Annotated in this window: 113 protein-coding genes, 1 tRNA gene and 1 pseudogene (2 of these 115 running past the window's edge); 49 read left to right on the forward strand and 66 right to left on the reverse strand. The window is 64.1% G+C overall.

Going from position 1 to position 110,790, the window contains the following annotated elements:
* The 7 genes from G559_RS0112905 to G559_RS0112935 form a co-directional block, all read left to right on the forward strand.
* Positions 1-589, forward strand: the 3' portion of a protein-coding gene (locus G559_RS0112905) for a mannuronate-specific alginate lyase (RefSeq protein ID WP_028628612.1). 506 nt of this gene lie to the left of the window's left edge; only the last 589 of its 1,095 coding nucleotides appear in the window; the start codon falls outside the window, past its left edge; it ends in the stop codon at positions 587-589.
* A 95-nt stretch (positions 590-684) separates the two neighbouring features.
* Entirely contained in the window at positions 685-2,178 is a 1,494-nt protein-coding gene (locus tag G559_RS0112910) for an MBOAT family O-acyltransferase (protein WP_028628613.1), read from the forward strand.
* A 12-nt stretch (positions 2,179-2,190) separates the two neighbouring features.
* Positions 2,191-3,339, forward strand: a complete 1,149-nt coding sequence (locus tag G559_RS0112915; protein ID WP_028628614.1) for an alginate O-acetyltransferase — start codon at positions 2,191-2,193, stop codon at positions 3,337-3,339.
* Between the two features lie 69 nt (positions 3,340-3,408).
* Positions 3,409-4,053: an alginate O-acetyltransferase AlgF gene (locus G559_RS0112920; RefSeq protein WP_028628615.1), complete on the forward strand. Its 645-nt coding sequence runs from the start codon at positions 3,409-3,411 to the stop codon at positions 4,051-4,053.
* Positions 4,054-4,272: 219 nt separating this feature from the next.
* The gene (locus tag G559_RS0112925) at positions 4,273-5,715 is read left to right on the forward strand and encodes a mannose-1-phosphate guanylyltransferase/mannose-6-phosphate isomerase (protein WP_028628616.1); all 1,443 of its coding nucleotides are present in this window, start codon (positions 4,273-4,275) and stop codon (positions 5,713-5,715) included.
* Between the two features lie 119 nt (positions 5,716-5,834).
* Positions 5,835-6,296 carry a hypothetical protein gene (locus G559_RS0112930; RefSeq protein WP_028628617.1) on the forward strand — a complete coding sequence of 154 codons (462 nt, stop codon included), beginning with the start codon at positions 5,835-5,837 and terminating at the stop codon, positions 6,294-6,296.
* A 94-nt stretch (positions 6,297-6,390) separates the two neighbouring features.
* Positions 6,391-7,221, forward strand: a complete 831-nt coding sequence (locus G559_RS0112935; protein WP_028628618.1) for an SDR family oxidoreductase — start codon at positions 6,391-6,393, stop codon at positions 7,219-7,221.
* Between the two features lie 26 nt (positions 7,222-7,247).
* Here the strand turns inward: G559_RS0112935 and G559_RS0112940 are convergent, their stop codons facing one another.
* Genes G559_RS0112940 through bufA2 form a run of 3 tightly spaced genes read right to left on the reverse strand, consistent with a single transcriptional unit; the run spans position 7,248 to position 9,159 of the window.
* On the reverse strand, positions 7,248-8,015 hold the full coding sequence (locus tag G559_RS0112940; protein WP_028628619.1) for an HvfC/BufC N-terminal domain-containing protein: 768 nt from the start codon (positions 8,013-8,015) through the stop codon (positions 7,248-7,250).
* Positions 8,006-8,851: an MNIO family bufferin maturase gene (bufB, locus tag G559_RS0112945; protein WP_028628620.1), complete on the reverse strand. Its 846-nt coding sequence runs from the start codon at positions 8,849-8,851 to the stop codon at positions 8,006-8,008. Before bufB ends, G559_RS0112940 begins: the two co-directional genes overlap by 10 nt.
* Before the next feature lie 47 nt (positions 8,852-8,898).
* Positions 8,899-9,159: a BufA2 family periplasmic bufferin-type metallophore gene (bufA2, locus tag G559_RS0112950; protein WP_028628621.1), complete on the reverse strand. Its 261-nt coding sequence runs from the start codon at positions 9,157-9,159 to the stop codon at positions 8,899-8,901.
* A gap of 198 nt (positions 9,160-9,357) precedes the next feature.
* Here bufA2 and G559_RS0112955 point away from each other — a divergent pair, with 198 nt between their 5' ends.
* Positions 9,358-9,726: a hypothetical protein gene (locus G559_RS0112955; protein ID WP_028628622.1), complete on the forward strand. Its 369-nt coding sequence runs from the start codon at positions 9,358-9,360 to the stop codon at positions 9,724-9,726.
* Here the strand turns inward: G559_RS0112955 and G559_RS31270 are convergent.
* Positions 9,723-9,818 (reverse strand): annotated as a pseudogene (locus tag G559_RS31270) (EamA family transporter); the annotation flags it as partial. The gene G559_RS0112955 and the pseudogene G559_RS31270 sit on opposite strands and share 4 nt — an antisense overlap.
* Positions 9,819-9,982: 164 nt before the next feature.
* Here G559_RS31270 and G559_RS28955 point away from each other — a divergent pair.
* Together G559_RS28955 and G559_RS0112970 are read left to right on the forward strand one after the other, a co-directional pair.
* The gene (locus G559_RS28955; RefSeq protein ID WP_051246653.1) at positions 9,983-10,555 is read left to right on the forward strand and encodes a GNAT family N-acetyltransferase; all 573 of its coding nucleotides are present in this window, start codon (positions 9,983-9,985) and stop codon (positions 10,553-10,555) included.
* A 46-nt stretch (positions 10,556-10,601) separates the two neighbouring features.
* Positions 10,602-10,817 (forward strand): hypothetical protein, encoded by a 216-nt coding sequence (locus G559_RS0112970; RefSeq protein WP_028628623.1) that lies wholly within the window; start codon positions 10,602-10,604, stop codon positions 10,815-10,817.
* Here the strand turns inward: G559_RS0112970 and G559_RS0112975 are convergent.
* Complete coding sequence (locus G559_RS0112975; RefSeq protein ID WP_028628624.1) at positions 10,814-11,689, reverse strand: DMT family transporter; 876 nt, start codon at positions 11,687-11,689, stop codon at positions 10,814-10,816. The genes G559_RS0112970 and G559_RS0112975 overlap by 4 nt on opposite strands.
* Positions 11,690-11,833: 144 nt before the next feature.
* Here G559_RS0112975 and G559_RS0112980 point away from each other — a divergent pair, with 144 nt between their 5' ends.
* Entirely contained in the window at positions 11,834-12,652 is an 819-nt protein-coding gene (locus G559_RS0112980; protein WP_036997373.1) for a helix-turn-helix transcriptional regulator, read from the forward strand.
* 7 nt (positions 12,653-12,659) lie between these two features.
* On the opposite strand, the gene G559_RS0112985 is transcribed toward G559_RS0112980, so the two are convergent.
* Together G559_RS0112985 and G559_RS0112990 are read right to left on the reverse strand one after the other, a co-directional pair.
* On the reverse strand, positions 12,660-12,977 hold the full coding sequence (locus G559_RS0112985) for a cupin domain-containing protein (RefSeq protein ID WP_028628626.1): 318 nt from the start codon (positions 12,975-12,977) through the stop codon (positions 12,660-12,662).
* Positions 12,974-13,879, reverse strand: coding sequence for a DMT family transporter (locus G559_RS0112990; protein WP_028628627.1), 906 nt, complete (start codon positions 13,877-13,879; stop codon positions 12,974-12,976). Before G559_RS0112990 ends, G559_RS0112985 begins: the two co-directional genes overlap by 4 nt.
* 147 nt (positions 13,880-14,026) lie before the next feature.
* Between G559_RS0112990 and G559_RS0112995 the strand changes: the two genes are divergently transcribed.
* Positions 14,027-14,899, forward strand: a complete 873-nt coding sequence (locus tag G559_RS0112995; RefSeq protein ID WP_028628628.1) for a helix-turn-helix domain-containing protein — start codon at positions 14,027-14,029, stop codon at positions 14,897-14,899.
* On the opposite strand, the gene G559_RS0113000 is transcribed toward G559_RS0112995, so the two are convergent.
* From G559_RS0113000 to purL, 3 genes are all read right to left on the reverse strand, one after another.
* Positions 14,900-15,217, reverse strand: coding sequence for a Nif3-like dinuclear metal center hexameric protein (locus G559_RS0113000; protein ID WP_028628629.1), 318 nt, complete (start codon positions 15,215-15,217; stop codon positions 14,900-14,902). It abuts the gene before it with no gap.
* 168 nt (positions 15,218-15,385) lie between these two features.
* Positions 15,386-15,646 carry a CDGSH iron-sulfur domain-containing protein gene (locus tag G559_RS31275; protein ID WP_081668060.1) on the reverse strand — a complete coding sequence of 87 codons (261 nt, stop codon included), beginning with the start codon at positions 15,644-15,646 and terminating at the stop codon, positions 15,386-15,388.
* Positions 15,647-15,752: 106 nt separating this feature from the next.
* Positions 15,753-19,649: a phosphoribosylformylglycinamidine synthase gene (gene purL, locus G559_RS0113005; protein ID WP_028628630.1), complete on the reverse strand. Its 3,897-nt coding sequence runs from the start codon at positions 19,647-19,649 to the stop codon at positions 15,753-15,755.
* 166 nt (positions 19,650-19,815) lie between these two features.
* On the opposite strand from purL, the gene mltF reads away from it, so the two are divergent.
* A complete protein-coding gene (gene mltF, locus G559_RS0113010; RefSeq protein WP_028628631.1) occupies positions 19,816-21,279 on the forward strand; it encodes a membrane-bound lytic murein transglycosylase MltF in 1,464 nt (487 codons plus the stop codon).
* Positions 21,280-21,370: 91 nt separating this feature from the next.
* On the opposite strand, the gene tadA is transcribed toward mltF, so the two are convergent.
* Both tadA and G559_RS0113020 read right to left on the reverse strand, forming a co-directional pair.
* The gene (gene tadA, locus G559_RS0113015; protein ID WP_028628632.1) at positions 21,371-21,874 is read right to left on the reverse strand and encodes a tRNA adenosine(34) deaminase TadA; all 504 of its coding nucleotides are present in this window, start codon (positions 21,872-21,874) and stop codon (positions 21,371-21,373) included.
* A gap of 7 nt (positions 21,875-21,881) precedes the next feature.
* Complete coding sequence (locus G559_RS0113020) at positions 21,882-23,246, reverse strand: multicopper oxidase family protein (RefSeq protein ID WP_028628633.1); 1,365 nt, start codon at positions 23,244-23,246, stop codon at positions 21,882-21,884.
* 215 nt (positions 23,247-23,461) lie between these two features.
* On the opposite strand from G559_RS0113020, the gene G559_RS0113025 reads away from it, so the two are divergent.
* On the forward strand, positions 23,462-24,115 hold the full coding sequence (locus G559_RS0113025; protein ID WP_028628634.1) for an intradiol ring-cleavage dioxygenase: 654 nt from the start codon (positions 23,462-23,464) through the stop codon (positions 24,113-24,115).
* Positions 24,116-24,233: 118 nt separating this feature from the next.
* Here G559_RS0113025 and guaA read toward each other — a convergent pair whose 3' ends face one another.
* The 3 genes from guaA to G559_RS0113040 form a co-directional block, all read right to left on the reverse strand.
* The gene (gene guaA / locus G559_RS0113030; protein WP_028628635.1) at positions 24,234-25,811 is read right to left on the reverse strand and encodes a glutamine-hydrolyzing GMP synthase; all 1,578 of its coding nucleotides are present in this window, start codon (positions 25,809-25,811) and stop codon (positions 24,234-24,236) included.
* An 80-nt stretch (positions 25,812-25,891) separates the two neighbouring features.
* Positions 25,892-27,361: an IMP dehydrogenase gene (gene guaB / locus G559_RS0113035; protein ID WP_028628636.1), complete on the reverse strand. Its 1,470-nt coding sequence runs from the start codon at positions 27,359-27,361 to the stop codon at positions 25,892-25,894.
* A gap of 127 nt (positions 27,362-27,488) precedes the next feature.
* Positions 27,489-28,040: a hypothetical protein gene (locus G559_RS0113040; RefSeq protein WP_028628637.1), complete on the reverse strand. Its 552-nt coding sequence runs from the start codon at positions 28,038-28,040 to the stop codon at positions 27,489-27,491.
* Between the two features lie 99 nt (positions 28,041-28,139).
* Between G559_RS0113040 and xseA the strand changes: the two genes are divergently transcribed.
* From xseA to leuA, 4 genes are all read left to right on the forward strand, one after another.
* Entirely contained in the window at positions 28,140-29,519 is a 1,380-nt protein-coding gene (gene xseA, locus G559_RS0113045; RefSeq protein ID WP_028628638.1) for an exodeoxyribonuclease VII large subunit, read from the forward strand.
* A gap of 2 nt (positions 29,520-29,521) precedes the next feature.
* Complete coding sequence (locus G559_RS0113050; protein WP_036997374.1) at positions 29,522-30,343, forward strand: peptidoglycan DD-metalloendopeptidase family protein; 822 nt, start codon at positions 29,522-29,524, stop codon at positions 30,341-30,343.
* Positions 30,344-30,450: 107 nt separating this feature from the next.
* Positions 30,451-31,674 (forward strand): mechanosensitive ion channel family protein, encoded by a 1,224-nt coding sequence (locus tag G559_RS0113055; RefSeq protein ID WP_028628640.1) that lies wholly within the window; start codon positions 30,451-30,453, stop codon positions 31,672-31,674.
* A 355-nt stretch (positions 31,675-32,029) separates the two neighbouring features.
* Positions 32,030-33,700 (forward strand): 2-isopropylmalate synthase, encoded by a 1,671-nt coding sequence (gene leuA / locus G559_RS0113060; RefSeq protein WP_028628641.1) that lies wholly within the window; start codon positions 32,030-32,032, stop codon positions 33,698-33,700.
* A 70-nt stretch (positions 33,701-33,770) separates the two neighbouring features.
* On the opposite strand, the gene G559_RS0113065 is transcribed toward leuA, so the two are convergent.
* The 22 genes from G559_RS0113065 to trmJ all read right to left on the reverse strand — a co-directional run bounded on the left by G559_RS0113065 (position 33,771) and on the right by trmJ (position 52,901).
* Positions 33,771-34,136, reverse strand: coding sequence for a winged helix-turn-helix transcriptional regulator (locus tag G559_RS0113065; RefSeq protein WP_051246641.1), 366 nt, complete (start codon positions 34,134-34,136; stop codon positions 33,771-33,773).
* Positions 34,137-34,150: 14 nt separating this feature from the next.
* Positions 34,151-34,945: an amidohydrolase gene (locus G559_RS0113070; protein ID WP_028628643.1), complete on the reverse strand. Its 795-nt coding sequence runs from the start codon at positions 34,943-34,945 to the stop codon at positions 34,151-34,153.
* Complete coding sequence (locus tag G559_RS0113075; RefSeq protein WP_028628644.1) at positions 34,933-36,081, reverse strand: pyridoxal phosphate-dependent aminotransferase; 1,149 nt, start codon at positions 36,079-36,081, stop codon at positions 34,933-34,935. The genes G559_RS0113070 and G559_RS0113075 overlap by 13 nt, the downstream gene beginning before the upstream one ends.
* A gap of 221 nt (positions 36,082-36,302) precedes the next feature.
* Positions 36,303-37,781 (reverse strand): ribosome biogenesis GTPase Der, encoded by a 1,479-nt coding sequence (gene der, locus G559_RS0113080; protein WP_028628645.1) that lies wholly within the window; start codon positions 37,779-37,781, stop codon positions 36,303-36,305.
* A gap of 78 nt (positions 37,782-37,859) precedes the next feature.
* Entirely contained in the window at positions 37,860-39,002 is a 1,143-nt protein-coding gene (gene bamB, locus G559_RS0113085) for an outer membrane protein assembly factor BamB (RefSeq protein WP_028628646.1), read from the reverse strand.
* Between the two features lies 1 nt (position 39,003).
* Positions 39,004-39,642: a YfgM family protein gene (locus G559_RS0113090; RefSeq protein ID WP_028628647.1), complete on the reverse strand. Its 639-nt coding sequence runs from the start codon at positions 39,640-39,642 to the stop codon at positions 39,004-39,006.
* 31 nt (positions 39,643-39,673) lie between these two features.
* The gene (gene hisS / locus G559_RS0113095; protein WP_028628648.1) at positions 39,674-40,963 is read right to left on the reverse strand and encodes a histidine--tRNA ligase; all 1,290 of its coding nucleotides are present in this window, start codon (positions 40,961-40,963) and stop codon (positions 39,674-39,676) included.
* Positions 40,964-40,977: 14 nt separating this feature from the next.
* Positions 40,978-42,090 carry a flavodoxin-dependent (E)-4-hydroxy-3-methylbut-2-enyl-diphosphate synthase gene (ispG, locus tag G559_RS0113100; protein WP_028628649.1) on the reverse strand — a complete coding sequence of 371 codons (1,113 nt, stop codon included), beginning with the start codon at positions 42,088-42,090 and terminating at the stop codon, positions 40,978-40,980.
* A gap of 3 nt (positions 42,091-42,093) precedes the next feature.
* Complete coding sequence (locus G559_RS0113105) at positions 42,094-43,179, reverse strand: RodZ domain-containing protein (RefSeq protein ID WP_028628650.1); 1,086 nt, start codon at positions 43,177-43,179, stop codon at positions 42,094-42,096.
* Positions 43,176-43,931, reverse strand: coding sequence for a type IV pilus biogenesis/stability protein PilW (gene pilW, locus G559_RS0113110; RefSeq protein ID WP_028628651.1), 756 nt, complete (start codon positions 43,929-43,931; stop codon positions 43,176-43,178). Before pilW ends, G559_RS0113105 begins: the two co-directional genes overlap by 4 nt.
* Positions 43,932-43,944: 13 nt before the next feature.
* Positions 43,945-45,093 (reverse strand): 23S rRNA (adenine(2503)-C(2))-methyltransferase RlmN, encoded by a 1,149-nt coding sequence (gene rlmN, locus G559_RS0113115; RefSeq protein ID WP_028628652.1) that lies wholly within the window; start codon positions 45,091-45,093, stop codon positions 43,945-43,947.
* Positions 45,094-45,117: 24 nt separating this feature from the next.
* Entirely contained in the window at positions 45,118-45,549 is a 432-nt protein-coding gene (ndk, locus tag G559_RS0113120; protein WP_028628653.1) for a nucleoside-diphosphate kinase, read from the reverse strand.
* Positions 45,550-45,652: 103 nt separating this feature from the next.
* Positions 45,653-45,853 carry a Fe-S cluster assembly protein IscX gene (iscX, locus tag G559_RS0113125; RefSeq protein ID WP_028628654.1) on the reverse strand — a complete coding sequence of 67 codons (201 nt, stop codon included), beginning with the start codon at positions 45,851-45,853 and terminating at the stop codon, positions 45,653-45,655.
* A 2-nt stretch (positions 45,854-45,855) separates the two neighbouring features.
* Positions 45,856-46,194, reverse strand: coding sequence for an ISC system 2Fe-2S type ferredoxin (gene fdx, locus G559_RS0113130; protein ID WP_028628655.1), 339 nt, complete (start codon positions 46,192-46,194; stop codon positions 45,856-45,858).
* 7 nt (positions 46,195-46,201) lie between these two features.
* Positions 46,202-48,061 (reverse strand): Fe-S protein assembly chaperone HscA, encoded by a 1,860-nt coding sequence (gene hscA, locus G559_RS0113135; RefSeq protein WP_028628656.1) that lies wholly within the window; start codon positions 48,059-48,061, stop codon positions 46,202-46,204.
* A gap of 47 nt (positions 48,062-48,108) precedes the next feature.
* Positions 48,109-48,630 (reverse strand): co-chaperone HscB, encoded by a 522-nt coding sequence (hscB, locus tag G559_RS0113140; protein WP_028628657.1) that lies wholly within the window; start codon positions 48,628-48,630, stop codon positions 48,109-48,111.
* 7 nt (positions 48,631-48,637) lie between these two features.
* On the reverse strand, positions 48,638-48,961 hold the full coding sequence (iscA, locus tag G559_RS0113145; RefSeq protein WP_028628658.1) for an iron-sulfur cluster assembly protein IscA: 324 nt from the start codon (positions 48,959-48,961) through the stop codon (positions 48,638-48,640).
* Between the two features lie 25 nt (positions 48,962-48,986).
* A complete protein-coding gene (gene iscU, locus G559_RS0113150; RefSeq protein ID WP_028628659.1) occupies positions 48,987-49,373 on the reverse strand; it encodes a Fe-S cluster assembly scaffold IscU in 387 nt (128 codons plus the stop codon).
* A gap of 30 nt (positions 49,374-49,403) precedes the next feature.
* Positions 49,404-50,618 carry an IscS subfamily cysteine desulfurase gene (locus tag G559_RS0113155; protein ID WP_028628660.1) on the reverse strand — a complete coding sequence of 405 codons (1,215 nt, stop codon included), beginning with the start codon at positions 50,616-50,618 and terminating at the stop codon, positions 49,404-49,406.
* Positions 50,619-50,667: 49 nt separating this feature from the next.
* The gene (gene iscR, locus G559_RS0113160; RefSeq protein WP_016491067.1) at positions 50,668-51,165 is read right to left on the reverse strand and encodes a Fe-S cluster assembly transcriptional regulator IscR; all 498 of its coding nucleotides are present in this window, start codon (positions 51,163-51,165) and stop codon (positions 50,668-50,670) included.
* 186 nt (positions 51,166-51,351) lie between these two features.
* Complete coding sequence (cysE, locus tag G559_RS0113165; RefSeq protein ID WP_028628661.1) at positions 51,352-52,128, reverse strand: serine O-acetyltransferase; 777 nt, start codon at positions 52,126-52,128, stop codon at positions 51,352-51,354.
* Positions 52,128-52,901, reverse strand: coding sequence for a tRNA (cytosine(32)/uridine(32)-2'-O)-methyltransferase TrmJ (trmJ, locus tag G559_RS0113170; RefSeq protein WP_028628662.1), 774 nt, complete (start codon positions 52,899-52,901; stop codon positions 52,128-52,130). The genes cysE and trmJ overlap by 1 nt, the downstream gene beginning before the upstream one ends.
* Before the next feature lie 153 nt (positions 52,902-53,054).
* Here trmJ and suhB point away from each other — a divergent pair, with 153 nt between their 5' ends.
* Complete coding sequence (gene suhB, locus G559_RS0113175; RefSeq protein WP_028628663.1) at positions 53,055-53,870, forward strand: type III secretion system regulator SuhB; 816 nt, start codon at positions 53,055-53,057, stop codon at positions 53,868-53,870.
* Between the two features lie 62 nt (positions 53,871-53,932).
* Here suhB and G559_RS0113180 read toward each other — a convergent pair whose 3' ends face one another.
* The 6 genes from G559_RS0113180 to queA form a co-directional block, all read right to left on the reverse strand.
* Complete coding sequence (locus G559_RS0113180; protein ID WP_028628664.1) at positions 53,933-54,517, reverse strand: glycine zipper 2TM domain-containing protein; 585 nt, start codon at positions 54,515-54,517, stop codon at positions 53,933-53,935.
* Positions 54,518-54,696: 179 nt separating this feature from the next.
* Positions 54,697-55,611 carry a protein translocase subunit SecF gene (secF, locus tag G559_RS0113185; protein WP_028628665.1) on the reverse strand — a complete coding sequence of 305 codons (915 nt, stop codon included), beginning with the start codon at positions 55,609-55,611 and terminating at the stop codon, positions 54,697-54,699.
* 8 nt (positions 55,612-55,619) lie between these two features.
* Positions 55,620-57,482 (reverse strand): protein translocase subunit SecD, encoded by a 1,863-nt coding sequence (secD, locus tag G559_RS0113190; protein WP_028628666.1) that lies wholly within the window; start codon positions 57,480-57,482, stop codon positions 55,620-55,622.
* A 63-nt stretch (positions 57,483-57,545) separates the two neighbouring features.
* Positions 57,546-57,887: a preprotein translocase subunit YajC gene (gene yajC / locus G559_RS0113195; RefSeq protein WP_028628667.1), complete on the reverse strand. Its 342-nt coding sequence runs from the start codon at positions 57,885-57,887 to the stop codon at positions 57,546-57,548.
* Positions 57,888-57,944: 57 nt separating this feature from the next.
* The gene (tgt, locus tag G559_RS0113200) at positions 57,945-59,060 is read right to left on the reverse strand and encodes a tRNA guanosine(34) transglycosylase Tgt (RefSeq protein WP_162144819.1); all 1,116 of its coding nucleotides are present in this window, start codon (positions 59,058-59,060) and stop codon (positions 57,945-57,947) included.
* A 14-nt stretch (positions 59,061-59,074) separates the two neighbouring features.
* Positions 59,075-60,124 carry a tRNA preQ1(34) S-adenosylmethionine ribosyltransferase-isomerase QueA gene (queA, locus tag G559_RS0113205; protein WP_028628669.1) on the reverse strand — a complete coding sequence of 350 codons (1,050 nt, stop codon included), beginning with the start codon at positions 60,122-60,124 and terminating at the stop codon, positions 59,075-59,077.
* Positions 60,125-60,233: 109 nt separating this feature from the next.
* On the opposite strand from queA, the gene G559_RS0113210 reads away from it, so the two are divergent.
* The 3 genes from G559_RS0113210 to G559_RS0113220 all read left to right on the forward strand — a co-directional run bounded on the left by G559_RS0113210 (position 60,234) and on the right by G559_RS0113220 (position 61,433).
* A tRNA-Leu gene (locus G559_RS0113210) sits at positions 60,234-60,319 on the forward strand.
* 301 nt (positions 60,320-60,620) lie between these two features.
* A complete protein-coding gene (locus G559_RS0113215) occupies positions 60,621-60,833 on the forward strand; it encodes a cold-shock protein (protein WP_016491057.1) in 213 nt (70 codons plus the stop codon).
* Positions 60,834-60,938: 105 nt separating this feature from the next.
* Complete coding sequence (locus G559_RS0113220) at positions 60,939-61,433, forward strand: RDD family protein (RefSeq protein ID WP_028628670.1); 495 nt, start codon at positions 60,939-60,941, stop codon at positions 61,431-61,433.
* Positions 61,434-61,533: 100 nt separating this feature from the next.
* Here the strand turns inward: G559_RS0113220 and G559_RS0113225 are convergent, their stop codons facing one another.
* The 3 genes from G559_RS0113225 to G559_RS0113235 form a co-directional block, all read right to left on the reverse strand.
* Complete coding sequence (locus tag G559_RS0113225; protein WP_028628671.1) at positions 61,534-61,893, reverse strand: PilZ domain-containing protein; 360 nt, start codon at positions 61,891-61,893, stop codon at positions 61,534-61,536.
* 60 nt (positions 61,894-61,953) lie between these two features.
* The gene (locus G559_RS0113230; protein ID WP_028628672.1) at positions 61,954-62,376 is read right to left on the reverse strand and encodes a DUF4124 domain-containing protein; all 423 of its coding nucleotides are present in this window, start codon (positions 62,374-62,376) and stop codon (positions 61,954-61,956) included.
* Between the two features lie 84 nt (positions 62,377-62,460).
* A complete protein-coding gene (locus G559_RS0113235) occupies positions 62,461-62,826 on the reverse strand; it encodes a tetratricopeptide repeat protein (protein WP_028628673.1) in 366 nt (121 codons plus the stop codon).
* Positions 62,827-62,993: 167 nt separating this feature from the next.
* On the opposite strand from G559_RS0113235, the gene G559_RS0113240 reads away from it, so the two are divergent.
* Complete coding sequence (locus G559_RS0113240) at positions 62,994-63,797, forward strand: tetratricopeptide repeat protein (RefSeq protein WP_028628674.1); 804 nt, start codon at positions 62,994-62,996, stop codon at positions 63,795-63,797.
* A 110-nt stretch (positions 63,798-63,907) separates the two neighbouring features.
* Positions 63,908-65,359: a pyruvate kinase gene (pyk, locus tag G559_RS0113245; protein ID WP_028628675.1), complete on the forward strand. Its 1,452-nt coding sequence runs from the start codon at positions 63,908-63,910 to the stop codon at positions 65,357-65,359.
* A gap of 152 nt (positions 65,360-65,511) precedes the next feature.
* Here pyk and G559_RS0113250 read toward each other — a convergent pair whose 3' ends face one another.
* Genes G559_RS0113250 through G559_RS0113260 form a run of 3 tightly spaced genes read right to left on the reverse strand, consistent with a single transcriptional unit; the run spans position 65,512 to position 68,376 of the window.
* Positions 65,512-66,285 (reverse strand): enoyl-CoA hydratase, encoded by a 774-nt coding sequence (locus G559_RS0113250; RefSeq protein ID WP_028628676.1) that lies wholly within the window; start codon positions 66,283-66,285, stop codon positions 65,512-65,514.
* A 29-nt stretch (positions 66,286-66,314) separates the two neighbouring features.
* Positions 66,315-67,256 carry an iron-sulfur-binding ferredoxin reductase gene (locus tag G559_RS0113255; protein ID WP_028628677.1) on the reverse strand — a complete coding sequence of 314 codons (942 nt, stop codon included), beginning with the start codon at positions 67,254-67,256 and terminating at the stop codon, positions 66,315-66,317.
* A complete protein-coding gene (locus tag G559_RS0113260; protein WP_028628678.1) occupies positions 67,249-68,376 on the reverse strand; it encodes a GGDEF domain-containing protein in 1,128 nt (375 codons plus the stop codon). The genes G559_RS0113255 and G559_RS0113260 overlap by 8 nt, the downstream gene beginning before the upstream one ends.
* Before the next feature lie 216 nt (positions 68,377-68,592).
* Between G559_RS0113260 and G559_RS0113265 the strand changes: the two genes are divergently transcribed.
* On the forward strand, positions 68,593-70,116 hold the full coding sequence (locus G559_RS0113265; RefSeq protein ID WP_028628679.1) for a fumarate hydratase: 1,524 nt from the start codon (positions 68,593-68,595) through the stop codon (positions 70,114-70,116).
* A gap of 152 nt (positions 70,117-70,268) precedes the next feature.
* On the opposite strand, the gene G559_RS0113270 is transcribed toward G559_RS0113265, so the two are convergent.
* Together G559_RS0113270 and G559_RS0113275 are read right to left on the reverse strand one after the other, a co-directional pair.
* Entirely contained in the window at positions 70,269-71,147 is an 879-nt protein-coding gene (locus G559_RS0113270) for a carbon-nitrogen hydrolase family protein (RefSeq protein WP_028628680.1), read from the reverse strand.
* Positions 71,144-71,734, reverse strand: coding sequence for a GNAT family N-acetyltransferase (locus G559_RS0113275; RefSeq protein ID WP_028628681.1), 591 nt, complete (start codon positions 71,732-71,734; stop codon positions 71,144-71,146). The genes G559_RS0113270 and G559_RS0113275 overlap by 4 nt, the downstream gene beginning before the upstream one ends.
* Positions 71,735-71,847: 113 nt before the next feature.
* Between G559_RS0113275 and G559_RS0113280 the strand changes: the two genes are divergently transcribed.
* On the forward strand, positions 71,848-72,246 hold the full coding sequence (locus tag G559_RS0113280) for a nuclear transport factor 2 family protein (protein WP_028628682.1): 399 nt from the start codon (positions 71,848-71,850) through the stop codon (positions 72,244-72,246).
* Positions 72,247-72,250: 4 nt separating this feature from the next.
* Here the strand turns inward: G559_RS0113280 and G559_RS0113285 are convergent, their stop codons facing one another.
* From G559_RS0113285 to G559_RS0113320, 8 genes are all read right to left on the reverse strand, one after another.
* Complete coding sequence (locus tag G559_RS0113285) at positions 72,251-72,553, reverse strand: ribbon-helix-helix domain-containing protein (protein WP_028628683.1); 303 nt, start codon at positions 72,551-72,553, stop codon at positions 72,251-72,253.
* 124 nt (positions 72,554-72,677) lie between these two features.
* Positions 72,678-73,259, reverse strand: a complete 582-nt coding sequence (locus G559_RS0113290; protein WP_028628684.1) for a DJ-1/PfpI family protein — start codon at positions 73,257-73,259, stop codon at positions 72,678-72,680.
* 110 nt (positions 73,260-73,369) lie between these two features.
* Positions 73,370-73,981, reverse strand: coding sequence for a DUF2846 domain-containing protein (locus G559_RS0113295; protein ID WP_028628685.1), 612 nt, complete (start codon positions 73,979-73,981; stop codon positions 73,370-73,372).
* A 90-nt stretch (positions 73,982-74,071) separates the two neighbouring features.
* Positions 74,072-75,229 carry a phospholipase D-like domain-containing protein gene (locus G559_RS0113300; RefSeq protein WP_028628686.1) on the reverse strand — a complete coding sequence of 386 codons (1,158 nt, stop codon included), beginning with the start codon at positions 75,227-75,229 and terminating at the stop codon, positions 74,072-74,074.
* On the reverse strand, positions 75,226-75,807 hold the full coding sequence (locus G559_RS0113305; RefSeq protein WP_028628687.1) for a YceI family protein: 582 nt from the start codon (positions 75,805-75,807) through the stop codon (positions 75,226-75,228). Before G559_RS0113305 ends, G559_RS0113300 begins: the two co-directional genes overlap by 4 nt.
* Before the next feature lie 331 nt (positions 75,808-76,138).
* Positions 76,139-77,188, reverse strand: a complete 1,050-nt coding sequence (locus tag G559_RS0113310) for an alkene reductase (RefSeq protein ID WP_028628688.1) — start codon at positions 77,186-77,188, stop codon at positions 76,139-76,141.
* Positions 77,189-77,203: 15 nt separating this feature from the next.
* Entirely contained in the window at positions 77,204-78,367 is a 1,164-nt protein-coding gene (locus G559_RS0113315) for an MFS transporter (RefSeq protein WP_028628689.1), read from the reverse strand.
* A 44-nt stretch (positions 78,368-78,411) separates the two neighbouring features.
* The gene (locus G559_RS0113320; RefSeq protein ID WP_028628690.1) at positions 78,412-78,723 is read right to left on the reverse strand and encodes an ArsR/SmtB family transcription factor; all 312 of its coding nucleotides are present in this window, start codon (positions 78,721-78,723) and stop codon (positions 78,412-78,414) included.
* A 123-nt stretch (positions 78,724-78,846) separates the two neighbouring features.
* On the opposite strand from G559_RS0113320, the gene G559_RS0113325 reads away from it, so the two are divergent.
* Both G559_RS0113325 and G559_RS0113330 read left to right on the forward strand, forming a co-directional pair.
* Positions 78,847-79,428: an acyl carrier protein phosphodiesterase gene (locus G559_RS0113325; RefSeq protein WP_028628691.1), complete on the forward strand. Its 582-nt coding sequence runs from the start codon at positions 78,847-78,849 to the stop codon at positions 79,426-79,428.
* A gap of 68 nt (positions 79,429-79,496) precedes the next feature.
* The gene (locus G559_RS0113330; RefSeq protein ID WP_028628692.1) at positions 79,497-80,378 is read left to right on the forward strand and encodes a universal stress protein; all 882 of its coding nucleotides are present in this window, start codon (positions 79,497-79,499) and stop codon (positions 80,376-80,378) included.
* A 7-nt stretch (positions 80,379-80,385) separates the two neighbouring features.
* Here G559_RS0113330 and G559_RS0113335 read toward each other — a convergent pair whose 3' ends face one another.
* The gene (locus tag G559_RS0113335; protein WP_028628693.1) at positions 80,386-81,159 is read right to left on the reverse strand and encodes a lysophospholipid acyltransferase family protein; all 774 of its coding nucleotides are present in this window, start codon (positions 81,157-81,159) and stop codon (positions 80,386-80,388) included.
* Between the two features lie 8 nt (positions 81,160-81,167).
* Complete coding sequence (gene olsB, locus G559_RS0113340) at positions 81,168-81,938, reverse strand: L-ornithine N(alpha)-acyltransferase (protein ID WP_028628694.1); 771 nt, start codon at positions 81,936-81,938, stop codon at positions 81,168-81,170.
* A gap of 137 nt (positions 81,939-82,075) precedes the next feature.
* Here olsB and G559_RS0113345 point away from each other — a divergent pair, with 137 nt between their 5' ends.
* From G559_RS0113345 to G559_RS0113385, 9 genes are all read left to right on the forward strand, one after another.
* Positions 82,076-82,960: an acyl-CoA dehydrogenase family protein gene (locus tag G559_RS0113345; RefSeq protein ID WP_028628695.1), complete on the forward strand. Its 885-nt coding sequence runs from the start codon at positions 82,076-82,078 to the stop codon at positions 82,958-82,960.
* Positions 82,961-83,091: 131 nt separating this feature from the next.
* Positions 83,092-83,877, forward strand: a complete 786-nt coding sequence (locus G559_RS0113350; RefSeq protein ID WP_028628696.1) for an oxygen-binding di-iron domain-containing protein — start codon at positions 83,092-83,094, stop codon at positions 83,875-83,877.
* 108 nt (positions 83,878-83,985) lie between these two features.
* Positions 83,986-85,098: a serine hydrolase domain-containing protein gene (locus G559_RS0113355; RefSeq protein ID WP_028628697.1), complete on the forward strand. Its 1,113-nt coding sequence runs from the start codon at positions 83,986-83,988 to the stop codon at positions 85,096-85,098.
* Positions 85,095-85,427, forward strand: a complete 333-nt coding sequence (locus G559_RS0113360; RefSeq protein WP_028628698.1) for a hypothetical protein — start codon at positions 85,095-85,097, stop codon at positions 85,425-85,427. Before G559_RS0113355 ends, G559_RS0113360 begins: the two co-directional genes overlap by 4 nt.
* A 254-nt stretch (positions 85,428-85,681) precedes the next feature.
* Positions 85,682-86,893: a M20 aminoacylase family protein gene (locus G559_RS0113365; protein ID WP_028628699.1), complete on the forward strand. Its 1,212-nt coding sequence runs from the start codon at positions 85,682-85,684 to the stop codon at positions 86,891-86,893.
* Positions 86,894-86,920: 27 nt separating this feature from the next.
* Entirely contained in the window at positions 86,921-88,246 is a 1,326-nt protein-coding gene (locus G559_RS0113370) for a citrate-proton symporter (protein ID WP_028628700.1), read from the forward strand.
* Positions 88,247-89,728: an amidase gene (locus G559_RS0113375; protein WP_051246643.1), complete on the forward strand. Its 1,482-nt coding sequence runs from the start codon at positions 88,247-88,249 to the stop codon at positions 89,726-89,728.
* 79 nt (positions 89,729-89,807) lie between these two features.
* A complete protein-coding gene (locus tag G559_RS0113380; protein WP_028628702.1) occupies positions 89,808-90,587 on the forward strand; it encodes an IclR family transcriptional regulator in 780 nt (259 codons plus the stop codon).
* Between the two features lie 188 nt (positions 90,588-90,775).
* Complete coding sequence (locus tag G559_RS0113385; RefSeq protein WP_028628703.1) at positions 90,776-92,083, forward strand: OprD family outer membrane porin; 1,308 nt, start codon at positions 90,776-90,778, stop codon at positions 92,081-92,083.
* 159 nt (positions 92,084-92,242) lie between these two features.
* Here the strand turns inward: G559_RS0113385 and G559_RS0113390 are convergent, their stop codons facing one another.
* Positions 92,243-93,094 (reverse strand): ATPase, encoded by an 852-nt coding sequence (locus tag G559_RS0113390; RefSeq protein ID WP_028628704.1) that lies wholly within the window; start codon positions 93,092-93,094, stop codon positions 92,243-92,245.
* A 305-nt stretch (positions 93,095-93,399) separates the two neighbouring features.
* Between G559_RS0113390 and G559_RS0113395 the strand changes: the two genes are divergently transcribed.
* Positions 93,400-93,663 carry a hypothetical protein gene (locus G559_RS0113395; protein WP_028628705.1) on the forward strand — a complete coding sequence of 88 codons (264 nt, stop codon included), beginning with the start codon at positions 93,400-93,402 and terminating at the stop codon, positions 93,661-93,663.
* Here the strand turns inward: G559_RS0113395 and G559_RS0113400 are convergent.
* Positions 93,660-94,649 (reverse strand): NAD-dependent epimerase/dehydratase family protein, encoded by a 990-nt coding sequence (locus G559_RS0113400; RefSeq protein ID WP_028628706.1) that lies wholly within the window; start codon positions 94,647-94,649, stop codon positions 93,660-93,662. The two genes, G559_RS0113395 and G559_RS0113400, sit on opposite strands and share 4 nt — an antisense overlap.
* Positions 94,650-94,843: 194 nt before the next feature.
* Here G559_RS0113400 and G559_RS0113405 point away from each other — a divergent pair, with 194 nt between their 5' ends.
* A complete protein-coding gene (locus G559_RS0113405) occupies positions 94,844-95,884 on the forward strand; it encodes a saccharopine dehydrogenase family protein (protein ID WP_036997390.1) in 1,041 nt (346 codons plus the stop codon).
* Positions 95,885-95,921: 37 nt separating this feature from the next.
* On the opposite strand, the gene G559_RS0113410 is transcribed toward G559_RS0113405, so the two are convergent.
* The gene (locus G559_RS0113410; protein WP_028628708.1) at positions 95,922-96,818 is read right to left on the reverse strand and encodes a LysR family transcriptional regulator ArgP; all 897 of its coding nucleotides are present in this window, start codon (positions 96,816-96,818) and stop codon (positions 95,922-95,924) included.
* A gap of 100 nt (positions 96,819-96,918) precedes the next feature.
* Between G559_RS0113410 and G559_RS0113415 the strand changes: the two genes are divergently transcribed.
* From G559_RS0113415 to G559_RS0113430, 4 genes are all read left to right on the forward strand, one after another.
* Positions 96,919-97,326: an ACT domain-containing protein gene (locus tag G559_RS0113415; RefSeq protein ID WP_028628709.1), complete on the forward strand. Its 408-nt coding sequence runs from the start codon at positions 96,919-96,921 to the stop codon at positions 97,324-97,326.
* Between the two features lie 5 nt (positions 97,327-97,331).
* Positions 97,332-97,934 (forward strand): LysE/ArgO family amino acid transporter, encoded by a 603-nt coding sequence (locus G559_RS0113420; RefSeq protein ID WP_028628710.1) that lies wholly within the window; start codon positions 97,332-97,334, stop codon positions 97,932-97,934.
* Positions 97,935-98,139: 205 nt separating this feature from the next.
* On the forward strand, positions 98,140-98,721 hold the full coding sequence (gene sodB / locus G559_RS0113425; protein WP_028628711.1) for a superoxide dismutase [Fe]: 582 nt from the start codon (positions 98,140-98,142) through the stop codon (positions 98,719-98,721).
* A 287-nt stretch (positions 98,722-99,008) separates the two neighbouring features.
* Complete coding sequence (locus G559_RS0113430; RefSeq protein WP_028628712.1) at positions 99,009-101,075, forward strand: putative bifunctional diguanylate cyclase/phosphodiesterase; 2,067 nt, start codon at positions 99,009-99,011, stop codon at positions 101,073-101,075.
* Positions 101,076-101,180: 105 nt separating this feature from the next.
* Here G559_RS0113430 and G559_RS0113435 read toward each other — a convergent pair whose 3' ends face one another.
* Both G559_RS0113435 and G559_RS0113440 read right to left on the reverse strand, forming a co-directional pair.
* Entirely contained in the window at positions 101,181-102,086 is a 906-nt protein-coding gene (locus tag G559_RS0113435) for a GIDE domain-containing protein (protein ID WP_051246646.1), read from the reverse strand.
* Between the two features lies 1 nt (position 102,087).
* On the reverse strand, positions 102,088-102,660 hold the full coding sequence (locus G559_RS0113440; RefSeq protein WP_028628714.1) for a LemA family protein: 573 nt from the start codon (positions 102,658-102,660) through the stop codon (positions 102,088-102,090).
* Between the two features lie 201 nt (positions 102,661-102,861).
* Here G559_RS0113440 and G559_RS0113445 point away from each other — a divergent pair, with 201 nt between their 5' ends.
* From G559_RS0113445 to G559_RS0113470, 6 genes are all read left to right on the forward strand, one after another.
* Positions 102,862-104,196 (forward strand): imelysin family protein, encoded by a 1,335-nt coding sequence (locus G559_RS0113445; RefSeq protein WP_028628715.1) that lies wholly within the window; start codon positions 102,862-102,864, stop codon positions 104,194-104,196.
* 294 nt (positions 104,197-104,490) lie between these two features.
* Positions 104,491-105,918, forward strand: a complete 1,428-nt coding sequence (locus G559_RS0113450; protein ID WP_028628716.1) for a di-heme oxidoreductase family protein — start codon at positions 104,491-104,493, stop codon at positions 105,916-105,918.
* A 10-nt stretch (positions 105,919-105,928) separates the two neighbouring features.
* Positions 105,929-106,993 carry an imelysin family protein gene (locus tag G559_RS0113455; RefSeq protein ID WP_028628717.1) on the forward strand — a complete coding sequence of 355 codons (1,065 nt, stop codon included), beginning with the start codon at positions 105,929-105,931 and terminating at the stop codon, positions 106,991-106,993.
* A gap of 1 nt (position 106,994) precedes the next feature.
* On the forward strand, positions 106,995-108,089 hold the full coding sequence (locus G559_RS0113460; RefSeq protein ID WP_028628718.1) for a DUF1513 domain-containing protein: 1,095 nt from the start codon (positions 106,995-106,997) through the stop codon (positions 108,087-108,089).
* Positions 108,090-108,371: 282 nt separating this feature from the next.
* Positions 108,372-110,003 carry a methyl-accepting chemotaxis protein gene (locus G559_RS0113465; RefSeq protein WP_028628719.1) on the forward strand — a complete coding sequence of 544 codons (1,632 nt, stop codon included), beginning with the start codon at positions 108,372-108,374 and terminating at the stop codon, positions 110,001-110,003.
* 244 nt (positions 110,004-110,247) lie between these two features.
* Positions 110,248-110,790, forward strand: the 5' portion of a protein-coding gene (locus G559_RS0113470; RefSeq protein ID WP_028628720.1) for an efflux RND transporter periplasmic adaptor subunit. It continues 609 nt past the right edge of the window; the window shows 543 of its 1,152 coding nt (coding positions 1-543); the start codon lies at positions 110,248-110,250; the stop codon falls past the right edge of the window.

A 110,790-nucleotide genomic window follows, 5' to 3' on the forward strand; every position in this document is an offset into this window, starting at 1 on the left:
GGTGATCGAGTCCTGGTTCTCGCGCCTGGCCGATCAGGTGGTGCATGACTGGAACGGCCTGCCACTGAAGAAGATCAACAACCACTCCTACTGGGCCGCCTGGTCGGTGATGGCCTCCGCCGTGGCGACCAACCGCCAGGATCTCTTCGACTGGTCGGTGGCGCAGTTCCGCGTGGCAGCCGGCCAAGTGGACCAGGACGGTTTCCTGCCCAACGAACTCAAGCGCAAGCAACGCGCGCTGGCCTATCACAACTACAGCCTGCCGCCGCTCGCCATGGTCGCCAGCTTCGCCCAGGCCAACGGCGTGGACCTGCGCGAAGAGAACGACGGTGCCCTGCGCCGCCTTGGCGAGAACGTCATCGCCGGCGTGAATGACCAGGAAGCCTTCATTGATAAAACCGGCGACGACCAGGACATGAGCGAGCTGAAAAAGCACGCCAAGTTCTCCTGGCTCGAACCCTGGTGCTCGCTCTACGCCTGCTCAGCCAAAACCCTCGCGTGGAAGGTCGAGATGGGCCCCTACAAGACCTTCCGCCTCGGCGGGGATGTGACCCAGGTGTTCCATCCAAAGAAGGAGGGTGGGAGTTAGCGACAACCCCTCTCCCCCTGGCCGGGAGAGGGGCGCAAAAACGCCCCCGCCCAACGTGGCGGGACTGAAATCAAACGTTCACTGGAGAGACTCGGATGGTCTTTTCTTCCAACGTGTTCCTGTTCCTGTTCCTGCCGATTTTCCTCGGCTTGTACTACCTGGTCGGGACACGCTATCGAAACCTGCTGTTGCTGGTCGCCAGCTACATCTTCTACGCCTGGTGGCGCATCGACTTCCTGGCACTGTTCGCTGCGGTGACGGTGTTCAACTACTGGATCGGCCTGCGCATCGGCGCGGCCGGCGTGCGCACGAAAACAGCGCAGAAATGGCTGCTCCTCGGCGTGGCGGTGGACCTCTGCGTCCTCGGCTACTTCAAGTACGCCAACTTCGGCGTCGACAGCCTCAACGCCATCATCGCCTCCTTCGGCATGGAGCCCTTCGTGCTCACGCACATCCTGCTGCCGATCGGGATCTCCTTCTACGTCTTCGAGTCGATCAGCTACATCATCGACGTGTACCGCGGCGATACGCCGGCCACCCGCAACCTGGTGGACTTCGCGGCCTTCGTGGCGATCTTCCCGCACCTGATCGCCGGCCCGGTGCTGCGCTTCAAGGACCTGGTGGACCAGTTCAACCACCGTACCCACACGGTGGACAAGTTCGCCGAGGGCTGCACGCGCTTCATGCAGGGCTTCATCAAGAAGGTCTTCATCGCCGACAGCATCGCGCCCATCGCCGACCACTGCTTCGCCCTGTCCGACCCGACCACGGGGGACGCCTGGCTCGGCGCGCTGGCCTACACCGCGCAGTTGTACTTCGACTTCTCCGGCTACAGCGACATGGCCATTGGCCTTGGCCTGATGATGGGCTTCCGCTTCATGGAGAACTTCAACCAGCCCTACATCAGCCAGTCCATCACCGAGTTCTGGCGGCGCTGGCACATCAGCCTCTCCACCTGGCTGCGCGACTACCTGTACATCAGCCTGGGCGGCAACCGTGGAAGCACCTTCCAGACCTACCGCAACCTGTTCCTCACCATGCTGCTGGGTGGCCTGTGGCACGGCGCCAACTTCACCTACATCATCTGGGGCGCCTGGCACGGTGCCTGGCTGGCCATCGAGCGCGCCCTGGGCGTGAACGCCGCGCCACGGGCGATCAACCCGCTGAAGTGGGCCTTCACCTTCCTGCTGGTGGTGATCGGCTGGGTGATCTTCCGCGCCGAAAACCTGGACGTCGCCTGGCGCATGTACGCCGCTATGTTCAGCTTCGGTGACTGGCAGCTTTCCGAGCTCAACCGCGCCCAGCTCACCAGCCTGCAAATCGCCACCCTGGTGCTGGCCTATGGGGTGCTGGCCATCTGCGGTATCCGCCAGTTCTACGCCCAGCCGCTGGCCGGCGCGCCCAAGGCCCGTGCCCGCGAAGACGACGACGGCATCGCCATCAATGCCGACGGTAGCGCCGCCCTGCCCCGTGCTCGCCTGCAGGTTGGCGCCCTGGCCTTCCATGCTGCCGTGCTCCTGCTGTTCGCCGCCTCGGTGCTGAAGCTCTCGGCGCAGAGTTTCTCGCCCTTCCTGTACTTCCAGTTCTGAGTGGAGCCGACCATGAACAGAACCCTGAACCTGCTCTACATCCTGTTGTTCTGCGGCCTGCTGTTGGCCCTCTGCCTGTGGTCCATGCGCGTGGTTTTCGGCTTTTCCGTAGCCAAGGAAACCAGCGTGCTGGACGGCAAGCTGGCCCTGGCCTTCGAGAAGCGCTACGACGAGGAATTCCCGGTCAAGCAGCTGGGCACCAACCTCTGGGCCCTGGCGGACTACAAGCTGTTCGGCGAAGGCCGCCAGGGCGTGGTCATTGGCCAGGACGGCTGGCTCTTCTCGGATGAAGAGTTCGACCCGGTCGCCGATGGCAGCCGCCACATGCGCGATAACCTGGCGCTGATCCAGGGCGTTCGCGACGAGCTGGCGCGACACAACGTGGAGCTGATGCTGGCCATCGTCCCGGCTAAGTCGCGCCTCTATCCCGAGTATGTCGGCGAAGCCACCCCCTCCGCCCTGCGTCAGGACCTCTACGAGCGCTTCCGCGGCGCAGCGCGCAAGGCCGGAATCATCGCCCCCGACCTGCTTGCCACCCTCGAAGACGCCAAGAATCAGGGCCAGGTCTTCCTGCGCACCGACACCCACTGGACGCCGCTGGGCGCCGAAGTGGTCGCCGGCCGCCTGGGACAAGCCGTTGGCCAGGCCATGACCCTGCGCGGCACGCCGCAGCAGTACGTGACCGAAGCCGAGGGCGTGGATACCTACAAGGGCGACCTGACGCGCTTCCTGCCGCTGGACCCGCTGTTCGAAAACCTGATGCCGGCGCCGGACCAGTTGCAGAAGCGCGCCACTCGCAACGACGACGCGGGCGACGCCGGCGCCGATGCCCTGTTCGCCGAAAGCGAAGTGCCCGTGGTGCTGGTCGGCACCAGCTACAGCGCCAACGACAAGTGGAACTTCGCCGGAGCCCTGCGCCAGGCCCTGCAGCGTGACCTGGTCAACCACGCCGAGGACGGCCATGGGCCGATCCTGCCAATGCTCAAGTACCTCAAGAGTGACGAGCTGAAGGATGCCCCGCCGCAGTTGGTGATCTGGGAGTTCCCGGAACGCTACCTGCCGATGCTGAGCGACCTGTCCGAATTCGACCCCGAATGGGTCGCCGGCCTGCGCAAGGGCACAGGCACCAGTGAACGCCTGGCCTCGCGCTCGAGCAACTGAGAAATCCCCCGCAAGGGGAACGCAGGGCCGTCAGCGGCCCGATCAAGAGAGAAGATGGAGGTACACCTCATGAACCGACAGAACAACCGCAGCTGGACGTCTTATGCCTGCGCCCTGGTGCTGGGTCTCGGCGCGCTGCAGGCCCAGGCCGATGAAGGCGGCCTGTACGGCCCGCAGGCACCCAAGGGGTCCGCCTTCGTCCGCGCTTACAACGCTGGCAGCAGCGAGCTCAGCGTCAACGTCGGCAATACCGCGCTGACCGACGTCCCGCCACTGGGCTCCAGCGACTTCAAGTTCCTCCCGGCCGGCAACTACAGCGCCCAGGTGGGCGGCAGCAGCCTCTCGGTGAAGCTGGAGGCCGACCGCTACTACACCCTGGTCAACCAGACTGGCCAGAACCCGCAACTGGTCGAAGAGCCCCCCTTCAGGAACAAGCAGAAAGCCCTGCTGCGCGTGCAGAACCTGTCCGACGCCAAGCTCACCCTGAAGACCGCCGACGGCAAGACCCCGGTGGTCGAGGACGTCGCCCCGCAAGGCCGCGGCGAGCGCGAGATCAACCCGGTGAAAGTCGGCCTCGCCCTGTTCGACGGCGACAAGAAAGTCAGCGACCTCAAGCCCGTCTCCCTGCAGCGCGGCGAGGTGGTCTGCCTCTACATCACCGGCAACGGCGGCAAGCTCTCTCCGGTCTGGGTCAAGCGCCCGGTGGAGTCCTGAGCCGCAACGAAGTGACAACCGGCGCGGGTTGAACCACGCCGGTACCTACCTGCCCCGCAGAGGGCGGGAAAGAAATGGCCAAGTCGATCCGAAGGGATCGCTCCGCGCAGGGTGGGCTTCAGCCCACCACCAGCCGACACGGTGGACACGCGGCCAGGCCAACGAAATGTGATCGATGGAAGCAGCGCCTCAACCCATGACAGTTCTAGGAGAAACACCATGATTCCCGTGATCCTCTCTGGCGGTAGCGGCTCTCGCCTCTGGCCTCTTTCGCGCAAGCAGTATCCCAAGCAGTTCCTCGCCCTCACCGGCGAACAGACCCTGTTCCAGCAAACCCTGCAGCGCCTGGACTTCGAAGGCATGCAACCGGCCGTGCTGGTGGCCAACCAGGATCACCGCTTCATCGTGCAGGAGCAGCTCGATGCCATCGGCCTGCAGCCGCAAGCCATGCTGCTGGAGCCCTTCGGCCGTAACACCGCGCCAGCCGTGGCCATCGCCGCCATGCAACTGGTCGCCGAGGGCCGCGACGAGCTGATGCTGGTGCTCCCGGCTGACCATGTGCTGCGCGACCCGCTTGCCTTCCAGAAGGCCCTGGCACTGGCCGCCAGCGCCGCCGACAAGGGCGAGATGGTGCTCTTCGGCGTACCCGCCGAGCGCCCGGAAACCGGCTACGGCTACATCCGCAGCAAGTCCGACAACGTGCTGCCGGAAGGCATCAGCCGCGTCGCCGAATTCGTCGAGAAACCGAACGAAGAACTGGCGCGCCAATACGTCGCGTCCGGCGACTACTTCTGGAACAGCGGCATGTTCCTGTTCCGCGCCAGCCGCTTCCTGGAGGAGCTCAAGCACCACGAGGTGGATATCTACGACACCTGCCTGCTGGCCCTGGAACGCAGCAAGCGTGACGGCATAGCGGTGAGCATCGACTCGGCCACCTTCGCCTGCTGCCCGGACAACTCCATCGACTACGCGGTGATGGAGAAGACCGCCCGCGCCTGCGTGGTGCCTCTCGATGCCGGCTGGAACGACGTGGGCAGCTGGAGCTCGATCTGGGACGTGCATGAGAAGGATGCCGACGGCAACGTCACCAAGGGCGATGTGGTGGTGCAGGACAGCCACAACTGCCTGGTGCATGGCAACGGCAAGCTGGTGTCGGTGATCGGCCTGGACGACGTGGTCGTGGTCGAGACCAAGGACGCGATGATGATCGCCCACAAGGACCGCGTGCAGGACGTGAAGAAACTGGTGAACAAGCTGGACGCCGACGGCCGCAGCGAAACCCAGAATCACTGCGCCGTATACCGCCCCTGGGGCTCGTACGATTCGGTGGACATGGGTGGCCGCTTCCAGGTCAAGCACATCACCGTCAAACCCGGCGCGCAGCTTTCGCTGCAGATGCACCACCACCGCGCCGAGCACTGGATCGTGGTATCCGGCACCGCCCAGGTGACCTGCGACGACAAGGTGTTCCTGCTCACCGAAAACCAGTCGACCTACATCCCGATCGCCTCGGTGCACCGCCTGGCCAATCCGGGCAAGATCCCGCTGGAGATCATCGAAGTGCAGTCGGGCAGCTACCTCGGCGAGGACGATATCGAGCGTCTGGATGACGTCTACGGCCGCGCCCCGCAGTCGGCCACTGTGCACAGCATCGCCCGCTGACCCCTGGGAGCCAGCTTGCTGGCGAAGGGGCAACCTTTCGCGAGCAAGCTCGCCCCTACATCGCCCTCGGCGGACATGGACACTCTTGTTAGCATGGTAGGCCTCAAGGAGGTTTTCCCATGCTGATTGGCATCGTTCTGATACTGACCTGGCTCATCCTGCTGCTGCGCTACCCGGCCAAGGCACTGCCGATCTCAATGGCCGCTGTGGCCGGCCTGGGCCTGGTGGCCGCCTGGGTGCTGTGGCAGGAGCGCGCGGAAGAGCGGCGCTTCGCCCGCCTGGAAATCCAGCTCCGCCTCGACGACCGCTGCCCAGCCGATCGGCCCCTGGCCATCTCCGTGCGCAATGGAGCCGATGCCGTACTGCGTGACTTTGCCTGGCAGCTGCAGGCCTTCCGCCCCGGTGACGCCATCAACCTGGCCCAGCCCAGCTACGACCATCCACGCTACCTCGGCCCTACCGAGCTGCAACCCGGCGCCCAATGGCAGGACTGCCTCGCCCTGCCGCCCATTCGCCAGGGTTATCGCGCCCAATCGCTGGAGTTTCGCGCCACCAATCTGCGTGGCACATTTGTCGACTGAGTAATGCTCCCCTCTCCCTCCGGGAGAGGGGCCGGGGGTGAGGGAGATCACGCCCGCCCCCGTTTCCCCAACATTCCGCGCACAAGGACTCGCCATGCCCACTCCCACCGCCCTGATCACCGGCTGCTCCAGCGGCATCGGCCGCGCCCTGGCCGACGCTTTCAAGGCGGCTGGCTACAGCGTCTGGGCCACCGCCCGCAAACCACGGGATCTTGCCGAACTGGAAGCCGCCGGCTTCATCGCCATTGAACTGGACGTGAATGACCAAGCTGCCGTGGCGGCCCTGGCCGAACGACTGCAACGGGAGGACGGCGGCCTCGATGTGCTGGTGAACAATGCCGGCTATGGCGCCATGGGGCCGCTGCTGGACGGTGGCGTCGAAGCCCTGCGCAAGCAGTTCGATACCAACGTCTTCGCCCTGGTGGATGTGACCCGCGCCTGTTTCCCGCTGCTGCGTAAGCGCCGCGGCCTGGTGGTGAACATCGGCAGCGTCTCCGGCGTTCTGATTACCCCCTTTGCCGGCGCTTACTGCGCTTCGAAGGCAGCGGTGCACGCCCTTTCCGATGCCCTGCGCCTGGAGCTGTCACCCTTCGGCATCGAACTGATGGAAGTGCAGCCCGGCGCCATCGCCTCCAGCTTCGGCGCCAACGCCACCCGCGAAGCCGAAGCCCTGATCGCCGAGGACTCCCCCTGGTGGCCGGTGCGCGAAGGCATTCGCGCCCGCGCCCGCGCGTCCCAGGACAACCCCACTTCAGCCACGGACTTCGCCCGTACCTTGCTCGCTGCCGTTCAACGCAAGCCGCGTCCGACGCTGGTGCGCATCGGCAACGGCAGCCGCGCCCTGCCGCTGCTGGCGCGCTGGGTGCCAAGAGGCGTGCTGGAGCGGGTGCTGAAGAAGCGCTTCGGACTGGGCGTCGAACTCTAGGAAAAGCCGGTCGGACGGCGCCAGACTCAGCCTGCGCGCCTGACCACCCCCTCACTTATCCACAATTTCAGCCAGCCAGCCGCCAGCATCGGATCGCCGAGTTCCGCGCACAGGCCGGCAAAGCTCCAGCCCTGCGCCACTATGCCCAGCAATGCATGGCCCTCTTCCTCGGCAAGGCTGCGGTATTGCCCCACCAGCCCCTGGCGCCAGACCAGGCACAGTTCGGGTCGCTCCAGCAGCTCGCTGACAGGGAATTCGCGGCCATCCTTCACCGCCCGCCACAGGGCCAGGCTGTTATGCCGACAAGGCACCCGCTGCACACTGGGCACCAAAGCCAGTTGCAGCTCGGGCCAGTCTTCAGCAGGCAAATGCGCCATCTGCTCCAGGGTCAGCGGCTCATCCGCCGGGGCATCGAAGGCCAGGGTGAAGGCCCATTCCAGCCGCGCCAGCTCGGCCAGGGGCGCGGACTGATCCGGCACCAGCCAGGACTCGATGAAATCGGCGAGACTCGCCCCCAGCCAGCGCAGGCTGAAATGCCGCGACGGATGGGCACGCAGGTAAGCGTGGGCCAGGGCTTCGAACTCACCGTCGCCGAGCCAGTGATGCAGCGTCGGGTAGTCGCCACGCAGGGCGTCTACCAGTCGTGCACGGTAGGCGTGGTGGTAGATCTTCAGCCCTTCCAGCGCCCCCAGTTCCGGGCCGCCTCGAATGGCGCCAAGCAGTTCGGGGTCGGCTGTGTCGCATTCATCCAGCAGGTAGGCCTCGAAGCGCTGCTGAAATTCGCTCAGGCGCATACCACCTCCTTTCCCAGGGTGACGTCAGCCAGTTCCCGCGCTTTTCCCAACTCGGCCAGCAGCTCGTCCAGGGGCGGCAGGTGGTCGTCACGCTCCAGCAGGGTGGCCACCGGCCCCAGGTGTTCAAGGGTGCGCTGGTAGAGCTGCCAGACCGGATCACAGATCGGTGCATCGTGGGTATCGATCAGGTAGTGGCCGTAGTCGCTATGACCGGCCAGGTGCAACTGGCGGATGGCGGTTTTCGGCAGTGCGCGGATGAAGTCCCAGGGTTCGAATCCCTGGTTACGCGCGCTGACGTACACGTTGTTCACATCCAACAGCAGTTCGCAGCCGCTGAGGTCCACCAGGGCGGCGAGGAATTCCCATTCGCTCATCTCGCTGTCGGTACAGCGCAGGTAACTGGAAACGTTCTCCAGCACCAGCGGCCGGCCCAGCATGTCCTGCACCTGCCGGACCCGTTCGGCCACATGGGCCAGGCTCTCCTCGGTGAAGGGCAGCGGCAGCAAGTCATGGAGCTGGTGGGCGTTGCCACGGCTCCAGCAAAGATGATCAGAGACCCAGCGGGGCCCGATGCGCTGGGCAAGTGCCTTCAACTGCAGCAGATGATCGCGGTCCAGCGGGTGCGGGCCACCAATGGACAGCGACACCCCGTGCATCACCAGCGGATAGCGCTCGGCAATGGCATCCAGGTAGTAGAGCGGCTTGCCACCGCCTACCAGGTAGTTCTCAGAGATCACCTCGAACCAGTCAACCGTCGGCTGTCGTTCGAGAACCTCCTGGTGGTACTGGCTGCGCAAGCCCAGGCCAAAACCCAGGCTGGATGGGTGTTCATGCATGGCAGTTCTCCCTGGATCGGGGTGGCCCGCAGGCCACCCCAGCCTCATCAGGGACCGACCTTGCCGCCGGCGGAATTGCACTCAGCCAGCGTGGTGCTCTTGAAGCCCTGGCCTTTACAGGCACCCTGTCCCTTGCACGAGTTGTTAGCGGTCTTGCAGTCGTTCTGACCTTTGCAGGCATTGATGCCGTAGCAGTGCACCATCGCTTCTTCGGCCATGACCTGGGTCGGCAGGCTGGCAAACAGACCGGCAGCGGCGAGGGCCAGGGCGACGCCAGCAGCGGTGGTGGTGGAAGTCTTGGTAGTCATTTTGTGCATCCTCGGGATGGTTGTCTTTGGCCGGCTTGCTGCGCCGGACATAGAGGTAGAGAACGCTCGTCCGCTGGCGTTACAGGTGGACGCGGAATTTTTTCTTGTAGCCCGGATGAAATCCGCGAAACTGCGCAGGTCGCCACTTCCGGATCGCATCCGGCTACAGTTTCCCCACCTCCGCAACGAGAAACGACCATGTCACTCCCCTTGCGCTACGCCGTCGGCGGCGTGGCCCTGGCCATCGTCCTGAACCTGTTGCTGCGCAGTTTCGTGAAGATCGGCGGGATCTTCGCCACCCTGCTGATCGCCACTGCAACGGCCACGCTGCTGGCCCTGGCCTTCCGCTTCATCCAGCAACGCGCACCGGCGCCGGGCGAACGCTGGCGCATCGTGCTCGGCTACGGCGGCATCCTCGGCGTGCTCTACCTCGGTCTGCTGGCCATGATGGCATTGCAGGATACGCCCAGCCCGATGGGCGTCCTGCTGTTCCTGGTCCATTACCTGTGCTATCCGGTGTTAGCCGCATTGCTGCTGTCGGAGCGGATATTCGCCCGGTTACGCTAGCGACCCGCCGTTGCAGCCACCGGTACGACCGGCTTGGGCTTGCGGAACACCAGTACGTTACCGGCCATCACCAGGGCCATACCGATATTGGCTACTGCGATGCTCACCGGGTGCCATGCCTACATGACGGTAGAAGGCACCATCGAGCCCCAGTTGTTCGAACTGGTCTCATTGCGAGTTCTTCATGCGGAACTCGACAGGGTTGAAGTCCTCGTCGGAGATCACGCACCCCGTATTCGAGGACGGAATGTTCACCATGCACCTACGCCCCCTTGAACTGCCCCGCGACGCCGAGGCCCTGAGCGCCTTCGATGCCGGCTATGACACCCACCTGCTCTACCGCGTGGAGCGGCAAGGACTCGGCTTCGTACTGGTGGAGGAACGCCACGCGGAGCCCTTCCGCAAGCGCTACGACGCCGAAGGGTTCGCCGAGGATGTGGAGGACGCCGACTTCGCCCTGGCCGCCGAGACCGATGACGGCAGCCTGGCAGGGTTCGCCTGCGTGCGGCTGGAAGGCTGGAACCGCAGCGCCGAACTCAGCGCGCTGTTCGTCGCACCGGCCCACAAGGGCCAGGGGCTGGGCCGGCGGCTGCTGGAGCAGGCCGTGGACTTCGCCCGTGCTAGCGGCGCGCGCTGCCTGTGGCTGGAGACCCAGAGCAGCAATCACCCGGCCATCGGCTTCTACCTGAAGTCCGGCTTCGCCTTCAGCGGGCTGAACACCGTGCTCTACGACCCGCGCGACACCCCGCCCGAGGAAGTCGCGCTGTTCTTCAGCCGACCCCTGGAGCCCCAAAAAACGTTGGAACCGTCGCCCTCCCCGCCTCACTAAAAAGGGAGAACAAGGGGGATTCGATGGACGACCTCGACCTGCTGCAATGCCGGCCATGCTGGTCACCATGGCCGCCGTCTGGCTGATCGGCTCGCAGACACCGGCCCGGCGGCACATCGGCTTCTGGGTGTTTCTGGCCAGCAATGCCCTGTGGATCGCCGTGGGCCTGCACGCCCATGCCTGGGCGCTGATCATCCTGCAGCTGTGCCTGACGGCAATGAACCTGCGCGGGGCGAAGAAGGCCGACGAGGCCAGCGGCTAGCCCCGGCGCCACCCGACCGGCAGCGCCAGCACCAGGATCGCCAGGATCACCGCCGCCACGCCCAGCCCCTGGGACAGCCCCAGCGGCTCGCCCAGCAACACGGCAGCCAGCGCCACCGCCGTGAGCGGGGCCACTGCCGTGAAGGTGGCCGCCTCGCCGCCGCTGACCCGCGACGAGCCGGCGTACCAAAGCAGGAAGCCCGCCGCCGTCGGCACCCAGGCGTACCACGCCAGCGCGGCCAGCGACGCGGGCAAAGGCCAGGCCAGCGGTCCCTCGAACAGGGCCAGCGGCGCCGACACCAGCAACCCCAGGGCGACCATGGCGGTAGCCTGCTGCACCGCCCCCAGCGGCTGGCGCATCCGCTTGTTGAGCAGGATGAATGCGCTCTCGCACAGCACTGCCCCGAACACGCAGAGCATCCCGAACCCGCTGCTCGGCCCATTGGCCTTCCAGGCCACCGCCACCACCCCGAGGGTGGCCAGCGCTACGCTGGCCACCTGCCGCAGCCCCGGTCGCTCCCCCAGCACCAGCACCGAGAACAGCGCGGAAACCGCCGGCAGCGTGCCGATGATCACCCCGGCGTCTGCCGCCGGCAGGTGGGCCAGACCGATCACCAGCAGCACCGTGTAGCCCACGCTGCCGGCCGCAGCCTGGAGCACCAGCAAGGCCCGGTCTCCCGCCCCCAGGCGCGGCCATAACCCACCCTGGCGCCACAGCAGCCACAGCAGCACCGGCAGGGCCAGGGCGAAGCGCAGGGCGGTCGCCTGGAACGGCGGCACGCTGCCGGCCAGGACCTTGGACGCGATGACCGTGGTGCCCACCGTCATCATCGCCAGTGAAAGCAGCAGATAGCCTTGCGCACGTCTCGACACCCCGACCTCCCGAATACCGTCTCGCTGGATTGCGAGGGCCTATTCAGGGGCATCCGCCGCGCGGGTTCTTGAACGAAATTGATTTGTCGGGGCACCTGCCCTCCCTGGCTATACTGCGGCCTCGCACACGACCGGGAGGCGCACATGACCGGCAGGACGCTCACCGAAGCATTCGACATCCAACCCAGCCATCTGGCCGGCGTGCTGGCGGTGGAGGCCACCTCGCAGCGTGCCTTCGGCCGCCACACCCACGACGGATTCGGCATCGGCGTCATCCTCCACGGCGCCCAGGATTCCGCCAGCGGACGCGGCAACGTGCGCGCCGAGCCGGGCTGCCTGATCTCGGTGAACCCCAACGAAGTGCACGACGGTCGCCCCGTGGCGGACGGCCCGCGCAGTTGGCGCATGCTCTATTTCGACAGCGCCCTGATCGCCCGCGTGGCGGGGCTGCTCGAGCAGAGCCCGGGCTGCGAACTGGCCCACCCGGTGCTGCCCTGCAGCGCCGCGCGGCAGTCCTTCCTCGCCTTGCACGCTGCCCTCACCGGGCCGGCCGAAGAACCCTGGTGGGACGTGGCCGAGCAGGAGCTGCTGCAGGTGCTGGGTGCGCTACTGGAGGACCGGCGCAGCTACCGCCCGCGCCTGCCCACGGGCGCCGTGGCCCGCGCCATCCAGCGCCTGGACGAAGCGCCGGAGGTGGCTGCCAGCCTCACCGAGCTGGCGCGGGAAGCCGGCGTCAGCCCTCATCACTTCCTGCGGGCCTTCAAGGCGGTCACCGCCCTGCCGCCTCACGCCTACCGCCTGCAACGCCAGTTGCAGAAGGCCCACCGCCAGTTGCTGGCGGGCGAGGCCCCGGTACAGGCCGCCCTGGCCTGTGGCTTCGCCGACCAGAGCCACCTCAACCGCCATTTCACCCGCGCCTACGGCTACACGCCGGGGCGACTGGCGCGGGCAGTGCGCGGCTGAGCCCGCGTCAGATGCTGCCCTCGCGCTCCACCACCAGGATGCGCGCCGCCCCACGCGGGTGGGCCACGTGCTCGCAGCCGGGGCCGGCATGGAACAGGTCACCGACGCCCAGCAGCACCGCATGCTCCTCGCCGCCTTCGCGGTAGCGCATCTCCACCTCGCCATCGAGCACCACGAAGACTTCGCTGCCGTCATTGACGTGCCAGATGTACGGCTGGTCGGTCCAGTGCAGGCGCACCGTGGTGCCGTCGAGGTTGGTGATGTCCAACGCACCCCAGGCACGCTCGGCGGTGAACTCGCGGCTGCGCACCACGCGCTGGCTCATGCGCGGCTCCCCAGGGGCGGAGCGGCCACCGAAGCCTTGGACTTGCGGAACACCAGCACGTTGCCGGCCATCACCAGGGCCAGGCCGAACAGGGCTGGAGGGGTCCACTGATAGCCTTCGACGAAGGCCGAGATGTTCAGCGCCACCACCGGGAACAGCACGGTGCAGTAGGCAGCGCGCTCGGGCCCCATGCGCCCCACGAGAGTCAGGTAGGCGGTGAAACCAATGACCGAGCCGGGAATCGCCAGGTAAAGCAGCGAGCCGACGTAGCGGGTGTTCCACTCCATGTCGAAGGGCGTGCCGCTGACCAGGCACCAGGCACTGAGCAAGAGGGCGCCATAGAGCATGCCCCAGGCGTTGGTGGTGAGCGGCTTGAGCCCGGACTTCTGCTGCAGGCTGGAGAGCATGTTGCCGGCGGAGAAGCACAGGGTGCCGAGCAGGGCCAGCCCAAGGCCGATCAGGGTCTCGCGGCTGGCGGTATGGTGCGAAAGCTCGGGCCAGAACAGCAGTCCCAGGCCCAGCAGGCCGAGGCCGCCACCGGCGAGTACGTTGGGGGCGATGCGTTGGCCGAAGAAGATTCGCGCATTGAGTGCGTTCCACAACGTTGCCGTGGAGAACACCACCGCGATCAGCCCGCTGGGTATCCACTGGCTGGCGGTGTAGAAGCACATGAAGTTGATGCAGAACAGGCACAGGCCCTGGGCCAGGCAGATCATCTGGGCGCGGCCGTCGAGCTTCTGCAGCCTGCGACTGAGCAACAGGACGGCGAAGAGCACGGCGGCTGCAAGGGCGAAGCGATAGGCGATGGAGGCGGGAATGGCGACGCTGCCCATCTGCAGTTTGATGGCGATCCAGGTGGTGCCCCAGATCAGGACAGTGAGCAGGTAAAGGGACAGGTTCATCTCGGCGACTCCGGTTTCGATGCGGCCAGTCTCCGCCCGCCCCCTTCGACCCGCTTGCACAAACTTGCGCTTATCTCGTCGGAGAGCTGCCCGCCCCCACGCCCGCGCGCTAGGATGAACCCCATTCGCACACCGACCGTTCTTCCCATGTCGCTACTCGAACAGAACCAGGTCTTCCAGTCCCTCAGCAGTTCGCCCCATGCTCGCCTCGAGCACAGTGCGGAGCTGGGCGATGGCCTGGGCGCAGCCTTGTGGAGCAACCATCACGACGCGAGGGACTACCAGGGGCCGAAGGTCCACACCCTGTCCTGTTACCTGGCCGGCGGCACCGGCACCTTCCGCCGCGAGCGCCCGGACACCAAAGGCGCGCCAGACAAGCTGTGCATCCTGCCCGCCGGCCATGAATCCTCCTGGGTGATCAATGGCGAAATCCGCCTGGCGCACCTCTACTTCAGTGCCGAGCATTTCGCCGAGACGGCGGTGACCCTGCTGGATCGCGAACCCCGAGAGCTGCAGTTGCGCGAGCGGACCTTCCTCGACGACCCGCAGCAGGCGCGAAACTTCCATCAGTTGATCAACCTGGACTGGAACGAGCCCGGCGAACGCCTGCGGGCCACCAGCCTGGCCCACGAAATGATCCACCACAGCCTGCTGACCCAGGCCGGGATGCGTGAGGGTTTACGCCTGAAGGGCGGGCTGGCGCCGGCGCTGCGCAGACGCCTGGTGGACTGCATCGAGAACCGCCTGGCCGAACCCATCAGCCTGGGCGAGCTGGCGACCTTCTCGGCGCTGTCGGAGTATCACTTCGCGCGAATGTTCCGCGAGAGCTTCGGTATGCCGCCGCACCAGTACGTGCTGGCGCGCCGCCTGGAGCGGGCGCGCAAGCTGCTGCGGGATACCGAGCTGCCGCTGGGGGAAATCGCCCTGGCCTGCGGCTTCGCCAGCGCCAGCCACTTCAGCAATCGCTTCCGCGCCGCGATTGGCGGCACGCCAGGGGCGTTCAGGGCGGCGTTTCGCTGATCAGAACACCAGGTCGGACAGTCGCCAGACTTCGAAGGCCGGCGTCTCATAGGGGTGTGCCTTCTTCAACGCCTTGACCGCATCGTGGATCTGCTCGTCGGCGACCACCATCTCCACCTTCCATTCGGCGACCTGTTCGACGATTCCGGCCTGCCCCAGGTAGGGATTGCTGCCCTCCAGGGGACGGAACTGGCCCTGGCCAAGTGCCTGCCAGCAGCAGCTGTCATAGGCGCCGATACGCCCGCCGCCGGCTGCGAAAACGGCTTTTTTAACCGGCTCCAGATGGCTCTCTGGAACGTAGAAGCACAGCTTGTACATCAAGTTCTCCGCGTGGGTCCGACAACGGTTCATGCCCGGAAACATTGCCATAAATGATGGCACTTTGACCTCATTTTACCGAGGCACCGTTCACATACGCCACGTTGGACATATCGCGCGGAAAAGTGTTCTGCAGGAGATAGTGCGTCTGGCGATAAAGGTGACGCCCTACTCACCTTTCCAGAAGCGCCGCCAGCGTTTAGCCAAGCCAGATGTGGGCGGGCTGTGGCTGCCATCGCACCAGGGCAGGCGCGCGGACTGGCCGCAACGGCACAGCAGCAGGCGCTGCTCGCGGGGTGCAATCAGGATGAGGCCATCGGGGCAGTCGGAGGGACAATCGGGTAGCTGTACCGAGTGGCCACAGCGGCAGAGGCGGCATCGATCGCCGGGTTGCAGCAAGCGGACTTCAGGAAGTATCGGGTCCGGCATGGACTGGGCTCGGAAACGAAAAGGCGGGAGAAGATTGCCTTCTCCCGCCTTTCGCTGTCGATGTCCGAGTGGGCCAAAAAGCACCCACTCCGGCCTTCGGCCGCTGTTAATCCACCCAGACGCGGGCGTTGCGGAACATGCGCATCCAGCCGCCGTCTTCCTGCCACTCGTCCGGGCGCCAGGAGTTCTGCACGGCACGGAACACGCGCTCCGGGTGCGGCATCATGATGGTCACGCGACCGTCGCGGCTGGTAAGGCCAGTGATGCCACGCGGCGAGCCGTTGGGGTTGGCTGGGTAGGTTTCGGTGACCTTGCCGTGGGTGTCGACGAAGCGCAGGGATACGCAACCGGACAGGTCGGCTTCCAACAGAGCTTCTTCGCTCTCGAACTCAGCATGGCCTTCGCCGTGGGCGATAGCGATGGGCAAGCGCGAACCGGCCATGCCGCGCAGGAAGATCGAGGACGACTCCTGCACCTGAACCATCGCCACACGGGCTTCGAACTGCTCCGAGCGGTTGCGCACGAAGTGCGGCCAGAACTCGGTGCCGGGGATCAGCTCGTGCAGGTTGGACATCATCTGGCAACCGTTGCACACACCGAGGGCGAAGCTGTCCTTGCGCTCGAAGAAGGCCTGGAAGCCATCACGTGCGCGGCTGTTGAAGAGGATCGACTTGGCCCAGCCCTCGCCAGCGCCGAGCACGTCGCCGTAGGAGAAACCACCGCAGGCCACCAGGCCCTTGAAGTCTTCCAGGCTGACGCGGCCGGCCAGGATGTCGCTCATGTGCACGTCGATGGCAGCGAAGCCGGCGCGATCGAACGCGGCAGCCATTTCCACCTGGCCGTTGACGCCCTGCTCGCGGAGGATCGCCACTTGCGGACGTGCGCCCTTCTTGATGTAGGGCGCGGCGATGTCCTGGTTGACGTCGAAGCTGAGCTTGACGCTCAGGCCCGGGTTGTCTTCTTCCAGCAGCGCGTCGAATTCCTGGTCGGCGCAGTCGGCGTTATCGCGCAGACGCTGGATGTTGTAGCTGGTCTCCGACCACTGACGCTGAAGCATGCGGCGCTCGCCGCCGAACACGGCCTCGCCATTGAAGCTGATGGCAACGTTGGCGCCATTGACCGGCTGGCCAATCACCGCGACGCAGTCTCCGAGGCCGGCGGCGCTGAACTGGGCCAGCACTTCCGGCGTGGCGTCCTGGCGAACCTGGATGACCGCGCCCAGTTCCTCGTTGAACAGCACGGCGGCCACGCCCTCACGGTTGTCGGCCAGGGCGTCGAGGTAGAGGTCCAGGCCGCAGTGACCGGCAAAGGCCATTTCCAGCACGGTGGCCAGCAGGCCGCCGTCGGAGCGGTCGTGGTAGGCCAGCAGGTGGCCATCGGCGTTCAGGCCCTGGATCACGGCGAAGAAGGCTTTCAGGTCTTCGGCGTCGTCGACGTCCGGCACCTGCTGGCCGAGCTTGCTATAGACCTGGGCGAGGATGGAGCCACCCATGCGGTCCTGGCCACGGCCGAGGTCAACCAGGATCAGGTCGGTCTCGCCCTTGTCCAGGCGCAGTTGCGGGGTCAGGGTCTTGCGCACATCGCTGACCGGGGCGAAACCGGTGACGATCAGCGACAGCGGCGAGGTGACGGACTTGTCCGCACCTTCATCCTGCCAGCGGGTCTTCATGGACATGGAGTCCTTGCCCACCGGGATGGTGATGCCCAGCGCCGGGCACAGTTCCATGCCCACAGCCTTGACGGTGTCGTACAAGCGAGCGTCTTCACCCGGGTGACCAGCGGCGGCCATCCAGTTGGCGGAAAGCTTGATGTCGCCCAGCTTCTCGATCTTCGAGGCAGCCAGGTTGGTGACGGTCTCGCCGATGGCCATGCGGCCGGATGCGGGGGCGTTCAACAGGGCCAGCGGGGTGCGCTCGCCCATGGCCATGGCTTCGCCGGTGTAGACGTCGAAGCTGGTGGCGGTAACGGCGCAGTCGGCTACCGGAACCTGCCAGGGGCCGACCATCTGGTCGCGCGCCACCAGACCGGTGATGGTGCGGTCGCCAATGGTGATCAGGAAGTTCTTGCTGGCCACGGCCGGGTGACGCAGCACGCGGCTGACGGCTTCGTCGATGTCCAGTTCGGCAGCGGCGAAGTCATCGCCCAGCTCCGCTTCACGGCTGACCGAGCGGTGCATGCGCGGCGGCTTGCCGAGCAGGACCTCGAGCGGCATGTCCACCGGATTGTTGCCGAAGTGGCTATCGGCCACGGTCAGGTGAGGCTCCTCGATGGCCTCGCCGACCACGGCGAAGGGGCAACGCTCGCGTTCGCAGATGGCCTTGAAACGCTCGAAGTCGGCTGCGTCCACGGAGAGCACGTAACGCTCCTGGGACTCGTTGCACCAGATTTCCAGCGGGCTCATGCCCGGCTCGTCGTTCGGTACGGCGCGCAGTTCGAAGCGGCCGCCACGGCCACCGTCGTTGATCAGTTCCGGCAGGGCGTTGGAGATGCCGCCGGCACCCACGTCGTGGATGAACTTGATGGGGTTTTCCGAACCCAGCTGCCAGCAGCGGTCGATCACTTCCTGGCAACGACGCTCCATTTCCGGGTTGTCGCGCTGCACCGAGGCGAAGTCCAGGTCGGCGGAGCTGGAACCGGTAGCCATGGAGGAAGCGGCACCACCGCCAAGGCCGATGAGCATGGCCGGGCCGCCGAGGACGATCAGCTTGGCACCGACGGAGATTTCGCCTTTCTGCACGTGCTCGGCGCGGATATTGCCCATGCCGCCAGCGAGCATGATCGGCTTGTGGTAGCCGCGGACTTCTTCACCGTGAGGGGTGTCGATGGCCTGCTCGAAGGTACGGAAATAGCCGGTCAGGGCCGGACGGCCGAACTCGTTGTTGAACGCGGCACCGCCCAGCGGGCCTTCGATCATGATGTCCAGCGGGGTGACGATGCGCTCGGGTTTGCCGTAGGGCTTCTCCCAAGGCTGCTCGAAACCGGGGATCTGCAGGTTGGAAACGGTGAACCCGGTCAGGCCGGCCTTCGGCTTGGCGCCGCGACCGGTGGCACCTTCGTCGCGGATCTCGCCGCCGGAGCCGGTGGAGGCGCCGGGGAAGGGCGCGATGGCCGTCGGGTGGTTGTGGGTTTCCACCTTCATCAGGATGTGCACGGGCTCCTGGGTCGCGCCGTACTGGCGGGTCGCCGGGTCCGGGAAGAAGCGGCCGGCGGTGGAGCCCACGATCACCGAAGCGTTGTCCTTGTACGCGGACAGCACGCCTTCACGGTGCATCTCGTAGGTGTTCTTGATCATGCCGAACAGGCTCTTCTCTTGCGCCTGGCCGTCGATGTCCCAGCTGGCATTGAAGATCTTGTGGCGGCAGTGCTCGGAGTTCGCCTGGGCGAACATCATCAGCTCGACGTCGTGGGGGTTGCGACCCAGATCGTTGAAGCTCTTCACCAGGTAGTCGATTTCGTCTTCGGCAAGCGCCAGGCCCAGTTCGACGTTGGCCTTCTCCAGCGCGGCGCGGCCGCCGCCAAGGATGTCGACCACGGTCAGCGGCTTGGGCTGGGCATGGCTGAACAGGCTGGCGGCCTCTTCCTGGCCGGCCAGCACCAGTTGGGTCATGCGGTCATGCAGGCTGCTGGCGATCAGTTGCGCGTCGGCGTCGCTGAACTCACCGGCCACGTAGTAGGCGATACCGCGCTCCAGGCGCTCGATCTTGGCCAGGCCGCAGTTGCGGGCAATGTCAGTGGCCTTGCTCGACCAGGGCGAGATGGTGCCGAAGCGCGGCACGACCAGGAACAGGCGGCCGCGAGGCTCCTGCACCGGAACGCTGGGGCCGTACTTGAGCAGGCGAGCCAGGACTTGCTCTTCCTCCCCGCTGAGTACGCCAATCACTTCGGCGAAGTGGGTGAACTCGGCGTAGAGTCCGCTGACGGCGGGGACCTTCTGGGTCAGTTGCTCGAGCAGTTTGCCGTGGCGAAAAGCGGAAAGGGCGGGAGCACCGCGCAGGATCAACATCTTCGGGACAGCCTCTGGGGAAGGGGTGTGCTTGGAGGCCGTGCATTCTAGCGCAAAGCGCCGCTTTCCGGCACCTCTGAAGGTGCCTCGCGTCGCCCGAGAGCTAGCAGAGAAGATGCCCTCTGTCGAGATATGGCGTCCGCCAGCCTTTGCGTATACTCCGTGGATGCTAAATCAACACGTGTTCGGCACACGTCGGGCTTTCTGGGCCCTGGCTACCGGATTCCTCCTGATGCTCGTCGGCTGCAAACAGCCCACCACCCTCGAGCGCGTTCAGGAGGAGGGTGTTCTACGCGTGATCACCCGCAACAGCCCGGCCACCTACTTCCAAGATCGCAATGGCGAAACCGGCTTCGAGTACGAGCTGGTCAAGCGCTTCGCCGACGACCTGGGCGTCGAACTCAAGATCGAGACCGCCGACAAGCTGGACGACGTCTTCTCCCGGCTGGGCCAGGCCAATGGTCCTGTGCTGGCAGCCGCCGGCCTGGTGGCCAGCGAGGCGCGCAAGAACGAAGTGCGCTTCTCCCATTCTTACCTGGACGTCACCCCCCAGGTCATCTACCGCAACGGCGAACGCCGCCCTACCCGCCCCGACGACCTGGTCGGCCGGCGCATCCTGGTGCTCAAGGGCAGCAGCCACGCCGAGCAGCTTGCCAAGCTGAAAGCCACCTTGCCCGGACTGAAATACGAGGAATCGGACGAGGTGGAAATGGTCGACCTGCTGCGCATGGTCGACGAAGGTCAGATCGACCTGACCCTGGTGGACTCCAACGAACTGGCGATGAACCAGGTCTATTTTCCCAATGTGCGCGTCGCCTTCGACCTGGGCGACACCACCAGCCTGGCCTGGGCCATGCCGCCGGGCGAGGACGACAGCCTCTACAACGAGGTCAACGCCTTCCTCGACAAGGCCCGCAAGGACGGCACCCTGCAGCGGTTGAAGGATCGCTACTACGGCCACGTCGACGTACTCGGCTATGTGGGTGCCTACACCTTCGCCAAGCACCTGCAGCAGCGCCTGCCCAAGTACGAGCAGCACTTCCGCCTGGCCTCGCAGAAGAATGATGTGGACTGGCGCCTGCTGGCCGCCATCGGCTACCAGGAATCCCTCTGGCAGCCCACCGCCACTTCCAAGACCGGCGTGCGCGGCCTGATGATGCTGACCGAGAACACCGCCAAGGCCATGGGCGTGTCCAACCGCCTGAGTGCCCAGCAGAGCATCCACGGCGGCGGCAAGTACTTCACCCTGATCAAGAACGGTCTCTCCGAGGACCTCAAGGAACCGGACCGTACCTGGTTCGCCCTGGCCGCCTACAACATCGGCATCGCCCACCTGGGTGACGCGCGCAAGCTGGCCGCGGCCGAGGGCCTGAACCCGAACAAGTGGCTCGACGTAAAGAAAATGCTGCCGCGTCTGTCGCAGAAGCAGTGGTACCGCAAGACTCGCTACGGCTATGCCCGCGGTGGCGAGACGGTGCACTTCGTACAGAACATCCGCCGCTACTACGACATCCTCACCTGGGTGACCCAGCCGCAGATGGAAGGCAGCCAACTGGCTGAAAACGCCAGCCACCTGCCAGGCATCAACAAGACCCGCCCGCCGGAAAACCAGCAGGACGAGAAACTCTGAGCCACCCCCGCAGGTTGGTGCGGGCGGCGTTCCGCGAGAGCGAAGCGAACCCCAACGACACCCCGCAACGACTCGGCATGACTGGCTTCAGCTACACCTGGGAGCCGCCGTCCTTGCGTGCCGCTCGGCGCGCCTGGAAGAACGCTGAGAGCATCTCGCTGCATTCCTGCGCCAGCACGCCCCCCTCCACCAGTACCCGGTGGTTGAGGAATTCCTGATTGAAGAACTGGCCGCGGCTGGCCACTACGCCGGCCTTGGGCTCGGTGGCGCCGTAGACGACGCGGGTGATCCGCGAGTGGACGATGAGCCCCGCGCACATGCTGCACGGCTCCAGGGTGACGTAGAGGGTACTGCCGACCAGGCGGTAGTTCTCAAGACGGCTAGCAGCGTCACGTACTGCCACCATCTCGGCATGGGCACTGGGGTCATGGCCGGAAATCGGGCAGTTGAAGCCGCGCCCGACGATCTCGCCATCCTTGACCAGCACCGCCCCCACCGGCACCTCGCCCAGCGCCGCACCCTGCTGGGCCAGGGCAAGGGCCTCACGCATGAAGTGTTCGTCGCGGCTGCGGTCGATGATCTGGGGCTGGCGCATGGTCAGTTCAGACAACCTCGATGGCGGCCATCAGGCCGGTTTCCATATGGTCGATGACGTGGCAGTGGAACATCCACACCCCCGGGTTCTCCGCGACCAGCGCGATGCGCGCGGTCTCGTTCTTGCCCAGCAGGTAGGTGTCGGTGAAGTACGGAATGATGGTCTTGCGGTCCGAGTCCAGCACCTTGAAGGCCATGCCATGGAGATGGATGGGGTGCAGGTACTGAGCCATGTTGCGCAGCTCGAAGATGTAGTGGCCGTCTTTCTTCAGCTTGGCGATCGGGCGGTCGGCGCAGGTCTTGTCGTCGATGTCCCAGGCCTTGCCGTTGATTTGCCAGTAGTTGCTCGGCCTTCCGGCCGCGCTGGCCAGGGTGGCAGCCCACTCGAAGTTGAAACGCAGCACCTGGGCCTTTTCCAGGTCGGGCTCGGGTACCGGGTTGGCCGGTAGCGGTGCCGGCCAGTCGCCGGGCGCCTCGTTGCTGGCCACGCTCTTTAGCGTCGCCAGACGCAGCGGGCCATTGCGCAACGGCAGTTCGGTGCCTTCTGCCGGCACCTTGATGGCGAGTTCGATACGCATGCCAGGCCCAAGCCAGTATTCCTTGCCCAGGTCGCGGGGCTCCACGGGGTGACCATCCAGGGAATAGATACGCACCTCGGCCCCCGGCAGGTTGAGCCGGTAGGTAACGGTGTTGTCCAGGTTCAGCAAGCGAAGACGCACCACCTGGCCGGCTGGCAGCTCCACGGTTGGAAGCGGCTTGCCGTTGATGGTGGTCAGACGGCCACGAGTGCCTTCACGGGCGGCCTCGCGGGGGACGCTGAAGGCGGTGAAGGCGCCTTCCTGGTCGACATGCCAGGTCTTCAGGCTAAGCACCTTCTCGTGCTTGAAGCCACTGGGCTCACGCTCCTCGACGATCAGCGGACCAACCAGGCCGCGCCCCAATTGGTGCGCGCTGGACAGGTGCGGGTGATACCAGAAGCTGCCGGCGTCATCGGTCTTGAAGCGGTAGTCGAAGTACTCGCCAGGCAGGACCGGCAACTGCGACACATAGGGGACGCCGTCCATCTCGAGCGGCAGGCGAATGCCATGCCAGTGGATGGTGGTGGGCTCATCGAGCTTGTTGATGAAGCGCACTCGCAGCCAGTCGCCCTGGCGCGAGCGCAGTTCGACGCCCGGCGCCTGGCCGCCGTAGGCCCAGGCCGGAGTGGAATGACCGGCGACCAGCTCTAGATCGAGCGGTGCGGCGATCAGCTCATAGTCGTGGGTCCTGGCATCCAGCGTGCGGCCGAGCCAATAGCGGGCGCCGCCGGCACCGAGGCTGACCACACCGAGGCCAACCAGGCCACCGAGAATCTGTCTGCGGGTGAACGACATGGGGTCAGGCTCCTCAGGGGAAGAACGGGGCTGTCCCATCGGCTAATCGAACCGGCCTCTGTCGGGCCGGACTACGGGGCGCCAAAGATACACCCAGCAATCGAGAAAGATAAGGGAAAGCATCCGCATTGACCGCGACCGATGGGCGCGGCATGCGTTTCGCGCCAGGTCTAGGCTGAAAGAGATGTCCCGACTCTCTGCAGAGGATCGTCTCCGTGCATCCCACCCGCCGCCAACTGATGCAATTCGGTCTCGGCGGCCTGGTGTTGCTGAGCTGGCCGCGATTCAGCCAGTCCGACAGCACCAGGGCCTGCCGTCTCAGCCCGGTACAGACCGCCGGGCCCTTCTATCTGGAAGATGCGCTGTTGCGCCAGGACATCACGGACGGCAAACCAGGCACCGCCTTGCGGCTTCAGTTCGAGGTGCTGCAACTGGACGGGTGCCGCCCCTTGGGCGACGCCGCCCTGGAGATCTGGCATTGCGATGCACAAGGCGCCTATTCGGGCGTCGGGAGCGACTCGAGAAGCCGCTACTTGCGTGGTGTACAGATCACCGACGACGACGGCCGCGCGGAGTTTCGCAGCATCCTCCCGGGTTATTACCCCGGCCGGACCAACCATGTGCACCTGAAGGTGCATCTTAGTGAGCGGGATATCCACACCGGCCAGCTGTACTTCCCCGAAGCGGTGATCCGCCCGGCGATGGCGAAACCGCCCTACTCCCACCCCGACCAGGACTGGACACCGCTGGAGCAGGACTACGTCTTCCGCCGCCAGCAGGGCGAACAGTCAATTGCCGAACTGGTCGAGGACGACGACGGATTCATAGCGCGACTGACGCTGGTGGTCGATACCCACGCCAACGTGTGATCTTGTTGGGGCGAATAAATTCGCCCCAACAAAAAGGACAAGCGCCCCCTACAAAACGAAACCGGCCAGGCTTTGAGGGCCTGGCCGGTCGGTTGTCGCTAGCGCTTTCGCACTGGCATCATTCCCACTCGATGGTCGCTGGCGGCTTGCTCGACACGTCGTAGGTGACGCGGGAGATGCCTTCGATCTCGTTGATGATGCGATTGGAGACGGTCTCCAGCAGCTCGTAAGGCAGGTGCGCCCAGCGAGCGGTCATGAAGTCGATGGTTTCCACCGCGCGCAGGGCCACGACCCAGGCGTAACGGCGGCCGTCACCGACCACGCCCACGGATTTCACCGGCTGGAACACCACGAAGGCCTGGCTGGTCTTCTGGTACCAGTCCGCCTTGTGCAGCTCTTCGATGAAGATGTGGTCCGCGCGACGCAGCAAGTCGGCGTACTCCTTCTTCACTTCGCCGAGGATACGTACACCCAGGCCCGGGCCGGGGAACGGGTGGCGGTAGACCATGCTGTAGGGCAGGCCCAGCTCCAGGCCGATCTTGCGCACTTCGTCCTTGAACAGTTCGCGCAGCGGCTCGACCAGTTCGAACTGCATGTCTTCCGGCAGGCCGCCGACGTTGTGGTGGGACTTGATCACGTGGGCCTTGCCGGTCTTGGCGCCGGCCGACTCGATCACGTCGGGGTAGATGGTGCCCTGGGCGAGGAACTTGATGCCCTGCAGACGGGTGGCTTCCTCATCGAACACTTCGATGAAGGTGCGGCCGATGATCTTGCGCTTCTCTTCCGGGTCGGCAACGCCGGCCAGGCGGGAGAGGAACTTCTCTTCGGCGTTGGCGCGGATCACGCGTACGCCCATGTTCTCGGCGAACATGGCCATCACGTGGTCGCCTTCGTGCAGGCGCAGCAGGCCGTTGTCGACGAAGACGCAGGTCAGCTGGTCGCCGATGGCGCGGTGCAGCAGGGCCGCCACGACCGAGGAGTCCACGCCACCGGACAGGCCCAGCAGCACCTTGGACGAGCCCACCTGGGCGCGCACGGTGGCGATGGCGTCTTCGACGATGTTGGACGGGGTCCAGAGGGCGGCACAGCCGCAGATGTCCAGCACGAAGCGGGAGAGGATACGACCGCCCTGCTTGGTGTGGGTCACCTCCGGGTGGAACTGCACGCCGTAGTAGGCACGATGATCGTCAGCCATGGCGGCGATCGGGCAGCTCGGGGTGCTGGCCAGGATGTGGAAGCCGGCCGGCATGTCGGTGACCTTGTCGCCGTGGCTCATCCACACGTCGAGGCCGAGGACGCCGTCGTCGTCGATATGGTCTTCGATGCCATCCAGCAGGCGGGCCTTGCCTACCACGTCGACGCGGGCATAACCGAACTCACGCAGGTCGGAACCCTGCACCTTGCCGCCCAGTTGCTCGGCCATGGTCTGCATGCCGTAGCAGATGCCGAACAACGGCACATTGAGGTCGAACACGGCCTGCGGCGCACGCGGGCTATCGGCTTCATGCACCGACTCGGGGCCACCGGCGAGGATGATGCCGCGCGGGGCGAAGGCGCGGATCGCCTCATTGCTCATGTCGAAGGGGTGGATCTCGCAGTACACGCCAATCTCGCGCACGCGGCGGGCGATCAGCTGGGTGTACTGGGAGCCGAAGTCGAGGATCAGGATCCGGTGGGCGTGAATGTCTTGGGACATGGCCATCTCTCGTTACGGAATTCACAAACGACACGGGGCTGAATCAGACAGCCCCGTGACGCGTTAGATTTCAGTCAGCCTCAACCGACGCGGTAGTTCGGGGCTTCCTTGGTGATCTGCACGTCATGGACGTGGGACTCGGCCATGCCGGCGCCGGTGATGCGCACGAACTGCGGCCTGGTGCGCATTTCCTCGACCGTGGAGCAACCGGTATAGCCCATGGAGGCACGCAGGCCGCCCATCAGCTGGTGAACGATGGCGGTCAGGGTTCCCTTGTAGGGGACGCGGCCTTCGATACCTTCCGGAACCAGCTTCTCGGCACCGGCCGAGGAGTCCTGGAAGTAACGGTCGGAAGAGCCCTGCGACTGCGCCATGGCGCCCAGCGAGCCCATGCCACGGTAGGCCTTGTAGGAACGGCCCTGGAACAGCTCGACCTCGCCCGGTGCCTCTTCGGTACCGGCGAACATGGAGCCCATCATCACGCAGGACGCGCCAGCCACGATGGCCTTGGACAGGTCGCCGGAGAAGCGGATGCCACCGTCGGCGATCAGCGGGATGCCGGAGCCAGCCAGGGCGGCAGCCACGTTGGCGATGGCAGAGATCTGCGGTACGCCGACGCCAGCGACGATACGGGTGGTGCAGATGGAGCCCGGGCCGATACCGACCTTGACCGCGTCCGCGCCAGCCTCGGCCAGGGCCTTGGCAGCTTCGCCAGTGGCGATGTTGCCACCGATCACCTGGACGTGCGGGTAGGTGTCCTTGACCCAGCGTACGCGCTCGATCACACCTTTGGAGTGGCCGTGGGCGGTGTCCACCACCACCACGTCGACGCCAGCTGCGACCAGTGCGGCAACGCGTTCGCCGGTGTCGGCGCCGGTCCCCACTGCAGCGCCTACGCGCAGGCTGCCTTGCGCATCCTTGGACGCCAGCGGGTAGGTCTTGGCCTTCTCGATATCACGGAAGGTCACCAGGCCGCGCAGGTAGAAGTTCTCGTCGACCACCAGCATCTTCTCGATGCGGTTCTCGTAGAGCTTGACCTTCATCTCTTCAAGCGGAGTGCCTTCGCGGGCGGTGACCAGCTTGTCCTTCGGCGTCATGATCGCCGCCACGGTATCGCCGACGTTCGGTTTGAAGCGCAGGTCGCGGCCGGTCACGATGCCGACCAGCTCGCCCTCTTCCACTACCGGGAAGCCAGAGAAGCCGTATTCACGGGCGATCTGCAGCAGTTCGATGATCTTGGTGGAGGGCGTGACGGTGACCGGGTCACGGACGATGGCCGTCTCGTGGCGCTTGACCTTGCGCACCTCGGCAGCCTGCTGCTCGATGGTCATGTTCTTGTGAATGATGCCGATGCCACCTTCCTGGGCCATGGCAATGGCCAGGCGGGCTTCGGTCACGGTATCCATCGCTGCGGAAACCAGCGGGATGTTCAGTTCGATGCCGCGGGTCAGGCGGGTCTTGAGGCTGACATCCTTGGGCAGAATCTCGGAATAACCCGGGATCAGGAGAACGTCGTCGAAGGTCAGGGCTTCTTGGCTGATGCGCAGCATGGCGGGGGCTCCCAGGCGGGAAAATTGGAAGCGCGCCATTATAACGAGGCTACGGCCTCTGCTCAACGCGGCCGATGGCCTGCAGTGCCATTCCCGCGAAAAAACATGCCAAGCCGATCAGCGGTCATCAGCCGTCCGTCCGCACCTGGCGCACTTTGAACCCCAGGCGCTCACCGAACGCATCGAGAAATGCCTGGGTAAAGGCGGTTTCGCCCCAACCATTGAAGATGAACCCCAGGTTGGAGAACCCGCAGGGCTGCAGGAAGAGAAAGCCGTTGATGTCGTCTTCGTGACCGCACTCCGGGCAACTGAAGTTGTCCGTGATCCCCGGCCACCAATCCTCCAGGCTCTCGAACAGCGGCTCGCCGACTTCCCGGCGGCATTCCGGGCAGCCCGCTTCTTTGAGGAAGTTACGGGTGGGCGTATAGATGCAGCGTTTATCCACCACCTCTAGGCCATTCACGGGTTGGCCGAACGGCAAGCGATCAGGATGTTCGACCACCTGCCGCGCGCTGGGGGCGATGGCATTGGCCATGCGATTGCCGCGCACGCCACAGGTGCTTGGCAGCGCCTCGACCACCCCGCGCTGGGCGAGCCAGCGCTGCATGCGTCCAGCCAGGGCCTGGTGCCCGGGCACGCTGGAAATCTGCGGCACGATGATCAGTTGGCTCGTCTCCATTTCAGGCTCCTATGGCAGAAGAAAGGGCACGCAGCTTAATCAGTGCCCTTCAACCGTCAACTATGGCGCAAGATGCCAAAGCCATTATCATTCCGGCCCATGATCAACGATCCCTTCCAACGGCTTGGCCTCGATCGCGAGGTACTGACCGTCAGCCAGCTCAACCAACGTGCCCGCCATCTATTGGAGGACGTGTTTCCGCAGGTTTGGGTGGAGGGTGAAATCTCCAACCTGGCCAAGCCTGCCTCCGGCCACCTGTACTTCACCCTCAAGGACAGCCAGGCGCAGGTTCGCTGCGCCCTGTTCCGGCAGAACGCCCTGCGCGTACGGCAGGCGCTGCGCGATGGCCTGGCGGTGCGGGTGCGTGGCAAGGTCTCGCTGTTCGAGGGTCGTGGCGATTACCAACTAATCGCCGATGCCGTCGAGCCGGCTGGCGATGGTGCCCTGCGCCTGGCATTCGAGGCCCTTAAGGAAAAACTCGCCGCCGAAGGGCTGTTCGCCGCAGAACGCAAACGCCCGCTTCCGGCACACCCGCAGCGTATCGGCATCGTCAGTTCACCCACCGGCGCGGTGATCCGCGACATCATCAGCGTCTTTCGCCGTCGTGCACCCCAGGTACAGCTGACCCTCATTCCCACCGCCGTGCAGGGCCGCGAAGCCACCGCGCAGATCGTCCGTGCCCTGGGATTGGCGGATGCGCAAGGCTTCGATGCGTTGATCCTCGCCCGTGGTGGCGGCTCCCTGGAGGACCTCTGGTGCTTCAACGAAGAGGCCGTGGCCCGCGCCGTGGCCGCGTGCCAGACCCCCATCGTCAGTGCCGTCGGCCATGAAACGGATGTTTCCATCAGCGATTTCGTCGCCGATGTGCGCGCACCGACGCCCTCCGCCGCCGCCGAACTCCTGGCCCCAGATGCCAGAGACCTGCAGCAGCGCCTCGACAGCCTGCATCGCCGCCTGAGCCTGCGTCTGCGGGACCAACTGACCCGCGAGCGCCTGCGCCTGGATGGGCTGTTCCGACGCCTGCGTCACCCCGGCGAGCGCCTGCGCCAGCAAGCGCAACGGCTGGATGACCTGGACATGCGCCTACGGCGCGCGTTCGAGCGCCAGCAGCAGGTACGACACGAACGCCTGGCACGCCTGGACACCCGCCTCGCCGCACAGCATCCCGGACGCACCCTGGCCCTGCTGCGGCAGAAGCTCGACAACCTTGCCGAACGCCTGCCCCGCGCCGCTCGCGACGCCCTCAAGGATCGTCGTCAGCGCCTTGACGCCCTGGCCCAGACACTGCACGTCGTCAGCCCCCTGGCCACCCTCGGGCGCGGCTACAGCATCCTGCTAGACGAACGTGGACAAGCCGTCCGCACCGCTAGCCAGACCCACCCCGGCCAGCGCCTGAAGGCCCGCCTCGGAGAAGGCGAACTGGACGTGCGCGTCGAAGACAACCACCTCACGCCCGTGAACCTCTCCCTGCTGGACTGACCATGCGCCTGCTTGCCGCCCTGCTCCTCTGCCTCGCCCTCCCCGTCCATGCCGAAGGTTTCATCAGCCGGCTGCTGAACAAGCCGGTTCCAGGCGGCGTAGCCGTCGTCCAGCTCGGCAACGGCCCCCAGGCGCCCACCGCGCGCTACCAGGGCAAACCGGTGCTGGTGATCAAGGAAGACGGCCGTAACTGGATCGCCATCGTCGGCATCCCGCTGGGTACCAAGGTCGGGCAGCAACTGATCGAGGTCAGCGATGGGCGCCGGCTGGGCTTCAGCGTCGGCAGCCGCACCTACCGCGAGCAGCACATCAAGCTGGCCAATACCCGCCAGGTGAACCCGCTGCCGGAAGACCTGAAACGCATCGACCGCGAACTGGCCGAGCAGACCACTGCCTACCGCCGCTTCAGCCCCGGGACACCGAGCAACCTGCTATTCGACAAGCCGGTCAACGGCCCCCTATCCAGCCCCTTCGGACTGCGCCGCTTCTTCAATGGCGAAGAACGCAACCCGCACTCCGGCCTGGACTTCGCGGTCGGTGCGGGCACGCCAATCAAGGCGCCCGCGGCCGGCAAGGTGGTTCTCATCGGCAACTACTTCTTCAACGGCAAGACAGTGTTCGTCGACCATGGCCAAGGCCTGATCAGCATGTTCTGTCACATGTCGAAGGTAGAGGTGAAACTCGGCCAGCAACTGCCCCGCGGCGGCGTAATCGGCCGCGTCGGCGCCACCGGCCGCGCGACCGGCCCGCACATGCACTGGAACGTCAGCCTCAACGATGTGCGAGTTGACCCGGCCATCTTCATCGGTGCCTACAAGCCCTGAGGACATTTGCGCTTACACCCGGGGCTTGGGCTGCGCGGCTTTGATTTGCTAAGGTCCGGCGGCCTCGGGGCCCACCCCGCCAAACGGATATCTGAAGGGAGCAGCCCATGAGCAGCGAAGTCACCCACTGGCTGGAATGGTTGCGGCAGCATCAGGAATTGCACACCGTCGTCGCCACTTCCGTCCTCATCCTGCTGGCCTGGCTGTCGAACTGGATAGTCCGCCGCATCCTGCTGCGCGGCCTGTTCCACGTCACCGGCGCGCAGATTCAGGATCACGGCCTGATCAAGCGCCTGGCCAATGTGGTGCCCGCCCTGGTGCTGGCCGGCGGCGTAAGGGTGGTGCCGAACCTGCCAAACGCGTTGGTGGAGGTGATCACCAACGTCTGCGCCGCCTTCATCATCCTCACCGTCGCCCTGGCCCTGAGCGCCGCGCTGAACATCGTCAGCAGCCTCTATCAGCGCCGCAAGGATGCCCACCTGCGGCCCATCAAGGGCTATGTGCAAGTGCTGAAGATCGCGATCTTCGCCATCGCCACGATCCTGATGATCGCCAGCCTGATCGACCGCTCGCCGCTGATCCTGCTGTCGGGTCTCGGCGCCATGGCCGCAGTTCTGCTGCTGATTTTCCAGGACACCCTGCTGTCGCTGGTGGCCAGCGTCCAGATCACCTCCAGCGACATCATCCGCGTCGGCGACTGGGTGGAGATGCCCCAGCTCAACGCCGACGGCGACGTGATCGACATCGCCCTGCATACGGTGAAGGTGCAGAACTGGGACAAGACCATCACCACCATTCCCACCAAGCGCTTCATCACTGACTCGTTCAAGAACTGGCGCGGCATGCAGGAATCCGGTGGCCGTCGGATCAAGCGCTGTCTCTATCTGGATCAGAACAGCGTGCACTTCCTCCGCGAGGACGACATCGCCCGATTGCACCGCTTCCGACTGCTGGACGGCTACCTGAAAGCCAAGGAAAGCGAGCTGCTCAGCTGGAACAGCCAACTGGATGAGGCTGCCCGCCTGCCGATCAACAGCCGCCAGTTGACCAACCTCGGCACCTTCCGCGCCTACGTGGAGCACTACTTGCGGGAGAACCTGGACATCCGCAAGGACATGACCCTGCTGGTGCGTCAGATGGCCCCCACCGCCGATGGCCTGCCGCTGGAGCTGTACTGTTTCACCAACACCACGGCCTGGGCCCGCTACGAGGCCATCCAGTCCGACATCTTCGACCACCTGCTGGCGATACTTCCGGAGTTCGGCCTGCGAGTGTTCCAGCACCCCAGCGGTGCGGACATGCGCGCGCTGCGTCTAGCGCCGCAGGAATGACCTCAAGGCTGACCGCGAATTGCCCGGCAAGGGGCGATTCGCGGGCTGGCTGTCTCGCCCCCAAAAGAGCAACGCAATTACTTCTAGGAAATCGCAACAACTACGCAATAAATCTCCTCCTTGTAAATTCTTGCGCTCTTTTCCACCATTTTTTTCGCAATGCTTGCCATATTCACTCACGATGAATAGGGTTAGCCCTTATGAAAACCGCACACACCCTCATCCTTCTGCGTCAACACGCCTGCCTGCGACTGGTCAGCCCCCGACTGCGTGGCTGAATCTCACCTTCGTCGCACCCGCTGAATTCAATGCCTGGCCGACCACCACACGGCCCGCAGTAAAAAGGATTTGCCCCATGAGCATGCTGAAAGACCCATCCCGCAAGTACCGCGCCTTCCCCGCAATCAACCTGCCGGACCGTACCTGGCCGTCCAGGACCATCACTGAAGTACCGATCTGGTGCAGCTCCGATCTGCGCGACGGTAACCAGTCGCTGATCGAGCCAATGGATGCGCAGAAGAAGATGCGCTTCTTCAAGACCCTGGTGCAGGTGGGCCTGAAGGAAATCGAGGTGGCCTTCCCCTCCGCTTCGGATACCGACTTCAACTTCGTTCGCGAGCTGATCGAAGGCGGCCACATCCCCGACGACGTCACCATCCAGGTACTGACCCAAGCGCGCGAGGACCTGATCACCCGCACTTTCGAGTCCCTGCGTGGGGCGAAAAAAGCCATCGTCCACGTCTACAACGCCACCGCCCCCTCGTTCCGCCGCATCGTCTTCAACCAGGACAAGGCCGGCGTGATTGATATCGCCACCAGCGCAGCCAGGCTGATCAAGGCGCTGGCCGCCGAGCAGCCGGGAACCGACTGGACCTTCCAGTACTCGCCGGAAATCTTCAGCTCCACCGAGCTGGACTTCGCCGTCGAGGTCTGCGATGCGGTGATCGATGTCTGGCAGCCGACTCCCGAGAAGAAGATCATCCTCAACCTGCCGGCCACCGTTGAGTGCGCAACGCCGAACGTGTACGCGGACCAGATCGAATGGTTCGGCCGCCACGTCAGCCGCCGCGACTCGGTGATCATCAGCCTGCACACCCACAATGACCGTGGCACCGGCGTGGCCGCCACCGAACTGGGCCTGATGGCCGGCGCCGACCGAGTCGAAGGCTGCCTGTTCGGCAACGGCGAGCGCACCGGCAACGTCGACCTGGTGACCCTTGCACTGAACATGTACACCCAGGGCCTGCACCCGCAGCTGGACTTCTCCGACATCGATGCCGTGCGCAAAGTGGTCGAAGAGTGCAACCAGTTGCCGGTTCACCCGCGGCACCCCTACGTGGGCGACCTGGTCCACACGGCCTTCTCCGGCTCCCACCAGGACGCCATCCGCAAGGGCTTCACCCAACAGCAGGAAGACGCCCTCTGGGAAGTGCCCTACCTGCCAATCGACCCGGCCGACATTGGCCGCAGCTACGAAGCGGTGATTCGCGTGAACAGCCAGTCCGGCAAGGGTGGCATCACCTTCCTGCTGGAACAGGAGTACGGCATCAGCCTGCCGCGCCGCATGCAGATCGAATTCAGCCAGGTGGTGCAGAAGGAAACCGATCGCCTGGGACTGGAAATGACTGCCCAGCAGATCTACCAACTGCTGGACAGCGAGTACCTGCAGGCCAGCACGCCCTTCACCCTGAAAGGCCATCGCCTGCAGGAAGAGAACGGTACCAGTGCCGTGGATATCGAAGTCCAGGTCAAGGGCGAAACCCAGCACCTGCGCGGCATGGGCAAGGGCCCGCTGGAAGCCCTGGTGGCCAGCCTGCCGGTGAAGGTCGAGATCATGGACTACTCGGAGCACGCCATCGGTGCCGGCACAAACGCCAAGGCTGCGGCCTACATCGAACTGCGCGTCAACGGTGGCCGTGCCCTGCACGGTATCGGCATTGACGAAAACCTCACCACAGCCAGCTTCCGCGCCCTGTTCAGCGCCCTCAACCGCGCCCTGAGCCAGGCTGAGGCCGAAGCGGCCTGAGGCTGATACCGCAAAGCAAAACCCCGCCAGCAGGCGGGGTTTTGTTTTGTAGGCAACCTACCGGGAGTATTCAGCCCTGCTGCTGCCAGTGGCACTTGCCCCAGGCGCACATGGAATCCAGCACCGGTTTCAGGCTGCTGCCATGCTCGGTCAAGCGATACTCAACCCGAGGCGGTACTTCGGCGTAGACCGTGCGCGAGACGATACCGTCGCGTTCCAGCTCACGCAGCTGCTGGGCCAGCATCTTCTCGGTGATACCCGGCACCAGCCGCTTGAGCTCGGAAAAGCGCCGCGCCTCCGGCATCAGGTGATAGACCAGCAGCGACTTCCACTTGCCACCGATCACCGCCAGGGTGACTTCCACCGGCGTGTTGTAGACCTTTTCTCCCGCCACAAGCAGGTTTCCCCCGGCAGGTAGTGGCTTGTGTTCGCTCATGATTGCCTCGGTACTCAGAGGTGCAGGTCGAATGCGTCTGCGTCGCGCATGGCCGGGAAGCGCTCGCGGTAAGCTGCCAGTTGCGCGGCAGACAGGCTGGCGAAGAACACGCCATCGGCATCGCCGGCATCCAGCAGGCTCTCGCCCTGGAAATCCAGCACCTGGCTGTCGCCACTGTAGCCGTGGCCCTTGCCATCGCTACCGACGCGATTCACCGCGGCGACGTAACAGAGGTTCTCGATGGCACGTGCCGGTAGCAGTCGGTTCCAATGATGGCGACGCGCGGCCGGCCAGTTGGCCGTGTAGAGCAGCAGGTCGGTGTCGTGCGGATCGCGGCTCCACACCGGGAAACGCAGGTCGTAGCAGATCAGCGGACGCACGCGCCAGCCCTTGAGCTCGAACAACGCCTGGGTCTCTCCCGGCGTGTAGTGCTTGTGCTCACCGGCCATGCGGAACAAATGACGCTTGTCGTAATGCAGGACCTCACCGTCCGGGCGCGCCCAGAGCAGGCGATTGCGGTGGCTGCCATCAGCGACCTGGATGATGACGCTACCGGTGATCACCGCATCCAGGCGCTTGGCCTGCTCCCTCAGCCAAGCGTGGGTCGGCCCTTGCTCGGGCTCGGCAAGCGCCGAGGAGTCCATGGAGAAACCGGTGGTGAACATCTCTGGCAGGACGATCAGGTCAGCGCCCTTCGCCTGTTCCAGCAAGGTTTCGAAATGCGCGTGGTTGGCTTCGCAGTCGTGCCAGGCCAGGGTGGTCTGCACCAGGGCCAGCTTGAGATCAGGCAAGGCGGTCAGATCGCGCATAGTTTTTCCGCCGCCTGACGCAGCGTCTCCTCACGTTTGGCGAAGCAGAACCGCACCAGTCGCAAATCCTTGGGCGCTTGCTGGTAAAACACCGAAACCGGAATGGCGGCCACGCCGTGTTCGCGGGTCAGCCATTCGGACATGGCCACATCGTCCAGGTCGTCGCGGATGGCGCTGTAGTCCACCAACTGGAAGTAGGTACCGGCGGCACGGCTGAAACGCAAGCGCGAGCCGGCCAGCAGATCGCAGAACAGGTCGCGCTTGGCCTGGTAGAAGGCCGGCAGCTCGGCCAGGTGCTCCGGGTGCGCTGCCATGAAATCGGCAAGCGCCCATTGCAGCGGGGTCACACCGCAGAAGTTGACGTACTGGTGGACCTTGCGCAGCTCGGCGGACAGCACGGGCGGCGCCACCACATAGCCGGTCTTCCAGCCGGTGACGTGGTAGGTCTTGCCGAAGGAACTGACCACGAAGGCACGCGCGTACAACTCGTCATGGGCCAGCACGCTGACATGGCTGACACCATCGAACACCAGGTGCTCGTAGACTTCGTCGGACACCAGGTAGATGTCGCGATCACGAATCAACTCGGCCAACTGGTCCAGTTCGGCGCGGGAAATCAGCGCACCGCTGGGGTTGTGCGGGCTGTTGAGGATGATCATGCGGGTGCGCGGGCTCAGTGCGTCGCGCATGCGTTGCCAGTCGATGGCAAACCCCGGCAGTGCCAGAGGTACGTGCACGCAGCGGCCACCAGCCAGTTCAACCGAGGGTTCGTAGCTGTCGTAGCAAGGGTCGAGGACGATCACCTCATCGCCAGCACGGACCACGGCCTGGATGGCACAGAAGATGGCTTCAGTGGCCCCCGGGGTGATGGTCACCTCGGTATCGGCGCTGACCGGGCGCCCGTAAAAGGCCGCAACCTTGGCCGCCACCTGCTCGCGCAGGGCCGGCAGACCGGTCATGGGTGCGTACTGGTTGTGCCCGGCCGCAATATGCCGGCCGACCGCATCGCACAGGGCAGTCGGCGCGGAGAAATCCGGGAAGCCCTGGGACAGATTGATGGCGCCGACTTCAGCGGCGAGTTGGGACATGCGGGTGAAGATGGTGGTGCCGACGTTGGGCAACTTGCTGGCGATCATTTCATCAGGCTGCTGGCGACTGGGAAGTGGGTCATAGCTTAAGGCCTGAGGGGTTTCGCGACCACAGGAATGCCCCTGCAGGAGCGAGCTATGCTCGCGAAACATTGTGCCGGTCCAGTTCGCGAGCAGAGCTCGCTCCTACGAAAGCCGAACTCCACCCAAAGTGCGACCCTGGAAAGAAAAAGAGCGCCCCAGGGCGCCCTCTTCCAGTCCAGCCGGTATCAGCGCTTCTTGTCGCGGCGCTTCTTGTCGGCCTTCTTGTGGTGCGACATGAGACGGCGTTTCTTGTTCACCTGACGCTCGGTCAAGGTGTTCTTCTTGCCCTCGAAGGGGTTCTCGCCGCCCTTGTACTCGATGCGGATCGGCGTACCGACCAGCTTGAGCACGCGCCGGTAGGTGTTTTCCAGGTAACGCGAGTAGGACTTGGGCACCGACTCGGTCTGGTTGCCGTGGATCACGATCAGCGGCGGGTTGGCTCCACCGAGGTGGGCGTAGCGCAGCTTGATGCGGCGGCCGTTGACCAGCGGCGGCTGGTGCTCCTGCACCGCGTCTTCGAGGATCTGGGTCAGACGGCTGGTGGGCCAGCGGGTGATGGCGGAACGGAAGGAATCCTGCACTGACTTGTACAGGTGGCCGACGCCGGTGCCATGCAGGGCGGAGATGAAGTGGATGTCGGCGAAATCGACGAAGAACAGCCGGCGCTCCAACTCAGTCTTCACATAGTCGCGCTCACCCGGTTCCATGCCATCCCACTTGTTCAGGGCAATGACCAGCGCACGGCCGGTCTCGAGCACGAAACCCAGCAAGTTGAGGTCGTGCTCGACTACCCCTTCACGGGCGTCCATCACGAAGATCACCACGTTGGCATCCTGGATGGCCTGCAGGGTTTTCACCACCGAGAACTTTTCCACTGCCTCGAAGATCTTGCCGCGACGACGCACGCCAGCGGTGTCGATCAGGGTGTACTTCTCTTCGTTACGCTCGAAGGGGATGTAGATGCTGTCACGGGTAGTACCGGCCTGGTCGTACACGATCACCCGCTCTTCACCGAGCATGCGGTTGACCAGGGTGGACTTGCCAACATTGGGGCGACCGATGATGGCGATCTTGATGCCATCCTTTTCACTCGGCCCGGGCACGCGCGTCGGCTCAGTGCCTTCGGCAACCACTTCGGCCTCGGCGGCCTCAGTTTCGTCGGCACCATCATCACGGGGGAACTCACCCAGAGCAGCCTGGAGCATCTGACTGATGCCACGGCCATGGGCGGCAGCGATCGGCAAGGCATCGCCCAGGCCCAGGGGGCTGAACTCGGCGCGCGCGATGTCCGGGTCAACGGTGTCGACCTTGTTGGCCACCAGGAAGCTGCGCTTGTTCCGCTTGCGCAGGTGCTCAGCGATCATCTGGTCGGAGGCCGTCATGCCAGCGCGGGAGTCGACCATGAAGAGCACTGCATCAGCCTCTTCGATCGCCTGCAGGGACTGCTCGGCCATTTTTGCGTCGATGCCTTCCTCATCGCCGGAGATACCCCCGGTGTCGATGACGATATAGGTGCGACCCTGCCACTTCGCCTCGCCGTACTGGCGATCACGGGTCAGACCCGCGTACTCCGCGACGATCGCGTCTCGGGTTTTGGTCAGGCGGTTGAACAGGGTGGACTTGCCGACGTTGGGCCTACCCACCAGGGCAATTACGGGAACCATGAGGCTCTCCACTCGTTATTTCAGAAAACACAAAGGCCGCTACCGTTTGACGGCAGCGGCCGGATATCGGACTTCAGCTTAGCGGATGGTCAGGCCAACCAGCTTGCCACCGTTGCCATAGGCGTACATCCACTCACCCACCACCAGCGGACGGGCACGCAGACCATCGCCGTCGATCTTCTCGCGGCCGACAAAGTGGCCGTCCACCTGGCTCAACAGGTGCAAGTAACCTTCGAAGTCACCGACAGCCACATAGCTGGAGAAGACCTCAGGAGCGGACAGCTGGCGGCGAGCCAGGGCGTCGTTGCTCCACAAGGCGGAGGCGGAGCGCTCGTCCACACCTTCCACGGTTCCGCTGGCCAGGCTTACGTAAACGTTACCGAAGCCCTGGGCGACGCCGGCGTAGCTGGACGCCTCGCGCTGCCAGAGTACGCGACCGCTTTCCAGGTCCAGGGCGGCAACGCGACCCTGGTAGGTGGCGACGTAAACGGTACCGCCGGACAGCAGCAGGCCGCCGTCGATGTCCACTACGCGATCCAGCTCGGAACGGCCCTGAGGCACGGCCACGCGCTGTTCCCAGACCGGAATGCCGCGCTTGATATCCAGGGCGAGCACCTTGCCGGTGGAAAGACCGGCGACGGCCAGATTGTTAGTCACGATGGGCGCGCCAGTACCCCGCAGGGTCAGCACGGCCGGAGTGTTCTCGTAGATCCAGAGCTGATTGCCGGTGGCCGCGTCGAAGCCGAACAGGCTGTCGTTCTGAGTCTGCACAACGACCACGTCACCGTTGTTGGCCGGCGGGGCCAGTACTTCGCCGTTTACACGGGCGCGCCACTTCTCTTCGCCGTTGGTGGCATCGAGGGCGACGATTTCCCCTTTCAGGGTACCCAGCATCACCAGGCCATAGCCGACGCCAACCGCGCCGGAGACCGGCAGTTCGAGGTCTTGCTTCCAGATCACGTCGCCATTGAAGCGATTGAGCGCCATGACCTCGCCGTTGACGTCCGAGGCATAGATGGTGTCGCCATCGACGGCGGGCACCAGCAGGTTGTAGGTCTCGCCCTGGCCGTCACCAATGGAGCGGCTCCAGCCCTTGTCCAGTTTCACTTCCTCAGTGATATCGGGCAGTTCGGCCGGCGGCAGTTCCTTCTTGCTATTGCTGCTGCAGCCCACGGCCAGTAGGGCCAGGGCCAGCACTGCGGCATTCTTCCAGCGCATCACGTCACGCGTCCCCTTTTGCCAGGTCGTCAAGCTTCATCTGCAGACCGCCTACGGCGGCATCTTCGGGCAGCGCAGCCTTGGCTTTCTGGTAGGCAGCATGCGCGTCGTCGGTACGACCCAGCTGAACCAGCAGATCGCCCTTGAGTTCTTCTCGGCTGGCGAGGAAGGCCTTATCGGCATCGCCATCCAGCAGTTTGAGGGCATCTTCAGCCTTGTCCTGCGCTGCCAGGACACGGGCCAGGCGCTGGCGGGCCAGCTCACTCAGGGTCGCATCGGCAGGTTTGTCCAGCACGGCCTTGAGCTCTGCGGCAGCATCATCCAACTTGCCGGACTCGACCGCGACCTTGGCCACGAACAGGCTGCCGTACTGTGCGTAATGGGTCCCACCGAAATCGCTCTTCAGCTTGCCAGCCAGCTCGGCGACCTTGGCCGAGTCCGGAGCGCCGCTGGGAGTGAGAGCGGTTTCCAGCAATTGCTGGTAAACGATCGAAGCGCCCTGTGCCTGATTGGCGTCGTACTTCTGCCAGGCCTGCCAACCGAAGACCACCGCCAGCGCAAGTGCGCCGCCAGTGAGCATGGGTTTGCCGTTGCGCTGCCACCAGTCCCTGAACTGCGCAATCTGTTCTTCTTCAGTCTGCATGCTTAACCCCGTACTCCTGATCTTTGGATGCTCAAGCCTGCTTCAGGCAGGCGGCGAGATGCTCGGCCAGAGCATCCCAGGCAATGCTTTGTTGTTCGCTGTCGTCGCGCAGCGGCTTGCAACCTACCACGCGCTTGGCCAATTCGTCGTCCCCCAGGATCAGCGCGTAGCGGGCCCCGCTCTTGTCGGCCTTCTTGAACTGGCTCTTGAAGCTGCCGGCCCCGGCATTGACCACCAGGCGCAGGTCCGGCAGGGCGTCACGCAGTTGCTCGGAAAGGCCTAGAGCTGCCAATTCGGCAGCTTCGCCAAAGGCACAGATATAGACGTCCGCGGGGCTGTTCAGCTCCTCCGGAACCAGGCCAAGGGTCTCCAGGAGCAGCACCAGGCGTTCGACACCCATGGCGTATCCCACGCCCGGAGTCGGCTTGCCGCCGAACTGGGTCACCAGACCGTCATAACGGCCGCCAGCACAAACGGTGCCCTGGGAACCGAGCTTGTCAGTCACCCACTCGAAAACGGTGCGGCTGTAGTAGTCCAGGCCACGCACCAGCTTCTGGTTGATCTCGTAGCGGATACCCACTGCATCGAGGCGCGCCTTGAGCCCCTCGAAGTGGGCGACGGATTCTTCGTCCAGGTAATCGTGCAGGGTCGGCGCATCCACCAGCAGCGCCTGGGTACCACCATTCTTGCTGTCGAGTATGCGCAGCGGGTTGGTGGTCAGGCGGCGCTGGCTGTCTTCGTCCAGCAGGTCATAGCGCTCTTGCAGGTAGGCCACCAAGGCGTCACGGTAGCGAGCGCGGGCCTCGCTGGAGCCCAGGCTGTTCAGCTGCAGGGTGACGGCGTCGGCAAGGCCGAGCTTCTTCCACAGGCGCCAGGTGAGCACGATCAACTCGGCGTCGATGTCCGGCCCCGGCAGGTTGAAAACTTCCACACCCATTTGGTGGAACTGACGGTAGCGACCCTTCTGCGGCTTCTCGTAGCGGAACATCGGGCCGGCGTACCAGAGCTTCTGCACCTGGCCACCGCCGGTAAGGCCATGCTCGAGCATGGCGCGCACACAACCCGCAGTACCTTCGGGGCGAAGGGTCAGGGACTCTTCGTTGCGATCGAGGAAGGTGTACATCTCCTTGTCGACAACGTCCGTGCCTTCGCCGATACCGCGGGCGAACAGCTCGGTGAACTCGAGGATCGGCAGGCGGATTTCCTTGTATCCGTAACCATCCAACAGCGCTGCCAGGGTATTTTCCAGATAGCGCCAGGTAGGCGTCTGCTCCGGCAGGATGTCGTTCATGCCACGAATGGCTTGCAGGGTCTTGCTCACGAAGGTTCCTTATCTCAGCTGCGGGCGATAAGCGCCGCGTCAGCTTCGGCCTTTTCGGCCGCCTTTTCGCGAATGAGCCGTTCCAGCTCATCCACCAGGTTGTCGTTATTCAGCTTCTGCGCGGGCTTGCCATCGATGTAGATCAGGTTGTTTGGCGTGCCGCCGGTGAGGCCGATATGCGCCTCCTTGGCTTCGCCCGGGCCGTTGACCACACAACCGATCACGGCCACATCCAGCGGAACCAACAGGTCCTCGAGGCGGCCTTCCAGCTCGTTCATGGTCTTGACCACATCGAAGTTCTGACGCGAGCAACTCGGGCACGCGATGAAGTTGATGCCGCGGGAGCGCAGGTGCAGGGACTTGAGGATGTCGAAGCCGACCTTCACCTCTTCCACCGGGTCCGCCGCCAGGGAGATGCGGATGGTGTCGCCGATGCCGTCAGCCAACAGCATGCCCAGGCCAACCGCGGATTTGACGGTGCCGGAACGCAAGCCACCGGCTTCGGTAATGCCCAGGTGCAGGGGCTGCACGATCTGTTTGGCCAGCAAGCGATAGGCTTCGACGGCCATGAAAACGTCGGAGGCTTTCACGCTGACCTTGAAGTCCTGGAAGTCCAGCTTGTCGAGATGCTCGACGTGACGCAGAGCGGACTCCACCAGGGCCTGTGGGGTGGGCTCGCCGTACTTTTTCTGCAGGTCCTTCTCCAGCGAACCGGCGTTGACGCCGATGCGGATCGGAATGCCTTTGTCACGGGCAGCGTCGACCACGGCCCTGACTCGGTCTTCACGGCCGATGTTGCCGGGGTTGATGCGCAGGCAATCAACGCCCAGTTCGGCTACGCGAAGGGCGATCTTGTAGTCGAAGTGGATGTCCGCCACGAGCGGCACCTGAACCTGCTGCTTGATGCGGCCGAAGGCTTCGGCGGCGTCCATGTCCGGCACTGAGACGCGAACGATGTCGACACCGGCATCCACCAGGCGCTGGATTTGGCCCACGGTGGCTGCGACGTCGCAGGTATCGGTGTTGGTCATGCTCTGCACGGCGATAGGTGCATCACCACCCACCGGCACCGAGCCGACCCAGATTTTCCGCGATACGCGGCGTTTGATCGGGGATTCGCAATGCATGGCTTATTGCCCCAACTTCAGGCGTGCGGTCTCGCCGCGGACGTGAGGCGATACATCGACCGACTGGCCGTTGTAGCTGAGCTGGGCGCCACGGGCAAAACCCAGGCGAACTTCCAGCGGCGCCTTCCCGGCCAGTTCCAGGCTGTCGCCAGTACGCTTGAGGGCACTGACCAGCACCTTGCCGTCAGCGTCAGTGACCTGGGTCCAGCAGTTGGCGGTGAACTGGATGCGCACCACTCCCTGCCCCTGTTGGGCTACCACTGGTGCCGCGGGCTGGGCAGTGGGAGCCGGGGTTGCAGCGGGTGCTACCGGAGCGACAGGAGTAGTCGTTGGCGCGACAGCAGACGCACTGGGTTCGATGGCGGTCGGCGCGGGGGGCTGTGCAACCGGAACGCTCGGCGCTGCGACAACGACCGGAGCCTGAGGCGAAGCAGTGGTAGCCGGCGCGGTCTCGCCTACCGGAGCAGTCGGGGCAGTGCCTTCGGCGGCCGGTTGCTCGGGTTGGGCGGCCATTTCCGGCGAGACTTCGGCGGGGGTCGGTGCCTGACCATCCTGAGCTTCAGCTACAGCCTGATCTTCCGGCTCGTCGAGGGGGTGGATCTGGGTAGTGCCGTCGGCACTTTCCACTTCCACATGCTCCATGCTCACGCTGGACGCTTCCTCGTTGTTGCGGCTGGAATGCTCCTGCCACCAGAAGAAGCCGACCGCGCCGAGGGCGACCAGGATAATGAAGCTGACGATACGCAACACACTCTGGGACAGGCGCACCGGCTCTTCGATGCGGCCCAGGCTGTGCACGCTGCTGCCGTTGGCATCGGTGCCGGTGTAATGGTCGAACTCGGCAACGAGGGCGGCCTGGTCGATACCCAGCAGTTTGGCGTAGGCACGCACGTAGCCACGGGCAAACGTGTGCCCCGGCAGTTGTTCGAAGTCGCCCGCTTCTAGCTGGCGCAGGGACTGTTCGGTCAGGTTGAGGTTACGGGCGACCTCGCCCAAGCTCCAATCCTTGCCTTCACGGGCCTGACGCAGGGTCTCACCGGGGTTGGCGCGGGTCGCCGCTACTGCTTCGGGATGCGACGCTTTCATCATTGCTCCGACAGGTATTGCTGATATTCCGGCGTGCCGGGATAAAGGCGCTTGAGTTGCAGACCGAGGCTTGCAGCCTGGTCGCGGTCTTCGAATATGGTCGCCAGGCGCGATCCGAGCAGCAGGCTGCTAGCCGTCTGCGGGGCGATCTGGGAGTAGCGCTGGTAGTAGTCGCGGGCCGGCACGTACTGTTTCTCGCTGAAGGACAGTTGGGCCATCTCCAGCAGCGCCATGGGCTGCTGGCGGTTCAGGCGCAGCGCCTTGTCGAAATGCTGCTTGGCCAGGGCCGGGTTGTTCATCTTCATGGCGGTCAGGCCCAGGTTCTCGAACACCCGAGAACGCTCGGGGTAGAGGTTGTCCTCGGTGGCCTGCTGGAATCGCTCGTAGGCGTCTTTGTAGCGCCCCTGCTCGAACAGGAACGTCCCGTAGTTGTTGAGGATGCGCGAATCGCTTCGCGACGACAGGGCCTTGCGGTAGTGCTGGTCAGCCAGCTCCGGCTCCATCTCGGTCTGGAACACGAGGGCGAGGGCCGCATTGGCATCGGCGTTGGACGGATCCATCTCCAGGGCCTTCTTCAGCGGCACCTTGGCGCGCTCGGTGGCGCCTTGCTTGAGATAGCCGATGCCCAGGTCGATATAGGCATCGCGTGCTGCGTCACGGCCCTTGTCGGTCTTCATCGGATCGACCTGTCCGGTCGACACGCAGGCCGCGAGCAATGCGGAGGAAACGAGGAGCAGCGCAGCGCGCAGGGTCATGGGGTGTCCTTCTCTAGTTCCGGTTCACGGCGTTGCTGGACGCCTCCGCTTCGGCATTCAGCTGGCGCACGGCAATGTAGCGTTCGCTGCGACGGGTACGGTCCATGACCTGGCCGACCAGTTGGCCGCAGGCGGCATCGATATCGTCGCCGCGAGTGGTGCGGACGGTGACATTGTGCCCAGCCTTGTGCAACAGGTCCTGGAAGCGGCGAATCGCATTATTGCTGGGCCGCTCGTAGCCTGAGTGCGGGAAGGGGTTGAACGGAATCAGGTTGATCTTGCAAGGGAAGTCCTTGAGCAACTCGATCATCTGTACGGCATGTTCGGGCTGGTCGTTGACGTCCTTGAGCAGGGTGTACTCGATGGTCAGCACGCGCTTCTCGCCGAGACGGGAGATGTAGCGACGGCAGGAATCGAGCACCACAGCCAGGGGATACTTCTTGTTGATCGGCACCAACTGGTTGCGCAGCGGGTCGTTCGGCGCGTGCAGCGACAGCGCGAGGGAAACGTCGATCACCTCGCCCAGCTTGTCGATCATCGGCGCCACGCCCGAGGTGGACAAGGTCACCTTGCGCTTGGAAATGCCATAACCGAGGTCGTCCATCATGATGTTCATGGCGGCGACCACGTTGTCGAAATTCAGCAGCGGTTCGCCCATGCCCATCATCACCACGTTGGTGATGGCACGGTCGATCTTCGCGGGGATGGTCCCGAAGGACTTGTTGGCGATCCACACCTGGCCGATCACTTCGGCGGCGGTGAGGTCGCTGTTGAAACCTTGCTTGCCCGTGGAGCAGAAGCTGCAATCCAACGCGCAGCCGGCCTGGGACGAGACACACAGGGTGCCACGGCCGCCCTGCGGGATATAGACGGTTTCGACGCAGCTACCGGAGGCCACGCGGACCACCCACTTGCGGGTGCCATCGCTGGAGATGTCCTGGCTGACCACTTCCGGACCGCGAATCTCGGCAGAGGCCTTGAGCTTGTCGCGCAAGGCCTTGCCGATATTGCTCATGGCGTCGAAATCATCGACGCCAAAGTGGTGAATCCACTTCATCACCTGGCCGGCACGGAAGCGTTTCTCCCCGATGGACTCGAAGAAGCTTTCCAGTTGCGGCTGGGTCAGGCCCAGCAGGTTCACTTTACCGGTCGATTCAGTCATGGCTTCACCCTCTCCCAATCGCGATTAGCGAATGCGAGCGCACACCTCGGTGGCGGCGAAGAAGTAAGAGATTTCGCGAGCAGCAGAAGCCTCGGAATCCGAACCATGTACGGCGTTTTCGTCGATGGAAACGGCGTAGTCAGCGCGGATGGTACCGGCGTCAGCTTTCTTCGGATCGGTAGCGCCCATCAGTTCACGGTTCTTGGCAACGGCGTTCTCGCCTTCCAGGACCTGAACGACAACCGGACCGGAGGTCATGAAAGCAACCAGATCCTTGAAGAAGCCGCGCTCTTTGTGCTCGGCGTAGAAGCCACCGGCTTCGCGCTCGGACAGTTGCACCATCTTGGCGGCAACGACGCGCAGACCGGCTTTTTCGAAGCGGGTGATGATCTCACCGACCACGTTCTTGGCAACGGCGTCCGGCTTGATGATGGAGAGAGTACGTTCGACAGCCATGGAAAACTCCAGAAACAAGGATTAAAGCGAAAAATTAAACCCGCGAATTATACGCGGGTTAGGGGGAAATGCGTAGGGCCGGAACCCGGAGGTGGAGAGCCGGTCAGTCGGCTTCCTCGATCCAGGCAGCCTGGATGGCCTCGAGCACCTTCTCGCCGCCACGGTGCGGGTCGTCGGAAAACTCCGGCAGGGCCAGGACCCAGTTGTGCAAGTCGACGAAATTGACATAGCGCGGGTCGACGTCCGGCTTGGCTTCAGCGAGCTGGATGGCGATTTCCAGCACGTCGGTCCACTTCAAGCTCATGCTCAATGCCCCTCGGAAACCTGGTTGATGGTGTATTTCGGGATCTCCACCACCAAGTCCGCTTCGGCGACGAGCGCCTGGCAGGACAGACGGGAATTTGGCTCCAGGCCCCAGGCCTTGTCCAGCATGTCGTCTTCCAGTTCGTCGGAAGCCTCCATGGAGTTGAAGCCCTCGCGCACCACTACGTGGCACGTGGTGCAAGCGCAGGACTTCTCGCAGGCGTGCTCGATATCGATGCCACTACGCAGCGCGGCATCCAGGATACTTTCACCCGGCTGCGCCTCGATCACGGCACCCTCTGGGCAATGCTCGGCGTGAGGCAGGAAGATGATCTGCGGCATTTCTGGGTCAATCCTCGATTTCATTGAGTCGGCGGCCGGCCAGCGCGGTCTTGACGGCGGCATCCATACGACGCGCGGCGAAGGCATCAGTCACCTGGGACAGGCGCTTGACCTGTGCTTCGATGGCGACGACATCAGTGCCGATCGCCAGCTCGCGCAGAGTTTGCATGCTATCCAGGATCGCGGCGCGCTCAGCATCATCCAGCAGGCGCTCGCCATCGGCATCCAGGGCGGCCTGAACGGCCTCCAACAGGCGCTCGGCCTCGACCTGCTGCTCGCGCAGGGCTCGCGCATTCTTGTCCTCGCCAGCGTACTGGAAGGAGTCCTGCAACATGCGCGAGATCTCGCCATCGGTCAGGCCGTAGGACGGCTTGACCTGGATGCTCGCCTCGACGCCCGAGGCCAGCTCGCGGGCGGTAACGCCCAGCAGGCCATCGGCATCCACCTGGAACGTCACGCGAATCTTCGCCGCCCCCGCCACCATAGGCGGAATGCCACGCAGCTCGAAGCGCGCCAGAGAACGGCAGTCCTTGATCAGCTCGCGCTCTCCCTGGAGCACGTGAATCATCATGGCCGTCTGGCCATCTTTATAAGTAGTGAAGTCCTGGGCACGCGCCACCGGGATGGTGGTGTTGCGCGGGATCACTTTCTCCATCAGCCCACCCATGGTTTCCAGGCCGAGCGACAGGGGAATCACATCCAGCAGCAGCAGCTCTTCGCCGCGCTTGTTACCCGCCAGGGTATCGGCCTGTACGGCAGCGCCGATAGCCACGACCTGGTCAGGATCGATGTCAGTCAACGGCTGGCGACCAAACATCTCGGCCACAGCCTCACGCACTCGCGGCACGCGGGTAGAACCACCCACCATGACCACGGCCTCGACTTCGTCTTGCTCGATACCGGCGTCACGCACGGCGCGGCGGCAGGCTTTGAGACTGCGAGCCACCATGGGCTCGATCAGGGTGTCGAAGCACTCACGAGTCAAGATACCGCGCCAGTCGCCGTAGGCGAGCTCGACACTGTCCGAATCGGTCAGGGCCTCTTTGGCATCGCAGGCGGCCCGCAGCAGGCTGCGCTGGGCACCCGGATCAAGATCAGAGGAAAGGCCGGCCTGCTGGACCATCCAGCCGGCAATGGCATGATCGAAATCATCGCCGCCCAAGGCGCTGTCGCCACCGGTGGCCATGACCTCAAACACGCCGCGGGTCAGGCGCAGGATGGAAATATCGAAAGTGCCGCCACCCAGGTCATAGATGGCAATCACGCCTTCGGCCTGCTTATCCAGGCCATAGGCCACTGCAGCGGCAGTCGGCTCATTGAGTAGGCGCAGCACATTGAGACCCGCAAGGCGCGCGGCGTCCTTGGTGGCCTGGCGCTGGGCCTCGTCAAAGTAGGCGGGCACGGTGATCACGGCACCTACCAATTCGCCCCCGAGGGTCTGCTCGGCGCGCTGCCGCAGGGTTTTGAGAATGTCAGCCGAAACTTCCACCGGGCTCTTGGCACCCTGGACAGTCTCGATGAAAGGCATGTGCGATTCGCCACCAACGAAGCGGTACGGCAATTGTTCGCCGAGTTGCTTCACGTCTTCCAGGCCACGCCCCATGAAGCGCTTGACCGAAATGATGGTATTCAGCGGATCACTGGACGCAGCCTGCTTGGCACTGCGACCGACTTCGACGCGGTCTGCGTGATAGCGGACCGCGGATGGCAGGATGACCTGCCCGTCGGAATCCGGCAGGGGCTCGGCAACACCGCTGCGCACAGCAGCGACCAGCGAGTTGGTAGTACCCAGGTCGATTCCCACCGCCAGGCGGCGCTGGTGCGGCTGGGGGCTCAGTCCGGGTTCGGCGATCTGCAGTAGGGCCATGCTTGTCTATTTATCAGGCGTACCGGCAACCAAGACGGCATCGCGGGTTAATCGTCGAGGCGCTCTTCCAGTTGGCGCACTTCGTGGGTCAGCTTGTCGAGGAACTGCATGCGACGCACCAGGCGCTCGGCATCTTCGCGGCGAGCAGGGTCATCCCAACACTCAGCGAAATCACCATCCAACTCGGCCTGGGCAACCTTTAGCCGGCGCTTGAAGGCGCCAACGCCCTCCAGGTCAGCACTGTCGTGCAAGTCCTCCAGCTCTTCGCGCCACTGCATCTGCTGTAGCAGGAACTGTGGATCCTGCACCGTCACCTCAAGCGGAAGCTCTCGCCCTTTCAGCGCCAGCAGGTACAACGCCCGCCGCGGCGCACTCTTGAGCGTCTGGTAAGCATCGTTGAGCTGGGCTGCACGCTCCAGCGCCAAGCGCTGTTCGCGCTCGGAAGCATCAGCGAAACGATCAGGATGGACGGTACGAGCCAGCTCACGGTAACGCGCCGCAAGCTGGTCCAGATCCAGTCGATGACCCGGCTTCAGGTCGAACAGAGCGAAATGACAGGGAGTTCCCACACACGCCTCAGACGTTGAAGCTCTCGCCGCAGCCGCATTCGCCACGTACGTTCGGGTTATTGAACTTGAAGCCCTCGTTGAGCCCTTCGCGAACGAAGTCCAGCTCGGTCCCATCAAGGTAGGTCAGACTCTTGGGATCGATGATCACCTTGACGCCGTGACTCTCGAAGACCATGTCATCCGCAGTCAGCTCGTCGACGAACTCCAGCACATAGGCGAGACCGGAGCAGCCAGTCGTACGCACCCCCAGACGGATACCTTCACCCTTGCCGCGCCCCTCAATGGAACGCTGCACGTGACGGGCGGCAGACTCAGTCATGCTGATGGCCATTGCAACTCCTTACTCGTTCGAGCGCTTAGAGCAGACCCTTCTTCTGCTTGTAGTCGTGGACGGCCGCCTTGATAGCGTCCTCAGCCAACACCGAGCAGTGAATCTTCACTGGAGGAAGAGCCAGTTCTTCGGCGATGGTGGTGTTCTTGATGGCCGCTGCCTCGTCCAGGGTCTTGCCCTTCATCCACTCGGTAGCGAGGGAGCTGGAAGCGATGGCGGAACCGCAGCCGTAGGTCTTGAACTTGGCGTCTTCGATCACGCCTTGCTCGTTGACCTTGATCTGCAGACGCATCACGTCGCCGCAGGCCGGCGCGCCGACCATGCCAGTGCCCACATCGGGGTCCTGGGCGTCGAGCTTGCCGACGTTACGCGGGTTTTCGTAGTGATCGATGACCTTGTCGCTGTATGCCATGGTAACTATTCCTCACTCATCAGGGTGGCGTCAGTGCGCCTGCCATTCGACCTGGGACAGGTCGACGCCCTCTTTATACATATCCCACAGCGGGGACAGTTCACGGAGCTTGCTGACCGCTTCGCGCACCTTGGCAGCGGCATAGTCCACTTCCTCTGCGGTGGTGAAACGACCGAAAGTGAAGCGAATGGAGCTGTGCGCCAGCTCGTCATTGCGACCCAGGGCGCGCAGCACGTAGGACGGCTCCAGGGAAGCCGAGGTGCAAGCGGAGCCGGAGGAGACCGCAAGGTCCTTGAGCGCCATGATCAACGACTCGCCTTCGACGTAGTTGAAGCTGACGTTCATGTTGTGCGGCACGCGAGCAGTGGCACTACCGTTCAGGTAGAGCTCTTCCATGCCGTCGATCTGAGCCCAGAAACGATCTGCCAAAGCCTTGATGCGCACGCGCTCGGCGGCCATCTCCTGCTTGGCGATATGGAAGGCTTCACCCATGCCGACGATCTGGTGGGTTGCCAGGGTGCCAGAACGCATGCCGCGCTCATGGCCACCACCGTGCATCATGGCTTCCAGACGCACACGTGGCTTACGGCGTACGTAGAGCGCGCCGATGCCTTTCGGGCCATAGGTCTTGTGCGCGGAGAAAGACATCAGATCAACCTTGAGCTTCTCCAGGTCGATCTCCACCTTGCCGGTGGACTGGGCGGCATCGACATGGAAGAGGATGCCGCGGGCACGGGTCAGCTCGCCGATGGCAGCGATGTCGTTGATGGTGCCGATTTCATTGTTCACATGCATGACGGAGACGAGGATGGTGTCGTCACGCAGAGCTGCCTCGACCATGGCCGGGGTGATCAGGCCATCTTCGCCCGGCTCGAGATAAGTCACCTCAAAGCCTTCGCGCTCCAGCTGGCGGGTGGTGTCCAGCACCGCCTTGTGCTCGATCTTCGAGGTGATGATGTGCTTGCCCTTGCCGCTATAGAAGTGCGCCACGCCCTTGATGGCGAGGTTGTCGGACTCGGTAGCACCAGACGTCCAGACGATTTCTCGCGGATCAGCGTTGACCAGCTCTGCCACCTGACGACGGGCGTTCTCCACCGCCTCTTCTGCTTTCCAGCCGAACACGTGGGAACGCGACGCCGGGTTGCCGAAGTTGCCGTCCACCAGCAGGCAATCGCTCATCTTCTGAGCGACGCGCGGGTCCACTGGCGTAGTGGCGGAGTAGTCGAGGTAAATCGGCAATTTCATCGGGGCTCTCCTATCAGGTATCGGGGCCAATCACGGGCCGGCGCCCTGCTCAATCGATGGCGGACGCTTCAATCTTATCGAGGTGCGGCATCCTGCCATTGCTTCCACAGCGGCGTTGATCCTGCCGCTGAGCGACCTCTTGCACCTCGCGACGGTTGACCAGGTCGGCCAGACTGATGCCACTGAGGAACTCATGGATCTGCAGGCTCAGATCACACCAGAGGTGGTGGGTGAGGCAGGTATCACCGGAGTGGCAATCACCCAGACCCTGGCAACGGGTGGCATCCACCGACTCGTTGACCGCATCTATTACCTGGGCGACATGAATGCCGTGCATATCACGGGAAAGCTGGTAGCCACCTCCCGGACCTCGCACACTGCTGACCAGGTTGCCGCGACGGAGCTTGGCGAAAAGCTGCTCGAGATAGGACAGGGAAATGCCCTGCCGCTCGGAAATATCCGCCAGGGACACCGGCCCGTGCTGCGCATGCAGCGCCAGGTCGAGCATGGCGGTGACGGCGTAACGGCCTTTGGTGGTCAGTCGCATGGTGAGTACCACGGGATCGCTGGAATGCAGCGAGTATGCAATTCCCGACTATTTAAGTCAACTATAAGCCTGATCAAATCAGTCGGGATTAAATCTTGCAGGGGCGTGGATAATATCAGAGGCACACCCCGTTAGCACCCTAATAATCCGACCTCGACTGCCGGAGCAAGGCCGAATGAATGCGGCTCAACCGACCGACTTGCGCTGTTCATCCTTGACGCCGGCAAAGTCCTCGTCGCGCAGTTCCGGCAGTGCCTTGGCGCAGTAGTCGCTACCCAGCGCGGTCAGCGCCTTGCACATGCCATCCAGGCGCTCATCCACCGCCTGCACATGATCCAGCAACTGGCCGATAGCGCGCGCCACAGGGTCGGGCATGTCCTGACCGAGACCATAGGCATCGAAGCCGAAGCGCTCAGCAATCGCCTGGCGCTTGGCCTCTTGCTCCGGATCAGCCTTGACGATGATCCGACCGGGAATACCCACCGCAGTGGCGCCGGCCGGCACCGCCTTCGTCACAACGGCATTGGAGCCGATCTTGGCGCCGGCACCCACCGTGAAGGGACCAAGCACCTTCGCACCCGCCCCCACCACCACGCCGTCTTCCAGCGTCGGGTGGCGCTTGCCCTGATTCCAACTGGTACCACCCAGCGTCACACCCTGGTAGAGGGTGACATCGTTGCCAATCTCGGCAGTCTCACCAATGACGATTCCCATGCCATGGTCAATGAAGAAGCGACGACCAATCTTCGCCCCCGGATGGATCTCGATACCGGTCAGCCAGCGACTGAAGTTCGACACCAGGCGCGCCAGCCACTTCCACCCGGCGATCCACAAAGCATGGGCTGCGCGATGCAACCAGATGGCGTGTAAGCCTGGATAACAAGTGAGCACCTCGAAGGCATTGCGCGCAGCCGGATCACGGTGGAATACGCTTTGAATGTCTTCTCGAATGCCGTCGAACATCACTTGTCACTCCGCTTGCTTGCATCGCCCCGCGCGGCTTTCTGGGTTTCCGTCAGGATGCCGCGCAGGATGTTCATTTCCAGCTTGCTGATGCCACTGCGCCCATATAGCCGACGCAGCCTGGACATCAGGTGCCGGGGCTTCTCGGGATCGAGGAAGCCGATCTCCACCAGGGTGCTTTCCAGGTGTTCGTAGTAACGCTCAAGCTCATCGACGGTGACCGGCTGAGCATTGAGCATGGCTGTGGTTTCAACCTTCTCGACCTTGCTCGGCAGTCCTTCCTGCTCCAGCCAGGCCATGCGCACTTCATAGACCAGCACCTGCACGGCGGCGGCCAGATTCAGCGAAGAGAACTCCGGATTCGAGGGAATGTGCACATGGTACTGGCAGCGCTGCAGCTCCTCATTGGTAAGACCCGCATATTCGCGACCGAATACAAGGGCGACCTCACCGCCGACCTGCACCTGCTCAACGGACGTCTTGCCACACTCGCGCGGATCGAGCAACGGCCAGGGTATGCGGCGATCTCGGGCACTGGTGCCAACAACCAGGCTGCAGCCCACCAGCGCCTCTTCGAGGGTACCAACCACCTGGGCACCATCCAGAATGTCATCAGCACCGGATGCGCGAGCACGAGCCTCCGGGCTCGGAAAGTCCACAGGATCGACCAGCACCAGCTTCGTCAGGCCCATGTTCTTCATGGCGCGGGCGGCACCACCGATATTGCCGGGATGGCTGGTATTGACCAGCACCACGCGAATGTTCTGCAGCAACGCTCTAGCCTCTCAGCCGAACTTAAAAGGAGCAGAGAATCTTACCGGACACCCCGACGCAACGCCACGAATCACGCTGCCTCCCCTGCCTGCCCGCAGCTTTTTCTGCTACCATGTGCGGCTTTCTTCTTTAACGACCCAGGTGAACTCCCCATGCAGCCTATGCTGAATATCGCCCTGCGCGCCGCTCGCAGCGCCGGTGAACTGATTTTCCGCTCGATTGAGCGCCTGGACGTTATCTCCGTCAACGAGAAGGACGCCAAGGACTACGTCACCGAGGTCGATCGCGCTGCAGAACTGGCCATCGTGCATGCCCTGCGCAAGGCCTACCCGAACCACAGCATCCTCGGCGAGGAAGGTGGCCTGCTGGAAGGCAAGGGCGAGGGCGCCGACTACCTGTGGATCATCGACCCCCTGGATGGCACCACCAACTTCATCCGCGGCGTTCCGCACTTTGCCGTCAGCATCGCCTGCAAATACAAGGGCCGCCTGGAGCACGCCGTCGTCCTGGACCCGGTCCGCCAGGAAGAGTTCACCGCGAGCCGCGGTCGTGGCGCCGCCCTCAACGGCCGCCGCCTGCGCGTCAGCCCGCGCAAGAGCCTGGAAGGCGCCCTGCTCGGCACCGGCTTCCCCTTCCGCGATAGCCAGATCGACAATCTCGACAACTACCTGGGCATGTTCCGCAGCCTGGTGGGCCAGACCGCCGGCATCCGCCGCGCCGGCTCCGCCAGCCTGGACCTGGCCTATGTTGCGGCTGGTCGCTTCGACGCCTTCTGGGAGTTCGGCCTGTCCGAGTGGGACATGGCAGCGGGCGCCCTGCTGGTGCAGGAAGCCGGCGGCCTGGTGAGTGATTTCACCGGCGGCCACGACTTCCTCGAGAAGGGCCATGTGGTCGCAGGCAATACCAAATGCTTCAAGGCAGTGCTGACCGCCATCCAGCCACATCTGCCGCCTTCGCTGAAGCGCTGATCGCGCTTCACGCAACACAAAAAACCCGGCCTCAGCCGGGTTTTTTGTTGTCTGGAAGCGCCTTACTGCTGCACGCCGGCACCACCGCCCTGAGGCTGGACGTCGCCACCCACCTGCCCCAGGATCAACTGACCTTCCTTAGTGACCGGAATCTGCCGGCCCGGATCATGATCCATGCGCACCTGGCCGACCTTACCGTCCAATTGATACTTCACGTCATAGCCCACCAGCTTTTCGCTGGTGTCGGTGACGGTCTTGCAGCGGGTTTCGGTGGTGGTATAGGTGTCACCTTCCTGCATATGCTCCTGCACCTTGTTGCCAGCATAGCCACCACCCACCGCACCAGCGACGGTCGCGATCTTCTTGCCCGAGCCACCACCAACCTGGTTACCCAGCAGGCCACCTGCCACCGCACCAAGGACGGTACCGGCGATCTGGTGCTGATCCTTGACCGGGCGCTGGCGAGTCACTGCCACATCGTTGCAGACCTCACGCGGCGTCTTCACGGTTTCATTGATCGGCTGAACAGCGAGCACCTCGGCATACTCCGGACCGCTATTGCCCACCAAACTGTAAGTGGCCACAGCGCCGCCGGCAGTCACGCCAACCGCACCCAAAACAGTACCGATTAGCATCGACTTGTTCACATGAACCTCCTGACTCTTCCATAACGGGCTTGCATGCCCTGCTCACTGCCTTGGATAGAGGAAACCAAGTCGAGTTCCCGATCACGTAGGATTATTCCGATAAATGGGACGACAGTCTCATACACCAGAAATGACAAGGCCCGACAAGTGCCGGGCCTCAGACATAGCGCTTGCGCTCCTCAGGGACGATCGTCCACCTCGGCGGTGTTCGCCGGCGGAATCAAGTCTTCCGAGGACAGCCCCAGCCAGATCAACACTGGAGCACTGATGTAGATGGAGGAGTAGGTACCCACCACAACACCAACCAGCAGCGACAGCGCAAAACCATGCAGGCTATCGCCGCCGAAGATCAGCAGGGCGAACAGCGCCAGCGCGGTGGACATCGAAGTGGCGATTGTCCGCAGCAGCGTCTGGGTGCAGGACACGTCGATGTTCTCGATCAGGTCAGCCCGGCGCAACACGCGGAAGTTTTCGCGGATACGGTCGAAGATGATGATGGTGTCGTTCAGCGAGTAGCCAATCATCGCCAGGACCGCGGCCAGCACGGTGAGGTCAAAGGGCACCTGGAAGAATGCCAGGATCCCCAAGGTGACGATCACGTCGTGAATCAACGAGGCCACCGCGCCCACACCAAACTTCCACTGGAAGCGGAAGGCCAGGTACAGCAGGATGCCGCCCAGTGCCAGAAGCATGGCCAGGCCACCCTGGTCACGCAGCTCCTCGCCTACCTGGGGCCCCACGAACTCCACGCGCTTTAGCTCGAACTTGCTCTCGGCATCCACCTTGCGCAGGGCGTCGGCAATCTTGTTACCGAGTTGCGGATCATCACCAGCCAGGCGCACCAGCACGTCCGTGGACGCGCCGAAACTCTGCACCACCGCATCCTCGAAGCCCGCCTCACCAAGCTCGCGCTTGATCAGCTCGAGATTCGCCGGCTGCTCATAGGACAACTCGATCAGCGTACCGCCGGTGAAGTCCAGGCCGAAGTTCAGGCCCTTGGCGAACAGGCTGCCAATACCGATCAGGCTAATGATCACAGTGATGGCGAACGCAACGTTGCGTATCGCCATGAAACGAATGGTTGACTTGATCATGACAGGCCTCAAATCCACAGTTTCTTGAAGTTGCGGCCACCGAAGATCAGGTTGACCAGGCCACGGGTGAACATGATGGCGGTGAACATCGAGGTGATGATCCCCAGCGACATGGTCACAGCAAAGCCCTTGATCGGACCGGTGCCGAGGGCGAACAGGATGCCGCCCACCAGCAGGGTGGTGAGGTTACTGTCGATGATCGCCGAGTAGGCGCGATCGAAGCCTTCATGGATCGCGCGCTGCACCGACAGTCCGTTCGCGAGTTCCTCACGAATCCGCGAATAGATCAGCACGTTAGCGTCCACCGCCATCCCCAGGGTCAGCACGATACCGGCAATACCCGGCAAGGTCAGGGTTGCACCGATCACCGACATCAGACCAACCAGCAGCACCAGGTTGAATGCCAGGGCGACGGTGGCCAGCAGCCCGAAGAAGCGGTAGATAGCCATGATGAACAACGATACGAAGACCATCGCCCACTCAGTGGACTCGATGCCTTTGACAATGTTCTCGGCACCCAGGCTCGGGCCAATGGTGCGTTCTTCCGCGAAGTACATTGGCGCAGCCAGACCACCCGCGCGCAGCAGCAGGGCCAGCTCGGACGACTCGCCCTGGCCGTCCAGGCCAGTGATACGGAACTGGCTACCCAGCGGCGACTGAATGGTCGCCAGACTGATGATCTTCTTCTCTTCCTTGAAGCTCTGTACCGCTACTTCCTTCTGGACGCCATCGACATCCTGGGTCACATAACGGGTAACTGGACGCTGCTCGATGAAGATCACCGCCATGCTGCGCCCCACGTTATTGCGGGTAGCACGACTCATCAAATCGCCGCCCTGACCGTCAAGACGGATGTTCACCTGAGGGCGACCGTTCTCGTCATAACTGGCCTGGGCGTCGGTAACCTGGTCCCCGGTGATAATCAAGCCCCGCTCCAGCGGTACCGGCGGACGACCCGGCTCACGGAACTCAAAGAGCTCGGTGGAGGCCTTGCTGGCGGTCGGCTCAGCAGCCAAACGGAACTCGAGGTTCGCAGTCTTGCCAAGGATACGCTTGGCTTCGGCGGTGTCTTGTACGCCCGGCAGCTCAACGACGATGCGGTTGGCACCCTGGCGCTGCACGATCGGCTCGGCCACACCCAGTTCGTTAACGCGGTTGCGGACGGTGGTCAGGTTCTGCTTGATCGAGTATTCACGAATCTCTGCCAGCTTGGCCTGGGTCAGGGTCAGCTGCAGGACCTGCTGACCACCACGCTCAGTGGTGGCCATATCGAAGTCGGTAAAGCTCTTGCGAATCAGCGACCGGGCCTTGTCCAAGGACTCCTGATCAGAGAAGCCAAGCTGGAAGCCATTTTCCTGGGCCGGCAGACTGCGGTAGCGGACACGCTCCTTGCGCAGCAGGGCGCGGACTTCGCCTTCGTATATCTTCAGACGCGCAGTGACCGCTTTCTCCATGTCCACTTCCAACAGGAAGTGCACGCCACCGGAGAGGTCCAACCCCAGCTTCATCGGCGCGGCGCCGAGCTTGCGCAGCCAGTCCGGCGTGGTCGGAGCCAGGTTCAGGGCGACTACGTAATCATCACCAAGAGCCTTGCGCACCACGTCCTTGGCGGGCAGTTGATCCCCCAGCTTGGTCAGGCGCAGCAGGCCACCAGTCGCGCTGACGCTGGCGGATTTGAGTTCGATACCGGATTGCTTGAGGGCCTCAGCAGCCTTGTCCAGATCCGATTGCTGGATCTTCAGCGCGGTACTGGTACCGCTGATCTGGATCGCTGGGTCGTCCGGATAGAGATTGGGCGCGGAATAAACCAGGCCGATCGCCAGCACCGCCAGGATCAGCAGATATTTCCACAGTGGGTACTTGTTGAGCATGACTCCGCCCGTTATGACGCGGGGCGCCAGTTGGCGCCCCGTCGGTGTTGATCCATTAACCCTTTAGATGGCTTTCAGGGTGCCCTTCGGCAGGGTCGCCGCAATAGCCGCCTTCTGGAACTTCAGCTCGACGCTGTCAGAGACTTCGATGACCACGAAGTCGTCAGTGACCTTCGTGACCTTGCCGGCGATGCCGCCGGAGGTGACCACTTCGTCACCCTTCTGCAGGCTGCCCAGGAGGTTCTTGTGCTCTTTGGCGCGTTTGGCCTGGGGACGCCAGATCATCAGGTAGAAGATGACCAGGAAGCCGATCAGGAAAACCCACTCGAAACCAGTACCGGCGGGACCTGCAGCGGCGGCCGGTGCAGCGGCGTCGGCATAGGCAGCGGGAATCAGAAAGCTCATTTAGCACTCCTGTTACGGAAATTTGGAAAGTAATCGTTCTGGAAATCTGCGGCTTTATCAGTCCAGGGGCGGAGTCGGTAGTCCGCGCTTGGCATAGAAGGCATCGACAAAGGCGGCCAATTTACCCTGTTGGATAGCCTCGCGCAAACCAGCCATCAGACGCTGGTAATGCCGCAAGTTGTGGATTGTATTCAACATGCTGCCGAGCATTTCGCCGCATTTGTCCAGATGGTGCAGATAGGCGCGGGAGAAGTGTTTGCAGGTGTAACAGTCGCAGGTCGGGTCCAGCGGGGACTCATCATGCTTGTGCACCGAGTTGCGAATTTTCAGCACGCCGGTGTCGATGAACAGGTGGCCATTGCGCGCGTTACGGGTCGGCATCACGCAATCGAACATATCCACCCCGCGACGCACGCCTTCCACCAGATCTTCCGGCTTGCCAACACCCATCAGGTAGCGCGGCTTGTCCGCTGGCATCTGGCCAGGCAGATAGTCCAGCACACGGATCATTTCTTCCTTTGGCTCGCCCACCGACAGTCCGCCGATTGCCAGGCCGTCGAAACCGATCTCGTCGAGCCCCTCAAGGGAGCGCATGCGTAGTTCCTCGTGCATGCCACCCTGGACGATGCCGAACAGCGCTGCGGTGCTCTCGCCGTGGGCCGCTTTGGAGCGTTTTGCCCAGCGCAACGACAACTCCATGGAGCGTTTTGCGGTGTCGAAGTCTGCCGGATACGGCGTGCACTCATCGAAGATCATTACGATGTCCGAGCCGAGGTCACGCTGCACCTGCATGGACTCTTCGGGCCCCATGAACACTTTGGCGCCATCCACCGGAGAGGCAAAGGTCACGCCCTCTTCCTTGATCTTGCGCATCGCACCCAGACTGAACACCTGGAAGCCGCCTGAGTCAGTGAGGATCGGCCCCTGCCATTGCATGAAATCGTGCAGGTCACCGTGCCGCTTGATGACCTCCATGCCCGGCCGCAGCCAGAGATGGAACGTGTTGCCCAGGATAATTTGCGCGCCGATTCCTTCGATATCGCGCGGCAACATCCCCTTCACGGTGCCGTAGGTTCCTACAGGCATGAAGGCAGGTGTCTCGACGACGCCCCGGGGGAAGGTCAGGCGGCCGCGACGGGCCTTGCCGTCGGTGGCCAGCAGCTCGAAGTTCATCCGGCAGGTGCGCGTCATGCTTGGTCCTCGGGTCCGCGCGGGGCGGGATTGCGGGTGATGAACATCGCATCACCGTAACTGAAGAATCGGTAGCCCTCTTCCACCGCGGCGGCATAGGCAGCCATGGTTTCCGGGTAGCCGGCGAAGGCCGAGACCAGCATCAGCAAGGTGGATTCGGGCAAATGGAAGTTGGTGACCAAGGCATCGACCACATGAAAAGAACGGCCCGGGTACAAAAAGATGTCGGTGTCGCCGCTGAAGGCCTTGAGCTGGCCATCCCGTGCGGCGCTCTCCAGGGAGCGCACGCTGGTAGTGCCGACGGCGATTACCCGACCACCACGGGCGCGGCAAGCCGCCACTGCGTCCACCACATCCTGACCGACCTCAAGCCACTCGTGGTGCATGTGATGGTCTTCGATGCGTTCCACCCGTACTGGCTGGAAAGTGCCCGCCCCGACATGCAGGGTGACGAATGCACTCTCCACGCCTTTGGCGGCAATGGCCTCCAGCAGGTCCTGATCGAAGTGCAACCCGGCAGTAGGCGCGGCAACGGCACCCGCATGTCGGGCATAAACAGTCTGATAGCGTTCGCGATCCGCGTCGTCGTCAGGCCGGTCTATATAAGGCGGCAGCGGCATATGGCCGACCCGCTCCAACAATGGCAGCACTTCTTCGGCGAACCGAAGTTCGAAAAGCGCATCGTGACGGGCGAGCATCTCGGCTTCACCGCCACCATCGATCAGCAGGGTCGAGCCGGGCTTGGGCGATTTGCTTGAACGCACATGGGCCAGCACACGGTGGCTATCCAGCACACGCTCGACGAGGATCTCCAGCTTGCCGCCGGAGGCCTTCTGGCCGAACAGTCGTGCGGGAATCACCCGGGTATTGTTGAACACCATCAGGTCGCCGGGACGCAGGTATTCCAGCAGGTCGGCAAAGCGGCGATGGCTAAGGGAGCCCGTGTCACCGTCCAGCACGAGAAGGCGGCTGGCTCGGCGTTCGGCCAGGGGATGACGGGCAATCAGAGCTTCGGGGAGCTCGAAATGAAAGTCGGCTACGCGCATGGTGGGGGGTCGTATCGCAGGGGCGCAAATAGTACAGGAAATGGCCGTTCCTGACCACGGAGACGGATTGACCGCCTCAGAGCGCATCCCTATACTGCGCGCCCATCGTGCCTCGGTGGCGGAATGGTAGACGCGGCGGATTCAAAATCCGTTTCTGGCGACAGAGTGAGAGTTCGAGTCTCTCCCGGGGCACCACGATATCTTCAAGCCTTCTCCAGGCTTTCCCCTCTATATCCACTCTACTTCCCGCTTGTCCGAGGCCCGATCAACCGCCTGTAAAGATTGGACTTACGGGGATTGGCAATTCCTTAAAACTTACGTAGAGTTGGGCAACTGTGTTTGCATGGGTCGCTGTTGAATCGTGACCTGATGCGGTAGATCACCAGATCCGCTACATCCCGCTCGACTTCTCTTACCTCTTTGCAACCAGTTCCAGCCCTTCTGGCTCGTGAGTGAACAGCAGGCTGTCATCAACTTCAGTTTCAAGGAAAAAGATATGTCGAATCGTCAAACCGGCACCGTCAAATGGTTCAACGACGAGAAAGGTTTTGGTTTCATCACCCCGGAAAGCGGCCCGGATCTGTTCGTTCACTTCCGCGCTATCGAAGGCTCCGGCTTCCGTAGCCTGAAAGAAGGCCAGAAGGTTACCTTCGAAGCCGTTCAAGGCCAGAAAGGCATGCAGGCTGACAAGGTCCAGGTCGTTAACTGATCTGAGCTTTTCGCCGAAAAGCCCCTGATGGAAACATCAGGGGCTTTTTTGTGCCCGCTGATCGACTGTTAGAATGGCGCGCCCTCAATACGCCAAGAGTTCGCAATGCCGAAACATCAGCTGCGCCCCCAGGGCGATTTCCCCACTGCCGGGCTGGCTCGCCGCTTCGCTGCGATCTTCTACGACTTCCTGCTCTGCGTAGCACTGATCCTGGTTGTAGGTTTTGCCTACCAATCAATACGCATCCTGATTCACGGGGAAGCCCAGATGAGGCAACTTGCCGAGGCGGGTGGGCTTTCTGGCGACCCCCTGCTTGCCACGCTTGTCGTCTTCAGCCTGTTCGGCTTCTTCGCCAAGTTCTGGACCCACACTGGCCAGACCCTCGGCATGCAGGTCTGGAGTATCCGCGTGCAGAACAAGGACGGCTCAGCCATCAGCCTGTGGCAGGCACTGCTACGCTTCGTGATCGCGATCGGTTCCTGGCTGACGCTGGGGTTGGGCTTCTTCTGGAGCCTGTGGGACAAGGAAAAGCGCACCTGGCACGATATCTACTCCGAGACCCAGGTGGTCCGCCTTCCCAAGGGCACACACAAGAAATGACGACTCCAAGAACAAAGCCGGCGAAATGCCGGCTTTGTTCTTGCTCGTGTCGAAACAAGCCAATCCCGAGTGCGGGCGAGAGACCTTCGTTCAGACGGATTCAGGCCGAGGCGGCCAAAGGGCGAAAGCTGAAATAGAAGCGCAGGGCATCGATGAGGTCGGCGTATTCCGACGGTGGGGCTACCAGAGAGAAACCGGAGTCGTAGTGTCCGGGCGTTACATCCTCATGGCACCACTGACAGTTGGCGTAGAAATCAATGAAATGCAGCTGCCCGTCCTTGCCAGGAATCTTCAATCGCATGTCGAAGCGCGCGCCCACCAACATGGGCAGCTGACTGATCAGCATCAGCCCGTCCATGGAGACGTTGCCCAGGTAGCCCATGGGCTTGTCGGTAATGCGATTGAACACCTTCAGGTAGTAAGGCAACTGATGGCGTTCGATATGGCGCTTGGTAGGCATGATATCAAATCGCTATAGGTGGCATTTCAGTATGAACCCATTGCCGCCACGGACCAACCTTCAATAACAGTCGCTGGCCACGCTCTCTGCCAGTGTGCGACGGAAGGTTTCGATCTGTTCATCAGTGTAGTACTGACGCTCACCGCGCTCGTCGAGACGATAGAAGGGACCGCCGTTACTCAGCTGACCCTGCTGTTCGCGCAGCTGGCTGCACCTTTTCTCTTGTTGCTCCCGCGCCTCCGCGGCCCGGCCAGCCGCGACCGCCTGCTCCTGGCGGCGCGCGTCGTAGAACTTCGCTGTACGTGCCTCGCGCTCGCGAGTCAGTTGGTCGCGCTCCACCACCTGGGGCTTCACCGTAACCGGCTTGGCACCTTCTCGCGGCGTCTCACTGAAATGAACCTGCCCCTGGGCGTCGGTCCATCGGTAGATTTCCGCGCCGGCGGCGACCGGAACCAGTAACAGGCAGCACAGCAGGTAACGCATTCCAGGGTTCCCTCGAATAGAGGCTCAGCTTAGTCGCGGCCCGTCGCAGCTCAAGCCAGCAACGACCGACGGCCGGGTTTCAGGTCAGAGTGGTGCGGCGCTGGACGCGTTGCTGCCCAGCCGACCAAGTTGCTGCAAGGTATCCAGGCGCGCCTTTGCCCGGTAGGCGTACTCGCTGGTGGGATAGCGCGCGATGATGAACTGGTAGGTTTGCGCCGCATCGACGAACAGATTCTGGCGTTCCAGGCACTGGCCGCGCAGCAGGGAAATTTCCGGCTGCAGGTACTGGCGGGAGCGGCTCTTGCGCTCGGCCTTGGACAGTTCGAGCATCACGTCCTCGCAATTACCCCTCTCGTAAGAGCGGTAGGCGTTGTTCAGGTGGTGGTCGAGGGACCAGCGGGTGCAGCCAACCATGGCTGCCAGCAGGGTCAGGATTAACAGGGTTCGCATGGGTAGTTCCTCCGTCCACCGGGATATCGGCCGAAAGCGCCGCTTCTTCAGGCCGCCGGGCGATCACGAAGTACGAAGCATAACCTCCGATTGGACTTGCGGGCGCGCGCCACAGATGGCCAGAAGCCACTGCTAGACTGCGTGGGTCGTCCAAGGCCCCGGTCATCATGCATTCCAAGCACCCTGCCCTCCTCGCCCTCTGCGTGTTGCTGAGCGCCTGCTCGCCTACCACGCCGCTTTTCATCGCCCAGGTCACCACCAACGAAGTGGTGGAATACAAGACCATGAAGAGCAAGCGCATGGCCGCAGCCGTGGAGGAAGAAGGCGACCTGCTCACTTACAGCGCCATGGCCATTCGAGATGCCAAGAGCCCGGAGGCGGAAGAGCTCTACCTGATCGGCTATCGCGACGACAAGTTCAGCGACAACGTTCGCGCCATTGCCCTCTACCAGATCGGCCTGATCTACATGAACCGCTTCAACGAGCAACGTGATGACATCAAGGCGATGGCCTACCTGGAACGAGTCCTCAACGAATTCCCCAGCAGCCGCGCAGCCGAGCGCACCGAAGCACGCATTCTGGTGATCCGCCAACGAGCGAAGGAGCCGGTGCAGAAGACCTCGCGCGAACTCCTCGCCACCTGGCAACCGAGCGATAACCTCGACCTCTACAAAGCAGGACTGGATCCGGACATGACCCTGCTGTCACGCCGTGCCGTGCTCAAGGATCGTGTAGCCGAAGCCGAGGAGTTCTACCTGTTGGCCCTGTCCGACGCGCACGTGCAACCGGACATCAAGCAGAAAGCGCTGTACCAGTTAGGCCTGATGTACCTGGCGCCGGACAACCCGCACGCCAACCGTGACAAGGCCATCGGCTACTTCCGTCGGCTGCTGGTGCAGTTCCCTGACAGCGACCTGGCCAGCAAGGCCTCGCGCCATCTTGATCAGGCCCTCAACCAGGACCATCCCTGAAGCCGTCCGGCGGGCCACCTGAAACAATTCAGCGGGTAGTGAAAACGAACAATGACTACAGTTTTCCCGCGTAGTAGCCTCGGGCTCTGCTTGAAAAATGGAGTCTTCGCATGCCTTTCCGCCGTACCAAAATCGTCGCCACCCTCGGCCCGGCCAGCAACTCCCCGGAGGTCCTGGAGCAACTGATCATCGCCGGGTTGAACGTTGCCCGCCTGAACTTCTCCCATGGCAGCCCCGAGGAACACAAGGCACGCGCACGCCTGGTCCGCGAGCTGGCCGCCAAGCACGGCCGCTTCGTCGCCCTGCTCGGCGACCTGCAAGGCCCGAAGATCCGCATCGCCAAGTTCGCCAACAAACGCATCGAACTGAAAGAAGGTGACAACTTCCGCTTCTCCGTCACCCACCCGCGTGACGCCGGCAACCAGGACGTGGTGGGTATCGACTACCCGGACCTGATCAAGGATTGCGGCGTCGGCGACGAACTGCTGCTGGACGACGGCCGCGTGGTGATGCGCGTCGAATCCACCAGCGCCGACGAGCTGCAGTGCCGCGTACTCATCGGCGGCCCCCTGTCCGACCACAAGGGCATCAACCGCCGCGGCGGCGGCCTGACCGCTCCGGCCCTGACCGCCAAGGACAAGGCTGACATCAAGCTGGCCGCGGAAATGGAACTGGACTACCTGGCGGTGTCCTTCCCCCGTGACGCCGCCGACATGGAACTGGCCCGCCGCCTGCGCGACGAAGCCGGAAGCAAAGCCTGGCTGGTGGCCAAGATCGAACGCGCCGAAGCCGTCGCGGACGATGAAGCCCTGGACGGCCTGATCCGCGCCAGCGACGCCGTGATGGTGGCCCGTGGTGACCTCGGCGTGGAAATCGGCGATGCCGAACTGGTGGGCATCCAGAAGAAGATCATCCTGCACGCCCGCCGCTACAACAAAGCCGTGATCACTGCGACCCAGATGATGGAGTCGATGATCCACAGCCCGATGCCGACCCGCGCGGAAGTCTCGGACGTAGCCAACGCCGTGCTCGACTACACCGACGCCGTGATGCTGTCGGCCGAAAGCGCCGCTGGCGAGTACCCGCTCGAAGCCGTGCAGGCCATGGCGCGCATCTGCCAGGGCGCCGAGAAGCACCCTGACACCCGCCGCTCCAGCCACCGTATTGGCAAGACCTTCGAGCGCTGCGACGAAAGCATTGCCCTGGCGTCGATGTACGCCGCCAACCACTTCCCCGGTATCAAGGCCATCATCTGCCTGACCGAAAGTGGCTACACCCCGCTGATCATGTCGCGCATCCGTTCCTCGGTACCGATCTACGCGTACTCCCCGCACCGCGAAACCCAGGCCCGCGTGGCCCTGTTCCGTGGTGTGGAAACCATCCCCTTCGACGCCGCCGCACTGCCCCCGGAGAAGGTCAGCCAGATGGCCGTGGACGAACTGCTGCAACGCGGCGTGGTCACCAAGGGTGACTGGGTGATCCTGACCAAGGGTGACAGCTACACCACCCAGGGTGGCACCAACACCATGAAGATCCTCCACGTCGGCGACCTGCTGGTCTGACCCGATCTGGAACGAAAAAGCCGCCCTTCGAGGGCGGCTTTTTGCTTTCTTGTAGGGGTGAATTCACTCGCTGCTCAGGCCGCAAGACTCTGCTCTACAAGGCCGAAGGGGGGCAGCAGAGCTGCCCTTGGCGAATGAATTCGCCCCCACAATCACACGAACTTCGAAAAATCCGGCTTGCGACGCTGGGTAAAGGCCGACAGCGCTTCTACTGCTTCCGGCGAACGCAGGCGCTGGCTGAACAGCTCGCCCTCCTCGGCTATCACCCGGCGAAGCTCATCGCGGCCCGGGGCCTGCATCAAGCGTTTGCTCACGGCCAATGCCGAGGGTGCCAGGTCGAGGAACCGCAGCGCAGCCTCGCGAGCACGGGCCAGGGCCTCGGTACCGTTCGCCAGGGCGGCATTGGCAATGCCCCAGTTGGCAGCCTGTTCACCCGTGAAGCCCTCACCGAGCAGCAGCAACTCCGCAGCCTTCGCATGACCAAGCAGGCGCGGCAGGATCAGGCTGGAGCCGAACTCGGGGCACAGGCCAAGGTTGACGAAGGGCATCTTCAGCTTGGCGTCGCGACTCACATAGACCAGATCGCAGTGCAGTAGCAGGGTGGTGCCGATGCCCACCGCCGGACCGCTCACGGCCGCCACGACCGGCTTGGGAAAGTCGAAGAGCGCGCGCATGAACTGGAACACAGGGCTGTCCATCCCGGTCGGCGGCTCCTGGAGGAAGTCGACGATGTCATTGCCGCTGGTGAAGCACTCTTCGCTACCGGCGATCAGTACCGCGCGCACCTCGCGGTCTTCCCTCGCCTCGTCCAGCACCTCGGCCATGCGGCTATACATGGCGCGGGTCAGGGCGTTTTTCTTGTCTGGGCGGTTCATGCGCAGCGTCAGCAGGCCCTGCTCGCGCTCGACCAGAATATGCTCGCTCATGGGTAGTCCTCGATGTTCTAGTGCCCGCTTCAAGCTTCGCGGGTCAGGAAGGTATCGGCCAGCAATTGGTTACGTGGCAGGCCGGCCAGGTATAGCCGGCGCGCGAAATCCTCGACGCTGGCAGGATGGCCGCAGAGTAAGGCGATGGTCTGGCGCGAAACAAGGCGGAATTGCGCCAAAACCTCTGGCAGCTCGGCCGGCGTGATCAGCCGGACATCCACGCCCGGATGTGTCGCAGCCAGCGCCGCCAGGGGCTCCGCCAGATAGTGGCCGCCGGCATCATGGGCGAGGTGAATGAGGCGGATCGGCCCCTGGTGATGCTGCCTCAGCGCCTCCCGCAGCAGGCCCCAGAGTGGCGCCAGTCCGGTACCCGAGGCAAGGAACAGCAGCGGCCGGACGTCCCAGGCCGGGTCGTAATGCAGCGCGCCGCCGTGAAGTTCGCCAAGACGCAGTTTGTCACCCAGCACCAATCGCCGAGCCCGGTCACTGAACAGGCCGGGCTTGCCGCAGTCCAGGTGAAACTCCAGGCCGTCATCGGCGCCAGGCAAGCTGGCCAGGGAATAAGGCCGGGCGACCCCTTCGTCGTTCCACAACAGGAGGTGCTGGCCGGCGCTGTAGCGCAACGGTCGCCTTGGCGCGAGTCGAAGGCGCAGGACATCGGGCGTCGGCCAATCAAGACCGACGACATCGGCCTCTAGGCCATCACGGGCAGGATCGAAGACCTCCACCACCAGATCCTGCACCACCAGGCACTGACAGGAGAGCCGCCAGCCCTCGGCGCGCTGAGAACGGTCCAGCGCTTCCGGCTTGGCATCCGCCGGCTCGCCGGACAGGCAACGAACCAGGCACGCGTGGCAGCTGCCAGCCCGGCAGCTATAGGGCACCTTGCAGCCCCCAGCGTTCAGCGCGTCCAGCAGATTGCTGGCGGGTGCAACGGTCCAGCGTTTTCCGGCAACTTCTAGTTCAGGCACCCTGGCCCTCCCAGGCGGCATCGCAACGGTTACGTCCGCCGCGCTTCGCCCGATAGAGTGCCTGATCCGCGCGCTGCAGCGCATCATCCAGATCGTCCCCGGCCGTCAGCAGCGTCATGCCGGCCGACAGGCTCAGCCGATCCACCTGCACCCCCACCGGCTCGGACTGCTCGAAGGCATGGCGCAGTCGCTCGCAGCAGGCAGTGAGGCGATCCGCATCACAATTGGGCAGCAGCAGGACGAACTCCTCGCCGCCGTAGCGCGCCAGCACATCGCCGTCGCGCAGGCAGGCCCGCGCCACCGCGGCGAAGGTCTGCAGTACCCGGTCGCCAGCGGCATGGCCGTGGACGTCGTTGATCCGTTTGAAATGGTCGAGGTCGATCAGCGCCAGGCCGTGATGGCGATTCGGCGCGAGGTTGTCCAGCTCGCGACCGGCCAGGCGAAGGAAATGGCGGCGATTGAACAGCCCGGTCAATTCATCGGTGGCCACCAGGTCTTCCAGCTGGCGCATCATGCCGCGCAGGGTGTCCTGGTGCGCCTGGAGGGCGAAGCGGCGTTGGCGCATCCGCTGGCGCAGCGCCTGGACATAGCTGGCGAACAGACTCAGCCAGACCATCAGCACGAAGAGTACGCAGACCTGCAGCAGTGCCAGCGACGGGTCTGGCAGCTGCATCCAGTAGGCTTCGAACAGGTTGAGGCCGGCGAACGCGAAGAATCCTACCGCCGCGCAGCGGGTGAATACCCTGGGTTTGAGCTGGAACACCCCGAACAGCATGATCAGGACGTAGACCGCCAGCAGAGTGCCTCGCGCGTCATCGACCATGGACATCAGCCAGGTCGTCCAGCCCAGTGCAAGCAGTACCTGGGGCTCGGTCAGGCTTGGGTCGGTGAAGCGGAGGTTGTGCCCGCTGATGAACAGCCAGAACAGTACGAACTGGGAAAGGGCGACGAGGCCGGAACCGATCAGGGCAGTGCTCGCCGACACCCGGAACAGGTCACCGATCATCGCGACCCAGCACAACAGCAGGACCATCGAGTAGGTGGCCACAGCCATGCCAAAGCGCTTCAGTAGCAGACTCTGCAGGGCTCTATGGCTGATCCGCTGGCTGGATGGGCTCATGGGCTCCTTCCCGTAATGGCACCATGCCTTCAATGTACGCCTGTGATCACAAAATGCCTAGTGCGTAGGAAGTGTCCGACAACCGACCAAGGTCGACTGCCGGCGACTGTGCCCGGCAGACGCCACGCGCTATACTGCCGCGCCTTTTTAGCCTGCAAGCGCGCCGGGTCGTGGTCCGGCGCTTCCCTGATGTTCCCTTCCAAGAGGAGCGCACCCATGACCGTGATCAAGCAAGATGATCTGATCCAGAGTGTCGCCGACGCCCTGCAGTTCATTTCCTACTACCACCCCGTGGATTTCATCCAGGCCATGCACGAGGCCTACCTGCGTGAAGAGTCGCCCGCCGCGCGCGACTCCATGGCGCAGATCCTGATCAACTCCCGCATGTGCGCCACTGGCCATCGCCCGATCTGCCAGGACACCGGTATCGTCACCGTGTTCGTCCGCGTCGGCATGGACGTGCGCTGGGACGGCGCCACCATGAGCGTGGACGACATGATCAACGAGGGCGTGCGTCGCGCCTACAACCTGCCCGAGAACGTCCTGCGCGCCTCCATCCTGGCTGACCCGGCCGGCGCCCGTAAGAACACCAAGGACAACACTCCGGCAGTCATCCACTACTCCATCGTCCCGGGTAACACCGTGGAAGTGGACGTCGCGGCCAAGGGCGGCGGCTCCGAGAACAAGTCGAAGATGGCCATGCTCAACCCGTCCGACTCCATCGTCGACTGGGTCCTGAAGACCGTCCCGACCATGGGCGCCGGCTGGTGCCCGCCGGGCATGCTCGGCATCGGCATCGGCGGTACCGCCGAGAAAGCCGCGGTAATGGCCAAGGAAGTGCTGATGGAGTCCATCGACATCCATGAGCTGAAAGCCCGCGGCCCGCAGAACAAGATCGAAGAAATGCGCCTCGAGCTGTTCGAGAAGGTCAACCAGCTGGGCATCGGTGCCCAAGGCCTGGGCGGCCTGACCACCGTGCTCGACGTGAAGATCATGGACTACCCGACTCACGCCGCGTCGCTGCCGGTGTGCATGATCCCCAACTGCGCCGCCACCCGTCACGCCCACTTCGTGCTCGACGGATCCGGCCCGGCCGAACTGGAAGCGCCGCCGATGGACGCCTATCCGGAAATCGTCTGGGAAGCCGGCCCCTCGGCCCGCCGTGTCGACCTCGACACCCTGACCCCGGAAGAAGTGCAGAGCTGGAAGCCGGGCGAAACCGTCCTGCTCAACGGCAAGATGCTGACCGGCCGCGACGCTGCGCACAAGCGCATGGTCGATATGCTGAACAAGGGTGAAGAACTGCCGGTGGACCTGAAAGGCCGCTTCATCTACTACGTCGGCCCGGTCGATCCGGTAGGCGACGAAGTGGTTGGCCCGGCAGGCCCGACCACCGCCACTCGCATGGACAAGTTCACCCGCCAGATCCTCGAGAGCACTGGCCTGCTGGGCATGATCGGCAAGTCCGAGCGCGGCCCCATCGCCATTGACGCGATCAGGGACAACAAGGCCGTCTACCTGATGGCCGTTGGCGGCGCCGCCTACCTGGTGGCCCAGGCGATCAAGAAGTCCAAGGTCCTGGCCTTCGCCGAACTGGGTATGGAAGCCATCTACGAGTTCGAAGTGAAGGACATGCCGGTGACCGTCGCCGTCGACACCAAGGGCGAGTCGGTACACATCACCGGCCCGGCGATCTGGCAACAGAAGATCGCCGAGAACCTGGCGGTGGAAGTGAAGTAAGCCTTCATCGCTGCATGAAAAGCCCGGCCATGTGCCGGGCTTTTTCGTTCTTGCGGTTTTGCGTTGGAGCGGTATGTAGGATGGGGCGAGCGGAGCGAGACCTATAGAGTCTACTGGGACATGGCTGATGGGTATCGCAAGCTCCACCCATCCTACAAAAGCGTCGCCTGCTCGAACTGCTCAGGCCAATCCCGACGCGTGAACACCTGCCCTTCCTGGCGCACCCGGCGCACCTCGTCCAGGTCCAGGTCGCAGACCAGCCACTGGCTGGTCGCGGGGCATAGCTCAGGGCTTTCGGCGATCACGCCATTGCTCGGCATGCCGTAGTCCGGCGGTACATAAAGGCCGGCACGGCCGATGTTTTCGTCCAGGGCCGGCGACCAGGGCGCCAGGCCGACGGTGGGCGCCTGCAGCACGGCGATCTGGTTTTCCAGGGCGCGGGCCTGGGCGCCGATGCGTACACGGTGGTAGCCGGCCTCGGTGTCGGTGCAACTGGGGGCGAGGATCAGGTCGACGCCGCCTTCGGCCAGGGTGCGGGCCAGCATCGGGAACTCGTTGTCGTAGCAGATCAGGATGCCCAGACGCCCCAGTGCCGTGTCGAACACCTTGAGCCCTTGCCCCGCGGCAATGCCCCACTGTTCGCGCTCGAAGCGGGTCATGATCAGTTTGTCCTGGAAGCCCAGTTCGCCACCCGGACCGAACAGCCATGCACGGTTGCGGTACAACCCATCCGCATCGCGCACCGGCAGGCTGCCGGGCTGCAGGTAGACTCCGAGCTTGGCCGCGATGCCGGCGCACAGTGCGCGCCAGTCCTGCAGCAACGGCTGGACACCTGCGATAGAGGCCTGCAAGTCACCCCGCTCAGCCGGCGATAACTGACCGGCCAGCACCAGGCCTGCGTACTCAGGCAGCACCAGCAACTTTGCACCGGCCTCGGCAGCCTCTGCGCAGAGGCTCTCCAGGTGAGTGGCGTACGCACCCCAGCTTTCATGGAGCTCGATGGCGTACTGGCAGGCGGCGATCCTGATCATGGATTGAGCTCCTTGAGCCAGAAAGACATGGGCTTGGCCGACTCGGTTTCCTCGTCCAGGTCGCGCCAGTGATATGCGGTGCGCAGTTCCGGGTGATGGCGATAGCCACGCCGCGCCCAGAATTCATTCAGGGGCTGGTAGTCGGGCGGGCGGCGTGGATGATCGTGCGGGCGTTCCACCGCGCAGAAGGCGCAATGCTCGAACCGTCCTAGACGCCGTGCGTAACTTTCACGCTCGGCGAAGAAGAGCACGCCCAGGCCAGCACCGCGGTGCTCCGGGAGCAGCACCGACTCGCCGAAATAGAAAATGCGCTCCGGGTCCCAGCCCTGCTCGCGGAAGGGCCGCTGAAACTCATCTGTTTCATCCGACATCGGCAGGCCCGTCGAAGCACCCACGACCCGCTCGCCATCCAGGGCCAGGACGAACAGGCTTTCCGGTGACTCGGCATAGGTGGCCAGGTAGCGCGCCTCGTACTCGAGCGTGCCGTCGTAGAGATAGGGAAACTCGCGGAACACCGTCAGGCGAAGGCGTGCGAGGTCTTCGATATGGGGCGCGATGGCGGCGCCCTGGAGAATACGGATGTGCATGGGAGCGGTCGTTCTGGCGATGTGGATGACGCCCCTGGCTAAGCCGGGCCTGGGTCAAGAACCTATCATGCCGGGCACGGACCGAATGACCCCATTGCGACAGGAACCCAACCATGACCGCTACCGAACTGGTGCAAGCCTATTACAACGCCTTCAACGCCGGAGATATGCCGGCGTTCCTCGCCCTGCTCAGCGAGGATGTCGTGCATGACATCAACCAGGGCGAACGCCAGCAGGGCAAAGCCGCCTTCACCGCCTTCATGGAGAAGATGAACCGCTGCTACAAGGAGCGCCTGTCCGACATCGTGGTGATGCAGAGTGCTGACGGCAGCCGCGCAGCCGCCGAGTTCGTGGTGCACGGCCAGTACCTGTCTGACGATGAGGGCCTGCCGCCGGCCAAGGGCCAGACTTACGTGCTGCCAGCCGGCGCCTTCTTCCACATCCACTGCGGCAAGATCGCCCGCGTGACCAACTATTACAACCTGAACGACTGGGTCGAACAGGTGGTTTGAGGTCTCAGCCCTGCACACGCGCCTTCGGCAGCTCGACCACCGTGGCGCGGCGCTGAGCCAGGTAGCGGGTGCAGCTGACCCGCAGGAAAGACGCGAAGTTGACCACCTCGCCGCGGTACTCCATCACCTCGTCATAGAGCTTGGTGATGAGCTGGTTGGTGGTCATGCCGTCCACTTCGGCGATCTCCCGCAGGATGTCCCAGAACTGGTTCTCCAGGCGCAGGGTGGTCACCACGCCACGGATGCGCAGCGAGCGCGAGCGGGACTCGTAGAGGATGGGATCAGCCTTGACGTACAGCTCGCACATGGCGTGCCTCCAAGTCAGTGTTATGGCGCATCGGCGTAGGGTGGATCACGCTTCACCGATCCACCTTCAGAGTCCGGCATGACCTAAATGGTGGAAACGGACAGCGGTTTCCACCCTACGCGCCTTATAGCTCGATCTTCGTCCCGAGCAACTTGAGGAACCCCGCCAGCCAGGCGGGATGGGCCGGCCAGGCCGGGGCGGTCACCAGGTTGCCTTGGGTATGGGCGGCGTCCACCGGGATATCCACATACTGACCACCGGCCAGCCGGACTTCCGGGCCGCACGCCGGGTAGGCGCTGCACTCGCGGCCTTCCAGCACGCCGGCGGCTGCCAGCAGTTGCGCACCATGGCAAACGGCAGCGATGGGCTTGCCAGCCTTGTCGAAGGCCTTCACCAACTCCAGCACCGAGGCATTCAGGCGCAGGTATTCCGGCGCGCGGCCACCGGGAATCAGCAGGGCGTCGTAGTCTTCTGCCTTGACCTTGGCGAAGTCGAAATTGAGGGCGAAGTTGTGGCCAGGCTTCTCGCTGTAGGTCTGGTCGCCTTCGAAGTCATGGATGGCAGTCCGCACGGTCTGCCCGGCGATCTTGTCCGGACACACGGCATGCACCGTGTGGCCAACCATCAGCAGGGCCTGGAACGGCACCATGGTTTCGTAGTCTTCGGCGTAGTCGCCAACCAGCATCAGAATCTTCTTCGCGGCCATTTCGCATCCTCCTGGATTGGAAGCCCTGAGGCTTCAAAGGGTAGCCAATTATCCCCGGCGCCTTTCGGCGGCGGGTAATAGGCCCCTACTACAAGGACGGATGGCACAACTCAGATGCCAATCTTGTCCAGCGCCCGGCCAACTCCGCGCCAGAACCCCTCCTGCGGTCGGACCCGGTCACCGCTGGCGGCAATGCGTTCGCTCGGCTGCACCTGACGGGTCGTGGTGATTTCCTGGCTGCCCAGGGACGCCTCTACCAGTTGCAGGGGGCCATTGCCGGCGTTGGGCTGTTCGCTGTTCTTCGGCGGCGGATCCAGCTCGTCGTAGCGCAGGTAGTACGTTCGCCCGGCCGTGGCGTCCAGGGCAAAGGAGGTGATGAGGGTGAAATCCAGCGGGCCGTCTGCGAACAAGGTCCAGTAGCTGCCGAAGAGCGGTCGGCGCATCTCCAGCTTGTAGCTGGCGGCGTCGAACTCCAGCGCCAGGTAGCCGTTGCTTGGCAGACTGCCGATCAGCTCGTTGTTGAGGAAAATGCCTGGGGCCTCCAACTCCTGGTCCGCCCATTCGCTCTGCGGTCGGTAGAGGTAGACCAGCGCGTGCTCACCGTCACTGGGTGCAGCGGCCTGGAACGGCGGCCCTTCAGTGGCGCCGAAGAAGGCACCCGGCGTGGAACAGCCGCCCAGCACGGCAAAAAGCAGCAGGATCGGCAGGTATCGGCGGCCCATGCAGCCACTCCCTCTTGTAGTAGTGGAGCAAGCCTAGCCCGGCGTCGACCCGCGCACACCCGACGAAAGTGCGGCCCCGGCTTCGCGCTCCTAGCGGCGGCGGTCGAGCAGGTTCACCACCAGTCGATCCAGCCATCCCCAGAGACGCTGGCGCAAACGCTTGATCAGCGGGCGCGCATGCCAGTCCTCCATGGTGATTTCGCGGCTATCGGAGAAATCCTGGCGCATGCAGGTAGCCACCGCCTCGGTAAAGCTCGGGTCCATCGCTTCGAGGTTGGCTTCCAGGTTGAAGCGCAGATTCCAGTGGTCGAAGTTGCAGGAGCCAACGCTGACCCAGTCATCCGCCAGCACCATCTTCAGGTGCAGGAAGCGCTGCTGGTACTCGAATATCCGCACCCCGGCACGCAGCAGGCGCGGGTAATACCGCTGGCCAGCAAAGCGCACCGGTGGGTGATCGGTGTGCCGGCTGGTCAGCAGCAGACGCACTTCGACACCCCGTCGCGCGGCCTTGATCAGCGCACGACGAACCTTCCAGCTCGGCAGGAAATAAGGCGTGGCCAGCCACACGCGGTTGCGCGCCGTGCGAATGCTGCGTGCCAGCGACTGGACGATATCGCGATGCTGGCTGGCGTCGGCATAGGCCAGGCGTCCGAGGCCCTCGCCTACCGCCGGATAAGGCGGCAGATGGGCGAGCCCCGGCGCCTCCCCTGGTTTCCAGGGACGGCGGCCGAGGTTGGCCAGCCACTGGTAGTCGAAGATCAGTTGCCAGTGCGCCACCAGCGGCCCCTCAATGGCCACCATCACCTCGTGCCAACGGCTGGTCTCCTCGGCTGGGCTCCAGAACTCATCCGTGGAGCCGGTGCCGCCGACAAACGCCAGGCGATCGTCCACCACCAGAATCTTGCGGTGGTCGCGGTACAGGTTGCTGAAGCCGCGCCGCCAGCGGATAGGGTTGTAGAACTGCAGCAACACCCCGGCGTCGATCAGCCGCTCACGCAGCACCGCACCCAGACGCAGGCAGCCGAAGCCGTCGAACAGGCAACGCACGCGAACACCCCGCACGGCCGCGACACACAGGGCGTCGACCAGTGCTTCGCTGCATTGGCCGTCTTCCACCAGATAGAGCTCCAGCGCGACCTGGTACTCCGCGCGGGCGATGGCGGTGAGCATGGTCGGAAAGAACTGCGGGCCGTCAATCAACAGCTCGAAGCGGTTGCCGGACTTCCACGGGAAGATCTGTCCCATCAGCGCTCCGTGAAGATCAGCACGGCCCCTACCGGCACCGACAGGCTGATTCCCGGCAGACCGGCCAGTTTGCGCAGCTCATCCAGCGCCGTGGTCAGGCCGAAGTCCTCCACCTGCAGCACCAGCGGCGCCAGGGTCACTACCTGGAAGCGGTGATCGTCCAGGCGCGTGGCCAGGAGTTCGGCACGGTATTGCTGCTCCTTGTCGCGAATTTTCACCGTCAACGGCAGGCCCAGCTCCAGCTGGGCACCGGGGGCCAGGTCGGTGATGGGGCGCAGGTCGAGCTGCGCGACCACCTCGGCCTCGGGGTACTTGGCGATCTCGAAGAACTGCTCCCGCAAACGCAGGTCACGCAGCGGAACGCCGGTGCTCACCGACTCCAGCTCGACGCGCAGGCGCGCCTGGCCATCCGGGCCGATCTTGCCGTGCAGGGTGAGGAATCGGTGCACCTCGGAGATGCTGCCGGCCTTGGTGGAGATGAAGGATATCCGCGATGACTCGTTGTCCAGGTACCAGCTCGCGTGGGCGGGCAGCGCCAAGGCAGCGAGCAGGGCAACGAGTGGGCGTAGTGATGTGTGCATGCGGGCTTCCTTTGGCATGTCGCTTACGGCCCAGAGACTCAGGCCGGACTCCATTGGTCACACGAATCGCCGCCGGGTTCCACCTGAGGCGATCCCGACGGACGGGCAATGGATGCAAAGCTACCAGAGGAAACGGAACTTTGGGCTCAGCTGTAGGGGCGAATTCATTCGCTATGTCTGCGTTAGCTGTTGCGAGAGATTTACCATCGGGCCGAGAGCCTTGTAGGAGCTGGCTTGCCAGCGAAACGGGGCCATTCGCTGGCAAGCCAGCTCCTACGGGCAATGCATCTACTTGCAACGCGTCCTGCAAACAGAACCAATCCAAAGGCTGTTACAGGCGCGGGTAGTCGATGTAGCCCACCGGGCCCTTGGCATAGAAGAGTTCCGGACGCGGCTCGTTCAGGGGAGCGTCCAGGCGCAGGCGCTCAGGCAGGTCGGGGTTGGCGATGAAGGGGATGCCGAAGGCCACGGCATCGGCCTTGCCGCTTTCCAGCCAGGCACTGGCACTGTCCCGGGTAAAGCGCTCGTTGGCAATGAACACCCCGCCGAAGGCTTCCTTCAGTTGCGGCGAGAGGCTGTCCTCACCTTCCTTCTCGCGGGCGCAGATGAAGGCAACGCCACGCTTGCCCAGTTCACGGGCGACATAGCTGAAGGTTGCGGCCAGGTCGGAGTCACCCATGTCATGGGAGTCGGCACGCGGTGCCAGGTGCACGCCGACGCGGCCGGCGCCCCACACCTTGATCGCCGCATCAGTGACTTCCAGCAGCAGGCGCGCGCGATTCTCGATGGCGCCGCCGTACTGGTCGGTGCGCTTGTTGGTGCCGTCCTGGAGGAACTGGTCCAGCAGGTAGCCGTTGGCTGCGTGGATTTCCACACCGTCGAAACCGGCGGCCTGGGCGTTCTCGGCACCCACGCGGTAGGCCTCGACGATGTCGGCGATCTCTTCGGTCTCCAGGGCGCGCGGTACCGGGTAGTCGCGCAGCGGACGCAGCAGGCTGACATGGCCCTTGGCAGCGATGGCGCTGGGCGCCACCGGGGCCTCGCCGCCCAGGAAGCTCGGGTCGGAGATACGACCCACGTGCCACAGCTGGAGGACGATCTTGCCGCCGTTGGCGTGTACCGCCTTGGTGATGTTGCTCCAGCCCTTCACCTGCTCGTCGGACCAGATGCCGGGGGTATCCGGATAGCCGACGCCCAGGGGCGTGACGGAGGTGGCTTCGCTGATGATCAGCCCCGCAGAGGCGCGCTGGGTGTAGTACTCGGCCATCAGGGCGTTGGGCACCCGGCCCTCGTCGGCGCGGCAGCGGGTCAGCGGCGCCATGATGATGCGGTTGGAAAGTTCCAGGTCGCCGATCTTGATCGGGTCGAAGAGCGTAGGCATGACGTTTACCTCGGGTCAGTCGAGAGCCGCTTGCAGCTCGGGATTACGGTTGCTGAAGGTGAGCAGGGTCGCTATCAGGGCGAGGATCGCCAGCACGGCAGCGGCCAGGGGGACAGTGGTGAGGCCGTAGCCCTGGCTGATGACCAGGCCGCCGACCCAGGCGCCGAGGGCATTGCCCACGTTGAAGGCGCCGATGTTCAGGGTGGAAACCAGATTCGGGGCAGCACTGCCGAAGTTCACGACGTTGACCTGCAGGGCCGGCACCGCGGCGAAGGCGGCCGTGGCCCAGAGGAACAGGGTGATTTCCGTGGGGATCAACGCAGCGCTGGTCCAGGTCAGGGCACTGGAAGCGACGGCCAGGGCGACGAACACGCCCATCAGGGTCTGGGCCAGCTTCCAGTCGGCCAAACGGCCACCGATCACATTGCCCAGGGTCAGGCCGAGGCCGATCAGTAGCAGGCTCCAGGTCACGCCTCGGGGCGAAACGCCGGTCACCTCGCCCAACAGCGGCGCTACGTAGGTGAAGATGCAGAAGACCGCGGCGGAGAACAGCACGGTGGTGGACAGCGCCAGCCACAGCCCGGCACCACGCAGGGCAGCGAATTCGGCACGGATGTCGGTGGCTTCCTCGTCATGCTGGCGCGGCAGCACTCGCCACAGGCCGATCAGCGCTACAACGCCGATCAAGGTCACGGCCCAGAAGGTGGAACGCCAGCCGGCGACTTGGCCGAGGGCAGTGCCCAGAGGTACGCCGAGCACGTTGGCAAGGGTCAGACCGGTGAACATCAGGGCCACCGCAGAGGCCTTGCGATTGGCCGGCACCAGGCTCGCGGCCACCACCGAACCGATGCCGAAGAAGGCGCCATGGCAGAGTGCAGTGACGACTCGCGCCAGCATCAGCAGGTCGTAGTTGGCGGCGATGGCGCACAGCAGGTTGCCGACGATGAACACCCCCATCAGCACCAGGAGCGCGCCACGGCGCGGCAACCTGGCTGTCGCCATGGCCATGAAGGGTGCTCCGATGGCCACGCCCAGGGCATAGCCGGTGACCAGCCAGCCGGCGCCGGGGATGGTCACGCCAAGGTCGGCGGCCACCTCGGGCAGCAGGCCCATGATGACGAATTCAGTGGTGCCTATCGCAAAAGCGGACAAGGCGAGGACGAGAAGCGCAGTAGGCATGGGCCTGCTCCTGGAAGGTTTTCGGGTTTTGGCAGGTGCTGCAGTTACAGCTCGTCGCTCATCTGGCGAAGGAATTCAGCGATGACGGCTTCGTTGCGTTTGAAGAAATTCCATTGACCCAGCTTTCGGCTGGTCACCAGCCCGGCGCGCTGCAAGGTCGCCAGGTGAGCCGACACGGTGGACTGGGACAGTCCGCAGCGCTGGTCGAACTTGCCGGCGCAGACGCCGATCTCGAAGGGCTGGTGTTCCTGCTCGTCGAAATACTTCTCCGGCTCCTTGAGCCACTGGAGCATCTCGCGTCGCACGGGGTGAGCCAGTGCCTTGATGATTTCGTCGAGGTCGATGGAGGTGTTCATGGCCGCTGTCGTATATCGGAATGGAACGAACTTTATATCGATAAAAAACGATACGCAGATCGTTTGTGACGATAGTCATCATCGACCGTCATGATAGAACCGTCCTCGGGTTAAGCTCAGCCGATGAATTACCTCGCCCACCTCCACCTTGGCGGCTCGCAGCCTGCGCAACTGCTCGGCAGCCTCTACGGCGACTTCGTCAAAGGGCCGCTGGCCGGGCGCTGGCCGGCGGATATCGAAGCGGCTATCCGCTTGCACCGGCGCATCGACGCCTTCACCGACAGCCACCCGCTGATCACCCAGGCCAAGCTGCGTTTCCCCAGCGAGCGGCGGCGTTTCGCGGGCATCCTGCTGGACGTGTTCTTCGATCATTGCCTGGCTCGCGACTGGAATCTCTATGCCGCCGAGCCACTGGATGCCTTCACTCGCCACGTGTACCAAGTGCTGGTTGCCGAACCGCAATTGCCTGGCCGCCTGGCCCTGATCGCGCCGCGCATGGCTGCCCAGGACTGGCTGGGTAGCTACCGCGAGTTCGAAACCCTGGAACTGGTCATCGCCGGCATGTCCCGGCGCATCTCGCGACCGGAAGCACTGGACGGCGCCATGGCCGAACTGGAAGCCCTGTACCGGCCCCTCAGCGATGACTTCCGTCAGTTCTACCCCCTGCTGCAGCAGTTCGCAGGTCCCCAGCCGATCATCGATTGACCTGTATCAAGGGAAAATTCCTACACCTGCAGTGGAATGGATTAAGCAACCATTTCAGGAGGTGCCCGATGAAAGCGCTGATGCTGGCGACCGACCTTTCCAACCGATCCGACCGCGCCCTGCGGCGTGCGGCCCGACTGGCCCGACAGTTCGAGTGCCCCTGGTTCATCCTCCATGTGGTCGACGAAGACCAACCGCAACTGCGCGTCGAACTGGAAGTGGAGCAGGTGCGCCGCTACCTCAATGATCAGTTGGACTTCTTCACCGAGCTGGGCGGTCGCGCCCCGGAAGTCTGGGTGGAAGTGGGCGACCCAGCCAAGCACATTGCCGACTGCACCCGCTGGGCCGACATCGACCTGCTGGTGGTCGGCAGCCACCGCAAGAATCCGCTGCGCGACATCTTCGTCGGCACCACCCTGGAGCGCCTGGTGCGCACCAGCCATGTGCCGATCCTGCTGGTGAACAGGGCCGCCGAGGACGACTACCTGATGCCGCTGCTGGCCCTGGATTGCTCCACGGCCTCCGCTCAGGCCGTGCGCGCCGCCCATGAGCTGGGTCTGCTACCCAAGGCAGGCGCCAAGGCGCTGTACGCCTTCGACCCGCTGGGAGGCGCCGTGATGCTGGCGGCTGGTGCTGGTGCCGGAGCGATTCCCGGCGACTACGCCGCCGAAGAACGCCTCCGGGCCACCGCCGCACTGGACAGGTTTCTGCTCGAGGAAGAACTGGGCTCCGTGATCGACCAGCGCCTGGTCGAAGAAGGCCAGCCAATGACAGCGCTGCGTCGTGTAATGGAGCGTGAGCCCATCGACCTGCTGGTGATGGGCACGCGTGGGCTGACAGGGATGAAACGGATACTGATCGGCAGCGTGGCCGACGCCGCCATGCGCGAGCTGGACTGCGACATCCTCACGGTGCCGCCGATTCGCTGGCCGGACAGGGACAAGGCCTGACCACCACTCAGGCGGCGAGGGCCTCGTCTTCTTCCTCACCGAAGAGCGCCCGTTGCACGGCGCTCTTCGCTTTTTGACTGACCACCGTGCGACTCAGGCCCTCACTGGGAATGGGCTCGAGCAACTGGATCTCCACCTCGGCGCGGTCGCTGCGCAGCAGGCGCACCAGATGCGAAAGCAGATCGTCCTCGCCGATGAAAGGTGCGATCTCATCGCGCTGGCCGTCACGCAGATAGCGGATGGCAACCGGCTGCACCGGCACTTCCGTCTCCACCGCGCTGGTCAACAGGCGACTGTGGAACGTCTTCAGCAGGCTGCCATCGGTGGTGGTGCCTTCCGGGAATATCAGCAGATGGCGTCCATCCCTGAGGTGACGGGCGAGTTGCTGGCCAACCAGGCCGCTATCCCCCGAACCCCGACGGATGAACAGGGTGCCGGCCTTGTGTGCCAGCCAGCCGGCCACCGGCCAGGCGCGAACCTCGGCCTTGGACAGGAAGGACAGCGGCGCCACGGCACCAAGCAGCGGGATGTCGGTCCAGGAGACATGGTTGCTGACCCACAGCATCGGCTGCTCGGGCACGCGACCACTCACGCGAACACGAAATGGCAGTGCGCCAGACAGCCGGGCCAGGAACCAGCGGGTCAAGCGCTGCCGGGTGGCCATCATCTGCCCCCGCCCCAGGCGTTCCAGCACACCGACCCAGGCGGCCAGCGAAAGGCCGAGGCCGATCACCGCCAGCAGGCGGGCCACACGCGCGTAGAAACGTACGGACTTCAGCATGCCTGGCCTCAGACCGCGGCCTTGAAGTGACGGGCGTAGCGCGGGCAGAGCTCGTCGCGCTTGAGCAGGATGAACACGTCGGCGACCTGGAAATCCGGGTCCCAGCACGGCTCGCCGCAGACCTTCGCCCCCAGGCGCATGTACGCCTTGAGCAGCGGCGGCATCTCGGTGATCACGTTGCCCGGCAGCTCCAGAATGGGCAGCGGGTTCTTCGGCTCGGCGCGCAGGTATTCGGTGCACAGGTAACGCTCGCGCAGGCGCTGCATGATGGCCTGGGCCTGGATACCGCCGTCCTGCATCGGAATGCTGGCGCAGCCCATCAGGTAGCGGTAACCGCCCTGGTTCAGCACCTCGGCCAGTTCACCCCAGAGCACGGCGATGGTGGCACCGTTACGGTAAGCCGGGTCGACGCAGGTACGGCCGATTTCCAGCACCGGGCCCTGCAATTCGCCGAGCCCATGGAGGCTGAACTCCTCTTCGCTGTAGAAGCGGCCCAGGTCGCGGGCGGCCTGGTGGTCGAGCAGGCGGGTGGTGGCGACCAGCTCGCCGCTGTCCAGGTCGCGCACGCCGATGTGCTCGCAGTGCGGATCGTAGTCATCCATGTCGAGACCGAACTCGGCACCTTGCAGCTTGGCGTCGAACTCGGCGCTGAACACGCGAAAACGCAGGGCCTGCGCCTCACGCAGCGCAGCGATACCTTCCAGGCGCTCGGCCTGCAGGCGGCGAGGGCTTTTCCCGTTGGGTGCGACACTGTCGCGGGTCATGGCGATCTGGGTCATGAATAAGCCTCCGTAGGCCGGCTCGATCCCGGTTGCAGCCGGACGATCTTGTTGTGCAAGCTCAGGCTAGGTAGACCCGGTGTCACCACCATGACGGTGGCGTGATGCTTGTATGACAGCCCCCAAGGAGTTCTCCAATGCCCTGGCAACGCCTGCTCGAAGCCTCTGCCCGTCTGCCGTCCGACCAACGCCTTGATGACTGGTACGGCACCCTGCTGGACCGTCTGGGCGACGTCACGCCCTTCGAACTGGCGGTGCTCGGCGGCAAGCTGGCCCCCACCCCGGGGCTGGCCTTCCTCGCCGGTTACCAGGGCGCGTTGCGCCTGCTCTGGCCCTCGGCGCCGCTGAGTCTGGGGGCCTTGTGCGTGACCGAGAACCGCAGCGTGCGCCCGGCGGACATGCAGACCCGCCTGACCGGCCTCAGCCTCAGCGGCCGCAAGGATTTCGTCACCGCGGGCGACGCCGCCGACTGGCTGCTGGTAGCTGCCCGCGAAGAAGCCGAGGGCGAATCGCCGCGCCTGGCCCTGGCGGTGGTGCGCAACGGTGCTCCCGGTGTGCGCGTCGAACAACTCAAGCCGCTGCCGCTGATGCCTGACATCCCCCATGCGCGCCTGCACCTGGAAGCCGCCCACTGCGAGCGTCTGGCGGGCGATGGCTGGGATGCCTACGTGAAACCCTTCCGCAGCATCGAGGATCTCCACGTCCTCGCCGCGCTGGTCGCCTGGCTCTACGGCATTGGCCGCGACAGTGCCTGGCCCCAAGCCCTGCAACTGCGTTTGCTGGGCTTGCTTACAGGCGCCGCGGAAGTCTCCCGACACTGCGCCACGGCCTCGGCTATGCACCTTTTTCTGGCGGCGCTCTTCGCCGAGTTCAAGGCACTCAAACCCGAGCTGGATGCCGCCTTCGCCAACGGCCCTGCGGACTGCGCCACGCTCTGGCAGCGCGACCAGGGCGTACTGGATATCGCCAGCGGGCCACGGGCCAAGCGGCTGGAGAAGGCCCTCGTCGCCCTGGGCATCTGAAGAACCGTGGGCGCGAACGCATTCGCGCCCACACCTCATTCGGCCTCTCACAATCGCGTCTTGATCCAGGTCAGGACTCGACCTTCAGAAATGCCTTACATCTGCGCGTCGCTTTTCCTACCGAGGTTTACATGCGTCGCGACCCCATCGTGCTGTTCGACAACGGCACCCATCAATGCCTGATGTTCGACGATCTGGTCAGCGGCGACGGCGTGCAGTCCAACCAGTTCCTGATCACCGACCACGAGCAATACCTGCTACTGGACCCGGGCGGCGACCTGACCTACACCCCGCTGTCGCTTGAACTGTCCAAGCACATGCCGGTGCAGGACCTGACCTACATCTTCGCCTCCCACCAGGACCCGGACATCATCGCCTCCCTGGACAAGTGGCTGCTGCACACCCGTGCGCGGGTAATCTGCTCCAAGCTCTGGGCACGCTTCCTGCCGCACCTGACCGCCAACTACCTGGCCATCAGCCACGGCATTTCCACCTACGACCGCATCATCGCCCTGCCCGACCGAGGCCAGTCCATCACTCTCGGTCGCTGCCACCTGAAAGCCGTGCCGGCGCACTTCCTCCACTCGGTGGGCAATTTCCAGCTCTACGACCCGGTCAGCCGCATCCTCTTCTCGGGCGACATGGGCGCCTCCCTGGTGGATGACGCCACGCCGGTGCGCGACTTCATCAACCACGTGCCGAACATGGAAGGCTTCCACCGCCGTTACATGGCCAGCAACAAGATCTGCCGGCTTTGGGCCGAGATGGTGCGTGGCATGGACGTGGAGATGATCGTGCCGCAGCACGGCCGGCCCTTTGTCGGCCGCGAGATGATCAGCGCCTTTCTGTACTGGATCGAGAACCTGGAGTGCGGCATCGACCTGATGGGGCCAGACGACTACCGATTGCCCCGCTGAACTGACCTATCGCGCCGGGTAGCCGCATTAGTCGGCGCGTTCGGCGCTTTTTGCCGTCATGAACCCCATGCTAGGTTGCGCCTTTTCATAACCAGAAGAGGCCCTTCGATGCCCGCCCCCTTCGTACGCCAGCTGGGCCTGGCGCTCGGCTTTTGCGCCAGTCTGGCCCAGGCCGAAACCTGGCCCGCCGCCGACTGGCAGCAAGGCCCCGCACCCAGCGGCGCCGCCGTGCAGGCCTTCGAGGCCTACGCCTTTCCCATCCGCGACGATCAGAGTCGCACAGGTGTGCGCAGCGATGCCGTGGTCGTCATCCGTGGCGGCAAGCTCATCTATGAACACTATGCCGGCCCAACCCGCGCCGAGACCCCGCACCTCACCTGGTCGGTGAGCAAGAGCCTGCTGGCCTCGGTAATGGGTGTTGCCTACGGCGAAGGCCGCTTCAAGCTGGACGAGCCGGTAGCGCGCTACTTCCCGGACTTCGCCGGCCACTCCAATGTCCGCATCGACCACCTGCTGCACTGGGCCTCGGGCCTCGCCTGGCAGGAGGACTACGAGTACGCGCCGCTGAAATCCTCGGTGGTGGCCATGCTCTACACCCGCGGCCGCGACAACATGGCCGCCTTCACCGCCGATCACCCGCTGGATGCCCTACCCGGCAAGCGCTTCCGCTACTCCAGTGGCGACACCAACGTGCTCTCCGCCGCGCTGCGCGGCATGGTCGGCGAGCAGGCCTACGCGGAGTACCCCTGGACTGCCCTGTTCGGCCCCCTGGGGATCCAGTCGGCCGTATGGGAAACCGATGCCGCGGGCACCTACGTCGGCTCCTCCTACAGCTACCTGACCGCCCGCGACCTGGCGCGCGTCGGCCTGTTGATGCAGCGCGGCGGCCGCTGGGGCGAGCGCCAATTGCTGCCGGTGGACTGGGTCGCCTTCAACCGCAAACCCTTCGCCGACTACCGGCCGGACCCGGCCAAGCCCGGAGAGGCCGTGCCCGGCGGCCACTGGTGGCTCAACGCCCAGCTCGAAGGCGCCGCCAAGCCCTGGCCGGATGCCCCGGAAGATACCTTTGCCGCCCTCGGCCACTGGGGCCAGGCGCTCTACGTGCTACCCAGCCAGAAACTGGTGATCGTGCGCTACGCCGATGACCGCGACGGCAGCTACCGCCACAACGACTTCCTCAAGCTGGCCCTGGCCGCCTTCGCCACGCAGGTGCAACCATGATTGCCCGTCGCCCCATCCTCAGCCTGCTGACCCTGGCACTGATTCTGCTGGCCGCGCTGGCCTGGCAGAACCGCGCACACTTGGCCGCCTTCCCCGACATCATCAGCGCCTACACCGCCAAGGAGTACTGTTCCTGCCGCTACGTGATGGGCAACCCGGCGGACTACTGCCATGGCTACGTGAAGCAGTACGTGCCCACCAGCGGTTTCCTCGACGACGCCGAGCACAAACGCGTGACGGCCAGCGGCCTCGGTCGCAGCAACACTGCGGCGTGGGTCAGCCCGCATCAGGGTTGTCGGCTCATGTCCGAGGCAAACAGCACACGTTGAGCTATCGCCCTGACGTGGAGAGGCGAGCTCTCCCGGAGGTTGGGTAGCGGAACGAAACCCAAGGTTGCAGACCGCAACCTTGGGTTTCGCTTCGCTCTGGTGGAACGCCGCCCGCCGCAACCTGCATCGGCAAACCCCGCCCCCCCTGTTCCACCCTGTGGAACCACCTTCGATTGTTCTCCTTTCGCCCACGCGGTTAGCTGGGGGCCAGCCGCGCAAGGCGGCAGTCGCCCCCAACGAGGAGAACAAGAACAATGACCCGTTACGCACATATCCAGGCCTGGCTCGATGACGTAGACGCCGACTTGAAAGCGCTGCGCCAGGACATCCACGCCCACCCCGAACTCGGCTTCGAAGAGCAGCGCACCGCTGCCCTGGTGGCCCGCCTGCTGACCGAATGGGACTACGAGGTGCATAGCGGCATCGGCCGCACCGGTGTGGTCGGCGTGCTGCGCAATGGCGCCTCCAACCGCACCCTCGGCCTGCGTGCCGACATGGACGCCCTGCCCATAGTCGAGAATACCGGCCTGACCTACAGCAGCTGCCACGCGGGTCGCATGCATGCCTGCGGCCACGACGGGCACACCGTCATGTTGCTGGGCGCGGCGCGCTACCTGGCCGCGACCCGCAACTTCCAGGGCACCCTCAACCTGATCTTCCAGCCGGCCGAAGAAGGCCAGGGTGGCGCCGAAGCCATGCTCGAAGACGGCCTGCTTGAGCGTTTCCCGTGCGAGGCGCTGTTCGGCATGCACAACATGCCCGGCCTGGAAGCCGGCCACCTGTGCTTCCGCGCCGGCCCGCTGATGGCCTCCCAGGACCTGCTGGAAGTGGTCATCGAAGGTGTCGGTGGCCACGGTTCCATGCCGCACCTATCCGTCGACCCACTGGTAGCTGCCTCCAGCACCGTGATGGCGCTGCAGACCGTGGTCGGACGCAACGTCGATCCGCAGCAGGCCGCAGTGGTTACCGTCGGCGCCCTGCAGGCCGGCGAAGCGGCCAATGTGATTCCCCAGCGGGCACTGCTGCGCCTCAGCCTGCGCGCCCTCGACGCCCAGGTGCGCGAGCAGGTGCTGGAGCGCGTGAAAGGGATCATCTACCGCCAGGCCGAAAGCCTCGGCTGCCGCGCCAGCATCGAACACCGTCCGGCCTACCCGGTGCTGATCAACAGCCCAGCGGAAACCGCCTTCGCCCGGCAAATAGGTGTGGAACTCGTCGGCGCCGACCAAGTGTTCGAAGCCCCCACCGTGATGGGCAGCGAAGACTTCGCCTGGATGCTCCAGCGCTGCCCCGGCAGCTACCTCTTCATCGGCAACGGCACCGGTGCCGGACGGCCGATGGTTCACAACCCCGGATACGACTTCAACGACGAAATCCTGGTGCGCGGCGCCGCGTACTGGGCCGCGCTGACGGAAACCTGGTTCCAGGACTCCGCCGCGCCTTCCCAGGCTTCTGCCACTGCCGTCTAGCCCAACACCAGATTCCGGAGATTCCCCATGCACGCTTCCCAAAGCGGAACCTCGCGCGCCCGCCAGGTGACCGCCGCCGTTATCGGCAACGCCCTCGAGTGGTACGACTTCATCGTCTACGGCTTCCTGTCCAGCATCATCGCCCGCCTGTTCTTCCCCTCCGACAGCGAGTACGCCTCGCTGCTGATGGCCCTGGCCACCTTCGGCGTCGGCTTCTTCATGCGCCCGGTCGGCGGTGTACTGCTGGGCATGTACGCGGATCGCAAGGGACGCAAGGCAGCCATGCAGCTGATCATCCTGCTGATGACCCTGTCCATCGCCCTGATCGCCTTTGCCCCGGACTACGCCGCGATCGGCATCGGTGCCCCCCTGCTGATCGTCATCGCACGCATGCTCCAGGGCTTCGCCACCGGTGGCGAGTACGCCAGCGCCACTGCCTTCCTGGTAGAAAGCGCGCCCGCCAACCGCCGGGGCCTCTATGGCGCCTGGCAACTCTTCGGCCAGTGCCTGGCGGTATTCGCCGGTGCCGGCATGGGCGCCCTGGTGACCCACACGCTCTCCCCCGAAGCGCTGGACAGCTGGGGTTGGCGGATTCCGTTCATCCTCGGTCTGCTGATCGGCCCGGTCGGGCTGTGGATGCGTCGCCACATGGAGGAAACCGAAGCCTTCATCGATGCCCAGGAAGAACACAAAGGCGAATCCTTCAGCCTGATGCGGGTGCTGAGCGAACATCGCCGCGCCGTTCTGGTGACCATGGGCACCACCATCAGTGGAACCGTGGCCTTCTACGTCGTCCTGGTGAACATGCCCACCTTCGCCCACAAGCAACTCGGCCTGCCCCTGGACCAGGTGTTCATGGTTCAGATGGCGGCAGTGGCGCTGATGACCCTGATCATCCCGATTGCCGGCGCCCTGTCGGACCGCATCGGCCGGCGCCCGGTCCTGTTCGCCGGCACCCTGTCCTTCTTCCTGCTCGTCTATCCGCTGTTCTCCTGGGTCGCCCAGGCACCGAGCATCGAGCGCCTGCTGGTCATGCAACTGCTGCTTTGCACGATGATCGGCGTGTCGTACGGGCCCGCCCCCACCAGCGTCGCCGAGCAATTCCCCACCCGCGTGCGCTCCACCGGGTTGGCGCTGGCCTACAACGTGGCGGTGATGCTGTTCGGCGGCTTCGCGCCGTTCATCGTCACCTGGCTGACCCAGGTGGGCGGCACGCCGGTGGCTCCTGCCTACTACGTGCTCTTCGCCTCCTTCGTCGGCCTCATCGCCACCTGCTATCTGCGCGAAGGCGCCCCCGCCGCCCTGGAGCGCCGCCAACGCCGCGACCTGCTCGCCACTGCCCGGAGCCTGTGAATGACTCGTTTCGAAACCAACCTCCCCCACGCCACGCTGCAGCAGGAAATCGTCGCGCTGGACGCCCTGCCATTGTCGGAGGCCATTCGCTCGCGACAGCTGTCCTGCCGCGAAGTCATGCAGGCCTACCTGGAGCAGATCGACCGTTTCAACCCCAGGGTCAATGCCCTGGTGGCCCTGCGGCCGGCCGAGGAACTACTGGCCGAGGCCGACGAACGTGACCGCCAATTGGCCCGTGGCCACTGGCTGGGCTGGATGCACGGCATGCCGCAGGCGGTGAAAGACCTCGCCGCCTGTGCCGGTTTACCCACCAGCATGGGCTCGCCGCTGTTCGCCGGACAGCTTGCCCAACACGACGCCATCGCCGTCGAGCGAGTACGGGCGGCAGGCGCGATCTTCATCGGCAAGAGCAACGTCCCGGAGTTCGGCCTCGGCTCGCAGAGCTACAACAGCGTCTTCGGCACGACCGGCAATGCCTACGACCCCAGTCTCTGCGCCGGCGGCAGCAGCGGTGGTGCGGCGGCGGCCCTGGCGCTGCGCTTGCTGCCGGTGGCCGACGGCAGCGACATGATGGGCTCGCTGCGCAATCCGGCGGCCTTCAACAACGTCTATGGCCTGCGTCCGTCGCAAGGTCGTGTGCCCTTCGGCCCCACACCTGAACTGTTCGCCCAGCAACTGGCCACCGAAGGTCCCATGGGCCGCAGCGTGGCCGATGTCGCGGCGTTGCTGCGCACCCAGGCCGGCCCCCATCGCGCCGCGCCGCTGGCCTTGTCGAGCACGGCGGACCTGATCGGCCCGCTGCAGCGCGACTTCGCAGGCGCACGCATCGGTTGGCTCGGCGACCTGGGCGGCCGTCTGCCCATGGAAGCCGGCCTGTTGGCCTTGTGCGAAAGCGCCCTGGCGGATTTCCGCGACCTCGGTTGCCACGTCGAAGACTGCCAGCCCGAGTTCGACCTGGAACGCCTGTGGAACTGCTGGCTAGTACACCGCCAGTGGCTGGTGGCCGGCAGCCTGGCCAAGGCCCATGCCGACCCGACCAAACGCGCCCTGCTCAAGCCCGAGGCGATCTGGGAAGTGGAAAGCGGCCTGGGCCTCAGCGCAGCGGACGTCTACCAGGCCTCCCTGGACCGTAGCGACTGGTACCGTGCGGTGGAAAAGCTCTTCGAGCGTTACGACTTCCTCCTGCTCCCCAGTGCGCAGGTGTTTCCTTTCGATGCAACACTGCACTGGCCCAAGGCCATCGCCGGCCGCGAGATGGACACCTACCACCGCTGGATGGAAGTGGTGATCGGCGCCACCCTGGCGGGCATTCCGGCCATGAGCGTACCGGTTGGTTTCAACCCTGCCGGCCTGCCCATGGGCCTGCAGATCATGGGCCCGGCCCAGGCCGACCTGGCGGTGCTGCAGCTGGCGCACGCCCATGAACAGCTCACCCAATGGGTGCGCAATTGCCCTCCGCCGTTGCTGAAAGAGGCTGATTAAGCCAATGGGCGGCATCTCCGGCGCCTTCGGGTCCCGATCTTGCAGCGTTTTCGGAACGCACATCCGGGAGGCGCGGCAGGTGGCGGAAACACAGGGTAAAGACGATGGCGGCACGGTCAGGTCGGTGGAGCGGGCGCTGGCGATAGTCGAGCTATTGGGCGAACACCAGGAACTGGGGTTGGAAGAATTGCACTACCTCACGGGACTGCCCAAGGCGACCGTCTCGCGCCTGCTGCATACCCTGCAGGAGCAAGGCTGGCTCTATCGGGGCCTGTGCGACCGTCGCTATCGCCTGTGCTCCCGACGTCTGTTCGGCGATCCCACCCAGCGGTTCAGCCGGCTCCTCGTCGAGCAGGCCGCGCCGCTGCTGCTGGACCTGAGCGAGAGCACCGGGCTGGTGGCCGACCTGTCGTACTTCGACGGCGACGAACTGCATGTGATGGAAAGCTCCATCCCAGAGGTGCTGCGCAAGCGATATCCGGGCAATCGCCTGGTCATCGGGCTGCGCGCCAGCCTGTTCCATTCGGCCATGGGCAGGGCTTGCCTTGGCGAGCTGGACAGCTCCGAGGTGCAGCGCCTGGCGCAACACCATCGGATCAGCGGTGACGATCTGCTGCGGGCCCACGAACAGACCCACAACCGGGGCTTTGGCGAGCGCACCGAAGGCTCATGGGAATACTCGATACGCCTGCCCTTCCTGATCCGCGCCGTGGCGCTGCCAATACTCAGCCAGGGCCGCCTGGTGGGAAGCATCGCCTTGCACTGGCCACGGGATACCGGCAGCGTCGAGAGCGTGCAACAGCGTCATCTCGGAAAACTGGCCAGTACCGTCAGCCAGTTGCAGCACAGTCTCGACTGAGACCTCACCCACCCGACTCGATGGAAAGTTACCGCCAGCAACTCCGGCGGAAACTTTCCATTCGCTCTTGAAGTTGTGATTCCACAGCGCGGAACCCAATTGAATTGCCCTTTACTCGCGTGAATCGACAATAGACCACGACCCGGAAATCGGTCTTTTCGTCATAACACAAGAATAAAGGTGATGAGATGTGCAGAGTTCGCTGCGAGTATCTGGCAGGGATTGCCGGGCTCTTGCTGGCAGGAAGTGCAAGTGCCGATGGTTTTATCAATGACAGCATCACGTCGTTGCGCTACAGCCAGTTCTACTGGAAGGAAAACAATGGCGAAGGTGTCGGCCCCACGCGCGATGAATGGGTCCAGGGAGCGCAGTTCAGTTTCAACTCCGGCTGGTATGAGAATGTGCTGGGCGTGGACTACAGCTACGGCCTGGCAGACGACTTGCGCATCGGCGACGAGGCCAACAGCATCAGTAACCTGGAACCCGACGACTCGGTGCAATCGCCCCATGGCCTGGCCAAGCCCATCGAAGCCTACCTGCGTGGCCGCCTCAAAGGCGACGCCGGTGAGCTGGTGCTGGGCGGGGGCAAGAAGGTTCGCCGCTACGCCCAGTACTTCGACGACGCCACCCGCATCCTTCCCGCCGGCACCACAGGCCTCGATGCGGATTACCGCATAGGCGGCCTGAACCTGCGCTACAGCCATATCAAGCAGTTCAGTCCGCGCAACGAGAATGGCTGGGGCGACGACCTGAGCAACTTTCGCGGCGAGAAGATCGACCAACTGCAACTGTTCGCCCTTGCCTACCGGATGCCCTTCGGTAGCCATTTGCTGGCCGAGTACTCCGAGTCCGAGCGCTACCTGCGCGCCGCCTCAATCAAGCTGGAGCACAATTTCGACCTGGGGGCCGGCCGCTTCATCGACCTCTACGCCACCCACGGCATGCAGCAGGACGCCGGCGATCTGTTCGACTATCAGGGCGTACCCGGACTCTATGAAGCGGAAACATCCCATGACGCGCGCTATATCGATCTCGGTGCCAAGTACAAGACGGCCAACTACTACGCGGGAATGACCTACAACAAAGTTCGCGGCGACGACTTTGACAGGTTGTTCTTCAGCAAGGATCACGGCGCCTGGAACAGTAGCGCCAAGTTGTTCTACTTCTTCGGCGTGGAAGATGAGGAAATGTTCAAACTGGTGGGCGGCACCAACTTCAGCTCACTTGGAATCCCACAACTCAGGCTGGATGTTCACTATGCCTTTTCCGATCACGCTGCCGGTTATGACGGATTCTCCAGACGAGAATTCCAGAGCCTGCTGCAATACAACTTCACGGGCACCTTGAAGGGCTTGAGCCTGGTCTGGCTGCACAACGAGTTTCACACCAAGGGCCAGCCGGATGGCATCGAACGCACCACGACCTCGCGCGGCCCGGCGGGGATCATTACCCACAATGCCGAGCGGTTTTACCTGAACTACATTTTCACCTTCTGAAATCGCCCGCCGCGTCCCACGGCTGTCGCCGGACGAAATCCGCTCCCCAGTTTCGTTGGGTGGGCTTCAGCCCACCAGCGAACACAACCGCAGCTCGATGCAACAATGAAAAAGCCCCCAGGCCGCGACAGCCTGGGGGCTTTCGTTGAATCAACCGCCTCAGCGCATGTTGATCTGCTGCTGCAGGTTCTGCACCTGGCTCTGCAGGGTGCTGATGTTCCGCGTCATCTGCGCACGGAAGGCATCGAACTCGGCGGTGCTGGCACCCTGGGACGGGGCTGGACGGTTATCCAACTCGCTGCGCAGCACGAGCAGGTCCTGCTCCAGGCTCTTGATCGCCTGGCTCGGATTGCCCTGTTTCTTCAGCGCCTCGACATCACTGCCCAAGCCCTTCAGGCGGCTATCGAACTGGGCGATCTCGCCCTGGGCGGCCTTCAGCTTGCTCTGCTCGGCGGCCAGGCCATCGACCTTGCTGCCCAACTGACTGCCTATCTGGGTCGCAGCGCCCTGGGCGGACTTGACGTCAGCGGCCAGCTGATCGACGCGCTTGCCCTGGCTACCCAACTGGGCATTGGTGGATTGCTGCTGCTTGGACAACTCGACCACCTTGGCCTGCAGCTGCTTGATCTGCAGCTTCAGCGACTCGCTGCCGCTGGTGACGCTGGACTCAGTGGCCACCACTTTGCCGGAAATGTCCTGGATACGGCCGGCTGCCTCTTCACTGATGCGGGCAAAGCTTTCCTGGGTGGCAACCAGTTGCTGCTCCATCAGGCTGATCTGCTGGAAGCTCCACCAGCCCAAACCGCCGAGGGCTACTACCAGGGCGACCACCAGAGCCCAGAGCGGACCGGTGCTGGCGCCTTTGGCCTTGGGGGCAGCGGTGGCATAGCCAATGGTGTTGTTGCGATGCACCGGCTCAGCCGCCGGGTGATGGCCGAACTCGTCACGATCACGGGCGTCGGTAGTCAGGCTGGGAACATCATCCACTTCGTCGAGAGCGTCATTACGCATGGGGGGACCTTTGGAGAGAAACGCAGAACCGCGAATGACCGGAAGTATACCGGTTCGCACGGCGCTCTTCAGCGTCGCGCCACTGCGGTGCGAGTTGCACCGCACGGGAGCAGCGGCCCTCCATTGACCGCGCGCAGGCCTAGCAGTTCCGGGGTTTGCGGCTTGGTACGGGGCTTGCTAGCCAGTTGCCAGCCCCGGCACGGGGCGATGCCAGGAACGCACCAGACGGAGTCAACGGCTCCGGTAGGCTCCGCGCACTTCAGGATGAAGGGACGGAGCACGCTTCGACCAGGGGGGAAGAAGGAGTGGAACTGACCAAGGCTGTGCTGGATTGCATGCAGACCCTGCGGCGCCAGCTTCGTGAAGAACAGGCTGTGGATATTCGCCTCAGCCAGCCCGATGCCATCCTGTCCATGCTCAACGCCTGCGCCGACTCGCAGCGCGATACGACCCGCGAGCTGGGCGAGCACCTCAGCAGCCTGACCGGCGTGCGTCTGAAGCCGCCGGTCCTCAGCGAAGAGGAACTGATCCGCAAGTACACCCAGTACGCCGGGCCACTGCGCGGCTAAGGTTGTTGTGCGCCCCACCAGGCGCAGAACTCATCCAGTGCCGTCCATATGCTCACTTGCGGGTCGTACTCCAGGTACTGCCGTGCGCGGCTGATATCCAGGGAGAAATCCTTGGCCATCACCGCCACGGCCAAACGGTAGAGGGAAGGCTCCGGGCGCCCGGGCAGCACCTTGCAGACCGATTCGTTGAGCAAAGCGGCGCTGTAGGCCAGGCCATAGGGAACATGGCGAGTCACCTGGGGAACGCCCAACTTGCGGAACACATAGTTGATCACGTCCCAGATCGGCACCGGCTGGCCATTGCTGATGTTGTAGACCTGCCCCAGCGCTGGTCCGGCAGCCAAAAGGCCACTGAACAGGGCGTCGTTGAGGTTCTGCATGCTGGTGAAATCGACCTTGTTCAGGCCATTGCCGATGATCTTCAGACGCCCCTTGCGCTGCATCGCGATCAGGCGCGGGAAGATGCTGGTATCCCCGGCACCGGTGACGAAGCGTGGCCGGAAAGCGATGACCTCAAGGCCGAACTCTTCGGCGGCGAAGATCTTCTGTTCAGCGAGGTACTTGGTGGCGCCGTAGTGATCGGAGAAGCGCTTGGGCACCTGCTCTTCGCGGATGCCCACATGGGAGCGGCCATCGAAGTAGACCGAGGGCGAAGACAGGTGCACCAGGCGCCGCACCTGCTGCTTCAAGCAGGCTTCCACCACGTTCTCGGTGACCTGGACGTTGGCCTGGTGGAAGTGTTCGTACTTGCCCCAGACCCCTACGGCACCAGCGCAATGCACCACGGCTTCCACATCGTGGCAGAGCCGCAGCACCAGTTCAGGGTCGGACAGATCGCCCTGGACGAACTCGGCACCGCGCTTGACCAGATGTTCCACGCCTTCCGGACGGCGGCCGTTGACCCGCACGTCGAGCCCTTGCTCCAGGGCGAAACGCGCAAAACGCCCTCCAATGAACCCACTCGCCCCCGTTACCAGAATCTTCATCAATGGCCCCTTGGTACACCTTGTGATGCCCGCGACTCTAGCAGCCCTGATGCCGGCCAGGTGTGGCGTCGCGAGCCAATAGAACGACTCTGAACGCTAACCCCGGCCATCGTTCCCGCCCGCGTCGGTGCCGTGGGCTACCTTTGTCTGCGACACCACCGTCGAGGAACTGCGTAGTGAGCACGAACACCTGGATGATCTATGGCGCCTACGGCTATACCGGGCAACTGGTTGCCGAGGAAGCCCTGCGGCAGGGGATGATGCCGATCCTCGCCGGCCGCGACCCAGCCCGCTTGGAAGCCCTGGGCAGTCGCCTTGGCCTGCCGACCCGCGTCTTCGACCTCAGCGATCCCGAACACGCTGCAGAACGCCTGGAAGGCGTCTCCGTGGTCGCCCATTGCGCCGGCCCCTTCTCCGCCACCAGCACGCCTATGATCCAGGCCTGCCTCGCCAGCGGCACCCACTACCTGGACATCACCGGCGAAATCACCGTGTTCGCCTTCGCTCATGCGCAGGATGCGACTGCGCACAAGGCTGGCATCGTGATCTGCCCCGGCGTGGGGTTCGACGTCATCCCCACCGACTGTGTCGCCGCCTGCCTCAAGGCCGTGCTGCCGGATGCCACTCACCTGGCCCTGGGCTTCGACAGCGACAGTGGACTGTCGCCCGGCACCGCCAAGACCAGCATCGAGGGTCTGGCCCTGGGCGGCCAGGTGCGCGAGAACGGCCGCCTGCGCCCGGTGCCCCTGGGCCATCGCCGCCGCGAGATCGACTTCGGACGCGGAACGAAATCTGCCATGACCATCCCCTGGGGCGATGTGGCCACGGCCTTCTATTCCACCGGCATTCCCAATATCGAGGTTTATCTACCGGCGCCGGCTGCGCTGGCGCTGGGCATGCGCCTGAGCGATCCGCTGCGCAGTCTGCTGGCCGGCGATTGGATACAGCGCAGGTTGAAGGGACTGGTAACTCGCAACCTCAGGGGGCCGGACGAGGTCACCCGCGTACGCAGGCCCACCTGGGTCTGGGGCGAGGTCCGCAACGCCGCTGGAGAACGTCGTACCGCCCACCTGGAAACCGCCAACGGTTACCAGGTCACCGTACACGGCGTGCTGCACGCGGTGCGCCATATGCTGGATTACCAGGAGGAAGGCGGCTACTTCACGCCCTCACGGCTTTTCGGTGAGCGCTGTGTGGAACAGCTGCCGGGCTCGGGGCCGATTCGCATCAGCTGACGTTCAGTGACGGCGATGGGCATCGGGTGCGCTGGCCTCAGCGTGCCAAAGGCACCAGCCAGTGGCGGGCAGCTGCGGCCAGGTGGTCGGTGAGCAGACCGAGCAACTCACCGCCGTGACGCCAATGGTGCCAATAGAGCGGTACGTCGATGGGTCGGTCCGGGATCAGCTCCTGGAGTTCACCCTGCGCCAACTGCGCGCCAACCTGCTGCTCAGGCACCAGCCCCCAGCCGAGACCGCCTTCGGTCAGGCGTACGAAGCCTTCCGACGAGGGGCACAGGTGATGGACGAAGCCACCCTCGACGCCAAGCGTCGCCAGGTAGCGATGCTGCAGGAGGTCATCCGGGCCGAAAACGATGGCCGGTGAGCGGGCGAGTGCTTGTGGCGTCACCCCTTTGGGAAAATGCCGTTCGATAAAGGCCGGACTGGCCAGGGCGCGATAGCGCATGGCACCGAGAAGCAGACTGCGGGCGCCAGCCACCGGGCGTTCCGCCGCGCAAACACAGGCCGCCACTTCGCCGGCACGCATGCGCTTCAAGCCCACTTCCTGGTCCTCCACCACCAACTCCATCAGCACCCGCTGCTCGGCGCAGAAGTCCCCCACCGCGGCAGCCCACCAGGTGGCCAGGCTGTCCGCGTTGAGGGCAATGCGCAGCCGCTCCGGCATGCCGCCCTCTTCCAGGGCCGGCACCTGACGTTGCAAGTCACGCTCCAGCAGACGCACTTGCTGTACGTGGTTGAGCAGACGGGTACCCACCTCGGTCGGCGCCGGTGGCGTGGCGCGCACCAGCACCGGCTGGCCGACCCGTGCTTCCAGCAGCTTGATCCGCTGCGATATCGCCGACTGCGACAGGCCGAGCAACTGGGCCGCGCGCTCGAAACCGCCCTGCTCTACCACGGCCGCCAGGGCGGATAGCAACTTGTAGTCGAACAAATCATTTTTCCTAATGGGAGATCAGCAAGATTCGTTTTCCTTATACAGCGTCGCGCCCCAGACTCGCCACATCCCATCCCGTCGTATCGAAGGAAGCACCATGGCCGGCGAAACCGCACTCTCCACCCTGATCCGCAACATGTCGCCGCAACTCAACCCCGGCCAGTACGTGTTCTGCACCCTCGAAGATGCCGCCCGCCTGCAAGGCAGCCTGCCGCTGGGCAGCTTCCGCGAACGCGAAGGACTCACCGTGATCCTGGAACGCAGCGAAGCCGATCGCCTCGGCCTGGCCTACGACTACAGCGCGGCGTGGATCACCCTGGAGGTTCATTCCGCGCTCAGTGCGGTGGGCCTGACCGCGGCCTTCGCCGGTGCCCTGGCCCAGGCCGGCATCAGCTGCAACGTGGTCGCAGGCTATTTCCACGATCACCTGTTCGTCGCCAGCGCCGACGCCGAACGCGCCCTCTCAACCCTGCGGGCCCTGGCGGCCAACGCCCAAGTGGAGTGAGCAACATGTGGCAGAGCTATCTGAACGGAATACTCGTGGCTGCCGGCCTGATCATTGCCATTGGCGCGCAGAACGCCTTTGTCCTCGCCCAGAGCCTGCGCCGCGAACACCACCTGCCCGTGGCCGCCCTCTGCGTGCTATGCGATGCGCTGCTGGTCAGCGCCGGCGTCTTCGGCCTGGCCACCTTGCTGGCGCAGAACCCCATGCTGCTGGCCATCGCCCGCTGGGGTGGCGTGGCCTTCCTGCTCTGGTACGGCGTGCAAGCGCTGCGCCGCGCAGTGAAGCCCGGCATCCTCGACCAGTCCGCTGAAACCGGGCCGCGCTCGCGTCGTGCAGTGTTGCTGGCGGCCCTGGCGGTGACCCTGCTCAACCCACACGTCTACCTCGATACCGTGCTGCTGATCGGCTCCCTCGGCGCGCAGCAGACGGTCCCCGGCGCCTACGCCCTGGGCGCGGCAAGTGCGTCGCTGGTGTGGTTCTTCGCCCTCGCCCTTGGCGCCGCCTGGCTCGCCCCCTGGCTGGCGCGACCGACCACCTGGCGCCTGCTGGACCTGGCGGTGGCGCTGATGATGTTCGGCATGGCGGCACAACTGGTGAGCGGAATCTGAACAACACAGGGTCAGACGGGATGGGCCTGCCAGAGCCGCTGGCGAAGGTTTAACCACACACTTGCTGCGTGGTTAAGCCCTATGCCCGGTGCTATGATCCGGACTTCGCGGCAAAAAAGAGTACGAACTCACAGCCGCAATTTCGGCCGACCGTGAACGGCCCCGCGCCTGGCGCAAAAATCCCGACCTGATGAAGGAGATAGACATGGCTTTCGAATTGCCGCCGCTGCCTTACGAGAAGAATGCCCTCGAGCCGCACCTGTCCGCCGAGACCCTGGAATTCCACCACGGCAAGCACCACAACGCCTACGTGGTGAACCTGAACAACCTGGTTCCGGGCACCGAGTTCGAAGGCAAGAGCCTGGAAGAAATCATCAAGACCTCGTCCGGCGGCATCTTCAACAACGCAGCCCAGATCTGGAACCACACCTTCTACTGGAACTGCCTGACCCCGAACGGCGGTGGCCAGCCCACCGGCGCCCTGGCTGATGCCATCAACGCCGCTTTCGGTTCCTTCGACAAGTTCAAGGAAGAGTTCACCAAGACCGCCATCGGCACCTTCGGCTCCGGCTGGGCCTGGCTGGTGAAGAAGGCTGACGGTTCCCTGGCCCTGGCCAGCACCATCGGCGCCGGCGTTCCGCTGACCAGCGGCGACACCCCGCTGCTGACCTGCGACGTCTGGGAACACGCCTACTACATCGATTACCGCAACCTGCGTCCGAAGTACGTAGAGGCCTTCTGGAACCTGGTCAACTGGGACTTCGTAGCCAAGAACTACGCTGCCTGAGACCCGCACCAGCGGTAAGAGAAACCCGGCCATTCGCCGGGTTTCTTCATATTTGGGCGTCGTTCGTCGTCTTGTTGCGGTACAAGGGAAAAATTGTCAGACAACCCCTCAAGCTCGGACTGGTTCGCACCGACATAAAGATGAGGGGGAGAGCAATGCGCCGGTCGCTGGAGTGGATCGACGCAATGAATAGTGGCATTCACATACTGGCCCTTTGACGGCCAGAGCCTGTTTGCCAATACTCACACCCGTCTGACGCCTGGCGGCATCGAACAAGGAATCTCCATTTGAAGCTGGATCTCAAACACAGCTTGTCACTGAAGCTGTTGCGCGTGGTGCTGCTATCCGCACTGGTTGTGGGTGTGGTCTTGAGCTGCGCGCAGATCGTGTTCGATGTCTACAAGACGCGGCAGGCGGTCTCCAACGACGCCAACCGGATACTCGGCATGTTCCGCGATCCCTCGACCCAGGCCGTCTACAGCCTGGATCGCGAGATGGGCATGCAGGTGATCGAAGGCCTGTTCCAGCACGAATCAGTGCGCCACGCCTCCATCGGCCACCCCAACGAGCCCATGTTGGCGGAGAAGGACCGGCCGCTGATGGAGCTGTCGACCCGCTGGCTGACTGACCCCATCCTCGGCAAGGAACAGACCTTCACCATCCAACTGGTCGGCCGCAGCCCCTACAGCGAGTACTACGGCGACCTCAGCATCACCCTCGACACCGCCCCCTACGGCGAAGACTTCGTCACCAGCTCGGTGATCATCTTCATTTCCGGCGTGCTGCGCGCCCTGGCCATGGGCCTGGTGCTCTACCTCGTGTACCACTGGCTGCTGACCAAGCCCCTGTCGAAGATCATCGAGCACCTCTCCAGTATCAACCCCGACCGCCCCAGCGAACACAAGCTGCCCATGCTCAAGGGCAACGAGAAGAATGAGCTTGGCCTGTGGATAACCACCGCCAACGACCTGCTGGCCTCCATCGAACGCAATACCCACCTGCGCCGCGAAGCCGAAAACAGCCTGCTGCGCATGGCTCAATACGACTTCCTGACCGGCCTGCCCAACCGCCAGCAATTGCAACAGCAGCTGGACCAGATCCTTGAGGACGCCGGCCGCCTGCAACGTCGCGTGGCCGTGCTTTGTGTCGGCCTGGATGACTTCAAGGGCGTGAATGAACAGTTCAGCTACCAGACCGGCGACCAACTGCTGATCGCCCTGGCCGACCGCCTGCGTGGGCATAGCGGCCGCCTCGGCGCGCTGGCCCGCTTGGGGGGCGACCAGTTCGCCCTGGTCCAGGCCGACATCGAGCAGCCCTACGAAGCCGCCGAACTGGCCCAGAGCGTGCTCGACGATCTCGAAGTGGCCTTCTCCCTGGAGCAACAGGAAGTGCGCCTGCGTGCCACCATCGGCATCACCCTCTTCCCCGAAGATGGCGACAGCACCGAGAAGCTGCTGCAGAAAGCCGAGCAGACCATGACCCTGGCCAAGAGCCGCTCGCGCAACCGTTACCAGTTCTACATCGCCAGCGTCGACAGCGAGATGCGCCGCCGCCGCGAGTTGGAAAAGGACCTGCGTGAAGCCCTCGCCCGTGGCGAAATGCACCTGGTCTACCAACCCCAGGTGGACTACCGCGACCATCGCGTGGTGGGCGTCGAGGCCCTGCTTCGCTGGCAGCACCCGCAGCACGGTTTCGTGCCACCAGACCTGTTCATTCCATTGGCCGAGCAGAACGGTTCCATCATCCCCATCGGCGAATGGGTGCTGGACCAGGCCTGCCGCCAACTGCGCGAATGGCATGACCAGGGCTTCAGCGAACTGCGCATGGCGATCAACCTCTCCACCGTGCAGTTGCACCACGCGGAGCTCCCGCGTGTGGTGAACAACCTGCTGCAGGTCTACCGCCTGCCGCAACGCAGCCTGGAAATGGAAGTCACCGAAACCGGCCTGATGGAGGACATCTCCACCGCCGCCCAGCACCTGCTGAGCCTGCGTCGCTCCGGCGCGCTGATCGCGATCGACGACTTCGGGACCGGCTACTCCTCGCTGAGCTATCTGAAGAGCCTGCCGCTGGACAAGATCAAGATCGACAAGAGCTTCGTGCAGGACGTGCTGGAGGACGAAGACGACGCCACCATCGTCCGCGCCATCATCCAGTTGGCCCGCAGCCTGGGCATGCAGGTGATCGCCGAAGGCGTGGAAACAGCCGAGCAGGAGGCCTATATCATTGCCCAGGGCTGCAACGAGGGTCAGGGTTACCTGTACAGCAAACCCCTGCCCGCCCGCGAACTTACCCTCTACCTCAAGCAGGCCCGACGGCTGACCAACGCGGCGTCCAATCCCGCTACGCTCTGATGCCGGTCCAGTAGGATGCGGTAGAGCGCAGCGAAACCCATCGCTCCGTGCCGCTCCTCATATCACCTGGTCAACCTGAGCCTGATCGGTGGGCTGAAGCCCACCCTACAAAAGCCCCGTCACCCTGAGCAGATACACGGTCGCCACCGCACCGCCGACGCAGAGCACTGCGCCAAGCAGTGCCTGCCAACGGAACTGCCGCGCGAGCACATCCTCGCCGTGACTGGACAGCAGGAAGGGCTGTGACTCCGGCGGACGGCGCATCTGGTTCACGGCAGGCGCCGCGCTGGTGTGGCGATGGCGGTCTTCGGCTTCGAGGCTGGCGGCCAGGCGCACACGCGACCACTCCGCTTCGTCCAACTGGCCATCGCCATTGCTGTCAAAACGTTGCAGCAAGCCGGCGAAATCGCCCTTCCACTCGCGAATCACCGCCCCCTGGGCCGAGTTCAGGTCCAGCCCCTGGCGCCCACCACCGCTGGTACGAAAATCGCCAATGGCATACAGCGGCTCGTCGGCATGCAGGCGTTCCTCGGTGTAACGGTACTCGCCGCCGGACAGCCAGCCAGTCAGGCCGCCAGAAACCAGGGCACCACGAGGATGACGCTGATGGCCTTTCCAGACCTCGCGGGTCGACGGGCGAACTTCGGCACCGCGCGGATCGATCAGGCATTCGCCCGTGGAGTCGACCAGGCGCAGCCAGGCATCGCTGACGCCACTGTCCACCACCCGCCAGCTCTTGTTCTTGCCGCTCTCGCTGTATTCCTCGATGCGATAGCGCCACCAGAGGCACGGCTTGCCCGTCAGCGGCGCGGCCAACTGGCCCTCGCCGCAGGAATGGAGCAGGCCATACAACTCCACATAGCCTTGGGCGGCAGAGCGGATCTTCGAAGTCGGGGTATCCAGCAGCAGCCGCGCCTGGGCCAGGCGGCGCAGGCACCACCAGCCGCCACCGGCAAAGGCACCGAGGCTGAACCCCAGGCTGATGGTCAGCCCGGCGATATCCACAGCCATATCAGCCGAACAGGCTCTTGAGGTCGACGTCGGCCTTCTCGGCTTCGCTGAACTCCAGCAGCTCGGCAGCCTTGAAGCCAAACAGGCCGGCAATGATCACGTCCGGGAACTGCTCGATGCGCACGTTGTTCAGGTTCACCGCCTCGTTGTACAGCTCGCGGCGGTCGGCGATGCCATTCTCCAGGCCGCTGATGCGCTGCTGGAGGAACTGAAAACTTTCGTTGGCCTTGAGCTGCGGGTAGTTCTCCGCCAGGGCAAAAAGCTGTCCAAGGCCGGCACGCAGGCCGCTCTCGGCCTGGCCGAGGGCACCGATATCGCCTTTCTCGCGGGCACTGGCTACCGCATTACGAGCGGAGATCACCCGCTCGAGGGTGGTGCGCTCGTGCTGCATGTACTGCTTGCAGGTTTCCACCAGCTTGGGCAACTCGTCATGGCGCTGCTTGAGCAGTACCTCGATATTCGACCAGGCCTTGCCCACCCCATGTTTGAGGCGCACCAGCGCGTTGTAGAGGATCACCGCATAAGCGACGACAAGTAACAGGACCACGATCAGGGCAACGCTGGTCAGACTCATGCAGGCTTCTCCTTCAGCTGCGGGTCATCAGGGTTATGGCGATTCTAAGGGTGTTTGGCCCACGACGCGGAGACCTTGGACACAGCTGTTGCAAAACGCCCGATAACAGCCTTTCCAAAAATGAAAATCTTTCGCATTATGTGTCGGTTTTCATTTGCGCAACTACACATTGCCATCACCCAGAAGCAAAGGACCTCGCACATGATTCGTATGCCCCTGGCCACCGCCAGCCTGCTCGCCGTCGCCATCTCCCTCGCCGGTTGCGGTGACGACAAGAAAGAAGCGGCAGCACCGCAAGCCGCTGCTCCGGCCGCCACCACCGCGGCCCCGGCTGCCACCGCCAAGGTCGACGAGGCCGAGGCCAAGAAGGTCGTTGCCCACTATGCCGACCTCGCCCTGGCCGTGTTCACCGACGCCCACGCTACCGGCGTGAACCTGCAGAAAGCCGTTGACGCCTTCCTCGCCAAGCCCGACGCCGACACCCTGAAAGCCGCCCGCGAAGCCTGGCTGGCCGCCCGGGTTCCCTACATGCAGACCGAAGTGTTCCGCTTCGGCAACGCAGTGGTGGACGACTGGGAAGGTCAGCTGAATGCCTGGCCGCTGGACGAAGGCCTGATCGACTACGTTGCCGGCGATTACCAGCACGCCCTGGGCAACCCCGGCGCCACCGCCAACATCGTCGCCAACACGACCATCCAGGTCGGCGAAGACAAGATCGACGTCACTGAAATCACCGGCGAGAAGCTGGCCAGCCTGAACGAACTGGGCGGCTCCGAAGCCAACGTCGCTACCGGCTACCACGCCATCGAATTCCTCCTCTGGGGCCAGGACCTGAACGGCAGCGGCCCGGGCGCCGGCAACCGTCCCGCCACCGACTACGTGGTCAGCGAAGGTTCCACTGGCGGCCACAGCGAGCGCCGTCGCGCTTACCTGAAAGCCGCCACCGACCTGCTGGTCAGCGACCTGGAATACATGGTCGGCCAGTGGAAAGCCGGCGTTGCCGACAACTACCGCGCCAAGCTGGAAGCCGAACCGGCTGACTCCGGCCTGCGCAAGATGCTCTTCGGCATGGGCAGCCTGTCCCTCGGCGAGCTGGCGGGCGAGCGCATGAAGGTCGCCCTGGAAGCCAACTCCACCGAAGACGAGCACGACTGCTTCAGCGACAACACCCACAACTCGCACTTCTACAACGGCAAGGGCATCCGCAACGTCTACCTGGGCGAGTACAAGAAGGTCGACGGCACCACCCTGACCGGTCCGAGCCTGTCGTCCCTGGTCGCCAAGATCGACGCCCAGACCGACACCACCCTGAAAGCAGACCTGGAAGCCACCGAAGGCAAGCTGCAAGCCCTGGTGGACAGCGCCAACAAGGGCGTGCACTTCGACCAGCTGATCGCCGCCGACAACACCGCCGGCCAGCAACTGGTGCGCGATGCCATCGCTTCCCTGGTCAAGCAGACCGGCGCCATCGAAGAAGCCGCCTCCAAGCTCGGCATCACTGACCTGAAGCCGGACAACGCCGATCACCAGTTCTGATCGACCCAGCGGTAAGCAGAAGCGGATGCGGCCCAGTGCCGCATCCGCTTTTTTTGTGCCTGCAGTTGAAGACCCTTTCCTTGTAGGGGCGAACTCATTCGCCAAGGGCGGCGCAGCCGCCCCCGTACGGCCCTTCGCGGCAGGACTTTGTCCTGCTTGGCGATTGAAATCGCCCCTACAGAATGAGCATCACAAGCCGTTCCAGAATGTAAGGCAAACGCAAATCCCTCTTATTCAGAGGGCCCAGTCCTGATAAGCTTGCCGGCCTGTTTCTCGCCGACCGGAACCCCGCCAATGCTTGCTCCACCGGCCTTTCGCCGCCTGTTGCCCCTGCTGCTGGCATTCAGCCTCAGTGCCTGTGACGACGCGCCGCGATTCACCCAGGCCGAGCCCGGCGAACACCTTTCCGGCGGCGCCGCGACGGTCCGTCAGTTCGACCACAACGCCTTTTCCATGCCGTCGGCGAACCTCACGCCGATGCGTCGTCTGGACTTCAGTGTCGGCAACAGTTTCTTCCGCAACCCCTGGGTGATTGCGCCCGCCACCACCACGGCGCGCGATGGCCTGGGGCCGCTGTTCAATACCAACGCCTGCCAGAACTGCCATGTGAAGGACGGCCGCGGTCACCCGCCGGCACCCGGCGCGAACAACGCAGTCTCGATGCTGGTACGGCTGTCGATCCCGTCTGATGCCTCGGCCGAACATGCGCGGCAGCTCGAACGACTGGGCGTGGTGCCGGAGCCGGTATACGGCGGCCAACTTCAGGACGTGTCGATTCCCGGCGTCGAGCCTGAGGGCAAGGTGCGAGTCAGCTACGAGCCGGTACCGGTGACCTTTGCCGACGGCACCCGCGTCGAGTTGCGCAAACCGCGTCTGGAAATATCCCGTCTAGGCTACGGCCCGATGCACCCGGACACGCTGTTCTCCGCTCGCATCGCCCCTCCGATGATCGGCCTGGGCCTGCTGGAGGCGATTCCCGAGTCCGCGATCCTGGCCAATGCCGACCCGGAAGATCGCGACGGCGACGGCATCCGTGGCCGCGCCAACCAGGTGTGGGACGACGTCGCCGGCAAATCGGTACTCGGCCGCTTCGGCTGGAAGGCCGGACAGCCCAATCTGAATCAACAGAATGCTCATGCCTTCTCTGGCGACATGGGCCTGACCACCACCTCCTTGCCCCAGGACGATTGCACCGCGACGCAGACCGCTTGCACGTCAGCGGTGAATGGCGGCGAGCCGGAAGTCAGCGACAACATCCTGTCCCTCGTACTCTTCTACACCCGCAACCTGGCCGTTCCGGCCCGGCGCCAGGTGGACGCAGCGCAGGTGCTGGACGGCAAGGGCCTGTTCCACCAGGCCGGCTGCCAGGCATGCCATACCCCCAGCTTCACCACGGCGACCGATGCTGTCGAACCCGAGTTGGCCAACCAGGTGATCCGCCCCTACAGCGACCTCCTGCTCCACGACATGGGCGAAGCCCTGGCCGATGGCCGCGCCGAGTTCCAAGCCGGCGGTCGCGATTGGCGCACCCCACCGCTCTGGGGCATCGGCCTGACCGAAACGGTGAGCGGACACACCCAGTTCCTGCACGACGGCCGCGCGCGCAACCTGCTGGAAGCCATCCTCTGGCACGGCGGTGAAGCCGAAGCGGCGAAGCAGAAGGTCCTGAAATACGACGCCGAGCAGCGCGCCGCGCTGCTGGCCTTCCTGAATTCCCTATAAGGAGCCCCGCATGTTCCGTCCCAAACTGCTGTTCACCAGCCTCGCGGCCCTGGCCCTGGGTGCCTGCGCCCCGCAGGACCCGCAGGCGCAGACCGCCGCGGCCCTGGCCAAGGACGTGATCCTGCCGACCTACAGCCGCTGGGTCGAAGCGGACCGCCAGCTCGCCGCCAGCGCCCTGGCCTTCTGCTCCGGCAAGGAAGACCTGGCCAAGGCCCGTGCCGATTTCCTCAACGCGCAGAAAGCCTGGGCCGAGTTACAGCCGCTGATGGTCGGCCCACTGGCCGAAGGCAACCGCGCCTGGCAGGTGCAGTTCTGGCCGGACAAGAAGAACCTGGTCGGTCGCCAGGTGGAGCAATTGGTCAAGGCCCAGCCGCAGGTCAATGCTGAAGCCCTGGCCAAGGCCAGCGTGGTGGTCCAGGGCCTGTCTGCCTATGAATACATCCTCTTCGACAGCAACCTGGACATGGCCGACAGCGCCCAGAAGGCACGCTACTGCCCGCTTCTGGAAGCCATCGGCGAGCGCCAGCAAAGCCTGGCCGAGGACATCCTGGCGCGCTGGAACAGCAAGGACGGCATGCTCGACCAACTGAGCAAATTCCCCAACCAGCGCTACGCCGACTCCCATGAAGCCATCTCCGAGCTGCTGCGGGTCCAGGTCACCGCCCTCGACACCCTGAAGAAGAAGCTCGGCACCCCGTTGGGCCGCCAGACCAAGGGCCTGCCCCAGCCGATGCAGGCCGAGGCATGGCGCAGCGAGAGCTCCCTCTCCAACGTCGCCGCCGCCCTGGCCAGCGCCGAAACGCTCTGGCTGGGCACCGACAAGCACGGCATTCGCAGCCTGCTGGGCGACGACCAGAAGGCCTTGGCCGAGAAGATCGACGCCGGTTATGTTGAAGCCCGTGGCAAGCTCGATGCGCTCAAGCATCCGCTGGGCGTGCTGCTCGCCAGCGAAGAAGGCATGAAGCAGGTCAACGACTTCTACGACAGCCTGGACCGCGTGCAACGCCTGCACTCCGGTGAACTGGCCAAGGCCCTGGGCGTGCAGCTCGGTTTCAACGCCAACGACGGAGACTGACATGCTCCGCCGCCAGGTCCTCACTCTCGCCAGCCTGCTGTTTGGTGCCGTCGGTCTGGGCGGCTGGACCCTGAGCCGCAAGGGGCAATCGCCCCTGCTGCTCTCCGCCCGCGACGACGCCGATGGTCATCACTACGCCGTGGGCTACCGCCTCGACGGCTCCCAGGTGTTCGCCACCCGCGTCGCCCAGCGCTGCCACGACATCGTCGAGCACCCCAGCGAGCCCGTGGCGCTCTTCGTCGCCCGCCGTCCGGGCACCGAGAGCTACCTGGTGGACCTGCGCGACGGCCGCCTGCTGCAGACGCTGATCGCGCGCGAGGACCGCCACTTCTACGGCCACGGTGTCTGGCACCGTGACGGCGAATGGCTCTACACCACCGAGAACGACACCACCGACCCCGGTCGCGGCATGCTTGGCCGCTACCGCTATCAGGGCGGCAGGCTGATCCATGAAGGCGAGCTGTCCACCCACGGCCTGGGCCCGCACCAGGTTTCCTGGATGCCCGATGGCGAAACCCTGGTGGTCGCCAATGGCGGCATCCGCACCGAGGCCGAAAGCCGGGTAGAGATGAACCTCGACGCCATGGAACCGAGCCTGGTGCTGATGCGCCGCGACGGCAGCCTGCTGTCGAAGGAAACCCTGCCGCAGCAGATGAACAGCATCCGTCACCTGGCCATCGGCGCCGACGGCACCATCGTCGCCGGCCAGCAGTACATGGGCGATGCCACCGACCGCGCCGACCTTCTCGCCATCAAACGCCCCGGCCAGCCCTTCCAGCCCTTCCCGCTGGAGGACGAACAGCGCCTGGCAATGGTCCAGTACACCGCCAGCGTCGCCATCCATGACGAGCTGCGCCTGGTGGCCCTGACCGCACCGCGTGGCAACCGCTTCTTCATCTGGGACCTGGACAGCGGCGCCGTTCGCCTGGACGCACCGCTGCCGGACTGCGCCGGTGTCGGCGCGGTGAAGGACGGCTTCGTCGTCACCTCCGGCCAGGGACGCTGCCGCCTGTACGACTGCCGGGGCGATCAGTTCATCGCCACGCCGCTGCAACTGCCAGCGAGCTTTTGGGACAACCATCTGCACCTGGCCTGATGGCCCGGTGCAGGATCTCTGCGCCGGGCTTACCGAGGATCGCCCCTACGGAGTCCCCCGCCTTCATGCGGCCCGCGTGAAACCCCCGCCACTCCTGGTTTCCTGGCACTTTCGTACCCCACAAATTCCCGACTCGGGGCCTTCAGCGGCGCCCCCCGGTGCCGACCTATAGAGTGCTCGCCAGACACAGGCTCGTCCGCGCCAACGCTGCGCTCGACGTCCTGCAACATTCGTCTGGTAGAGAGCCGACATCCCCCTTCCTTCTCCGAGAGGCGCAACACCATGTCTCTGCAACGCTCCTTGCGTGGCCAGATCCTCACCCTGCTCGGCGGCAGCCTGCTGCTGCTCCTGCTGATCGCCCTGTCGTGTATCCACTTCCTCTCCGGCGGCATCCAGTCCTATCGCGGACTGGTGGACGGCACGCTGGAGGCTTCAAGCCTGGTGGATGAGGCCAACCTCGAGTTCAAGGTGCAGGTCCAGGAGTGGAAGAACGTGCTCCTGCGCGGCAAGGAGCAGGAGAGCCTGAACAAGTACTGGAGCCAGTTCGAAGGTCAGGAAGCCAAGGTCCAGACCCTGCTGGGCAAGCTGCTGGACAAGGCCCAAGGCCTCGAAGACAGCGCCTTGAAGGCCAAGGTGGAGAGCCTGCGCAATGAGCACCGCAACCTCGGTATCGCCTACCGCAAGGGCCGGGATGCCTTCATCGCCGCTGGCGCCGACCCGATAGCCGGGGACAACGCGGTCAAGGGGATCGACCGCGCCGCCAGCGAACAGATGAGCGCACTGGTGGCCGAATTGCATGCCCGCGGCACCCAGCAATCCGAAGCCATCAGCGCCAGCGCCGACAGCACCGTGAACCTGGGCATCGTGGTGATGCTGCTGTCGAGCCTGGGCATCGGACTGTTCAGCCTCTGGCTGATCAACCGCAACCTGATCGCCCCCATCAGCTCGCTGATCGAACACATCGCCCAACTCAGCCAGGGCAACTTCGGCCAGCGCGTGGATGCCAGCCGCCAGGATGAACTCGGGCGCCTGGCTGTCGCCGCCAACACCCTGCGCGACTTCCTCGCCGACACGTTCAATCGCCTCAAGCAGAGCACTACGCAACTGGACAACGCCAGCGGCGAGCTCAATGCCATCGCCAGCCTGATGGCCGAGGGCACCCGTGAGCAGTTCTCGCGCACCGACCAGGTCGCCACGGCCATGCACGAGATGTCCGCCACCGCCCAGGAAGTGGCACGCCATGCCGCCGAAGCGGCCGGCGCCGCGGACCAGGCCGACCATTCGGCGCAGCAGGGGGGCTCGGTAATGCAGGCGACCATCCACAGCATCACCGGCATGCGCAGCGAAATCGCCAACACCGCCGACGTGATCCGCCGCCTGGAAAGCGACAGTGGCCGCATCGGCAAGGTGCTGGAAGTGATTCGCGGCATCGCCGAACAAACCAACCTGCTAGCCCTCAACGCCGCCATCGAGGCCGCCCGCGCCGGCGACCAGGGCCGGGGATTCGCGGTGGTTGCGGATGAAGTACGCACCCTGGCCCAGCGCACCGCCGAATCCACTGCGGAGATCCACCAGATCATCGATACGGTGCAGACCGGCGCCCTCAACGCCGTGCGCGCCATCGAGAACGGCCAGAACCGCAGCGAGGAGAGCGTCGCCCAGGTCACCGAAGCCGGCGCGATGCTGCAACGCATCACTGACGCAGTGGAGGCCATCCGTGACATGAACCGGCAGATCGCCACCGCCGCCGAGGAGCAGACCTCGGTGGCCGAGGACATCTCGCGCAACCTCACCGAGATCACCGCCATCGCCACCACAAACCAGGAAAACGTGCAGCGCACCCAAGGCGCCAGCCAGCACCTGCACGGTCTTTCCGGCGACCTCAACCAGCTCACCGCGCGCCTGCGCGCCTGACCGACAGACGGCACAGGGAGGTGCCGCCCCGGACTTGGCCCACCGATCAGAAACAACCAGGTTTCCGCAAGAGGAAATGTCGTAAAACTTCGCGATCTCCGTCGATCATCTCCGCCCGAAATCGACTATTCCCCCGAAAGCAATCTTCTGCAATTTCTTGTCTTTGACTTGGTCTAAGTCTGGTACTAAGGTGCTTGCCTCGCCTATTCCCAGGCCACTTTTTTCCCTGCCAAGGAACCGGAATATGTTGCTCCGCCGCATGCTCATCATGCTGGGCGTAGTTGCCCTCGTGGTCCTCGCCCTCGCCGCCTACAAAGGCTTCTCGATCTACCAGCAGGTCCAGCAGTTCTCTGCGCCTCAGCCCCCCATCAGCGTCTCGGCCGAGAACGCCGTCGAACAGCCCTGGCAAAGCCGCCTGCCCGCCATCGGCTCATTGAAGGCCTTCCAGGGCGTCGATCTGACTGTTGAAGCCAGCGGCACCGTCCAGGACGTGCTCTTCCTCTCAGGCGAGAAGGTCAAGCTGGGCCAACCGCTGATCCAGATGGACAGCGACGTGGAGCGCGCCAGCCTGGCCACCGCCGAGGCCGAGCTGTCCCTGGCACGCGTCGAGTTCGCACGCGGCCGCAGCCTGGTCAGCCGGCAGAACATCTCCAAGAGCGAGTTCGACCGCCTTTCCTCGGAACTCCAGGCGGCCACCGGCAAGGTCGCCCAGCTCAAGGCCCTGCTGGACAAGAAACGCATCATCGCGCCCTTCTCCGGCACCATCGGCATCCGCCAGGTGGACGTG

Origin of the sequence: Metapseudomonas resinovorans DSM 21078 (assembly GCF_000423545.1) — a bacterium.
GTDB classification, from domain to species: domain Bacteria; phylum Pseudomonadota; class Gammaproteobacteria; order Pseudomonadales; family Pseudomonadaceae; genus Metapseudomonas; species Metapseudomonas resinovorans.

What these genes read in the sequence shown, in the direction of transcription:
- G559_RS0112910 (WP_028628613.1), top strand. Translation starts at nt 685, where the DNA reads ATGGTCTTTTCTTCCAACGTGTTCCTGTTCCTGTTCCTGCCGATTTTC.
- G559_RS0112915 (WP_028628614.1), top strand. Translation starts at nt 2,191, where the DNA reads ATGAACAGAACCCTGAACCTGCTCTACATCCTGTTGTTCTGCGGCCTG.
- G559_RS0112920 (WP_028628615.1), top strand. Translation starts at nt 3,409, where the DNA reads ATGAACCGACAGAACAACCGCAGCTGGACGTCTTATGCCTGCGCCCTG.
- G559_RS0112925 (WP_028628616.1), top strand. Translation starts at nt 4,273, where the DNA reads ATGATTCCCGTGATCCTCTCTGGCGGTAGCGGCTCTCGCCTCTGGCCT.
- G559_RS0112930 (WP_028628617.1), top strand. Translation starts at nt 5,835, where the DNA reads ATGCTGATTGGCATCGTTCTGATACTGACCTGGCTCATCCTGCTGCTG.
- G559_RS0112935 (WP_028628618.1), top strand. Translation starts at nt 6,391, where the DNA reads ATGCCCACTCCCACCGCCCTGATCACCGGCTGCTCCAGCGGCATCGGC.
- G559_RS0112940 (WP_028628619.1), bottom strand. Translation starts at nt 8,015, where the DNA reads ATGCGCCTGAGCGAATTTCAGCAGCGCTTCGAGGCCTACCTGCTGGAT.
- bufB (WP_028628620.1), bottom strand. Translation starts at nt 8,851, where the DNA reads ATGCATGAACACCCATCCAGCCTGGGTTTTGGCCTGGGCTTGCGCAGC.
- bufA2 (WP_028628621.1), bottom strand. Translation starts at nt 9,159, where the DNA reads ATGACTACCAAGACTTCCACCACCACCGCTGCTGGCGTCGCCCTGGCC.
- G559_RS0112955 (WP_028628622.1), top strand. Translation starts at nt 9,358, where the DNA reads ATGTCACTCCCCTTGCGCTACGCCGTCGGCGGCGTGGCCCTGGCCATC.
- G559_RS28955 (WP_051246653.1), top strand. Translation starts at nt 9,983, where the DNA reads ATGCACCTACGCCCCCTTGAACTGCCCCGCGACGCCGAGGCCCTGAGC.
- G559_RS0112970 (WP_028628623.1), top strand. Translation starts at nt 10,602, where the DNA reads ATGCCGGCCATGCTGGTCACCATGGCCGCCGTCTGGCTGATCGGCTCG.
- G559_RS0112980 (WP_036997373.1), top strand. Translation starts at nt 11,834, where the DNA reads ATGACCGGCAGGACGCTCACCGAAGCATTCGACATCCAACCCAGCCAT.
- G559_RS0112985 (WP_028628626.1), bottom strand. Translation starts at nt 12,977, where the DNA reads ATGAGCCAGCGCGTGGTGCGCAGCCGCGAGTTCACCGCCGAGCGTGCC.
- G559_RS0112990 (WP_028628627.1), bottom strand. Translation starts at nt 13,879, where the DNA reads ATGAACCTGTCCCTTTACCTGCTCACTGTCCTGATCTGGGGCACCACC.
- G559_RS0112995 (WP_028628628.1), top strand. Translation starts at nt 14,027, where the DNA reads ATGTCGCTACTCGAACAGAACCAGGTCTTCCAGTCCCTCAGCAGTTCG.
- G559_RS0113000 (WP_028628629.1), bottom strand. Translation starts at nt 15,217, where the DNA reads ATGTACAAGCTGTGCTTCTACGTTCCAGAGAGCCATCTGGAGCCGGTT.
- G559_RS31275 (WP_081668060.1), bottom strand. Translation starts at nt 15,646, where the DNA reads ATGCCGGACCCGATACTTCCTGAAGTCCGCTTGCTGCAACCCGGCGAT.
- purL (WP_028628630.1), bottom strand. Translation starts at nt 19,649, where the DNA reads ATGTTGATCCTGCGCGGTGCTCCCGCCCTTTCCGCTTTTCGCCACGGC.
- mltF (WP_028628631.1), top strand. Translation starts at nt 19,816, where the DNA reads ATGCTAAATCAACACGTGTTCGGCACACGTCGGGCTTTCTGGGCCCTG.
- tadA (WP_028628632.1), bottom strand. Translation starts at nt 21,874, where the DNA reads ATGCGCCAGCCCCAGATCATCGACCGCAGCCGCGACGAACACTTCATG.
- G559_RS0113020 (WP_028628633.1), bottom strand. Translation starts at nt 23,246, where the DNA reads ATGTCGTTCACCCGCAGACAGATTCTCGGTGGCCTGGTTGGCCTCGGT.
- guaA (WP_028628635.1), bottom strand. Translation starts at nt 25,811, where the DNA reads ATGTCCCAAGACATTCACGCCCACCGGATCCTGATCCTCGACTTCGGC.
- guaB (WP_028628636.1), bottom strand. Translation starts at nt 27,361, where the DNA reads ATGCTGCGCATCAGCCAAGAAGCCCTGACCTTCGACGACGTTCTCCTG.
- G559_RS0113040 (WP_028628637.1), bottom strand. Translation starts at nt 28,040, where the DNA reads ATGGAGACGAGCCAACTGATCATCGTGCCGCAGATTTCCAGCGTGCCC.
- xseA (WP_028628638.1), top strand. Translation starts at nt 28,140, where the DNA reads ATGATCAACGATCCCTTCCAACGGCTTGGCCTCGATCGCGAGGTACTG.
- G559_RS0113050 (WP_036997374.1), top strand. Translation starts at nt 29,522, where the DNA reads ATGCGCCTGCTTGCCGCCCTGCTCCTCTGCCTCGCCCTCCCCGTCCAT.
- G559_RS0113055 (WP_028628640.1), top strand. Translation starts at nt 30,451, where the DNA reads ATGAGCAGCGAAGTCACCCACTGGCTGGAATGGTTGCGGCAGCATCAG.
- leuA (WP_028628641.1), top strand. Translation starts at nt 32,030, where the DNA reads ATGAGCATGCTGAAAGACCCATCCCGCAAGTACCGCGCCTTCCCCGCA.
- G559_RS0113065 (WP_051246641.1), bottom strand. Translation starts at nt 34,136, where the DNA reads ATGAGCGAACACAAGCCACTACCTGCCGGGGGAAACCTGCTTGTGGCG.
- G559_RS0113070 (WP_028628643.1), bottom strand. Translation starts at nt 34,945, where the DNA reads ATGCGCGATCTGACCGCCTTGCCTGATCTCAAGCTGGCCCTGGTGCAG.
- G559_RS0113075 (WP_028628644.1), bottom strand. Translation starts at nt 36,081, where the DNA reads ATGATCGCCAGCAAGTTGCCCAACGTCGGCACCACCATCTTCACCCGC.
- der (WP_028628645.1), bottom strand. Translation starts at nt 37,781, where the DNA reads ATGGTTCCCGTAATTGCCCTGGTGGGTAGGCCCAACGTCGGCAAGTCC.
- G559_RS0113090 (WP_028628647.1), bottom strand. Translation starts at nt 39,642, where the DNA reads ATGCAGACTGAAGAAGAACAGATTGCGCAGTTCAGGGACTGGTGGCAG.
- ispG (WP_028628649.1), bottom strand. Translation starts at nt 42,090, where the DNA reads ATGCATTGCGAATCCCCGATCAAACGCCGCGTATCGCGGAAAATCTGG.
- G559_RS0113105 (WP_028628650.1), bottom strand. Translation starts at nt 43,179, where the DNA reads ATGATGAAAGCGTCGCATCCCGAAGCAGTAGCGGCGACCCGCGCCAAC.
- pilW (WP_028628651.1), bottom strand. Translation starts at nt 43,931, where the DNA reads ATGACCCTGCGCGCTGCGCTGCTCCTCGTTTCCTCCGCATTGCTCGCG.
- rlmN (WP_028628652.1), bottom strand. Translation starts at nt 45,093, where the DNA reads ATGACTGAATCGACCGGTAAAGTGAACCTGCTGGGCCTGACCCAGCCG.
- ndk (WP_028628653.1), bottom strand. Translation starts at nt 45,549, where the DNA reads ATGGCTGTCGAACGTACTCTCTCCATCATCAAGCCGGACGCCGTTGCC.
- iscX (WP_028628654.1), bottom strand. Translation starts at nt 45,853, where the DNA reads ATGAGCTTGAAGTGGACCGACGTGCTGGAAATCGCCATCCAGCTCGCT.
- fdx (WP_028628655.1), bottom strand. Translation starts at nt 46,194, where the DNA reads ATGCCGCAGATCATCTTCCTGCCTCACGCCGAGCATTGCCCAGAGGGT.
- hscA (WP_028628656.1), bottom strand. Translation starts at nt 48,061, where the DNA reads ATGGCCCTACTGCAGATCGCCGAACCCGGACTGAGCCCCCAGCCGCAC.
- iscA (WP_028628658.1), bottom strand. Translation starts at nt 48,961, where the DNA reads ATGGCCATCAGCATGACTGAGTCTGCCGCCCGTCACGTGCAGCGTTCC.
- iscU (WP_028628659.1), bottom strand. Translation starts at nt 49,373, where the DNA reads ATGGCATACAGCGACAAGGTCATCGATCACTACGAAAACCCGCGTAAC.
- G559_RS0113155 (WP_028628660.1), bottom strand. Translation starts at nt 50,618, where the DNA reads ATGAAATTGCCGATTTACCTCGACTACTCCGCCACTACGCCAGTGGAC.
- iscR (WP_016491067.1), bottom strand. Translation starts at nt 51,165, where the DNA reads ATGCGACTGACCACCAAAGGCCGTTACGCCGTCACCGCCATGCTCGAC.
- cysE (WP_028628661.1), bottom strand. Translation starts at nt 52,128, where the DNA reads ATGTTCGACGGCATTCGAGAAGACATTCAAAGCGTATTCCACCGTGAT.
- suhB (WP_028628663.1), top strand. Translation starts at nt 53,055, where the DNA reads ATGCAGCCTATGCTGAATATCGCCCTGCGCGCCGCTCGCAGCGCCGGT.
- secF (WP_028628665.1), bottom strand. Translation starts at nt 55,611, where the DNA reads ATGATCAAGTCAACCATTCGTTTCATGGCGATACGCAACGTTGCGTTC.
- secD (WP_028628666.1), bottom strand. Translation starts at nt 57,482, where the DNA reads ATGCTCAACAAGTACCCACTGTGGAAATATCTGCTGATCCTGGCGGTG.
- yajC (WP_028628667.1), bottom strand. Translation starts at nt 57,887, where the DNA reads ATGAGCTTTCTGATTCCCGCTGCCTATGCCGACGCCGCTGCACCGGCC.
- tgt (WP_162144819.1), bottom strand. Translation starts at nt 59,060, where the DNA reads ATGAACTTCGAGCTGCTGGCCACCGACGGCAAGGCCCGTCGCGGCCGC.
- queA (WP_028628669.1), bottom strand. Translation starts at nt 60,124, where the DNA reads ATGCGCGTAGCCGACTTTCATTTCGAGCTCCCCGAAGCTCTGATTGCC.
- G559_RS0113215 (WP_016491057.1), top strand. Translation starts at nt 60,621, where the DNA reads ATGTCGAATCGTCAAACCGGCACCGTCAAATGGTTCAACGACGAGAAA.
- G559_RS0113220 (WP_028628670.1), top strand. Translation starts at nt 60,939, where the DNA reads ATGCCGAAACATCAGCTGCGCCCCCAGGGCGATTTCCCCACTGCCGGG.
- G559_RS0113225 (WP_028628671.1), bottom strand. Translation starts at nt 61,893, where the DNA reads ATGCCTACCAAGCGCCATATCGAACGCCATCAGTTGCCTTACTACCTG.
- G559_RS0113230 (WP_028628672.1), bottom strand. Translation starts at nt 62,376, where the DNA reads ATGCGTTACCTGCTGTGCTGCCTGTTACTGGTTCCGGTCGCCGCCGGC.
- G559_RS0113235 (WP_028628673.1), bottom strand. Translation starts at nt 62,826, where the DNA reads ATGCGAACCCTGTTAATCCTGACCCTGCTGGCAGCCATGGTTGGCTGC.
- G559_RS0113240 (WP_028628674.1), top strand. Translation starts at nt 62,994, where the DNA reads ATGCATTCCAAGCACCCTGCCCTCCTCGCCCTCTGCGTGTTGCTGAGC.
- pyk (WP_028628675.1), top strand. Translation starts at nt 63,908, where the DNA reads ATGCCTTTCCGCCGTACCAAAATCGTCGCCACCCTCGGCCCGGCCAGC.
- G559_RS0113250 (WP_028628676.1), bottom strand. Translation starts at nt 66,285, where the DNA reads ATGAGCGAGCATATTCTGGTCGAGCGCGAGCAGGGCCTGCTGACGCTG.
- G559_RS0113260 (WP_028628678.1), bottom strand. Translation starts at nt 68,376, where the DNA reads ATGAGCCCATCCAGCCAGCGGATCAGCCATAGAGCCCTGCAGAGTCTG.
- G559_RS0113265 (WP_028628679.1), top strand. Translation starts at nt 68,593, where the DNA reads ATGACCGTGATCAAGCAAGATGATCTGATCCAGAGTGTCGCCGACGCC.
- G559_RS0113270 (WP_028628680.1), bottom strand. Translation starts at nt 71,147, where the DNA reads ATGATCAGGATCGCCGCCTGCCAGTACGCCATCGAGCTCCATGAAAGC.
- G559_RS0113275 (WP_028628681.1), bottom strand. Translation starts at nt 71,734, where the DNA reads ATGCACATCCGTATTCTCCAGGGCGCCGCCATCGCGCCCCATATCGAA.
- G559_RS0113280 (WP_028628682.1), top strand. Translation starts at nt 71,848, where the DNA reads ATGACCGCTACCGAACTGGTGCAAGCCTATTACAACGCCTTCAACGCC.
- G559_RS0113285 (WP_028628683.1), bottom strand. Translation starts at nt 72,553, where the DNA reads ATGTGCGAGCTGTACGTCAAGGCTGATCCCATCCTCTACGAGTCCCGC.
- G559_RS0113290 (WP_028628684.1), bottom strand. Translation starts at nt 73,259, where the DNA reads ATGGCCGCGAAGAAGATTCTGATGCTGGTTGGCGACTACGCCGAAGAC.
- G559_RS0113295 (WP_028628685.1), bottom strand. Translation starts at nt 73,981, where the DNA reads ATGGGCCGCCGATACCTGCCGATCCTGCTGCTTTTTGCCGTGCTGGGC.
- G559_RS0113305 (WP_028628687.1), bottom strand. Translation starts at nt 75,807, where the DNA reads ATGCACACATCACTACGCCCACTCGTTGCCCTGCTCGCTGCCTTGGCG.
- G559_RS0113310 (WP_028628688.1), bottom strand. Translation starts at nt 77,188, where the DNA reads ATGCCTACGCTCTTCGACCCGATCAAGATCGGCGACCTGGAACTTTCC.
- G559_RS0113315 (WP_028628689.1), bottom strand. Translation starts at nt 78,367, where the DNA reads ATGCCTACTGCGCTTCTCGTCCTCGCCTTGTCCGCTTTTGCGATAGGC.
- G559_RS0113320 (WP_028628690.1), bottom strand. Translation starts at nt 78,723, where the DNA reads ATGAACACCTCCATCGACCTCGACGAAATCATCAAGGCACTGGCTCAC.
- G559_RS0113325 (WP_028628691.1), top strand. Translation starts at nt 78,847, where the DNA reads ATGAATTACCTCGCCCACCTCCACCTTGGCGGCTCGCAGCCTGCGCAA.
- G559_RS0113330 (WP_028628692.1), top strand. Translation starts at nt 79,497, where the DNA reads ATGAAAGCGCTGATGCTGGCGACCGACCTTTCCAACCGATCCGACCGC.
- G559_RS0113335 (WP_028628693.1), bottom strand. Translation starts at nt 81,159, where the DNA reads ATGCTGAAGTCCGTACGTTTCTACGCGCGTGTGGCCCGCCTGCTGGCG.
- olsB (WP_028628694.1), bottom strand. Translation starts at nt 81,938, where the DNA reads ATGACCCAGATCGCCATGACCCGCGACAGTGTCGCACCCAACGGGAAA.
- G559_RS0113345 (WP_028628695.1), top strand. Translation starts at nt 82,076, where the DNA reads ATGCCCTGGCAACGCCTGCTCGAAGCCTCTGCCCGTCTGCCGTCCGAC.
- G559_RS0113350 (WP_028628696.1), top strand. Translation starts at nt 83,092, where the DNA reads ATGCGTCGCGACCCCATCGTGCTGTTCGACAACGGCACCCATCAATGC.
- G559_RS0113355 (WP_028628697.1), top strand. Translation starts at nt 83,986, where the DNA reads ATGCCCGCCCCCTTCGTACGCCAGCTGGGCCTGGCGCTCGGCTTTTGC.
- G559_RS0113360 (WP_028628698.1), top strand. Translation starts at nt 85,095, where the DNA reads ATGATTGCCCGTCGCCCCATCCTCAGCCTGCTGACCCTGGCACTGATT.
- G559_RS0113365 (WP_028628699.1), top strand. Translation starts at nt 85,682, where the DNA reads ATGACCCGTTACGCACATATCCAGGCCTGGCTCGATGACGTAGACGCC.
- G559_RS0113370 (WP_028628700.1), top strand. Translation starts at nt 86,921, where the DNA reads ATGCACGCTTCCCAAAGCGGAACCTCGCGCGCCCGCCAGGTGACCGCC.
- G559_RS0113375 (WP_051246643.1), top strand. Translation starts at nt 88,247, where the DNA reads ATGACTCGTTTCGAAACCAACCTCCCCCACGCCACGCTGCAGCAGGAA.
- G559_RS0113385 (WP_028628703.1), top strand. Translation starts at nt 90,776, where the DNA reads ATGTGCAGAGTTCGCTGCGAGTATCTGGCAGGGATTGCCGGGCTCTTG.
- G559_RS0113390 (WP_028628704.1), bottom strand. Translation starts at nt 93,094, where the DNA reads ATGCGTAATGACGCTCTCGACGAAGTGGATGATGTTCCCAGCCTGACT.
- G559_RS0113400 (WP_028628706.1), bottom strand. Translation starts at nt 94,649, where the DNA reads ATGAAGATTCTGGTAACGGGGGCGAGTGGGTTCATTGGAGGGCGTTTT.
- G559_RS0113405 (WP_036997390.1), top strand. Translation starts at nt 94,844, where the DNA reads ATGATCTATGGCGCCTACGGCTATACCGGGCAACTGGTTGCCGAGGAA.
- G559_RS0113415 (WP_028628709.1), top strand. Translation starts at nt 96,919, where the DNA reads ATGGCCGGCGAAACCGCACTCTCCACCCTGATCCGCAACATGTCGCCG.
- G559_RS0113420 (WP_028628710.1), top strand. Translation starts at nt 97,332, where the DNA reads ATGTGGCAGAGCTATCTGAACGGAATACTCGTGGCTGCCGGCCTGATC.
- sodB (WP_028628711.1), top strand. Translation starts at nt 98,140, where the DNA reads ATGGCTTTCGAATTGCCGCCGCTGCCTTACGAGAAGAATGCCCTCGAG.
- G559_RS0113435 (WP_051246646.1), bottom strand. Translation starts at nt 102,086, where the DNA reads ATGGCTGTGGATATCGCCGGGCTGACCATCAGCCTGGGGTTCAGCCTC.
- G559_RS0113440 (WP_028628714.1), bottom strand. Translation starts at nt 102,660, where the DNA reads ATGAGTCTGACCAGCGTTGCCCTGATCGTGGTCCTGTTACTTGTCGTC.
- G559_RS0113445 (WP_028628715.1), top strand. Translation starts at nt 102,862, where the DNA reads ATGATTCGTATGCCCCTGGCCACCGCCAGCCTGCTCGCCGTCGCCATC.
- G559_RS0113450 (WP_028628716.1), top strand. Translation starts at nt 104,491, where the DNA reads ATGCTTGCTCCACCGGCCTTTCGCCGCCTGTTGCCCCTGCTGCTGGCA.
- G559_RS0113455 (WP_028628717.1), top strand. Translation starts at nt 105,929, where the DNA reads ATGTTCCGTCCCAAACTGCTGTTCACCAGCCTCGCGGCCCTGGCCCTG.
- G559_RS0113460 (WP_028628718.1), top strand. Translation starts at nt 106,995, where the DNA reads ATGCTCCGCCGCCAGGTCCTCACTCTCGCCAGCCTGCTGTTTGGTGCC.
- G559_RS0113465 (WP_028628719.1), top strand. Translation starts at nt 108,372, where the DNA reads ATGTCTCTGCAACGCTCCTTGCGTGGCCAGATCCTCACCCTGCTCGGC.